106 protein-coding genes and 5 tRNA genes (2 of these 111 only partly in view) are annotated in these 113736 nt (G+C 64.1%); 74 read left to right on the top strand and 37 right to left on the bottom strand.

What is annotated here, in order from left to right:
• Nucleotides 1–2325 carry the 5' portion of a glycoside hydrolase family 9 protein gene (locus J7S20_RS05955; RefSeq protein WP_284053294.1) on the bottom strand. It extends 195 nt beyond the left edge of the window, so only the first 2325 of its 2520 coding nucleotides appear in the window; it begins with the start codon at nucleotides 2323–2325; the stop codon falls past the left edge of the window.
• Between the two features lie 346 nt (nucleotides 2326–2671).
• Between J7S20_RS05955 and J7S20_RS05950 the strand changes: the two genes are divergently transcribed.
• From J7S20_RS05950 to J7S20_RS05925, 6 genes are all read left to right on the top strand, one after another.
• Complete coding sequence (locus J7S20_RS05950) at nucleotides 2672–5743, top strand: TonB-dependent receptor (RefSeq protein WP_284053293.1); 3072 nt, start codon at nucleotides 2672–2674, stop codon at nucleotides 5741–5743.
• A gap of 60 nt (nucleotides 5744–5803) precedes the next feature.
• Nucleotides 5804–6580: a SapC family protein gene (locus tag J7S20_RS05945; protein ID WP_347709218.1), complete on the top strand. Its 777-nt coding sequence runs from the start codon at nucleotides 5804–5806 to the stop codon at nucleotides 6578–6580.
• 21 nt (nucleotides 6581–6601) lie between these two features.
• Nucleotides 6602–7630 (top strand): cupin-like domain-containing protein, encoded by a 1029-nt coding sequence (locus J7S20_RS05940; protein ID WP_284053291.1) that lies wholly within the window; start codon nucleotides 6602–6604, stop codon nucleotides 7628–7630.
• 11 nt (nucleotides 7631–7641) lie between these two features.
• On the top strand, nucleotides 7642–9132 hold the full coding sequence (locus tag J7S20_RS05935; protein WP_284053290.1) for a tryptophan halogenase family protein: 1491 nt from the start codon (nucleotides 7642–7644) through the stop codon (nucleotides 9130–9132).
• Between the two features lie 337 nt (nucleotides 9133–9469).
• Nucleotides 9470–9814, top strand: coding sequence for a hypothetical protein (locus tag J7S20_RS05930; RefSeq protein WP_284053289.1), 345 nt, complete (start codon nucleotides 9470–9472; stop codon nucleotides 9812–9814).
• Nucleotides 9815–9817: 3 nt separating this feature from the next.
• Nucleotides 9818–10495 (top strand): hypothetical protein, encoded by a 678-nt coding sequence (locus tag J7S20_RS05925; protein WP_284053288.1) that lies wholly within the window; start codon nucleotides 9818–9820, stop codon nucleotides 10493–10495.
• 52 nt (nucleotides 10496–10547) lie between these two features.
• On the opposite strand, the gene J7S20_RS05920 is transcribed toward J7S20_RS05925, so the two are convergent.
• Nucleotides 10548–10979: an RrF2 family transcriptional regulator gene (locus J7S20_RS05920; protein WP_284053287.1), complete on the bottom strand. Its 432-nt coding sequence runs from the start codon at nucleotides 10977–10979 to the stop codon at nucleotides 10548–10550.
• A 100-nt stretch (nucleotides 10980–11079) separates the two neighbouring features.
• On the opposite strand from J7S20_RS05920, the gene J7S20_RS05915 reads away from it, so the two are divergent.
• The 13 genes from J7S20_RS05915 (at nucleotide 11080) to J7S20_RS05855 (ending at nucleotide 24427) form a co-directional block, all read left to right on the top strand.
• Entirely contained in the window at nucleotides 11080–11496 is a 417-nt protein-coding gene (locus J7S20_RS05915; protein WP_284053286.1) for a group III truncated hemoglobin, read from the top strand.
• A gap of 73 nt (nucleotides 11497–11569) precedes the next feature.
• Nucleotides 11570–12232: an alternative oxidase gene (locus J7S20_RS05910; protein ID WP_284053409.1), complete on the top strand. Its 663-nt coding sequence runs from the start codon at nucleotides 11570–11572 to the stop codon at nucleotides 12230–12232.
• A gap of 83 nt (nucleotides 12233–12315) precedes the next feature.
• Nucleotides 12316–13992 (top strand): cytochrome-c oxidase, cbb3-type subunit I, encoded by a 1677-nt coding sequence (ccoN, locus tag J7S20_RS05905; RefSeq protein ID WP_284053285.1) that lies wholly within the window; start codon nucleotides 12316–12318, stop codon nucleotides 13990–13992.
• A gap of 13 nt (nucleotides 13993–14005) precedes the next feature.
• Nucleotides 14006–14740, top strand: a complete 735-nt coding sequence (ccoO, locus tag J7S20_RS05900) for a cytochrome-c oxidase, cbb3-type subunit II (protein ID WP_284053284.1) — start codon at nucleotides 14006–14008, stop codon at nucleotides 14738–14740.
• Nucleotides 14737–14904, top strand: coding sequence for a cbb3-type cytochrome c oxidase subunit 3 (locus J7S20_RS05895; RefSeq protein WP_284053283.1), 168 nt, complete (start codon nucleotides 14737–14739; stop codon nucleotides 14902–14904). The genes ccoO and J7S20_RS05895 overlap by 4 nt, the downstream gene beginning before the upstream one ends.
• The gene (ccoP, locus tag J7S20_RS05890; protein ID WP_284053282.1) at nucleotides 14897–15832 is read left to right on the top strand and encodes a cytochrome-c oxidase, cbb3-type subunit III; all 936 of its coding nucleotides are present in this window, start codon (nucleotides 14897–14899) and stop codon (nucleotides 15830–15832) included. The genes J7S20_RS05895 and ccoP overlap by 8 nt, the downstream gene beginning before the upstream one ends.
• Nucleotides 15819–17273 carry a cytochrome c oxidase accessory protein CcoG gene (ccoG, locus tag J7S20_RS05885; protein ID WP_284053281.1) on the top strand — a complete coding sequence of 485 codons (1455 nt, stop codon included), beginning with the start codon at nucleotides 15819–15821 and terminating at the stop codon, nucleotides 17271–17273. The genes ccoP and ccoG overlap by 14 nt, the downstream gene beginning before the upstream one ends.
• Nucleotides 17270–17728: a FixH family protein gene (locus tag J7S20_RS05880; protein WP_284053280.1), complete on the top strand. Its 459-nt coding sequence runs from the start codon at nucleotides 17270–17272 to the stop codon at nucleotides 17726–17728. Before ccoG ends, J7S20_RS05880 begins: the two co-directional genes overlap by 4 nt.
• The gene (locus tag J7S20_RS05875) at nucleotides 17725–19845 is read left to right on the top strand and encodes a heavy metal translocating P-type ATPase (protein ID WP_284053279.1); all 2121 of its coding nucleotides are present in this window, start codon (nucleotides 17725–17727) and stop codon (nucleotides 19843–19845) included. Before J7S20_RS05880 ends, J7S20_RS05875 begins: the two co-directional genes overlap by 4 nt.
• The gene (gene ccoS / locus J7S20_RS05870) at nucleotides 19842–20003 is read left to right on the top strand and encodes a cbb3-type cytochrome oxidase assembly protein CcoS (RefSeq protein ID WP_284053278.1); all 162 of its coding nucleotides are present in this window, start codon (nucleotides 19842–19844) and stop codon (nucleotides 20001–20003) included. Before J7S20_RS05875 ends, ccoS begins: the two co-directional genes overlap by 4 nt.
• 160 nt (nucleotides 20004–20163) lie before the next feature.
• On the top strand, nucleotides 20164–20910 hold the full coding sequence (locus J7S20_RS05865) for an ABC transporter ATP-binding protein (protein WP_284053277.1): 747 nt from the start codon (nucleotides 20164–20166) through the stop codon (nucleotides 20908–20910).
• Complete coding sequence (locus J7S20_RS05860; RefSeq protein ID WP_284053276.1) at nucleotides 20907–23270, top strand: ABC transporter permease; 2364 nt, start codon at nucleotides 20907–20909, stop codon at nucleotides 23268–23270. The genes J7S20_RS05865 and J7S20_RS05860 overlap by 4 nt, the downstream gene beginning before the upstream one ends.
• Nucleotides 23270–24427, top strand: a complete 1158-nt coding sequence (locus tag J7S20_RS05855; protein ID WP_284053275.1) for an efflux RND transporter periplasmic adaptor subunit — start codon at nucleotides 23270–23272, stop codon at nucleotides 24425–24427. The genes J7S20_RS05860 and J7S20_RS05855 overlap by 1 nt, the downstream gene beginning before the upstream one ends.
• 7 nt (nucleotides 24428–24434) lie before the next feature.
• On the opposite strand, the gene J7S20_RS05850 is transcribed toward J7S20_RS05855, so the two are convergent.
• The 3 genes from J7S20_RS05850 to J7S20_RS05840 form a co-directional block, all read right to left on the bottom strand.
• Nucleotides 24435–25313: a hypothetical protein gene (locus J7S20_RS05850; protein ID WP_284053274.1), complete on the bottom strand. Its 879-nt coding sequence runs from the start codon at nucleotides 25311–25313 to the stop codon at nucleotides 24435–24437.
• Complete coding sequence (locus tag J7S20_RS05845; protein WP_284053273.1) at nucleotides 25310–26632, bottom strand: replication-associated recombination protein A; 1323 nt, start codon at nucleotides 26630–26632, stop codon at nucleotides 25310–25312. Before J7S20_RS05845 ends, J7S20_RS05850 begins: the two co-directional genes overlap by 4 nt.
• Nucleotides 26633–26706: 74 nt before the next feature.
• Entirely contained in the window at nucleotides 26707–27858 is a 1152-nt protein-coding gene (locus J7S20_RS05840; protein WP_284053272.1) for a glycosyltransferase family 4 protein, read from the bottom strand.
• Between the two features lie 201 nt (nucleotides 27859–28059).
• Here J7S20_RS05840 and radA point away from each other — a divergent pair, with 201 nt between their 5' ends.
• The 5 genes from radA to J7S20_RS05815 are packed head-to-tail and all read left to right on the top strand — an operon-like array spanning nucleotide 28060 to nucleotide 32604.
• Nucleotides 28060–29433: a DNA repair protein RadA gene (radA, locus tag J7S20_RS05835; RefSeq protein ID WP_284053271.1), complete on the top strand. Its 1374-nt coding sequence runs from the start codon at nucleotides 28060–28062 to the stop codon at nucleotides 29431–29433.
• A gap of 12 nt (nucleotides 29434–29445) precedes the next feature.
• On the top strand, nucleotides 29446–30003 hold the full coding sequence (locus J7S20_RS05830; protein WP_284053270.1) for a CvpA family protein: 558 nt from the start codon (nucleotides 29446–29448) through the stop codon (nucleotides 30001–30003).
• Nucleotides 30004–30050: 47 nt separating this feature from the next.
• Nucleotides 30051–30488 (top strand): iron-sulfur cluster assembly scaffold protein, encoded by a 438-nt coding sequence (locus J7S20_RS05825; protein ID WP_284053408.1) that lies wholly within the window; start codon nucleotides 30051–30053, stop codon nucleotides 30486–30488.
• Nucleotides 30488–32269: a cation:proton antiporter domain-containing protein gene (locus J7S20_RS05820; RefSeq protein ID WP_284053269.1), complete on the top strand. Its 1782-nt coding sequence runs from the start codon at nucleotides 30488–30490 to the stop codon at nucleotides 32267–32269. Before J7S20_RS05825 ends, J7S20_RS05820 begins: the two co-directional genes overlap by 1 nt.
• The gene (locus J7S20_RS05815; RefSeq protein WP_284053268.1) at nucleotides 32266–32604 is read left to right on the top strand and encodes a DUF423 domain-containing protein; all 339 of its coding nucleotides are present in this window, start codon (nucleotides 32266–32268) and stop codon (nucleotides 32602–32604) included. The genes J7S20_RS05820 and J7S20_RS05815 overlap by 4 nt, the downstream gene beginning before the upstream one ends.
• A gap of 15 nt (nucleotides 32605–32619) precedes the next feature.
• Here J7S20_RS05815 and aroB read toward each other — a convergent pair whose 3' ends face one another.
• Nucleotides 32620–33723 (bottom strand): 3-dehydroquinate synthase, encoded by a 1104-nt coding sequence (gene aroB, locus J7S20_RS05810; RefSeq protein ID WP_284053267.1) that lies wholly within the window; start codon nucleotides 33721–33723, stop codon nucleotides 32620–32622.
• On the bottom strand, nucleotides 33720–34259 hold the full coding sequence (locus J7S20_RS05805; protein ID WP_284053266.1) for a shikimate kinase: 540 nt from the start codon (nucleotides 34257–34259) through the stop codon (nucleotides 33720–33722). The genes aroB and J7S20_RS05805 overlap by 4 nt, the downstream gene beginning before the upstream one ends.
• An 81-nt stretch (nucleotides 34260–34340) precedes the next feature.
• On the opposite strand from J7S20_RS05805, the gene J7S20_RS05800 reads away from it, so the two are divergent.
• From J7S20_RS05800 to J7S20_RS05785, 4 genes are read left to right on the top strand one after another with little or no spacing between them, the layout of a single operon-like run.
• Nucleotides 34341–34478, top strand: a complete 138-nt coding sequence (locus J7S20_RS05800) for a hypothetical protein (RefSeq protein WP_284053265.1) — start codon at nucleotides 34341–34343, stop codon at nucleotides 34476–34478.
• A complete protein-coding gene (locus J7S20_RS05795; protein WP_284053264.1) occupies nucleotides 34459–36267 on the top strand; it encodes a hypothetical protein in 1809 nt (602 codons plus the stop codon). The genes J7S20_RS05800 and J7S20_RS05795 overlap by 20 nt, the downstream gene beginning before the upstream one ends.
• Complete coding sequence (locus J7S20_RS05790; protein ID WP_284053263.1) at nucleotides 36264–37169, top strand: tyrosine-type recombinase/integrase; 906 nt, start codon at nucleotides 36264–36266, stop codon at nucleotides 37167–37169. The genes J7S20_RS05795 and J7S20_RS05790 overlap by 4 nt, the downstream gene beginning before the upstream one ends.
• A 13-nt stretch (nucleotides 37170–37182) precedes the next feature.
• Nucleotides 37183–38130, top strand: coding sequence for an acetyl-CoA carboxylase carboxyltransferase subunit alpha (locus J7S20_RS05785; RefSeq protein WP_284053262.1), 948 nt, complete (start codon nucleotides 37183–37185; stop codon nucleotides 38128–38130).
• Nucleotides 38131–38238: 108 nt separating this feature from the next.
• Here J7S20_RS05785 and J7S20_RS05780 read toward each other — a convergent pair whose 3' ends face one another.
• Both J7S20_RS05780 and J7S20_RS05775 read right to left on the bottom strand, forming a co-directional pair.
• Nucleotides 38239–38400, bottom strand: coding sequence for a Flp family type IVb pilin (locus J7S20_RS05780; protein ID WP_284053261.1), 162 nt, complete (start codon nucleotides 38398–38400; stop codon nucleotides 38239–38241).
• Between the two features lie 119 nt (nucleotides 38401–38519).
• Complete coding sequence (locus J7S20_RS05775) at nucleotides 38520–38705, bottom strand: Flp family type IVb pilin (protein WP_284053260.1); 186 nt, start codon at nucleotides 38703–38705, stop codon at nucleotides 38520–38522.
• A gap of 79 nt (nucleotides 38706–38784) precedes the next feature.
• Here J7S20_RS05775 and J7S20_RS05770 point away from each other — a divergent pair, with 79 nt between their 5' ends.
• The gene (locus tag J7S20_RS05770) at nucleotides 38785–39189 is read left to right on the top strand and encodes a (deoxy)nucleoside triphosphate pyrophosphohydrolase (RefSeq protein ID WP_284053259.1); all 405 of its coding nucleotides are present in this window, start codon (nucleotides 38785–38787) and stop codon (nucleotides 39187–39189) included.
• On the opposite strand, the gene J7S20_RS05765 is transcribed toward J7S20_RS05770, so the two are convergent.
• Complete coding sequence (locus J7S20_RS05765; RefSeq protein ID WP_284053258.1) at nucleotides 39186–40025, bottom strand: methyltransferase domain-containing protein; 840 nt, start codon at nucleotides 40023–40025, stop codon at nucleotides 39186–39188. The two genes, J7S20_RS05770 and J7S20_RS05765, sit on opposite strands and share 4 nt — an antisense overlap.
• Before the next feature lie 42 nt (nucleotides 40026–40067).
• Between J7S20_RS05765 and J7S20_RS05760 the strand changes: the two genes are divergently transcribed.
• The 8 genes from J7S20_RS05760 (at nucleotide 40068) to J7S20_RS05725 (ending at nucleotide 48035) form a co-directional block, all read left to right on the top strand.
• Nucleotides 40068–40799 carry a ComF family protein gene (locus J7S20_RS05760; protein WP_284053257.1) on the top strand — a complete coding sequence of 244 codons (732 nt, stop codon included), beginning with the start codon at nucleotides 40068–40070 and terminating at the stop codon, nucleotides 40797–40799.
• Between the two features lie 31 nt (nucleotides 40800–40830).
• On the top strand, nucleotides 40831–41088 hold the full coding sequence (gene grxC, locus J7S20_RS05755; RefSeq protein ID WP_284053256.1) for a glutaredoxin 3: 258 nt from the start codon (nucleotides 40831–40833) through the stop codon (nucleotides 41086–41088).
• The gene (locus J7S20_RS05750) at nucleotides 41085–41909 is read left to right on the top strand and encodes a carbon-nitrogen hydrolase family protein (RefSeq protein WP_284053255.1); all 825 of its coding nucleotides are present in this window, start codon (nucleotides 41085–41087) and stop codon (nucleotides 41907–41909) included. The genes grxC and J7S20_RS05750 overlap by 4 nt, the downstream gene beginning before the upstream one ends.
• Nucleotides 41906–42364: a DUF1178 family protein gene (locus J7S20_RS05745; protein ID WP_284053254.1), complete on the top strand. Its 459-nt coding sequence runs from the start codon at nucleotides 41906–41908 to the stop codon at nucleotides 42362–42364. Before J7S20_RS05750 ends, J7S20_RS05745 begins: the two co-directional genes overlap by 4 nt.
• A 35-nt stretch (nucleotides 42365–42399) precedes the next feature.
• Nucleotides 42400–42476 (top strand) — tRNA-Arg (locus J7S20_RS05740).
• 93 nt (nucleotides 42477–42569) lie between these two features.
• Entirely contained in the window at nucleotides 42570–43331 is a 762-nt protein-coding gene (locus J7S20_RS05735; RefSeq protein WP_284053253.1) for a hypothetical protein, read from the top strand.
• A complete protein-coding gene (locus tag J7S20_RS05730) occupies nucleotides 43237–44826 on the top strand; it encodes a Y-family DNA polymerase (protein WP_284053252.1) in 1590 nt (529 codons plus the stop codon). Before J7S20_RS05735 ends, J7S20_RS05730 begins: the two co-directional genes overlap by 95 nt.
• Nucleotides 44823–48035 (top strand): error-prone DNA polymerase, encoded by a 3213-nt coding sequence (locus J7S20_RS05725; protein WP_284053251.1) that lies wholly within the window; start codon nucleotides 44823–44825, stop codon nucleotides 48033–48035. The genes J7S20_RS05730 and J7S20_RS05725 overlap by 4 nt, the downstream gene beginning before the upstream one ends.
• A 58-nt stretch (nucleotides 48036–48093) precedes the next feature.
• Here J7S20_RS05725 and J7S20_RS05720 read toward each other — a convergent pair whose 3' ends face one another.
• Complete coding sequence (locus tag J7S20_RS05720) at nucleotides 48094–51174, bottom strand: TonB-dependent receptor (protein ID WP_284053250.1); 3081 nt, start codon at nucleotides 51172–51174, stop codon at nucleotides 48094–48096.
• Between the two features lie 228 nt (nucleotides 51175–51402).
• Between J7S20_RS05720 and folE the strand changes: the two genes are divergently transcribed.
• A complete protein-coding gene (gene folE / locus J7S20_RS05715; RefSeq protein WP_284053249.1) occupies nucleotides 51403–52029 on the top strand; it encodes a GTP cyclohydrolase I FolE in 627 nt (208 codons plus the stop codon).
• A 4-nt stretch (nucleotides 52030–52033) separates the two neighbouring features.
• On the opposite strand, the gene leuA is transcribed toward folE, so the two are convergent.
• Nucleotides 52034–53704, bottom strand: a complete 1671-nt coding sequence (gene leuA, locus J7S20_RS05710; protein WP_284053248.1) for a 2-isopropylmalate synthase — start codon at nucleotides 53702–53704, stop codon at nucleotides 52034–52036.
• Between the two features lie 268 nt (nucleotides 53705–53972).
• Between leuA and J7S20_RS05705 the strand changes: the two genes are divergently transcribed.
• Nucleotides 53973–54371, top strand: a complete 399-nt coding sequence (locus tag J7S20_RS05705) for a BLUF domain-containing protein (protein ID WP_284053247.1) — start codon at nucleotides 53973–53975, stop codon at nucleotides 54369–54371.
• 13 nt (nucleotides 54372–54384) lie between these two features.
• Here J7S20_RS05705 and J7S20_RS05700 read toward each other — a convergent pair whose 3' ends face one another.
• From J7S20_RS05700 to miaA, 5 genes are all read right to left on the bottom strand, one after another.
• On the bottom strand, nucleotides 54385–55002 hold the full coding sequence (locus J7S20_RS05700) for a YceI family protein (RefSeq protein ID WP_284053246.1): 618 nt from the start codon (nucleotides 55000–55002) through the stop codon (nucleotides 54385–54387).
• 86 nt (nucleotides 55003–55088) lie between these two features.
• Nucleotides 55089–56108: a ketol-acid reductoisomerase gene (gene ilvC, locus J7S20_RS05695; protein ID WP_284053245.1), complete on the bottom strand. Its 1020-nt coding sequence runs from the start codon at nucleotides 56106–56108 to the stop codon at nucleotides 55089–55091.
• A 124-nt stretch (nucleotides 56109–56232) separates the two neighbouring features.
• The gene (gene ilvN, locus J7S20_RS05690) at nucleotides 56233–56748 is read right to left on the bottom strand and encodes an acetolactate synthase small subunit (protein ID WP_284053244.1); all 516 of its coding nucleotides are present in this window, start codon (nucleotides 56746–56748) and stop codon (nucleotides 56233–56235) included.
• Nucleotides 56749–56850: 102 nt separating this feature from the next.
• Nucleotides 56851–58629, bottom strand: coding sequence for an acetolactate synthase 3 large subunit (locus tag J7S20_RS05685; RefSeq protein WP_284053243.1), 1779 nt, complete (start codon nucleotides 58627–58629; stop codon nucleotides 56851–56853).
• Nucleotides 58630–58680: 51 nt separating this feature from the next.
• A complete protein-coding gene (gene miaA / locus J7S20_RS05680; RefSeq protein ID WP_284053242.1) occupies nucleotides 58681–59610 on the bottom strand; it encodes a tRNA (adenosine(37)-N6)-dimethylallyltransferase MiaA in 930 nt (309 codons plus the stop codon).
• Here miaA and serB point away from each other — a divergent pair.
• Nucleotides 59609–60490: a phosphoserine phosphatase SerB gene (gene serB, locus J7S20_RS05675; RefSeq protein WP_284053241.1), complete on the top strand. Its 882-nt coding sequence runs from the start codon at nucleotides 59609–59611 to the stop codon at nucleotides 60488–60490. The two genes, miaA and serB, sit on opposite strands and share 2 nt — an antisense overlap.
• 11 nt (nucleotides 60491–60501) lie before the next feature.
• Here the strand turns inward: serB and J7S20_RS05670 are convergent, their stop codons facing one another.
• Nucleotides 60502–61440, bottom strand: a complete 939-nt coding sequence (locus J7S20_RS05670) for an SPOR domain-containing protein (protein ID WP_284053240.1) — start codon at nucleotides 61438–61440, stop codon at nucleotides 60502–60504.
• A gap of 177 nt (nucleotides 61441–61617) precedes the next feature.
• On the opposite strand from J7S20_RS05670, the gene J7S20_RS05665 reads away from it, so the two are divergent.
• The 3 genes from J7S20_RS05665 to J7S20_RS05655 all read left to right on the top strand — a co-directional run bounded on the left by J7S20_RS05665 (nucleotide 61618) and on the right by J7S20_RS05655 (nucleotide 64346).
• On the top strand, nucleotides 61618–62331 hold the full coding sequence (locus J7S20_RS05665; RefSeq protein WP_284053239.1) for an AAA family ATPase: 714 nt from the start codon (nucleotides 61618–61620) through the stop codon (nucleotides 62329–62331).
• A 106-nt stretch (nucleotides 62332–62437) separates the two neighbouring features.
• The gene (locus J7S20_RS05660; protein ID WP_430980907.1) at nucleotides 62438–62974 is read left to right on the top strand and encodes a hypothetical protein; all 537 of its coding nucleotides are present in this window, start codon (nucleotides 62438–62440) and stop codon (nucleotides 62972–62974) included.
• Between the two features lie 16 nt (nucleotides 62975–62990).
• Nucleotides 62991–64346, top strand: a complete 1356-nt coding sequence (locus tag J7S20_RS05655) for a tetratricopeptide repeat protein (protein ID WP_284053238.1) — start codon at nucleotides 62991–62993, stop codon at nucleotides 64344–64346.
• Nucleotides 64347–64356: 10 nt separating this feature from the next.
• Here J7S20_RS05655 and J7S20_RS05650 read toward each other — a convergent pair whose 3' ends face one another.
• The 5 genes from J7S20_RS05650 to J7S20_RS05630 all read right to left on the bottom strand — a co-directional run bounded on the left by J7S20_RS05650 (nucleotide 64357) and on the right by J7S20_RS05630 (nucleotide 68739).
• The gene (locus tag J7S20_RS05650; protein WP_284053237.1) at nucleotides 64357–65580 is read right to left on the bottom strand and encodes a dihydroorotase; all 1224 of its coding nucleotides are present in this window, start codon (nucleotides 65578–65580) and stop codon (nucleotides 64357–64359) included.
• Nucleotides 65577–66566: an aspartate carbamoyltransferase catalytic subunit gene (locus J7S20_RS05645; RefSeq protein ID WP_284053236.1), complete on the bottom strand. Its 990-nt coding sequence runs from the start codon at nucleotides 66564–66566 to the stop codon at nucleotides 65577–65579. Before J7S20_RS05645 ends, J7S20_RS05650 begins: the two co-directional genes overlap by 4 nt.
• A gap of 46 nt (nucleotides 66567–66612) precedes the next feature.
• Nucleotides 66613–67074 carry a Holliday junction resolvase RuvX gene (ruvX, locus tag J7S20_RS05640; protein ID WP_284053235.1) on the bottom strand — a complete coding sequence of 154 codons (462 nt, stop codon included), beginning with the start codon at nucleotides 67072–67074 and terminating at the stop codon, nucleotides 66613–66615.
• A gap of 87 nt (nucleotides 67075–67161) precedes the next feature.
• Nucleotides 67162–67521: a DUF4168 domain-containing protein gene (locus J7S20_RS05635; RefSeq protein WP_284053234.1), complete on the bottom strand. Its 360-nt coding sequence runs from the start codon at nucleotides 67519–67521 to the stop codon at nucleotides 67162–67164.
• A 102-nt stretch (nucleotides 67522–67623) separates the two neighbouring features.
• Entirely contained in the window at nucleotides 67624–68739 is a 1116-nt protein-coding gene (locus J7S20_RS05630) for a DUF3089 domain-containing protein (RefSeq protein WP_284053233.1), read from the bottom strand.
• Nucleotides 68740–68890: 151 nt separating this feature from the next.
• On the opposite strand from J7S20_RS05630, the gene gatC reads away from it, so the two are divergent.
• The 4 genes from gatC to J7S20_RS05610 all read left to right on the top strand — a co-directional run bounded on the left by gatC (nucleotide 68891) and on the right by J7S20_RS05610 (nucleotide 73017).
• Nucleotides 68891–69178, top strand: coding sequence for an Asp-tRNA(Asn)/Glu-tRNA(Gln) amidotransferase subunit GatC (gene gatC / locus J7S20_RS05625; RefSeq protein WP_284053232.1), 288 nt, complete (start codon nucleotides 68891–68893; stop codon nucleotides 69176–69178).
• Entirely contained in the window at nucleotides 69178–70662 is a 1485-nt protein-coding gene (gatA, locus tag J7S20_RS05620; RefSeq protein ID WP_284053231.1) for an Asp-tRNA(Asn)/Glu-tRNA(Gln) amidotransferase subunit GatA, read from the top strand. Before gatC ends, gatA begins: the two co-directional genes overlap by 1 nt.
• A 157-nt stretch (nucleotides 70663–70819) precedes the next feature.
• On the top strand, nucleotides 70820–72316 hold the full coding sequence (gene gatB / locus J7S20_RS05615) for an Asp-tRNA(Asn)/Glu-tRNA(Gln) amidotransferase subunit GatB (protein ID WP_284053230.1): 1497 nt from the start codon (nucleotides 70820–70822) through the stop codon (nucleotides 72314–72316).
• 5 nt (nucleotides 72317–72321) lie between these two features.
• Nucleotides 72322–73017: a peptidylprolyl isomerase gene (locus J7S20_RS05610; protein ID WP_284053229.1), complete on the top strand. Its 696-nt coding sequence runs from the start codon at nucleotides 72322–72324 to the stop codon at nucleotides 73015–73017.
• Nucleotides 73018–73113: 96 nt separating this feature from the next.
• Here J7S20_RS05610 and J7S20_RS05605 read toward each other — a convergent pair whose 3' ends face one another.
• Together J7S20_RS05605 and J7S20_RS05600 are read right to left on the bottom strand one after the other, a co-directional pair.
• Nucleotides 73114–73329, bottom strand: coding sequence for a hypothetical protein (locus J7S20_RS05605; protein WP_284053228.1), 216 nt, complete (start codon nucleotides 73327–73329; stop codon nucleotides 73114–73116).
• A complete protein-coding gene (locus J7S20_RS05600) occupies nucleotides 73326–73598 on the bottom strand; it encodes a hypothetical protein (RefSeq protein WP_284053227.1) in 273 nt (90 codons plus the stop codon). Before J7S20_RS05600 ends, J7S20_RS05605 begins: the two co-directional genes overlap by 4 nt.
• Before the next feature lie 115 nt (nucleotides 73599–73713).
• Here J7S20_RS05600 and J7S20_RS05595 point away from each other — a divergent pair.
• The 6 genes from J7S20_RS05595 to J7S20_RS05570 all read left to right on the top strand — a co-directional run bounded on the left by J7S20_RS05595 (nucleotide 73714) and on the right by J7S20_RS05570 (nucleotide 79324).
• A tRNA-Leu gene (locus tag J7S20_RS05595) sits at nucleotides 73714–73798 on the top strand.
• A 69-nt stretch (nucleotides 73799–73867) separates the two neighbouring features.
• Nucleotides 73868–75553: a trigger factor gene (gene tig / locus J7S20_RS05590; RefSeq protein ID WP_284053226.1), complete on the top strand. Its 1686-nt coding sequence runs from the start codon at nucleotides 73868–73870 to the stop codon at nucleotides 75551–75553.
• A 29-nt stretch (nucleotides 75554–75582) separates the two neighbouring features.
• Nucleotides 75583–76515, top strand: coding sequence for a glycosyltransferase family 2 protein (locus J7S20_RS05585; RefSeq protein ID WP_284053225.1), 933 nt, complete (start codon nucleotides 75583–75585; stop codon nucleotides 76513–76515).
• 79 nt (nucleotides 76516–76594) lie between these two features.
• Nucleotides 76595–77248 (top strand): ATP-dependent Clp protease proteolytic subunit, encoded by a 654-nt coding sequence (locus J7S20_RS05580; protein WP_284053224.1) that lies wholly within the window; start codon nucleotides 76595–76597, stop codon nucleotides 77246–77248.
• 190 nt (nucleotides 77249–77438) lie between these two features.
• Nucleotides 77439–78710 carry an ATP-dependent Clp protease ATP-binding subunit ClpX gene (clpX, locus tag J7S20_RS05575; RefSeq protein ID WP_284053223.1) on the top strand — a complete coding sequence of 424 codons (1272 nt, stop codon included), beginning with the start codon at nucleotides 77439–77441 and terminating at the stop codon, nucleotides 78708–78710.
• A complete protein-coding gene (locus tag J7S20_RS05570; RefSeq protein WP_284053222.1) occupies nucleotides 78707–79324 on the top strand; it encodes a GNAT family N-acetyltransferase in 618 nt (205 codons plus the stop codon). The genes clpX and J7S20_RS05570 overlap by 4 nt, the downstream gene beginning before the upstream one ends.
• A gap of 858 nt (nucleotides 79325–80182) precedes the next feature.
• On the opposite strand, the gene J7S20_RS05565 is transcribed toward J7S20_RS05570, so the two are convergent.
• Nucleotides 80183–81889 carry a M1 family metallopeptidase gene (locus tag J7S20_RS05565; RefSeq protein WP_284053221.1) on the bottom strand — a complete coding sequence of 569 codons (1707 nt, stop codon included), beginning with the start codon at nucleotides 81887–81889 and terminating at the stop codon, nucleotides 80183–80185.
• A 91-nt stretch (nucleotides 81890–81980) separates the two neighbouring features.
• Here J7S20_RS05565 and lon point away from each other — a divergent pair, with 91 nt between their 5' ends.
• The 3 genes from lon to J7S20_RS05550 all read left to right on the top strand — a co-directional run bounded on the left by lon (nucleotide 81981) and on the right by J7S20_RS05550 (nucleotide 84960).
• Nucleotides 81981–84377 carry an endopeptidase La gene (gene lon / locus J7S20_RS05560; protein WP_284053220.1) on the top strand — a complete coding sequence of 799 codons (2397 nt, stop codon included), beginning with the start codon at nucleotides 81981–81983 and terminating at the stop codon, nucleotides 84375–84377.
• A gap of 146 nt (nucleotides 84378–84523) precedes the next feature.
• Entirely contained in the window at nucleotides 84524–84796 is a 273-nt protein-coding gene (locus tag J7S20_RS05555; RefSeq protein ID WP_284053219.1) for an HU family DNA-binding protein, read from the top strand.
• Between the two features lie 89 nt (nucleotides 84797–84885).
• A tRNA-Val gene (locus tag J7S20_RS05550) sits at nucleotides 84886–84960 on the top strand.
• Nucleotides 84961–85039: 79 nt separating this feature from the next.
• Here the strand turns inward: J7S20_RS05550 and J7S20_RS05545 are convergent.
• Entirely contained in the window at nucleotides 85040–85390 is a 351-nt protein-coding gene (locus tag J7S20_RS05545; RefSeq protein WP_284053218.1) for a PilZ domain-containing protein, read from the bottom strand.
• A 119-nt stretch (nucleotides 85391–85509) separates the two neighbouring features.
• On the opposite strand from J7S20_RS05545, the gene J7S20_RS05540 reads away from it, so the two are divergent.
• Nucleotides 85510–86772 carry a metal-dependent hydrolase family protein gene (locus tag J7S20_RS05540; protein ID WP_284053217.1) on the top strand — a complete coding sequence of 421 codons (1263 nt, stop codon included), beginning with the start codon at nucleotides 85510–85512 and terminating at the stop codon, nucleotides 86770–86772.
• Between the two features lie 53 nt (nucleotides 86773–86825).
• On the opposite strand, the gene J7S20_RS05535 is transcribed toward J7S20_RS05540, so the two are convergent.
• The 3 genes from J7S20_RS05535 to J7S20_RS05525 form a co-directional block, all read right to left on the bottom strand.
• Nucleotides 86826–89492, bottom strand: a complete 2667-nt coding sequence (locus J7S20_RS05535; protein WP_284053216.1) for a TonB-dependent receptor domain-containing protein — start codon at nucleotides 89490–89492, stop codon at nucleotides 86826–86828.
• Between the two features lie 80 nt (nucleotides 89493–89572).
• Nucleotides 89573–91195 carry a hypothetical protein gene (locus J7S20_RS05530; protein ID WP_284053215.1) on the bottom strand — a complete coding sequence of 541 codons (1623 nt, stop codon included), beginning with the start codon at nucleotides 91193–91195 and terminating at the stop codon, nucleotides 89573–89575.
• A gap of 213 nt (nucleotides 91196–91408) precedes the next feature.
• Entirely contained in the window at nucleotides 91409–92086 is a 678-nt protein-coding gene (locus tag J7S20_RS05525; RefSeq protein WP_284053214.1) for a prolyl hydroxylase family protein, read from the bottom strand.
• Nucleotides 92087–92258: 172 nt separating this feature from the next.
• On the opposite strand from J7S20_RS05525, the gene J7S20_RS05520 reads away from it, so the two are divergent.
• The 10 genes from J7S20_RS05520 (at nucleotide 92259) to J7S20_RS05475 (ending at nucleotide 100124) form a co-directional block, all read left to right on the top strand.
• Nucleotides 92259–92335 (top strand) — tRNA-His (locus J7S20_RS05520).
• A gap of 33 nt (nucleotides 92336–92368) precedes the next feature.
• Entirely contained in the window at nucleotides 92369–93421 is a 1053-nt protein-coding gene (locus tag J7S20_RS05515) for a Glu/Leu/Phe/Val family dehydrogenase (protein ID WP_284053213.1), read from the top strand.
• Nucleotides 93422–93489: 68 nt separating this feature from the next.
• A complete protein-coding gene (gene ccmC / locus J7S20_RS05510; protein WP_284053212.1) occupies nucleotides 93490–94215 on the top strand; it encodes a heme ABC transporter permease CcmC in 726 nt (241 codons plus the stop codon).
• On the top strand, nucleotides 94212–94340 hold the full coding sequence (locus J7S20_RS05505; RefSeq protein ID WP_284053211.1) for a hypothetical protein: 129 nt from the start codon (nucleotides 94212–94214) through the stop codon (nucleotides 94338–94340). The genes ccmC and J7S20_RS05505 overlap by 4 nt, the downstream gene beginning before the upstream one ends.
• Nucleotides 94337–94771, top strand: a complete 435-nt coding sequence (gene ccmE, locus J7S20_RS05500) for a cytochrome c maturation protein CcmE (protein WP_284053210.1) — start codon at nucleotides 94337–94339, stop codon at nucleotides 94769–94771. The genes J7S20_RS05505 and ccmE overlap by 4 nt, the downstream gene beginning before the upstream one ends.
• Nucleotides 94768–96729 (top strand): heme lyase CcmF/NrfE family subunit, encoded by a 1962-nt coding sequence (locus J7S20_RS05495; RefSeq protein ID WP_284053209.1) that lies wholly within the window; start codon nucleotides 94768–94770, stop codon nucleotides 96727–96729. The genes ccmE and J7S20_RS05495 overlap by 4 nt, the downstream gene beginning before the upstream one ends.
• A 2-nt stretch (nucleotides 96730–96731) precedes the next feature.
• Nucleotides 96732–97259: a DsbE family thiol:disulfide interchange protein gene (locus J7S20_RS05490; protein WP_284053406.1), complete on the top strand. Its 528-nt coding sequence runs from the start codon at nucleotides 96732–96734 to the stop codon at nucleotides 97257–97259.
• Nucleotides 97256–97672 (top strand): cytochrome c-type biogenesis protein, encoded by a 417-nt coding sequence (locus J7S20_RS05485; RefSeq protein WP_284053208.1) that lies wholly within the window; start codon nucleotides 97256–97258, stop codon nucleotides 97670–97672. The genes J7S20_RS05490 and J7S20_RS05485 overlap by 4 nt, the downstream gene beginning before the upstream one ends.
• The gene (locus J7S20_RS05480) at nucleotides 97672–98304 is read left to right on the top strand and encodes a tetratricopeptide repeat protein (protein WP_284053207.1); all 633 of its coding nucleotides are present in this window, start codon (nucleotides 97672–97674) and stop codon (nucleotides 98302–98304) included. The genes J7S20_RS05485 and J7S20_RS05480 overlap by 1 nt, the downstream gene beginning before the upstream one ends.
• 35 nt (nucleotides 98305–98339) lie before the next feature.
• Nucleotides 98340–100124 carry a sensor domain-containing diguanylate cyclase gene (locus tag J7S20_RS05475; RefSeq protein WP_284053206.1) on the top strand — a complete coding sequence of 595 codons (1785 nt, stop codon included), beginning with the start codon at nucleotides 98340–98342 and terminating at the stop codon, nucleotides 100122–100124.
• Nucleotides 100125–100166: 42 nt separating this feature from the next.
• Here the strand turns inward: J7S20_RS05475 and ald are convergent, their stop codons facing one another.
• Entirely contained in the window at nucleotides 100167–101273 is a 1107-nt protein-coding gene (gene ald, locus J7S20_RS05470; RefSeq protein WP_284053205.1) for an alanine dehydrogenase, read from the bottom strand.
• Between the two features lie 145 nt (nucleotides 101274–101418).
• On the opposite strand from ald, the gene J7S20_RS05465 reads away from it, so the two are divergent.
• The 4 genes from J7S20_RS05465 (at nucleotide 101419) to J7S20_RS05450 (ending at nucleotide 104594) form a co-directional block, all read left to right on the top strand.
• A complete protein-coding gene (locus tag J7S20_RS05465) occupies nucleotides 101419–101892 on the top strand; it encodes an Lrp/AsnC family transcriptional regulator (protein ID WP_284053204.1) in 474 nt (157 codons plus the stop codon).
• Between the two features lie 157 nt (nucleotides 101893–102049).
• Nucleotides 102050–103945 carry a potassium transporter Kup gene (locus tag J7S20_RS05460; protein WP_284053405.1) on the top strand — a complete coding sequence of 632 codons (1896 nt, stop codon included), beginning with the start codon at nucleotides 102050–102052 and terminating at the stop codon, nucleotides 103943–103945.
• Nucleotides 103942–104451 carry a 2'-5' RNA ligase family protein gene (locus tag J7S20_RS05455; protein ID WP_284053203.1) on the top strand — a complete coding sequence of 170 codons (510 nt, stop codon included), beginning with the start codon at nucleotides 103942–103944 and terminating at the stop codon, nucleotides 104449–104451. Before J7S20_RS05460 ends, J7S20_RS05455 begins: the two co-directional genes overlap by 4 nt.
• 66 nt (nucleotides 104452–104517) lie before the next feature.
• Nucleotides 104518–104594, top strand: a tRNA-Met gene (locus J7S20_RS05450).
• Between the two features lie 225 nt (nucleotides 104595–104819).
• Here the strand turns inward: J7S20_RS05450 and fdhD are convergent.
• Genes fdhD through J7S20_RS05435 form a run of 3 tightly spaced genes read right to left on the bottom strand, consistent with a single transcriptional unit; the run spans nucleotide 104820 to nucleotide 108426 of the window.
• Nucleotides 104820–105629, bottom strand: coding sequence for a formate dehydrogenase accessory sulfurtransferase FdhD (fdhD, locus tag J7S20_RS05445; RefSeq protein ID WP_284053202.1), 810 nt, complete (start codon nucleotides 105627–105629; stop codon nucleotides 104820–104822).
• Entirely contained in the window at nucleotides 105626–106144 is a 519-nt protein-coding gene (gene mobA / locus J7S20_RS05440; RefSeq protein WP_284053201.1) for a molybdenum cofactor guanylyltransferase, read from the bottom strand. The genes fdhD and mobA overlap by 4 nt, the downstream gene beginning before the upstream one ends.
• Nucleotides 106141–108426, bottom strand: coding sequence for an FdhF/YdeP family oxidoreductase (locus tag J7S20_RS05435; protein ID WP_284053200.1), 2286 nt, complete (start codon nucleotides 108424–108426; stop codon nucleotides 106141–106143). The genes mobA and J7S20_RS05435 overlap by 4 nt, the downstream gene beginning before the upstream one ends.
• A gap of 183 nt (nucleotides 108427–108609) precedes the next feature.
• On the opposite strand from J7S20_RS05435, the gene trxB reads away from it, so the two are divergent.
• Nucleotides 108610–109581, top strand: a complete 972-nt coding sequence (gene trxB / locus J7S20_RS05430) for a thioredoxin-disulfide reductase (RefSeq protein WP_284053199.1) — start codon at nucleotides 108610–108612, stop codon at nucleotides 109579–109581.
• 25 nt (nucleotides 109582–109606) lie between these two features.
• On the opposite strand, the gene J7S20_RS05425 is transcribed toward trxB, so the two are convergent.
• Genes J7S20_RS05425 through J7S20_RS05415 form a run of 3 tightly spaced genes read right to left on the bottom strand, consistent with a single transcriptional unit; the run spans nucleotide 109607 to nucleotide 111371 of the window.
• Nucleotides 109607–110416: a hydrolase 1, exosortase A system-associated gene (locus J7S20_RS05425; protein WP_284053198.1), complete on the bottom strand. Its 810-nt coding sequence runs from the start codon at nucleotides 110414–110416 to the stop codon at nucleotides 109607–109609.
• Nucleotides 110404–111102 (bottom strand): alpha/beta hydrolase family protein, encoded by a 699-nt coding sequence (locus tag J7S20_RS05420; protein ID WP_284053197.1) that lies wholly within the window; start codon nucleotides 111100–111102, stop codon nucleotides 110404–110406. The genes J7S20_RS05425 and J7S20_RS05420 overlap by 13 nt, the downstream gene beginning before the upstream one ends.
• Nucleotides 111099–111371, bottom strand: a complete 273-nt coding sequence (locus J7S20_RS05415) for an acyl carrier protein (protein WP_284053196.1) — start codon at nucleotides 111369–111371, stop codon at nucleotides 111099–111101. Before J7S20_RS05415 ends, J7S20_RS05420 begins: the two co-directional genes overlap by 4 nt.
• Before the next feature lie 123 nt (nucleotides 111372–111494).
• On the opposite strand from J7S20_RS05415, the gene J7S20_RS05410 reads away from it, so the two are divergent.
• A complete protein-coding gene (locus J7S20_RS05410) occupies nucleotides 111495–113000 on the top strand; it encodes an acyl-CoA ligase (AMP-forming), exosortase A system-associated (protein WP_284053195.1) in 1506 nt (501 codons plus the stop codon).
• Nucleotides 112997–113736, top strand: partial view of a pyridoxal-dependent decarboxylase, exosortase A system-associated gene (locus J7S20_RS05405; RefSeq protein ID WP_284053194.1) — the 5' portion only. It continues 496 nt past the right edge of the window; only the first 740 of its 1236 coding nucleotides appear in the window; its start codon is at nucleotides 112997–112999; its stop codon lies off the right edge, out of view. Before J7S20_RS05410 ends, J7S20_RS05405 begins: the two co-directional genes overlap by 4 nt.

Here is a 113736-nt window from a genome sequence, read left to right as displayed (position 1 = left end):
GGCGCGGTTGTTGCCATAGGCGACCTCCTTCGACTGCGACCCCACGCCCGACACGAAGGAAATGTCGGAACCCGGATGGTTGCCGAGCAGATAGCTGAGGCTGCGGAATACCGCGTCGGGCGTCACGATGTCAGGGAAGGCGCGGTGCAGCGCGTCGGTCGTCAGGCCATAGGCCATGACTGTGCCGTTTCCGGCCCATCCGCCTTCGGTGATCGGCACGCCGTAAGGATTTCCAGCGATCGTTTGGTCGGTCTTGGTCAGCCACTCGCGCACCGCCGGTTCCATCGCCTGGCGATAGGATGCGGGCATATACGGGATCGCTTCGGCAGCGGTGACTGCGTTGCGCGCGAAACTCCTGGCAATCTCGGGCCAGAGTTTGTCGACCGCGGCTGCATATTGCTTGCCGCCGGTAGTTTTGAGGAGTTCGACTGCCGCAGCGAAGTGTTCGGCATCGAGCGGGCCGCCGGTTGTATTACCGTGGCGCCACAGGTCGGGCGAATGGCTCTGTTCGTCGGCCCAGACCCGTTCGGCGATCGCCAGCGCCTTTTGCGACAGCGCCGGGTCGAACGATTTCAATGCGCGGCTGGCCGCGGCAAGGCCGGCGATCGAGCCATAGTTGAGCGCCGACGACTTGCTGGTGAAGGCCCAGCGATCGTCGGGCGTGCCGCTGCGGTCGTCCTTCACCTCATATAGTTTCAGCGACGGATCGTAGATCTTTCGGTCGGTCTTGCTGCCGGCATCGCCCAGATGCGTATATTCGCCGACATCGGGTGAGATGATGCCGTTGATGGCATGGCCCACCGCATCGAACTGCGCGACGAGTTGCAATGTCCCGTGGCGGATCTGCTGCAACAGGTCTGGCTTGCCGTCGGGGACGTGCATCTCGACACGGCGGGTCGCTTCATCAACGCTGGTCGTATCGCGGCCGGGGTGGAAGCGTTCCCAGCTGCGCACCATCGAACGCACGACGGCATATTGCGTCTGGGTGCGGATATCGAAATCGCCCGCGTCGAACCAGCCGCCGATATTCAGCCCCGGAATATGCTCGCCGGGTTTGAAGCGCGTGTCGGTTGTCGGGCCCTGCGCGTAGAGATCGAGATGCTCATGGTTGACCGGCGCCTGGCGCGCATCGTCCATGTGCGCGGGACCGTGCCACACGCGATATGCCTCGTTGACCTCCATATGATCCATCGCCACCGGAAAATAGACGTCGAGCGTGGGATGCCATGCGTCGCCGTACAGATCGTCGCCGATGCGAAACGGGGCGGTGCGCGTGTCGCCATAGGCAAGGACATAAAGGCCCAGTTCGCGCACGTCGCTGAAATCGAAGCGCATATAGTGATAGCGAAGATAATCCCCCCAATCGCTTGCCTTGCCCGTTTTGACGGGTGTTTCGTTTCCCGAGGCGTCGACGCGGAGGAGCTGCACCTGCGGGCGGCGCGGGTCGTTGCGATCTAGCTCGATCGTCGCAACCTTCTTCTGCGCCGGAGCATAGCCGAGTTGCGAATGGCCGATCGAGGGTGCGCGCAGCCAGCCGGGTACGCTGGTCGCCTTCACCGTCCATTGCAGAACCTGTCCCGTCTTCCCGGCGGGGAGCAGCGAGCGCAGTACGAACCATCCATTTTGCGCCTGATTACGTCCGTCATACAGCGCGATCGGTGTGTCCGAATGGACGGCGACCCGGCGTGACGTGTCCGACGGCGCGAGCACGATATCATTGCCGCGCGCCATGGGGAGCGGCTCGGCGCCGGGGCCGGCGCTGCGGCCGCTCGCAGGGTTGCGCGTCGGCGTGCGCTTCATCGCGCTTGCGGGATAAAGCGGGAAGCCGCCCGCCTTACCATCGACCAGATAGCTTTTGTGGAAATAAGCCGATGGCAGGAATTCGAGGTTGAAACCCGCCTTTCCGACCAGCGCCTGTGGCAGCGCCCCGGGCAGGTCGACGCTGACGATCAGGGCGTCGCCCTTTGGCCTTGCACGGATGATGTAGCGAAAACCATAGTCGGGATATTCCAGCGTTGCCTCGATCACCCCCGTCTTCGGATCGACCGTGCGATCGACGAGCCTGCCGATTGCATCCCATTGTCCGGGCGTCGCCGAAAGGCGAACATCGCCGTTGGTGGCGATGCGTTCGTCCTGCTGGATGATTTCGACACCGCTGATCTTGGAGTCGGCGAACAGACCGTCGTACCAGTTGCTGAACACCAGATAGTTGATCGCCGGCGCTTCGTAATATCCCGAATCGTTGAGGCGGGCGGGACTTTCCTGAGCCGCCGCCGGTGCCGCAACGACTGCCGCTGTGGCCAAAAAGGCCAGGCCTTTCCACATGATGCCCCCTCCCGGACGAAATAGTTATTTGCGGTTATGGTTTCGCTACCAGAGCGACATGTCAAGATATGAAAGGATCGGACAAATAAGCAAATAACGAAATAATCGACCCGCAAGTAAGTAACTGCCCGTCGCTTGCCGGTTGACAAAAATTCCTGTTACGATAGCGCTATCAATCGCGATCGACAAAAGTCGGCGCAAATCGCCGACCCATGCGGGCCGGCAGGACAAGAGGGGAGAACTGATGGGCAATCTTTACGCCAGAATTATGTCTGCTGCACCGGCTCGGGCGGCGTTGTTGACGGGTGCGTCGTCGCTCGCCTTGTGTGCGCTTGTGCCCGGGGCAATGGCGCAGACCACCGATGCCGACAGCGGAGCCCAGGCAACGCCCGCAGCGGCCGCGACGCCGGGCCAGGATGCGACCGACAACGAAATCGTCGTCACCGGCATCCGCGCCAGCCTCGACAAGGCGATCGACATCAAGCGCAATTCGAACGGCGTCGTCGATGCGATCTCGGCCGAGGACATCGGCAAGTTCCCCGACAACAATCTGGCGGAATCGCTCCAGCGCATTACCGGCGTATCGATCGACCGTACCAATGGAGAGGGTTCGGAAGTCACCGTTCGTGGTTTCGGACCGAGCTTCAACCTGGTCACGCTGAACGGTCGACAATTGCCGACCGCGAATGTCGCCACGGTCGGCGGCGATCAGAACGCCGATTATTCAAGCGGCACGGGGCGGTCGTTCAATTTCGCCAATCTCGCTTCCGAGGGCGTGCAGACGCTGGAAGTATACAAGACCGCGCGCGCTGCGGTCCCATCCGGCGGGATCGGCGCGACGATCAACATCATCACGCGCCATCCGCTCGATGCGACCAAGTCGGGCCTGAGCGGTAGCGTTGCGGCCAAGGCGCTCTATGACACCAGCATGGACCGGCGGGTCAGCGACCGATCGAAAATCACGCCCGAGCTTTCGGGTTTCGTGAATTACACCGATCCGGAGAACCGCTTCGGCGTGGCATTGTTCGGCGCGTATCAGAAGCGCAATTACGCTACCGCATCGGCGACGTCGAACGCGTGGAACATCCGAACCTATTCGCAATTCATCGACCCGGCCAACGGCTTCGTGAAGTCGGACGGCACGACGCAGATCGAAAATGCGCCGAGCGACCCCAATACGCTCGTCGCCGTGCCGAACGATAGCCGGTACGATTTTTCGGAAGGCACGCGCGAGCGCCTGAACGGGCAGTTGGTCATGCAGTTTCGCCCGATCGATTCGCTGACCATCACGGCGGATGGACTATATGCGCAGAATCGTCAGACCGAGCAGCGCGGCGACCAGACCAACTGGTTCAATCGCCCGTTCGATCAGGTGCGCTTCGACGCTGCCGATCCCGTGGCAACGACGGTCTTCCTTCACGAAAATATCAACGGCGTGAAGGATGAAGGCTTCGAACAGCAATATCGTGCGCAGAAGAACAAGCTCTGGGACGTTGGTCTGAACGTCAAATGGGACTTTGCCGAGAACATGACCTTCGCGCTCGACGGTCATATCGGCAAGTCGACGAGCGATCCCGACAATCCCAACGGCAACAGCTCGACGCTCGTCAGCATCGGCGCGCCAGTCGTGGCCGCGCAGTCGGTCGATTACAGCAGCGGCTTCCCGGTGCAGGACATCACCGTCAACGATGCGATCAAGGGCAATGGCAACGGTGCCATCGATCTCGGCGATCTCGGCAGCCAGGTCGCGCGGACCGTTACGTCCAGCCAGGAGCAGCGGATCAAGGAAATCCGAGGCGATTTCGGCTGGGATCTCGGCGGTGACACCAAATTCTCCGCTGGCGCCGAATACCGCACGACGCGCATGAACCAGGCCCGGACGCAGACCCAGCAGACACTCGGCGACTGGGGCATACTCAACGTCGGCGATGTGCAGCAATATGCCGGCGACCTCATCACGACCTTTTGCGAAGTGTGCAAGTTCAAGCACTTCACGCCAGGGACGGCGCAGCCGCTCCTGACGTCCTTCCGCGCCGACGCGACCAAGCTCTATAATGCCTTGTCGCCGGTCTATGCGCAGATGGGCAATCCGGTGAACACGACCAACCAGGAAAACAACGAGGTCAAGGAAGACACTTTTGCCTTCTACGGCCAGTTGGAATGGAACGGCGCTATTGCCGATCACGATGCCAACCTCGTCATCGGCGCACGTTATGCGGATACCCGTGTGACATCCACGTCGCTGCTGGCGGTTCCGCAGGCGATCGTCTGGCTGAGCGACAATGACTTCACCGTCCAGCTTAGCAACGACACGCAGCCGGTGACGCAAAAGGGCGGTTACACCGCGCTGTTGCCGGCGATGGATTTCAAGATCAACCTGACCGACAAACTGGTCGGTCGCGTGTCCTGGGGCGAAACGCTCGCCCGGCCCGATTACGGTAACCTGTTCGTCGCCACCACGGTTGGCACGCCGCCACGGCCGACGGCAAATGGCGGCGTGGCTTCAGGATCAACCGGCAACGCCAACCTGCAACCGTTGCTGTCGAACAATTTCGACGCGTCGCTCGAATGGTATTTCAAGCCATCCAGCTATCTTTCGGTTGGCTTTTTCGACAAACGCGTGCGCAACTTCGTCGGCACCGGGCAGACAACGGAGCCGCTGTTCGGCCTGCGTGATCCGAGTTCCGCTCAGCCCGGAACTCTGTCGGGCGACGCGTTCCAGGCGCTGCGCGACATCAATGTCGATACGACCGATGTGAACCTGTTCACATTGGCGGCGCTCTATCAGAATACCGGAAACCTCAATACGGCACTTCAGCAGTTCCAGGCGCACTACTCCAATGGAGCGCTCGATCAGGGATTTGTCGACAGTACGCTGGGTGCGTACGACATTTCTCCGAATGCCAACGACCCGCTGTTCCAGTTCGCCGTCTCGCGTCCGATCAACAATCGCGAGGCGCATCTCCATGGATTTGAAATCGCCGGGCAATGGTTCATCGGCAATACGGGCTTCGGTGTTGCCGGCGCCTATACCATCGTGCGCGGAGATGTCGGGATCGATGTCGGCGCGCCGCCATCGGTGAACCAGTTCGCCCTGCTCGGCCTGTCCGATACCGCGAGCGGGACGCTGATCTATGAAAAATACGGTATTTCCGCCCGTCTCAGCTACAACTGGCGCGACAAATACCTTACCCAGACCAACCGCGGCGGGAACGACCGTAACCCGGTGTTCGTGGCGCCGTTCGGTACGCTCGACATGAGCGTCAGCTACGACATCACGCCGAGCATGACGGTATCGGTCCAAGGCGTGAACATGACCAACGAAGATCTGCGGACATATGGTCGTGACGTAAACGACATGTGGTTCGCGCAAGAGCTTGATGCCCGCTATTATCTGGGGCTCAGCTATCGCTTCTGATGCCATGCATCGGAGGTGATAAAAGGGGGAAGGCCGCTGCTTGCAGCGGCCTTTTCCACTATGCGCCGCAACCTGTTATCGTGTCGCCGGCACAATGAAAGGCTTGATCGAGACATGGCCAACCTGGCGCTTTTGAACAATGTCGACCACCACGATCTGCGCATTCGGACGGGCCATGGCGCGGAATTTGGCGACGCGATTTCGCAAGCGTTGATTTTTCCGACCGAGTTCGAGGCCGTGGCGCGCGAATATCCCATCTTTTTCCGCAAGGATGAGCAGGACGAATTCCAGGCCGTGGCGCTGCTCGGGCTCGCGCCGGAGGAAAATCTGTTTCTCGATGGTGAGCGTTGGGATGCGCGCTATATCCCCGCGATCCAGCAACGAGGACCTTTTTCGATCGGATTGCAGCGCGGCGAGGACGACGAGGCGGCCGAGCCGATGATCCAGATCGACCTCGATCACCCGCGGGTCAGTCGCGATGAGGGCGAACCGATTTTCCTCGAACATGGCGGTAACACCCCGCTGCTGGAGGGTATGTCGGATGCGCTGCGTCGGCTTTACGTCGGGCTTCAGCGTAACAAGCCGATGTTTGACGCCTTTGCCGCCCATGACCTTGTCGAGCCGGTGTCGGTGGAAATCCGGCTGAATGACGAGCAGCAGATCGACCTGACGAGCTTTTTCACCATCGGGCAGGATCGGTTCGCGACCTTGGACGGCGATGCGCTTGCTCGGCTCAATGCGGAGGATTTTCTACGGCCCGCCGTTTGGGCGATGTCGTCGCTGGGCAACGTTCAACGCCTGATCGAACGCAAGAACCGAATCGGCGCCGCCGGGTAAGTCATGGGCGGACACGGAAACTTGAAGGTCACGCGTGCGGTAAGGGTGCTCGATGATGTCGACCCCTGCGCCATCCCCTTCGAGTCCCTGATCGCCGAGAACCGTCCGACGGTGCTGAAAGGGGTCGCTGGCGACTGGCCGCTCACCCGCGCCGGGATTGCGGGACCACGCGCCGCGACGGAATATCTCGCGCGCTTCTACGAAGGACGCCCCGTGACTGCCTATACTGGCGAGCCGGGCGCAGGGCCGCGCTTTTTCTACGACGACAGCGCGACCAGGATGAACTTCACGAGCGAACGCGTGCCGCTCGGCGAGTTTCTCGAGCGGATCGTAGGGAGCGATGAGGGCGATCAGACGCCCGCCCGCTATATCGGATCAACCGATTGCGATCTGTACCTTCCCGGCTTGCGGTCGGAAAACGATCTGTCGCTCGATCATCCTGTATTCGAAGCGGTGCCCCCGCTGGTCAGCATCTGGATCGGCGGGCAAACGACTGCGGCCGCGCATTTCGACATGTCGAACAACATCGCATGCTGCGTTGCGGGACGCCGCCGATTTACGCTGTTTCCGCCGGATCAGGTGGAAAATCTCTACCCCGGACCGCTGGAGCCGACGCCGGGCGGACAGGTTATCAGCATGGTCGATTTCGATGCGCCCGACCTCGATCGCTATCCGCGATTTGCAGAAGCCGTTGCCGCCGGCGAGGTAGCGGAGCTCGAGCCGGGCGACGCCATCTTCTTTCCGGCGCTGTGGTGGCACCAGGTCGAAGCATTGGACGGTTTCAACATCCTCATCAACTATTGGTGGAACGCTTCCCCGCCATTCATGGATACGCCGATGAATACGCTGCTCCACGGCCTCCTTTCCCTGCGTGACCGGCCCGAAGAGGAGAAGCGAGGCTGGCATGCGCTGTTCAACTATTACGTGTTCGGAGATGCCGGGCAGGCTGGCGCGCATCTTCCCGAAGCCGCGCGCGGGCCGCTGGCGCCACTCGATGCGATGAACGCCCGCAGGTTGCGCGCGCAGTTGCTCAATCGGCTCAATCGCTGAAGGGGAGGGGGATGACCGAACAACAGGTCCGCAAAGTCGTCGTCGCCGGCGGAGGCACGGCGGGCTGGTGTGCGGCGGCGGCAATCGCGCGGCAACTGGGTGCGCTGGTCGAGGTTGTACTCGTTGAATCCGACGCGATCGGCACGGTCGGCGTCGGCGAGGCGACGATCCCCACAATTCGCACCTTCCACCAGTTTCTCGGCATCGACGAGCGCGAATTCATGCGCGCGACGCAAGCCACCTTCAAACTCGGCATCGCGTTCGAAAACTGGGCGCGCGAGGGCGACCGATATATCCACTCGTTCGGCGAGGTCGGACGTTCGACATGGATGGGCGGGTTCCAGCACTTCTGGCTGCACGGTCGCGAAGAAGGGATAGCCGGGCCGCTAGGCGATTATTGCTTCGAATTGCAGGCGGCCGAGCGCGGCCGTTTCGCGACTGGTGACGGCGCAACGCTGAACTATGCCTATCACCTCGACGCTACCGCATATGGCCGGTTTCTCCGCACCATCGGCGAAAGTTCAGGTGTGCGCCGTATCGAGGGGCGCATTCGGCGTGTTGAGCGCGATTCGGAGAGCGGACTCATTACCGCGCTGGCCCTCGAATCGGGCGAACGCGTCGCGGGCGATTTGTTCATCGACTGCACCGGTTTCCGGTCGCTGCTGATAGAGGACGCACTTCAAACCGGCTTCGACGACTGGTCGCACTGGTTGCCGACCGACCGTGCGCTTGCCGTTCAGACGCAACCGACCGGTCCGGCGTTGCCCTATACCCGCGCGATTGCACATGCAGGGGGCTGGCGCTGGCGCATTCCGCTTCAGGAGCGCATCGGCAACGGGCTGGTTTATAGCAGCGCGCATATGGAGGATTCCGCCGCGCACGACTTGCTGCTCGGCGCCATCGACGCCGAACCGACAAGTGATCCGCGCTTGATCGCATATCGCACCGGGCAACGGCGAAAGGCGTGGAACGCGAATTGTGTCGCGCTTGGCCTTTCGTCCGGCTTCGTCGAGCCGCTCGAATCGACCAGCATCCACCTGATCATGATCGGCGTCACGCGGTTGCTGCAGTTGTTCCCGTTCGCGGGCGTGACCCCTGCCTTGCGCGACCGGTTCAATGATCTGGCAAGGCGCGAGCTTGAGGCCGTGCGCGACTTCATCATTCTCCACTATCACCTTACCGAGCGCACCGATTCATCGTTCTGGGAACATTGCCGAACGATGGATATTCCCGACACGCTGGCGTCGCGGATCGAACTGTTCCGCGAAGGCGCACAGGCGTATCAGGCTTCGGACGAACTGTTCCGCGTCGATTCATGGTTGCAGGTGATGCTCGGCCAGCGCCTCGACCCGCAGGGCTATCATCATATGGGCCAGATCATGCCTCGCGAACGATTGCGCGACGTGCTCGACGGCCTGCGGGCCGATATCGCCGCCGCGGTAGACGCGATGCCGGCGCACGAGGAATTCCTGAGAGGGTATTGCGGCGATCGCATCGCGTGATACTGGACTTCGATGTGCGCCGAATTGAGCGTCGCGGGCATTGGACCCCGGATAGACTTTAAAGACAAGACGACGGGTTCACTCAATCTGGCGAACGAACGCCTAAGCGTCATAGCCAATAGCCTGGCGATCAAACTCTCGCCGGGGATGCTCACCGCCCAGATCGTCATGACGGGAGCGGACGGGCACTCGAGGACAGTCAATTGCTGAACGCGGGCACCGTTCGCAGATATCGTTGCCATAAGCGTCCCCCGATCCGGCGATTGACAGGCGCCGGAAACTGTCATCCTCGTTAGCAAGGCCTTCGAAAGGACGAATGCCAAGGGGGACAGTCGATATGAATAGGAATGCGATCCTGATTGCTGCGAGCGCGTTTTGCAGCCTGACCGCGTGCAAACCCGACCACGGCGATGAGGTGCGAAGCTCGGGCACTAATGCAGCGAAAATTGATCAGGAAACCTATAACCGGATCGCCGAGTGCGGCGGCGGCATCAGCAGCGTGTCCGGCGCCAAGATCGAGGCACGGATCGCTCAGGACCTGCGTTCGGGCAGCTTGTCGGGCGAGGTGAAGCAGGAGATAAAGGGGCTGATCACCAACGATCCCAACATTCTGCCTGGCGACAGAACCCATATCTACGATAGCTATCTCGGGTGTCTGAAGGACATTCGGACGGGTAGCTGACGCATGCTGCGTCTTCCAATCTGCATCGCTGCGCTGTTGAGCGCGACCGCCTGTTTCGGCCCGCACGACGATCCCGACGTAACGCAAGAAACGCGGCAGCAGATCGCGCGATGCGGAGGTGGCATCGAGATTCAAAAGAACCTTGCCGTCCAACTGCGCTTCGACCTGGGGCATGGCGGGCTGTCCGCCGGATCTCGGAAGGCACTGAGAGCGGCGATATTCAGCCAGGTCGCGCCGGCCGATGCCCCGGCCATCTATGACAGATATACCGCGTGTATCACGTCGGAGAAGGCGAAGGATGTGCTGCTTGCGCAGATTCTCGATAGGAAGCAGCAGTTCGTCGATATGCTGTCCGGCGACGATCGCTATCCTGCGTCGGTCGTTCAGGAACTGGCGCAATATTATCAGCGCGAACACGATGCCTTCGCAAAAGGCGAGTTGGTCGAATCCCGGCAGGAACGAAGCAAGCTTGTCTATGCCTTCCTGAAATACTCGGTGGAGCACGATATCCCGTTGGGGCCGGCCCCGCCGCCTCCGCCGCCTTCACCGGGATGGACGCCGCCCGCGGAAATGTCGTCGGCGAAAGCGACCTACCGGGCGCCGGCGACCGAGATCTGCGATAAGATGGCGGACGATCTCGCCTGTCAGGCGGCGCTCGCCAAATTATACGACGCGAATTGACCAAGCGGCTGCGACTTCGTTGATCGGGATTTCTGCTGGTGGCCCGTTCACGCTATAGAGCTGTGCGTTGCGACTCGAATATTTTCAGCAACTGGTCGCGACGGCCCAGTATGTCGGCCAGCGAATAGCTGTCGAAGACGGCGAGAAACGCCGACAGCGCCTCGTTCACGACCGCGGTCAGGCCGCAAGCGGGGGCGATCACGCAGTTGGCGCAATCGACGAGATCGAAACCCTCTTCGGTCAGGCGCAGCACGGTGCCTAGGTTGATCTGGTCGGCTGGTCGCGCGAGCCGGATTCCACCGGCGCGCCCGCGGATGCTGTCGACGAAGCCCGCCTTGGCAAGGCCGTGGACGACCTTTGTCAGATGGTTGCGCGAAATCTGGTAGGCGTCGGCGATTTCGGTGATTGACGAGAGCCGCGAAGGCTCTGCCCCGAGATGAAGCAAAACCCGCATCGCATAGTCTGAATAGCGCGTCAGGCGCATGTCCGGGAATCTCCTTACCCAGAAATGATGCATTTCCTTTGCATGTTATGCTCGCGCGTTATAGATGTATCAATAATACATCTTTTGGTGAGCCGATATCATGACCGCGTCGAAATCCGTCGAAGAGTGCGACCTCGAACAGATTATCCCGGCCTTTTACGATCGCGTGCGACGTGACCCGCTGATCGGCCCTTTGTTCAACGAAACGATTTCCGATTGGGGCCCGCACCTCGAAAAGCTGATCGCATTCTGGTCCTCGGTGATGCTCACCAGCGGCCGCTACAAGGGCAATCCGATGGCCGCCCATGTGCGGTTGAAGGATAGTCTCTCACCCGAAATGTTTGATCGCTGGCTGGCGCTGTGGAGCGCCGTGACCGACGAACTCGTCCCCGGTCCGCGCGCGGTCGCTTTGCAGGAAAAGGCCGGCCGTATCGCGCAAAGCCTGCAGCTAGCGCTCTGGTTCCGTCTGCCTGTCGACGCATCCGACGCGCCCGATCAGGCATCTTCCGGTCGCTGAAAGGAGTTTTACCGTGACCAACGAGCTGCTTCGCATCGATCCTGCCGCTCGCGCTGCCGAAAGGCAGGCGCATGTGCCGACGCACCACCGGCCGCAGGGCTTTTCGGATCGCTTTGCCTATGGCTTCACCAAGGCGCTGCGTCTGTGTGCCGACACGTTCTTCGCGAAGCGATACGGGCATCGGGCCATCGTGCTTGAAACCGTTGCCGCCGTGCCGGGGATGGTGGGTGCGACGATCAACCACCTGAAGTGCCTGCGCCGCATGTGCGGAGATGATGGCTGGATCCGCACGCTGATGGAAGAGGCCGAAAACGAGCGAATGCATCTGATGACCTTCATCGAGGTCGCAAAGCCGACGCTGTTCGAACGGTTGGTGATCCTGGCGGTTCAGTGGATCTTCTACGTCGGCTTTTTCCTGCTCTATCTGGTTTCGGCGAAGACCGCGCACCGCGTCGTCGGATATTTCGAGGAAGAAGCGGTACTCAGCTACACGCTGTACCTGAAGGAAATCGACGAAGGCCGTTCGGCCAATGTGCCCGCGCCCGAGATTGCGCGCCATTACTGGCAGCTTCCCGACGACGCGACGCTGCGCGATGTGGTCGAAGTCGTTCGCCAGGATGAGGCTCATCACCGCGACGTCAATCACGGGTTTGCCGACACGCTGGCCGGCGACGCCGCGATCGACAGGGCGCCGGTGCCGTATCCGCCGCACGCAACGACGCTCAGCACGCGCTGAGAGGGCGAATTACGGAACAACACGTAGCGCGCCCGCGGCCGAGCCTCGGCTAAAGGCGCGCCACGGGGCTAACCGGGGGCAAAATGGACGATATCGTAACCCGCAGCGGGGCATGGGCGCTGCTTGCATTCATCTGCATCTTCGCTGCGGCTACCGCCGTCGATCATGCCTTTTCGGTGCACATGGTGATCTCTGCGCTGGCCGCGCTCGCCGCCGCCGCGTACACGATGAACCAGCTCGGCAAGCCTGAAGGACCTAGCGAGGCCGCGCTTCAGTCGCACTATTATGACGACGTGATCCGTTGGGGCCTGATCGCCACCGTTTTCTGGGGCATTGTCGGCTTTCTCGTCGGCATCGTCATTGCCTCGCAGCTGACCTTTCCGCTGCTCAACCTCCATTCGGAGTTCACCACCTTCGGGCGGCTGCGGCCGCTGCATACCTCGGCGGTGATCTTCGCGTTCGGCGGCAACGCGCTGATCGCGACGAGCTTCTACGTCGTGCAGCGCACCTGCCGCGCGCGGCTATTGGCGCCGGGCCTCGCCCGGTTCGTTTTCTGGGGGTATCAGCTTTTCATCATCCTCGCCGCGACCGGCTATGTGATGGGCGTGACCGAGGGCCGCGAATATGCCGAGCCCGAATGGTATGTCGATATCTGGCTGACCATCGTGTGGGTCGCCTATCTGGCGGTATTCGTCGGCACGATCGTCAAGCGCGCCGAACCGCATATCTACGTCGCCAACTGGTTCTATCTCGGTTTCATCATCACGGTGGCGATGCTCCACCTGGTCAACAACATCTCGCTGCCGGTCTCGCTGGTGGGGTCGAAATCCTATGCCGCCTTTGCCGGCGTGCAGGATGCGCTGACCCAGTGGTGGTACGGCCATAACGCGGTCGGTTTCTTCCTGACCGCGGGCTTCCTCGGCATGATGTATTATTTCGTGCCCAAACAGGCCGAGCGCCCGATTTACAGCTATCGCCTGTCGATCGTGCACTTCTGGTCGCTGATCTTCCTCTATATCTGGGCGGGTCCGCACCACCTTCACTATACCGCGCTGCCCGACTGGGCGCAGACGCTCGGCATGGTGTTCTCGGTGATGCTGTGGATGCCGAGCTGGGGCGGCATGATCAACGGCCTGATGACGCTCAACGGCGCCTGGGACAAGATCCGCACCGACCCGATCATCCGCATGATGGTCTTCGCGCTCGCCTTTTACGGGATGAGCACCTTCGAAGGCCCGATGATGTCGATCAAGTCGGTCAACTCGCTGTCGCACTACACCAACTGGACGATCGGCCATGTCCATTCGGGCGCGCTCGGCTGGAACGGCATGATCACCTTCGGCGCGATCTATTACATGGCGCCGCGCCTGTGGGGACGCGAGCGGCTCTATTCGCTGCGCATGGTCAACTGGCACTTCTGGTGTGCGACGCTGGGCATCGTGCTCTATGCCTCTTCGATGTGGGTGGCGGGCATCACCCAGGGGCTGATGTGGCGCGAATATGGGGACGACGGCTATCTCGTCTATTCCTTCGCCGAAGTCGTGGCGGCGCTGCACCCCTATTACCTGATCCGCACGGTCGGCGGGTTGCTCTACTTCACCGGCGCGATCTTCATGGTCTGGAATGTGTGGATGACGATCCGCGGCCGGCTGCGCGCCGAAGCGCCGCTAAGCGACGCCGCATACGATCCGGCCAAGGACCATCCGCTGCCCCAGGGCCAGCAGCGCGCGGCGAACCCCGCGATGCTGGCAGCCGAATAAGGAAGCTCGAACCATGTCCACCTGGGCAAACCGCCACAAGTTCATCGAACGCAACGTCACGCTGCTCGCCGTGCTCGCCTTCATCACCGTCGCGATCGGCGGCATCGTGGAGATCGCGCCGCTGTTCTGGATCGACACCACGGTGAAGCATGTCGAGGGCGTGCGGCCCTATACGCCGCTCGAGCTTGCCGGCCGCAACATCTATATCCGCGAGGGCTGTTACGGTTGCCACAGCCAGATGATCCGCCCGTTCCGCGACGAGGTCGAACGCTATGGCCATTACAGCCTAGCGGCGGAAAGCATGTACGATCACCCGTTCCAATGGGGGTCGGAACGCACCGGGCCGGATCTGGCCCGGGTGGGCGGGCGCTATTCGGACGAATGGCACGCGCAGCACCTGAAGGACCCGCGTTCGATGGTGCCCGAATCGATCATGCCGCCCTATGCCTTTCTCGCCGACCGGGCGCTCGACGTGCCCAATATCGCCGATCATCTGAAGGTGCTGCGTGCGGAGGGCGTACCCTATAGCGATGAAGACATCGCAAAAGCCGCCGCCGACATCATTACCCAGGGATATGGCGACGGCGACACCGAAGATCTCGTCAAACGCTATCCCGACGCGCAATCGCGGGACTTTGACGGCGATCCCGGCCGGCTGACCGAAATGGATGCGCTGATCGCGTATCTCCAGAGCCTTGGCACCCATGTCGATTTCCAGTCCGCCGCAGCGCAGGAGCAGCCTGAATGAGCGCGTATGACACATTGCGTCATTTCGCCGACAGCTGGGCGCTCGTCCTGATGACAATCGCCTTTGTGGTGCTCACCGGCTGGGCGTTTCTTCCGGGCCGGCGTGAACGCAACGACCGCGCGGCCCACAGCATCTTCGAACAAGAGGATAAGATCGATGGCTGACAAGCGCGTCGACAAGGCAACCGGCACCCAGACCGTCGGTCACGAATGGGACGGCATCGAGGAACTCGACACACCGATGCCGCGCTGGTGGCTGATCATCTTCTACGCCACGATCGTGTTCGCGATCGGGTATTCGATCATGTATCCGGCCTGGCCGATGCTCAACCGCGCCACAGCGGGCGTGCTCGGCTGGACGAGCCACAAGCAGTTGCGCCAGGAAATGGCGGCGGCCGACAAGAAGCGCGCGCCCATCATCAACGCGCTCGCCACGACGCCCATCGAAAACCTTCCCGCCAATCCGAAGCTGCTGCACGCAGCCGAAATCGGCGGCCGTTCGGCGTTCAAGGTCCATTGTGTGCAGTGCCACGGGTCGGGGGCCGCGGGCGGCAAGGGCTATCCCAACCTCAACGACGACGACTGGCTGTGGGGCGGCGATCTCGCCACGATCCAGCAGACGCTGCAACATGGCATCCGCCAGCCGGGCGACGACCAGACGCGCATGTCGCAGATGCCCGCATTCGGCCGCGACCAGCTGCTGACGCCAGACGAGATTCAGGATGTCGTCTCCTATGTCCGCTATATTTCGCACCAGGAGCCCGCGAGCGTTTCGGCCAGGCGCGGCGCGACCCTCTTCGCCAACAATTGCGCAGTGTGCCACGGCCCGGACGGCAAGGGCGACCGCAAGGTCGGCGCGCCGAACCTGACCGACGCGATCTGGCTGTACGGTGGAGATCGCGGCACGATCACCCAGACGGTGACGAATGCCCGCTACGGCATCATGCCGGCCTGGCATGGGCGCCTCGACCCCGTGACGATCAAGATGCTCGCGGCCTATGTCCACTCGCTGGGCGGCGGCGAGGCGAGCCCCGCGCAGCAGCAACTGGCGGAAACGAACGTCTCCGCAGAGAAGGCCGATGGCCAGCCCTGACGACCTGACCGGACCGCGCCAGCGCTTCTTCGAGGCGCGGCGCAAGGTATTTCCCAAGAAGATCGACGGCACCTTTCGCCGCCTGAAATGGGCGGTCATGGCGGCGACGCTGACGATCTATTACGTCACGCCGTGGCTGCGCTGGGATCGTGGGCCCTATGCCCCCGATCAGGCGGTTCTGCTCGATCTGGCGCACCGGCGTTTCTACATGTTCTCGATCGAGATCTGGCCGCACGAATTCTACTACGTCGCCGGCCTTCTCATCATGGCGGCGATCGGGTTGTTCCTCGTCACCTCGGCGGTGGGGCGCGCATGGTGCGGCTATGCCTGTCCGCAGACGGTGTGGACCGACCTGTTCGTCCATGTCGAACGGCTGATCGAGGGCGATCGCAACGCGCAGATCAAACTCGATCGATCGGCCTGGAATGTGGAAAAGCTTGCCAAGCGCGGAACGAAGTTCGCCCTGTGGCTCGCGATAGCAATGGCAACGGGCGGCGCGTGGATTTTCTACTTCGCCGATGCGCCCACGCTCGCGCATCAGTTGTTCAACGGCACTGCGCCATTCATCGCCTATGGCACGATCGGCGTGCTGACCTTCACCACCTTCACGCTCGGCGGGCTGATGCGCGAGCAGGTGTGCATCTATATGTGCCCCTGGCCACGTATCCAGTCGGCGATGATGGACGAAAACTCGCTCGCCGTGACCTACAAATTCTGGCGGGGCGAACCGCGCACCCATGGCACGAAGCGCGCGCACGAGGACCCGGCGGTAAAGGTCGGCGACTGCATCGATTGCAACGCCTGCGTAGCGGTATGCCCGACCGGCATCGACATCCGCGAAGGGTCGCAGATCGGCTGCATCACCTGCGGCCTGTGCATCGATGCGTGCGACCAGATCATGGAACGGATCGGCCGCGAGCCGCGGCTGATCGGCTACACGACCGAGGCCGACGCCGAACGCGCCGTCGCCGGGCAGCCGACGCTGTCGCCGCTCAAGCGGCTCTTTCGTCCGCGCACCATCATCTATTTCCTCGTCTGGGCGGGCATCGGGCTCGGCATGCTGTTCGCGGTCGGCGCCCGGCAGCATCTCGGCATCAGCGTCGTCCAGAACCGCAACCCGCTATGGGTGCGCCTGTCGGACGGCAGCATCCGCAACACCTATATGGTCAAGGTCCGCAATATGGAGGCGCGCCCGCGCCAGGTGCGGATCGCCATCGACGGCGTGCCGGGCGTGATGTGGAACGAGAACGGCTCGCGCGAGGCGGCAGGGCGCAGCGTCACCATCACCGTCCCGGCCGACAAGGTTGCCGAAACGCAACTCTTCGTCGCTGCGCCGGCCGCCGATACCGACCGCGACGACGTCGTCTTCACCGCCCATGCGCTCGACGGGCAGGGCGAGACGGCGAGCGACGACAGCTTCTTCGAAAGGCCAGAGAAATGACCAAGCGGCAATTTACCGGCTGGCACATGACCGGGGTGATGGTGCTGTTCTTCGGCGTCGTGATGGCGGTCAACTTCTTCATGGCGCGCGAGGCGATCCACAGCTTCGGCGGTGTCGTGGTCGAAAACAGCTATGTCGCCAGCCAGCGCTTCAACGGTTGGCTCGCCAAGGCGCGCGCGCAGGACAAGCTCGGCTGGCACGCGACGCCGCAGGTCGCGAACGGGCGCCCCGCGGTGCTGCTGACCGGGCCGGAGGGCATCATCGAGGGCGCGACGGTGCGGATCGAGGCGAGCCATCCGCTCGGTCGTGTGCCAGCGCGCGAACTGGTGCTGAGCGACGACGGCAGCGGCCGCTATGTCGCGCGGCAATCGCTTCCTGCCGGGCGCTGGCTGCTGAAGATCGACATCCGCGCGCAGGGGCATGACGCGCGCTTCGACGACGAAATCCGGCTGTGAACGCCGTTGCCCCTCCGGCCGAGGGAGAGGCGCTTTCGACGTCGCTCTTCGCGGTCGAGGGGCTGCGCTGCGCCGGGTGCATCGCGAAGCTCGAACACGGGCTGGGCGCGGTGCCAGGCGTCGCGATGGCGCGCGTTAATTTCACCACCAGGCGCGTGCGCGTCGAACATGAACCGGCGCTCGACGACGATGCGTTGACCGATGCCATCGCCGCGCTCGGCTTCGATGCGCATCCCTATGTCGAGGCGGTATCCGGGGCGGTGAAACGCGAAAGTCGTTCGCTGGTGCTGGCGCTTGCCGTGGCCGGTTTCGCGGCGATGAACGTGATGCTGCTGTCGGTGGCGATCTGGTCGGGCGCCGATACGGCGACGCGTGCGATGTTTCACTGGCTGTCGGCCCTGATCGCGCTGCCGGCGATCGCCTATTCGGGGCGCCCCTTCTTCGCCAGCGCGTGGCGGGCGCTTCGGCGCGGCCGGACCAATATGGACGTGCCGATCAGCATCGGCCTGGTGCTGACGGCGGGGGTGAGCCTCTACGAAACCGCGACCGGCGGCGAGCACGCCTATTTCGACGGCGCGGTGATGCTGCTCTTCTTCTTGCTTGTCGGGCGTTTTCTGGACAGCGTCATGCGCTCGCGGGCAGAGGACGGCGTAACCGCGCTGATCCGCCGCGTTCCCGCCGATGCGCTGGTGCTCGGCAAGGACGGAACCGCCGAACGCCGCGCCGCCGACGAGATCGCGCCGGGGATGCGTGTGCTGGTCGCCGCCGGCGAACGCATCGGCGTCGATGGCGAGGTGATCGAGGGCGCGAGCAGCGTCGACCGTTCGCTCGTCACCGGTGAGAGCGATCCGGTCGCGATCGGTGAGGGCGACCCGGTCCTCGCGGGGACGATCAACCTCGACCAGCCGATCACGATCCGCACGACGGCCAGCGGTGCTGCGACGGTCGTTGCCGACATTGCAAGACTGATGGAAAATGCCGGCCAGTCGAGATCGCGCTATGTCCGCATCGCCGACCGCGCCGCGCGGCTCTACGCGCCCGTCGTTCATAGTCTTGCCGCGCTGACCTTCGCCGGCTGGTTCATTTCCGGTGCCGGGCTGCACCAGTCGGTGCTCGTCGCCGTATCGGTCCTCATCATCACCTGTCCCTGCGCGATCGGCATTGCGGTCCCGATCGCGCAAGTGGTCGTATCGGGCGCGTTGATGCGCGCCGGGATACTGGTCAAGGACGGTGCGGCGCTCGAACGGCTGGCGACCATAGATACCGTCCTTCTCGACAAGACGGGGACCGTCACCGCCCGCGAAGCACCGGTCCTCGCCACGCTCGACGCGCAGGCCCGCGCGATATTGCTCGCGCTTGCTCGTGCCAGCCGCCACCCCCTGTCGCGTCGTGTCGCCGAAACGCTGTCGCGCGAAGGCGTGATCGCGGCGGAGGGAGTGTGCATCCGCGAAGAAACGGGGTGCGGCGTCGCGGGTAGTTTCGACGGCGTTGAGGCGCGTTTCGGCAAGGCGCGATGGGCGGCGGGCGTGCCCGGCGGCACCGTGCTGGCGACAGATGGTCGGTCGCCAGTCGCCATCGACATGGTCGAAACCGCCCATGCCGACAGTGCAGCCGCGGTCGCCCGTCTGCGTTCGATGGGTATCGACGCAAGCATCGTATCGGGAGATGAAACCGTCGCCGTCGAACGCCTTGGCGATGCACTGGGTATCTCGGCGCGGGGACGGATGCAGCCCACCGATAAACTTGCCGTCATCGAAACGCTCGAAGGTGAGGGCAGGCGCGTCCTGATGGTCGGTGACGGCCTTAACGACGGCCCCGCGCTGGGTGCCGCGACCGCCTCCATGGCGCCGGCATCGGCGACCGATGTCGGCAAACTTACCGCCGATCTGATCTTCTTTGGAGAGCGGTTGACCAGCGTTCCCACCGCCATCGCCGCGGCGCGGCGGACGCGGCGTATCGTACAGCAAAATTTCGCGCTCGCCGTCGGGTACAATCTGCTTGCCGTGCCGCTTGCCGTCGCGGGCTTCGTCACACCGCTTATCGCGGCATTGGCCATGTCGGGATCGTCGCTGCTAGTCGTTGGCAACGCCCTGCGCCTCAATAGGATAGCGCGATGAACGGCCTTGTAATCCTGATTCCGGTTGCGCTGTTGCTGGGATTGGGCGGTCTGGGCGCCTTCTTCTGGGCTACCCGGGATGGACAGTTCGAAGACCTGGACGGCGCAGCGATGAGAATCCTGAACGATGAGGATCCGGGGACGAAACGCGAGGACTGATGGCGCAAATTGCGCCGTTTCGTATCGACCGCATCCGTCCGTAACATTGCGAAGTGTCTGTCCATCGCGTTGAAGCCAAGGTGTAAATCCTGGTGCACTGCGAAGCCGCGGCTGAAGGGGGGCGTGCTATCCGAGCCCTGAAACGGATCGGGAGATGACGATGCTGAGTCCTGCCGTCGTGCAATCCGCACCAGCAACGCCCGAAGGTACGGTTTTCCGCGCAGAAGCGCTCGGTAAAGTATATCAGACCGGCGAAACGCGTGTGGAGGCACTACGCGGGGTCGATCTTGCCATTCCGGCCGGCGAGATGATCGTTCTTCTCGGCCCCTCCGGCAGCGGAAAGTCCACGCTGCTCAATATCATCGGCGGGCTCGACCGGCCGAGCTCCGGTCGCCTTTTCTACCACGACACCGAACTTACCGCGCTGGGCGATCGGGCGCTGACGCGGTATCGGCGCGACAATGTCGGTTTCGTCTTCCAGTTCTACAACCTTATCCCCAGCCTGACCGCGCAGGAAAATGTCCGGCTGGTGACCGATATCGCCGCCGACCCGATGCCGCCCGAAGAAGCGCTGGCGCTGGTGGGGCTTGCCGAGCGGCGCGACCACTATCCCGCACAGCTATCGGGTGGGGAGCAGCAGCGCGTCGCAGTCGCGCGCGCAATCGCCAAGCGCCCCGGCGTGCTGCTGTGCGACGAGCCGACCGGAGCACTGGACAGCATCACCGGTGTTCGTGTGCTGGAAGCGCTCGCGCGAGCCCATGACGAGCTGGGCGCCACGGTGATCGTCATCACCCACAATGTCGGCATCGCCGCGATGGCCCGGTCGGTGATCCATTTTCGCGACGGAGCCATTGCGCGGCTGGAGACGAACGACAATCCGGTTCAGGCACAGGACATTCACTGGTGAGGGCACTCGATCTGAAGCTCTTCCGCGACCTTTGGCGAATGCGCGGCCAGGTCGTGGCAATCGCGCTGGTACTCTCGGCGGCAACCGCCACCTATGTCCTTTCGGTCGGCGTTCACCAATCGCTCGTCGCGACGCGCGATGCCTATTACGCCCGCAATCATTTCGCCGATGTTTTTGCCGGAATGACCCGCGCGCCGCGCAGTATCGTGGCGCGCGTGGCGGAAGTGCCGGGCGTTCGGCGCGCGCAAGGCGGCATCGTACAATATGCCCGGCTGGAACTGCCCCTGCGCACCGAGCCGATCCGCGCCCTGGTGAGTTCGGTGGACGAAATGGGACGCGACCATCTCAACGCGCTGACCCTTTCCGAAGGGCGGCTTCCCCGTCCCGATCATCCGGAAGATGTCGTCGTGGACGAGGCATTTGCAAAGGCGAACGCCCTGCATCCGGGCGACACGATTGCCGCGCAGATCTATGGCCGCCAGCAGATACTGCGCATCGTCGGGACCGGTCTCGCCCCAAACTACATCTATGCGCTGCCACCCGGCGACATCATCCCTGACGAGCGGCGCTTCGGCATCCTGTGGATGGGACGCAAGGGGCTGGAAGCTGCAACCGACCGGCGTGAAGCGATCAACACGCTTTCGCTCACCCTGGAACACGGCGCTTCGGAGGCGGAGGTAATCCGCAAGGTCGACACGATACTCGAACCCTATGGCGGCACTGGCGCCTATGGCCGCAAGGACCATCTGTCGCACGCTTTTCTCGACAGCGAGCTGCAACAGCTCAGCGCGATGACGCGGGTCATCCCGCCGATCTTCCTGCTGGTGGCGACCTTCCTCGTCTATATCGTTCTGGGGAGGATGATCCGAACCGAACGCGGCCAGATCGGCCTCATCAAGGCGTTCGGCTATTCCAATCGCGACATTGGCTGGCACTATCTGAAATTCGCGCTCGCAATCGCTGTGCTGGCCATCGCGATCGGATCAGTGGCCGGTATCTGGATGGGCCGGTCGATGACCGCGCTTTACGCCGAATATTATCATTTTCCGTTTCTCGACTACCGCCTTTCGCCAGGCGTGTTTGTCGGCGCCAGCCTGTTGTCGGTCGGTGCGGCCGCGCTGGGCGCAATCGGCGGCGCGCGGTCGGCGGGACGGCTGAGCCCGGCTGTCGCGATGCTTCCCCCGCCACCGCCGATCTATCGCGCCGGTGCGGTCGAACGGCTCGGGCGATGGGCAGGGCTGACCACGATCGGCGAGATGATCGTCCGGCATGTCGCACGCTGGCCGCTGCGCTCCGCGATAACCGTTATCGGTGTCTCTCTGTCGATGGGCTTGCTGTTCGCAACGGTGCAATTCATCGATTCCAGCCATGCCATGCTCGACCAGTTCTTTGGCCGTGCGCAGCGACAGAGCTTCACGGTGACATTCACCGAAGCGCAGAATGAGGACGTTATTCACGCGCTCGGGCAGATTCCCGGTGTGATGCGCGTCGAAGCGACGCGCACGATCCCCGTGAAACTGCGCTTCGGCAACCGCAGCGAGCGCACCGCGATCGAAAGCGTCGAGCCGGACGCCATTCTGTCGGCGCGGATCGACATGGACGGACAACAGGTAGAGATGCCGCCGGCCGGTTTGATGCTCAGCAGGCAACTGGCCAAAGAACTGGGCGTGCAGGCCGGCGACAGAATAGAGGTCGAACAGCTTGGCGGCCGTCGCACACGGACCGTGCAGCCGGTCGCGCGGATCGTGAACGAGATCGTCGGTGCGCGCGCCTATGCCGAAAATTCGACCTTGCGACGGATAACGCGCGACGCGGCGCCGATCGGGGCGGCGCTGCTCAAGACCGACCCGGCGGCCCGCGACGATATTCTGGCGAGGCTGAGGGACATGCCGGTCGTGCTCGGGGTGACCGAGCGCGATGCCGCGTTCACCCGTTTTTCGCAGATGATCGAACAGAACATCCTGACCATGATAGGCTTTTACGTCGCCTTCGCGTCCGCGATTGCCGTGGGCGTGGTTTACAACAGTGCGCGCATCCTGTTTTCGGAACGTGCGCATGAACTCGCGACGTTGCGGGTGCTTGGCTATCAAAGCGGAGAGGTGGGTATAATCCTGCTGGGCGAGATCGCGCTGCTGGTGGTGCTCGCGCTGCCGCCCGGTTGCCTGCTGGGATACGGCATGGCGAAGCTGATGCTCGCCATGTTCAGCTCCGATCTTTTTCGTCTGCCCTTTGCCGCGTCGCGCGCCAGTTACGGCTTGGCCGCGATCGTGGTCCTGATCGCGGGGATCGCCACCGCGCTGGTGGTGGCGCGGCGCGTGATGCGGCTGGACATGGTCCGCGTTCTGAAGGCTCGCGACTGATGTGGAATGTACTCAAACGCTGGCGCTGGGCCGCATTGATTCTTGGCTTGCTGGTTGTGGTCCTGGGGTACAGCCTGTGGCCCAGGGCGCGCGAGATCGATGTGGGCGTCGTCGACCGGGGGCCGATGGCGGTCGGGGTAACCGATGACGGCGTGACGCGGGAAGAAGAACTCTATGTCGTGTCCGCCCCGGTTACGGGGTTCGCGTCGCGGATCGAACTGGAAGCCGGCGATCATGTCCGCAAAGGTCAGGTCATCACGCGCATGCACGGGCGCCCCACAACGCCGCTCGATCAGCGTACCCAGGAAGACCTGCGCGGCCAGCTTGCTTCCGCCTGGGCGGCGGAACGAAGTGCGGCGGCGGCGCTTGCCCAGTCGCGCCGCGACCTCGCACGGGTCGAGGAACTGGCCGGCCGCGGATTCGTGTCGCGTGCGAACCACGAAGCCGCACGGACGCGCGTGGCGACCGACCGGGCAGCGTTGGAACGCAGTCGCGCCGAAGTTCGCCGTATCTCCGGCGCTCTCGACGATCCGGGCCGAGCCGCGCCTGGCCGCCCGGTACCGGTGACCGCGCCGGTGAGTGGCTCCGTGCTGCTGGTCCCGGCCGACAGCGAGAATATCATTGCTGAAGGCACTCCGCTGATGATGATCGGCGATCCGGCAAAGATCGAAGTCGTGATCGATTTGCTCTCAAGGGAAGCCGTTCGCGTCTCGCCGGGCGACCGGGTGGAGATCACGCAGTGGGGCGGGCCGCATCCCTTGATCGGGCATGTAACCCGCGTCGAACCCTATGGCAGGCTGAAGATTTCCGCACTCGGAATCGAGGAGCAAAGGGTCAACGTCATAATCGGGTTCGATCCGAAAGCCGCGGGCGAGGCCGCACGGCTGGGCCATGGGTATCAGGTGGATGCGACCATTATCCTGTGGAGCGATCCGCATGCCCTTCGCCTGCCCATCGGTGCGCTGTTTCGGGGCAGGGAAGGCGGCTGGCATGTCTTTGTCGTCGAGGGCGGCCGCGCACGCGAGCGCTCCGTTCGGATCGGGCATTTGAACGACGAACATGCCGAAGTGCTGCATGGTGTCGCGCAGGGCGCGAAGGTGATCCTTAATCCCGGCGACGGGATCGAGGACGGCGCCCGTGTCCGGCCGCGTCAGTAAGTCGGATTCAGGCGACGCCGAATGTCCAGCCCTCGGTCGCCGCGAGCCGGCTGGTGAGCGGTGCTGGACGCCAGAGCCCGTCATCGCTCGCACGCATTCGCAGCCACGCCGCCGCCATGATCGCATCGGTCGCATGGTCGTCATAGCGTGCCAGCGGGTGGTGCGGGCGCGTCTCCAGCGCGCCGAGCGCATCGTCCAGCGCTTGGCCGTCGCGCACCTTGCTGCGGCCCTTGCGAATGCCGGCGGCGCGGGCTGCTATGCTCGTATAGATTTCGACAACCAGCGCGCCTGAACGAGGCGGCGGATCGAACGGCCAGATCGGCACATTGTCGCGCAGCGCGTGGAGCAGCCGCATTCCGGCAAAACTTGCCTTGGCCACCTGCGCGGCGCCGATGGCGTCATAGACCGTTGAGGGTTTGCCGCCGCCGCCAGCGTTGAAATGGGCTTCGCAGCGCCGGAGATGCATGAAATCCGCCTTCACCCCATCGGCGGCGCCGAAATAGAAGTGCCGGCCGCGCCGCGCCTCCAAGAAGCTCGCCGCGCCGAGATCGACATCGTCGCACGCGTCATCGAGATAGGCCCAGAATTCGCGCGCAGTGGCGGGCGTTTCTTCTCCCGGCAGATAGGCGCCGCGCTCTGCGATCGGCGGAGCAAAGCTGAAATCGAAACCGATCAGTGTCGGCGTGTCTGCCTGCGCGCGCACCCAGTCGAGCACCTCGCGGCGCGACCATGTGCCGCTCGGCGGGCTGACGAGCGCCGGCGCGGCGTCACCGGCCTCGCAGATCGCGATGGCGATCCCTTTGTGCCGATTGCCCTTCGCTCCCGACCAGTCGATCGCCGCGAAGCGGGAGAAATGGGCGGGTGCTGGGTCGGGACGCTGGGTCACTCGCCGTTGATCTGCCTGCGCCGTTCGTCCCACCACGCCATTCGCTCGGCGACGCGCTTTTCGAAGCCGCGTTCGGTGGGCGTATAGAACTGTTCCGGTTCCATCTCCTCGGGCCAGTAATCGGCTCCGGAAAACCCGCCTTCGACGCTGTGGTCATAGGCATAGCCCTCGCCATAGCCGATGTCCTTCATCAGCTTGGTCGGCGCGTTCAGGATGTTCTGCGGCGGCATGAGCGATCCGGTCGCCTTGGCCGACCGCCAGGCCGCGCCGGCGGCCTTGTACGCCGCGTTCGATTTGGGTGCGGTCGCGCAGTAGAGACAGGCCTGAACGATCGCCAGTTCCCCCTCCGGAGAACCGAGAAAGTCGTAGGCGTCCTTGGCGGCGAGGCACTGGACGAGCGCATTGGGGTCGGCAAGGCCGATATCCTCGCTTGCGAACCGCGTGAGCCTGCGCATCACATAAAGCGGCTCCTCTCCGGCGGTCAGCATTCGCGCGAGATAATAGAGCGCGGCTTGCGGGTCCGAACCGCGCAGCGACTTATGCAGCGCGGAGATCAGGTTATAGTGCCCCTCGCGATCCTTGTCGTACACGGCGACGCGGCGCTGGAGAAAGTCCGACAGTCCCTTGGGGTCGAGCAGTGTCTCGATCTCCACCGAAAACAGCGTTTCGGCCTGGTTGAGCAGGAAACGGCCATCGCCATCGGCGCTCGCGATCAGCGAGGCGCGTGCTTCGGGGGTAAGCGGCAGGTCGCGGCCTTCGATGGCCTCGGCCCGGTCGAGCAGCGTAGCCAGTGCGTCGGCATCGAGCCGGTGCAGGATCAGCACCTGCGCGCGGCTGAGCAGCGCCGCGTTCAGCTCGAAGCTGGGATTTTCGGTCGTCGCGCCGACCAGCGTTACCGTCCCGTCCTCGACATAGGGCAGAAAGCCGTCCTGCTGGGCGCGGTTGAAGCGGTGAATCTCGTCCACGAACAGCAGTGTGCGTTTGCCGATCCTGGCGTGGTCGCGCGCTTCTGCGAAAACCTTTTTCAGGTCGGCGACACCGGAGAAAACCGCACTGATCGAGGCGAAGCGCAAACCCACGGCGGCGGCGAGCAGCCGCGCCGTGGTCGTCTTTCCGGTGCCGGGCGGCCCCCACAGGATCATCGAGGACAGCTTGCCCGCCGAGACCATCCGGCCGATCGCGCCATCGGGTCCGGTCAGATGTTCCTGACCGACGACTTCGTCCAGTTGGCGCGGGCGCAGACGGTCCGCCAGCGGCGCGTCCGGGCGCACGTCCTCGGTCGGCATATCGGGTTCGAATTCGGCAAAAAGATCGGCCATCGGTCAGAAGATAGGAAAGACCCGGCGAGATTCATACCGCGGCACGCGCGCGGGGAGGCCGCCGACCGGCCCGGTCACCGCGCCCTTGCAGCCATCAACTCGCAATAGGTGTCGAGCACCGACTGGCTGGCGTCGTCCCAGCGATATCCCTGCGCGCGGGCGTGCGCGGCCTGGCCCATATGGTCGCGCAGGCCCGGTTCGCTGACGATGCGCGCGATGGCGTCGGCATAGCCTTGCGTATCGCCCGGTTCGATGAGGAACCCGGTTTCGCCATCGACCACCAGATCCATCGCACCGGTCGCGCGGGCTGCCACTACCGGCACGCCGGACGCCATCGCTTCGGAGGTGACCTGGCCCCAGGTTTCGGTCACGCTGGGGTTGAACATCACGTCCATCGACGCGACCGCACGGCCCAGTGCGTCGCCCCGCTGGAACCCGGCAAAGGCCGCGTCGGGCACGCGCTCTGCGAACCATTCGCGCGCCGGCCCGTCGCCGACGATCAGCGCGCGGTGCGATATACCGCGCGCGCGCAGTCGTTCGATCACGTCGGCAAAGGCGCCGAGCCCCTTTTCGAGTACGAGCCGCCCGAGAAAGCCGACCGCGATCATATCGTCGGCGATGCCGAGTTGGCGCCGCCAATCAAGGTCGCGCCGCGTCGGAGTGAAGCGGTCGTGATCGACACCGCGCGGCCAATATCCGATCGGGCTGCGCACGCCCCAGGATGTCAGCAGATCGGCGATCGAGGGCGTCGGGACGACGACGCGGTCGGCGCGGTTGTAAAAGCGCGTCAGCAGCTTTTCGATCAGCGGTTCGGCGAAGCCAGCGCGGTAATAGCGCGGATAGGTCTCGAACCGGGTGTGCAGCGACGCAACCGAGGCGAGGTCATGCTTGCGCGCATAGCTGAGCGCGCGGTGGCCGAGAATGTCAGGCGCCGATACATGGATCAGATTCGGTGCGAACCGCGCGAGGTCGTCGCGCGTCCGGCGCGGAAGTCCGCGCGCCAGCTTGTATTCGCCGCGCCCGCCCGGCAGCGACAGCGCGGGCACGCTGACCAGATCTCCGGTCGGTTCGAACGCAGGTTCGGCAACGGTCGGCGAATAGACACGGACCTGTGCCCCGCGCGAAAGCAAATGGCCGACGAGCAGGTTGAGCGCCTGGTTCGCGCCGTCGCGCGTATAGTTGTAGTTGCCGCTGAACAGGGCGACACGAAGGTCGGAAGGCTGCATGCCCGCCACTTAGAGAGGCGCGCCCGAAATTGCCATGGTAACGACGCGTGGCATGGTATCGACGACAATCTGGCCTATTCCACCAAACAGCCCGACGGCGACGACGTGTCGAAGCGCGGATCGGAGCCGTCAGCGGCCTGAGTAGTGTGCGGCTTTGCACGCGCATATTCCCTTTTCGTTCCGCTTTGCTATGAAGGTGCCATGGCAAAGCCGAAGAAACGTTATGTGTGCCAGCAATGCGGTTCCGTGTCCTCGCGCTGGGCGGGGCAATGCAGCGATTGCGGCGAGTGGAACACGCTGGTCGAAGATGCCGGCGCGGTGGTTACGCCGTTTCAGGCCAAGCATAATCTCCAGTCCGGCGGCCGCACGATCCTGTTGTCGGGTCTCGACACCGACGTTGCGCTTCCCGAGCGCATGGCGACCGGAATTGCCGAATTCGACCGCGCGATGGGCGGCGGTTTCGTCACCGGATCGGCGACGTTGATCGGTGGCGATCCCGGTATCGGCAAATCGACGCTTTTGTTGCAGGCGGCGGCTAAGCTCGCGAATGCGGGAAAGTCGGTCGCGTATGTCTCCGGTGAAGAAGCCGCCGATCAGGTCCGGCTGCGCGCGCGGCGGCTCGGCCTCGGCAAGGCGCCGGTGCAACTCGCCGCCGCGACCTCTGTCCGCGATATCCTGACGACGCTGGGTGAGGGGAGTCCGCCCGACCTCGTCATCATCGATTCGATCCAGACGATGCATTCGGACCTTATCGAAGGCGCGCCGGGCACGGTCAGCCAGGTGCGCGCCTCGTCGGGCGAACTCATCCGGTTCGCCAAGGAGAATGGCAGCGCGCTCGTCCTTGTCGGCCATGTGACCAAGGACGGCAGCATCGCCGGCCCGCGCGTGCTCGAGCATATGGTCGATACCGTGCTCGCTTTCGAAGGCGAGCGCAGCCACCAATACCGCATCCTGCGCGCGGTGAAGAATCGTTTCGGCGGGACCGACGAGATCGGCGTCTTCGCGATGGCGGGCGAGGGGCTGAGCGAGGTCGCCAACCCCTCCAGTCTGTTTCTCACCAACCGTGATGAGAGCATGACGGGAACCGTGGTGTTTCCGGCGCTCGAGGGGACGCGTCCCGTGCTGGTCGAGGTGCAGGCGCTGACCGTCCGGCTGGCGAGCGGTGCAACCCCGCGGCGTGCGGTCGTCGGTTGGGACTCGGGGCGGCTCGCCATGATTCTCGCGGTGCTGGAGGCGCGGTGCGGGCTAAGCTTTTCGACCTGCGAGGTCTATCTCAATATCGCCGGCGGGTATCGCTTGCAGGACCCGGCGGCGGACCTTGCGGTTGCCGCAGCGCTGGTGTCGGCGCTTTCGGAACGGCCGGTGCCCAATGATGCGGTCGCGTTCGGCGAAATCGCCCTATCGGGCGAGGTTCGGCCGGTTTCGCACGGCCCGATACGGTTGAAGGAGGCCGGAAAGCTAGGTTTCCAGCGCGCGCTCCTGCCCTTGGCTCAGGCCGGGGAGAAGGCGACAATGGCGCTGTCCGGCTTCAAGACGCTTTCAAGTTTCGTTGACCATATGCTCGGGCGGGGGTAGCGGCGCGGAACAATGGGTCTGACCGCATTCGACATTATCGTCCTGCTGCTCGTCGGCGGCGCGGCCGTGCTTGGTTTCATGCGCGGTTTCGTGACCGAAGTGCTGTCGCTGATCGCGTGGATATTCATCGTTTTCGCGATCAAGCTGTTCCACACGCCGTTGACGGCGATGCTTGTGGGGCCGGTGGGCACGGCCGCGGGAGCCGCGGTCCTGGCCTTTGTCATCATCGCAGGTGCGACCTATTTCGCCGGACGGATGGTGGCGAACGGGATCGGTTCGCGCACGCGAAGCTCTATCCTCGGGCCGATCGACCGCGCGCTGGGATTCGGGTTCGGCGCGCTGAAAGGGCTGATTCTCGCCAGTCTCGGCTTTTCGCTGATGCTCCTCGTCATCGATACGCTCCACGGCGGCCCCAATGCCCGGCCTGACTGGATTCGCAGTTCGCGAACCTATCCGCTGCTTGATGCGACCAGCGCGAGCATAGCCGATTTCGTCGACCGCAGACGGCGGGGTGAGCCGGTATTCGGAGCGATCGAGGGAGCCGCCGGGGCCGATAACGCCGCGCAATAAGCTCGCGCGCCCTCGCACTTCGCCGATACCGGCCCTAAATGGGCGGCGTGAATGCACCGCTCTACAATGCCGAGATATTGCGCCTTGCCGCATCGATCCCCTTTCAGCAGCGGCTCGAAGGGGCGATGGCCTCGTCCGAAAAGCGCTCTCCGATCTGCGGCAGCCGCGTGACCATCGACGTCAATGTCGATGATGCGGGGCGGGTGTCGGAGGTCGGGATGCTGGTGCGTGCCTGCGCGCTGGGACAGGCCTCGGCCTCGCTTCTGGCCGCGGAAATCGTCGGCAAGTCGCCCGAGGAACTTGCAGCGGCGCGCGATGCGCTGACCGACTGGCTCGCCGGCGGCGATGGACCGCCCGAATGGCCAGGGTTGGAGCTGTTCACCCCCGCGCTGCCGCACAGCGCGCGTCATCCGTCGATCCGTCTCGCCTTCGAAGCCGCAGCAGAAGCCGCTGCCGAGGCGCGCGACGGGCGCGGCGCTGGCTGATGGAAGCGCATAACGCCGTATCGCTGGTACGCGAAGGCGCGGCCCTGCTCGGCGCGGCATTGTTCTTCGTTCTCGTGTTTCGCAAGTTCGGCCTCGGCGCGACGCTGGGTTTCCTTGTCGCCGGTGCGGTCGTCGGCCCCGAAGTGCTCGGCATCGTCGGCGGCGCCGAATCGAAGATGAGCATCGCCGAACTCGGCATCACCTTCCTGCTGTTCATCGTCGGGCTTGAGCTGAACCCGTCGCGATTATGGCGGATGAAGCACGACATTTTCGGTTTCGGCCTGTTGCAGGTCGCGATCTGCGGCGTCGCGTTGATCGCCGTGCTGTGGACGATCACCGGCTTTTCGCTGGCGGCGTCGATAGCGTTGGGCCTTCCGCTGGCGCTGTCATCCACCGCGCAGGTGCTGCCGATGCTGCAATCGGCGGGTCGGTTGCGCACACCGTTCGGTGAGCGCGCCTTTTCGATCCTGCTGTTTCAGGATTTGTCGATCGTTCCGCTGATCACGATCGTTGCCGCGCTGTCGCGCAATCCGGCCGATGCCGGCGGACCGCCCGGCTGGCTGCTCGCGCTCTACACCGTGCTTGCGGTTACCGGGCTGGTGCTGGCGGGGCGTTTCGTCCTGCGCCCGCTGTTCCGCCTGATCGGCGTGCTGGGAGAGCGCGAGATGTTCGTGTTCGCCGGCCTGTTCACGGTGATCGCGAGCGCGGCGATCATGGACATGCTCGGCCTGTCGACCGCGTTGGGGGCGTTCGTCGCGGGCGTGATGCTCGCCGACAGTCCCTATCGGCACGAACTGGAAGCCGATGTCGAACCGTTCCGTTCGATCCTGCTTGGCCTGTTCTTCGTCGCGATCGGCATGATGCTCGACCTGCACGCCATCGCCGAGCGCCCCTTTTTCGTTATCGGGCTGGCGATCGCGCTGATCGCGACCAAGGCGGTGATGATTACCGGTCTGGGGCTCGCCTTTCGGATGCGCTGGCGACAGGCGCTCGCGCTCGGCCTGCTGCTCAGCCAGGGCGGCGAGTTCGGTTTCGTGCTGTTTGCGCAGGCACAGCAGGCCTATCTGATCGCGCCCGAGGCGGCGAGCATCTTTGGCGCGGTGGTAACGCTTTCGATGGCGACGACGCCGTTTCTGATGATGATAACGAGGCGCGTGCGTACCGAGCCGCCGAGCGAGCATGACGGGCTGGAGGAACCGCGGCAGGACGGGGCCAGCGCGCTCGTCGTCGGTTATGGGCGGTTCGGCCAGACGGTGGCGCAGATGCTGATCGGTCAGGGGATCAGCGTCACGATCATCGACACTGACCCGGAGATGATCGAAACCGCCGGATCGTTCGGCATGAAAGTCTATTATGGCGATGGGACGCGGCTGGAAATGCTGCGTCAGGCGGGGGCGGGCGACGCACAGCTGCTGTTGTTCTGCCACGATAAGGATGGGCTCGATACCGAAGCGCTGGACGGCGTCCACCATGCCTTTCCGGACGCCGCGATCTTCGTGCGCGCCTATGATCGCCGCAGCGTCATCCGGATGGCCGATGCGCCGATCGCCGGGGTATTTCGCGAGGTGCGCGAATCGGCGATCAAGATGGCGCGAGCCGCCATGCACGAAGTCGGTGTCGACGAAGGCGAGATCGACGATACCGAGGCTGAATACCGGGACCGTGATGCGCGGCGGATGAAGGCGCAGATCGAGACCGGCGACCTGCACGCGGGGCAGGACGAGATGTTCGACCGCGATGGCACCGAGCCCGATCTTCGCGAACAGGGGGAATGCGGATGAACTGGCTGTTGATATTTGCGGGACTTTCGGGCGCGATGGCGGTGGCCGCCGGTGCGTTCGGCGCGCACGGGGCGAGCGGCGATGCCGCCGAATGGCTCAAGACCGGCGGACATTATCAGCTGATTCATGCAGTTGCCGCGCTCGTCGCGCTGCGGTTCGAGGCCAAAGGGCCGGCGATCCTGTTCCTTGGCGGCGGACTGGTGTTTGCCGGGACGCTCTACCTGATGGCGGTGGGGTTGCCGCGCTGGCTGGGTGCGATCACGCCGATCGGCGGCGCCGCACTGATCATCGGCTGGCTGTGGCTCGCCTGGACCGGACTGCGCGCCGGCGGCTGACGCCGATCGCTGAGATCAGCGACGCGGTTGCGCGTCGAGGAATGCCGCGACCGCATCAAGGTCGACACTGCGATCGACATAGGTCTGTCCGATCCCGCGCGCGAGCAGGAAGGGCAGGGTGCCTGCCGCCATCTTCTTGTCGTGCTTCATATGGCCGACCAATGTCGTCCCGTCGGCGCCGATACCGGCCGTGGCCAGGCCGTCGGGCAGGCCGGTAGCCCGCAAATGACCGGCGACGCGCTCGCTGTCCTGGCCGCTGCAGATGCCTTGCGAGACCGAAAATCCGAACGCCAGCGCCATGCCTGCGGCGACGCCTTCGCCGTGGAGCAGACGGTCGGAAAAACCGGCCTCCGCTTCCAGTGCATGGCCGAAGGTGTGGCCAAGGTTCAGCAGCGCACGCTTGCCTGTGGTTTCGCGTTCGTCTTCGGCGACGATCCTGGCCTTTGCCGCGACAGAGTGCGCGATTGCATATTCGCGCGCCGCCATGTCGCCAGCCAGTAGCTTCGCGCCATTGGCCTCGCACCATTCGAAGAATTCGGGATCGTCGATCAGCCCGTATTTGACGACCTCGGCATAACCGGCGCGGAGGTCGCGCGCGGGAAGCGTATCGAGCGTTTCGGGGTCGATCAGCACGAGCGACGGCTGATGAAAGGCGCCGATCAGGTTCTTGCCCGCGCGCGTGTTGATCGCGGTCTTGCCGCCGACCGACGAATCGACCTGCGCCAGCAGCGTCGTGGGGATCTGGATGAAATTGCAGCCGCGCTTCAGGATTGCCGCCGCGAAGCCGACAAGGTCGCCGATCACGCCGCCGCCCAGCGCGATGACGTGATCGCCGCGCTCGACCTCCAGTTCGAGGAGCCGGTCGGTCAGTGTCTCCAGCGTCGCCCAGCTTTTGCTGCTTTCACCGGCGGGCAGTACGATCGCCTCCGTTGCGATGCCGCTTGCGTCCAGCGACGCGACGAGCGTGTCGAGATGCGTCGTCAGATTCTCGTCGGTGACGATCGGCATCGGTCGCCCGCCCGCGACCGCGCGCAGTGCTTCGCCCGCGCGGTGCAGCAGGCCGGGTTCGATGCGAACGTCATAGCTGCGCGCACCGAGCGACACGGGAATGGTGGTCATTGGCCGATCGCCTCCAGGATTGCGCTTACCGTCGCTTCGTGCGGCGCCTGTTGGCTCGCCACGCGAATCGGTGCAAGCGCATAGATCGGATTGCGAACGCGGGCGAGCTCGGTCAGCACCTTTACCGGGTCCTTCCCGCGCAGCAGCGGCCGTGTGTCGCGTCGCTGGACCCGTTCGGCGAGCACCTCTGGCTTGGCATCGAGCCAGATCGCTATCGTCTGATCGAGGATCAGCGCGCGGGTCTCCTCGTTCAGGAACGCGCCGCCGCCGGTGGCGATCACCTTTGGCGTGCCGTCGATCAACCGCGCGATCACCCGCCGTTCTCCGTCGCGGAAATACGCCTCGCCATAGCGTTCGAAGATTTCCGAGACGCTGAGGTCCGCCGCTTCCTCGATTTCCTGATCGGCATCGACAAAGGGCAGCGAAAGCCGTTGCGCGAGCCGCCGACCCACGGTTGATTTGCCCACGCCCATTAGCCCGATCAGCACGATCGGCTTGCCGTTCCAGCGGGGATTGTGGTCGTGGGTTTGTAACATGGTCGCGGGGGCTATACAGCGAGCCTGCGTCTCGGGCAAAAGGCCTCGCGACACTGGGTTTCGCTTTTTTCGGATGGGTTCATGTCTCGATCTCTCGTCATCCTTATCATCCTGCTGATCGTGGTGGTCGGCGGCTTGTTCTTCCTCGCCAATCGCAACACCGAACAGCAGCCGACCCATGTCGAAAAGGCGGTTTCGCTTGAAAATCTCACGGACTAGCGTCGCGCTCGGCGCTATTGCGGTCGCGCTGACGGCGGCGGGCATCCCCGCTGTCGGGCAGGACGTGCCCGAATCGCTGCTGCCGCCCGGCTTCAACGAACCGGCGACACCAGCGCCCACACCGGCACCGACGTCCAGCCCGACGCGGCGCGCGCCGACGCCGGTTCCGTCTCCGGTGGCGACGCCCGCGCCTGCGGCAACGCCTGAGTCCGGGGCGACGCCAGAGCCGACGCCCACGCCGACACCGACGCAGAGCGTCGAGGAAATGATGAAGTACGAGCTGCCGCCATCGGCGAAGCGGTCGCTCGAACGTGTCGGATTCGCTGCGCCGCGCCAGCTCGGTTTCACGGCGAACGGCTATGGCGGCAGCGACGGCCAGCTGCTCGAAGCATTGATGCGCCGAGTCGATGCGCCGCTTCCGTCGCGCTGGCTATCGATCGGGCTGCGGCGCGCGCTGACCGCATCGATGACGACACCGCCACGCGTCAACGGCGCCGATTTCGCCGCCGAACGCGCCTGGTTGCTCCTGCGGATGGGAGAGGCGAACGCCGCGCGCGGTGTGGTTCAGTCGGTCGATGTCGACAATTACACACCCAAGCTGTTTCAGATCGCGATGCAGGCGTCGCTTGCCACCGGCGATCCGGCGGGAATGTGTCCGCTGGTCGCGCCGGCGCAGCAGGTATCTTCCGAAACGAGCTGGACGCTGGCGGCCGCGATGTGCGCGGCGCTGGGCGGTGAACCGAAAAAGGCGGGCGACATGATCGATGCCGCGCGCCGCAAGAGCGTTGCACACGGCATCGATATCGGTCTGGCCGAGAAGGTCGTGGGTCGCGGGTCGCAAGGGCGGCGCGATGTCTCGATCGAATGGGACGGAGTGGGGCACCTGACCGCCTGGCGGTATGGATTGGCGATCGCAACGGGCGTCGATATTCCCAGGGACCTTATCGACAATGCCGGGCCACAGGTGCGGTACTGGCGGGCGCTTTCGCCCTATCTGGCGCCGAGCGTGCGGTTGCCCGACGCCGAGTCGGCGGCCGCGCAGGGCGTCTTTTCAAGCGCCGCGCTGGTCGATCTGTACGGGCAAATCGACGCCGAAGCGGATGATGCCGCGGCCCAGATCGCGACCGCGCGGGATTTGCGCAGCGCCTATACCGAGCCCGCCGCTGCCGACCGTATCGCGATGTTGCGCCGCCTGTGGAGCGAGCCCTCGACGCGCCGGGGCCGGTTTGCGCGAACGGTGCTGACGGCGGAAGCGGCAGAGCGCATCGCGCCGAACAAGGCGAATGCGCAGGCAGCCGACGATCTGATCGCATCGATGCTGACGGCGGGGCTCGATATCGCTGCATCTCGCTGGGCGCCGGTGGTCGAACGCGGCAGCCAGGGATGGGCTCTGCTTGCGCTGAGCGATCCCGAGGGAGTGGCCATGCTCCGCGGGAGCGATGTCCGAGCGTACCGCGACAATGGTGCCGCCGCCGACCGGCGCAAGGCGCAGATGTTCCTCGCCGGACTGGCCGGCCTCGGCCGCGTTCGCAGCGAAGATGTCGCCGATCTCGCCAAGGACCTAGACGTTCAAATCGGCATGTCGAACGCCTGGACGCAGGCCATCGACAAGGCGGGGCAACGCCGTGAAGGCGCGACAGTCATGCTGCTGGCGGCGATCGGGATGCAGACCTCCGACTGGCGTGGCGTTCCGCCCGAAGCGCTGTTTCATATCGTATCGGCGCTGCGTGCCGCAGGTCTGGAAGGCTATGCCCGCATGATCGCGGCCGAAGCGGTGGCGCGCGTGTGACCTCCGACCGGGACGGCGCGCTTATCGAGCGTTTCCTGGAAATGATGGCGGCCGAGGCGGGAGCGTCGAAAAATACGCTTGCCGCCTATGGCACCGATCTGCGGCTGGCGTCGCAGGAACTTGGCGGTGCGCTGGCGCAGGCGGACAGTGCGGCAATTGCCCGGCTGGGCGATAGCTGGCGTGACTTGTCCCGCGCCACCGTAGCCCGCAAATCAGCGGCGCTGAGGCGGTTTTTCGGTTTTCTCGCCGATGAAGGATTGCGCGACGACGATCCGGGCGGTGACCTGCCTCGACCAGGAACAGCGCGACGGTTGCCGAAGATATTGTCGGTCGCCGATGTCGATCGCCTGTTCGGTGCGATAGGCGAGCGGCTGTCGAAGGAACCGGTCAACCCGCTCGACCTGCGGCTCGCCGCGCTTGTCGAACTGCTCTACGGATCGGGCTTGCGTGCGACCGAACTGGTATCGCTGCCGCGAAACGCGATCGCGCCCGATCGACCCTATCTTATTCTGCGCGGCAAGGGCGGGCGCGAGCGGCTGGTTCCGATTTCCGACCGCGCCCGCGCCGCCGCGGCGGTGTGGCGCAACCATGTCGACAGCGCACGGCCATGGCTTTTTCCCTCGGGCAAGGGGCATCTTTCGCGCATCCGCCTCTATCAGATCCTCAAGCAGATCGCCGCAGAGGCCGGGATTCCACCCGACCGGGTGAGTCCGCATGTGCTACGCCACGCCTTTGCGACGCATCTGCTCGAAGGCGGTGCCGACCTTCGCGCATTGCAGGCGATGCTGGGGCACGCCGATATCGCGACCACCGAAATCTACACGCATGTCGACAGCCGCAGACTGGTCGAACTCGTCAACAGCCGCCATCCGCTCGTTGACGTGAGCGCCAAGCGGCCCTAACCGCAAGCGCCTGATGCCGACATTTCTCGACTTCGAAAAACCGATCGCCGAACTGCAGGGCAGGATCGACGAATTGCGCGAAACCGCCGCCGATGGCGAAGTGAACATCGACGCGGAGGTCAAACGCATCCAGGGCAAGTCCGACAGGCTGCTGCGCGAGACCTATGCGAAGCTGTCGCCATGGCAGAAGACTCAGGTCGCACGCCATCCCGAACGCCCGCATTTCAAACATTATGTCGCCGGGCTGATCGACGACTTCATGCCGCTTGGTGGCGACCGCGCCTTTGCCGACGATCAGGCGATCATCGGCGGGCTGGGCAGCTTCCGTGGCCGCAGGGTGATGGTGATCGGCCATGAAAAGGGCGACGACACCGCGAGCCGGCTGAAACACAATTTCGGCATGGGCAAGCCCGAGGGCTATCGCAAGGCGATCCGCCTGATGCAGCTTGCCGACCGATTTGGGCTTCCGGTGATGACGCTCGTCGATACTTCGGGCGCTTTCCCCGGGGTGCAGGCAGAAGAGCGCGGCCAAGCGGAAGCGATTGCGCGCGCGACCGAGCAGTGCCTCGACCTCCGCGTGCCGCTGGTCTGTGCCATTCTGGGTGAAGGTGGATCGGGCGGCGCGGTGGCGCTGGCGAGCGGCAACCGGGTGCTGATGTTCGAACACGCCGTATATTCGGTGATCTCGCCCGAAGGCTGTGCATCGATCCTCTGGCGCACCGGCGACAAGGCGGCGGATGCGGCCGAAGCCATGAAGGTAACCGCGCAGGACCTGAAAGCACTGGGCGTGATCGATTCGATCGTGCCCGAGCCGCTGGGCGGCGCGCATCGCAACCATGGCGCAGCGATCGAATCGCTGGGCGACGCGATATGGGCCGCGTTCGATGGGCTCGATTCGCTGTCAGGCGACGAGCTGCGCCGCGAGCGGCGCGAGAAGTTCCTCAAGATGGGACGCGTCTAGGGTACGGCGTGAATCCGTCGGGCTGATCGCGCTTCGGAACCACGCATACGAAAAAGGGCGACGAAGCCTAAGCCCCGCCGCCCCGCTCGCGTAATTCGTGCGATCAGCTTATTTCAGCTTGGTGCTGACGGTGTTGAAGGTCGAGCTGAGGTTGTTGCCCAGACCCTGCATCGCGGCGATCGCGGCCACGGCGATCAGCGCGGCGATCAGGCCGTACTCGATCGCGGTCGCACCCTTGGAATTGCGAATGAACTTGCGAATGTTCTGCATACCGGTCTCCATCGTTCCAAAAAAAAGCTTTCAGTACCCGGCCTTCCGGGAGAGGGCCCGGCAGGCGCTTTCGGTTCTACGCGGTGTGAATTGACAAAAGTTTAAAGCCGGAAAGCGGATCAGTTGGTCACGGACTGGACGGCATCGCTGACATTGTTCCACATCGTCGTCGTGCTGGTGGCGAACTGGGTCAGGCTGGCGATCATGGCTAGCACGACCAGCGCGAGAATCAGTCCGTATTCGACCGCGGTCGCGGCAGCGGTATCGTGCCGCAACTTTTGGAATATGTGGAAAAGGGTTTGCATCAAGGCGGTTTCTCCAGCGAGCGACCGCGACGCATAGGCGAGGATGATTAAGGAAGTGCTGATTGACGAACCGAAACGAGTGGCCAGGCCCTTGCTGATCGTGGTGGCGGCCGCGCTGATCGACGCCGACGGACGGGTGATGGTGCAGCAGCGCCCCGAGGGCAAATCAATGGCTGGCCTCTGGGAATTTGCCGGCGGAAAGGTCGAGGTGGGCGAATTGCCCGAAGCGGCGCTCGTCCGGGAACTGCGCGAGGAACTGGGGATCGAGACCGAGGCGTCGTGCCTGGCGCCCGCTGCCTTTGCCAGCGAAGCGTTGGGCGACAAGCATCTGCTGTTGCTGCTCTATGTCCTGCGTAAATGGTCGGGCGTGCCGAGTGCCCTGCACGCATCGGCGCTCAAATGGGTTCGTCCGGTGGAACTTCACGCGCTGGACATGCCGCCCGCTGACCGGCCGCTGATCGGGCTTCTCGAAGCGTTGATCTAGCGCGTCGGCGGTTTCAGCGCTTCGGCCAGCGAGGTTGTGCCGCTGCCGCGCCGGGCAGGCTTGGGTTGCGAGTCGTCGGGCGCCCAGCCGGTCAGGTAGATGATTTCGAACCGTTCAGGAACGCGACCGTCATCGTCGGCTCTATCGGCGAATGCTCCGGCTGCAGCCGCAAGCGAATCGCGCCGCAACGCCGTGCGATCGACGAGAAGGTTGGTAGCCGCCATTCCGCGCAGATCACGGAAGATCCCGAAAATATCGCCATAGCGCACATTGAGCGTTTCGGTATCCGCGACGGGCAGTGCAAAGCCTGCCCGCATCAGCAGGTCGCCGGCAGAGCGCACGTCGATCTGGGGGTGAAACCGTGCGACGGGGCGCTCGCGCTCCGCGGCCATGAACGCCGATTTCAGCGTGGCGAGGCTTCCGGCACCGAGAAATGCGCCGAGGAAAAGTCCGTCGGGGCGGAGCGAGCGGCGGATGAGTGTGAGCGCACCGGGCAGGTCGTTGACCTGGTCGAGTGTGCCGACCGACAGCACGAGGTCGAATGCGCCATCGGCGAAGGGAAGGCGGTCTTCATCGGCCCGCACACCATTCGCGGCAATGGCAAAGCCCTTGCCGGGGTCGCACCGTACTATACGCGCGCCGGGCGGTGGTTGAAGATCGGCATCCCAGCAGCCAAGGTCGAGAACGTCGAGAAATTGGCGCTTCACCGCGCCGAGGCGCTCCATCACCCCTTCGGCCATGAAACGGTGGACGAAATCATGGTCGGCGAAGTTTCGCGCGGCGCGGTCACGGCGCAGGCGTCGGGCCTGGCGGTCGAATATCTCTGGAGCGGTCACGCGGGCCTTGTGCCGCTTCGTTCGGCCCGCGACAAGGTGGGCATGAAGGCAACCGCATCCGTGCTGCGTTCCATCGCCGATTTCGCGTTGCCGCCGCGTTGCCCGGCCTGCGGCACGATCACCGAAGCCAACCACCGGTTCTGCAGCCCGTGCTGGCGACAGTTGCGATTTCTCGCGCCGCCATGGTGCGCTTCGTGCGGCACACCGTTCGAATTTGACCGGGGCGATACTGCGAGATGTGCCGCCTGCCTCGCCGATCCGCCGCGGCATGACGGCATTTTCGCACCGGTGGCTTATGGCGAGGTCGCGCGCACGCTCGCGCTGCGGCTGAAATATGGTGGTCGCATGGCATTTGCCGATACGATCGCGCGGCAGATGGTTCGCGTGATCCCCGCCGATACCGATCTGCTCGTGCCGGTTCCGCTCCATCGCTGGCGCATCTGGAATCGTGGTTTCAATCAGGCGGCGCTGATCGCGGACGCGCTCGGATGGCATCGCGGCGTTGCGGTTGATCGCGCGCTTCTGCACCGAACCCGCGCGACGCCGGCGCTGCGCGGGCTGGGGCGTAAAGCGCGGCGCAAGGCGGTCAGCGGGGCCTTTTCGCTTTCCGATAATGCGCAGGACAGGCTGAAGGGGCGCTCCATCGGACTGGTCGACGACGTCTATACCAGCGGAGCGACGACCGATGCATGCGTCCGGTTGCTGAAGCGGGCAGGTGCGTCGCGTGTGGCGATTCTTACCTGGGCGCGGGTGCTGGGCGATGCGGAAGATTGACATTGCAGCCCGCCCGCCACACCTCTCCACCATGGCAAAGGTCGAAATCTATTCGAAGATGTTCTGTCCCTACTGCATCCGCGCCAAGCGGCTGCTGGGCGGCAAGGATGTCGAATTCACCGAATATGACATCACCATGGGCGGTGAGAAACGCACCGAGATGATCCAGCGGGCGAACGGTCGCACGACGGTACCGCAGATCTTCATCGACGACCGGCATATCGGCGGTTCCGACGAACTCGTCGCGCTCGATCGCGAAGGTGGACTGGACCCGCTGCTCGCACAATGAAGATCGCGCTGTTGCAGATGACGAGCGGGATCGATCCCGCGGCCAATGCGCGTGTCATCACCGATGCGATTGCCGAGGCGGGGCAGGCGGGCGCCGCCATGCTGTTCACGCCCGAAATGTCCGGCCTGCTCGACCGCGACCGCAAGCGTGCCGATGCGCATCTGCGCGGCGAGGACGACGATATTGTTCTGAAGGCCGTGCGCGAAGCGGCGGCGCTGCACGGCGTCTGGGCAGAGCTGGGATCGCTGGCGCTTCGCCGGGCGGACGGCAAGCTCGCCAACCGGTCGTTCCTGATCGATGACAAGGGGATGATCCGCGCGCGTTACGACAAGCTGCACCTGTTCGATGTCGATCTTCCGAGCGGTGAAAGCTGGCGTGAATCTTCGGTCTATGCGGCGGGCGACGGTGCGGTGGTCGCGGACAGCCCCGCGGGTGCATTGGGGTTGTCGATCTGCTACGACTTGCGCTTTCCCGATCTCTACCGCGCGCTGACGGATGCTGGTGCAGAGCTGCTCAGCATTCCCGCCGCCTTCACACGTCCGACGGGCAAGGCGCATTGGGAAATCTTGCTGCGCGCCCGCGCGATCGAGGGTGCGGCATTCGTGGTCGCTGCCGCGCAGACCGGCGAACATGACGATGGCCGTGCGACATGGGGGCATTCGATGGTGGTCGATCCCTGGGGCGAGGTACTGCTCGACATGGGAGAGCCTGCCGGCGTGGGCTATGCCGAGATCGATCTGGCCCGTCTGGGGGACGTTCGCTCGCGGGTGCCGGCGCTGCGCCACCGCCGCGCGATTCCGGATGTCGAGCGGCTGTCATGATCGTCTTCGACCTGCGCTGCGGCAACGGCCATGTGTTCGAGGCATGGTTCGGATCGAGCGCCGCCTTCGAGGAGCAGAAGGCGGGCGGGCTGGTCGTTTGTCCGACCTGTGGTGACGAGCATGTCGAAAAGGCGGTCATGGCTCCCAATGTCGCGACCAAGGGCAATCGCAAGGCGGATGCGCCTGTACCCGGGCGTCAGCAAGCCAAGCCGTCGCCCGATGCGGTAAAGACGGCGATGAAGGCGCTGGCCGAGGCGCAGAACAAGGCGCTCGAAGGGTCCGAATGGGTCGGCATGGCGTTCGAAAAGCGTGCGCGTGCCATGCATGACGGCGAAGAGGATACGGCCCCGATCCATGGTCAGGCGACCGTGGAACAGGCCAAGGCACTGATCGAGGACGGCGTTTCGGTCGCGCCGCTGCCATTCCCGGTGCTGCCACCCAATTCGCGCAATTGACCGGCGCCGTGCCGCCGACTAGGCCTCCAGCCGCCGCCCCGGTAGCTCAGTAGGATAGAGCAGCAGATTCCTAATCTGAAGGTCGGAGGTTCGAATCCTCTCCGGGGCACCAGCTGCCACAGATCATCCCTGCGTCACGCCCGATGACCGGACCCCGTGTTGACTCCGCGCGTTGAGAGTCCGATTAAGAACATAAGGTGAACATATGGGTGATTCGCTATCGGCGCTTCTCCGGCAGTCGGCCGGTATTGCCATGGATTCGGAAACGCGGCGGACGGCGTTCGGCGCGGCCGAGGTCGATGAATGGCTTGGTGGCGGGGTCAGGCGGGACGGTGTCCATGAATGGTATGCGGCAAGCATCGAGGACGGTGCCTGCGCTGCCGCGATGGCGCTGTTGCTCGCCGAGCGGCGGCGCGAGGAACGGCAGTCGATATTGTGGCTGCGCGAACGACGCGGCGAACGCGGGGCGGGGCACCCCTATGGTCCCGGGCTGGTCGATCTGGGCCTCGATCCCGATTCGATCGTGCTGCTGCGGCTCGGCGATGTGACGGCGATGCTGCGCGCGGCCGCCGACAGCGTGCGGCATGGCGGTGCCGCTTCGGTAGTGCTGGAGGTGCATGGCAAGGCGCCTGCACTCGACCTGACGGCATCGCGGCGACTGGCACTGGCGGCGGCGCGGTCGGACGTGATGGTCCAGCTTGTGCGCAGCGATACCGAGCCCGCCGCCAGCGTCGCACACAGTCGCTGGCGCGTGGCGAGCGCGCCGTCGGTTGCGCTGGAGGCGAACGCGCCGGGGCTGCCCGCCTTCGACCTGGAATTGCTGCGCCATCGCGGCGGACGCGAGGGATTGCAGTGTCGGCTGGAATGGGATCGTGACAAAGGCTGTTTCCAAACGCCGCTATCTGGCGGCCTATCTGCCCCATCTGTCGGCGGAACGGATCGCGCGGACGGGCGCCGCGCCGCCTGATACGCCGTTCGCGCTGGTGGAAAAGAAACGCGGCGCGATGCGTATCACCGCGCTGTCACCGGCTGCCCTGGCGCTTGGCCTTGCCCCCGGAATGGCGCTCGCCGATGCGCGCGCGCGCGTGCCCGAATTGCCGGCCCATCCGCACGACCGACAGGCGGATGCGGCGCTGCTCGCATGGCTCGCCGATGCCTGCGAACGCTATACGCCGATGGTCGCGACGAAGGGAGAGGCAGGGCTGATCCTCGACCTGACGGGGTGCGGGCCATCCTTCCGGCAAAAGCAGGAATCCCGTGGGATGGAAGCAGTGCTTGCGCAAGAAAGTCCCGGTTTTCGCCACGATGACGAAGCGGAAAGGGCAATTGCCCGCGATCTTGCCGACCGTCTTTCACAACAGCAGCTAACCGCGAGACTGGCTTTCGCCGCCACGCCCGACACGGCCTATGCACTGGCATGTTTTGCCGGTTCAAACCCGCATGATCTGCCGGTGCAGGCGCTGGCACTCGACGAGAGTGTCCATATCGCATTGATGCGCGCGGGATTGCGCACCATCGGTGATCTTGCCGCCCGCCCGCGTACGCCGCTCGCCGCGCGGTTCGGGACAGAGCTGCCGACCATGCTCGCGCGCCTGCTCGAGGAAGAGGATGTGCGGATCACGCCGCGGCGAAAGCTCCCGCCTGTCGTTGCCGAGCGCCGCTTTGCCGAACCGATGATGACCACCGGCCCGCTGCTTGGGCGGATCGCGGAACTTGCGGGTGAGGCGTGCGACGACCTGCGTCGGCGCGGTCAGGGTGGGCGGCATTTCGGCGTCGCGCTGTTCCGCGTCGATGGCCATGTCGCACGTCTCTCGGTCGAAACCGGTGCGCCGACGCGAACGCCGGCTGCGATCGAAAGGCTTTTTCACGAACGGCTCGATGCGCTCGCCGATCCGCTCGACCCCGGCTTCGGATACGACATGCTGCGCTTTGCCGTGCTCCATGCCGAAACGCTCGATGCAAAGCAGGACGGCCTTGCCGACAGGGCTGGGGACAAGCCCGATCCGGGGCCGCTGTTCGACCGGCTGGCGGTCCGCTTCGGCGCCGAAAGCGTTCGCCGCTTCCATCCGCGCGACCATCATTTTCCCGAATATGCTGCGACCACGCGGCCCGCACGCGCGCCTGTCCCGCAGCTTGCCTGGCACCGCCCCGAACCCGGCGAGCCGCCGCTGCGTCCGCTCACCCTGTTCGATCCGCCGCAGGCGATCACCGTCCTTGCCGAGGTCCCCGACGGGCCGCCCTACCGTTTCCAGTGGAAAGGGCGGCAGCACCGCGTGACGCTGGCCGAAGGGCCCGAACGGCTCGCCTATCCCTGGTGGCGGCACCCCGAGGGAAAAGGGCCAACGCGCGATTACTACCGGGTCGAGGACGAGCAGGGCCATCGTTTCTGGGTGTTCCGTCACGGCCTGTTCGGCGAGCAGGACGACACGCCGGACTGGTATCTGCACGGGCTGTTCGCATGACGCGCTATGCGGAACTGGCGGCGGCGACCAACTTCTCGTTCCTGCGCGGGGCGAGTCATGCCGCAGAGATGGTCCGGGCGGCGATCCTGCTCGGCCATAGCGGCATCGGCATCGCCGATCGCAACACGGTGGCGGGTGTCGTTCGTGCGCATGCCGCGCTTCGCGAGTTGCGCGAAGAAGTGGAGGAAGGCGGCGGTGCCTTCCCCGATTTCAGGCTGATTGTCGGCGCGCGACTGGCCTTTGCCGACGGCACCCCCGACATTCTCGCCTATCCGGTGACGCGCCTGGGCTGGGGACGGCTGACACGGCTGCTCACCACCGGAAATCTGCGTGCTGAAAAGGGAGACTGCATCCTCCGCATCGAAGACCTGATCGAGCATCATCGGGACCTCGCACTGATCGCCATGCCCGGCGCTACGGCCGAATTGCTGCGCCGATTGTGCGCAACATTTTCGGGGCGACTGTGGCTCGGTGCGGTGATGCCGCGCGCCGGGCGCGATGCGCGGATGCTGTCGCGGCAGCAGCGCATCGCGGACGAGGCAGGCGTACCGATGATCGCACTCAACGATGCATTATATGCCGGCCCTGAGGCGCGGCCGCTCCATGACATCCTGACCGCGATCCGTGAAAAGACGACCGTGCAGGCCGCTGGCCGCAAGCTCGCCGCCAATGCCGAACGGCATCTGAAACCGCCGGAGGAAATGGTGCGGCTGTTTGCGAAAGCGCCGCAAGCGATTGCCGAGACACAGGCTTTCCTGTCGCGGATCGATTTTTCGCTCGATCAGCTCCGTTATGAATATCCGCACGAGCCGGTGCCGCCCGGTTACACGCCGCAAGGCTGGCTGACCGAACTGGTCTGGACGAAATTCGCCGAGCGATATGCCGGGCGCGACGATCTGGCGAAGTTACTGCGCGAGGAACTGGCGATCATCGGTGAGGCGAACTACGCCGCCTATTTCCTGACCGTTCACGACATCGTTCGTTTCGCGCAAGGGCAGGGTATCCTCTGCCAGGGGCGCGGATCGGCGGCCAATTCGGCGGTCTGTTACGTGCTCGGCATCACCGCGGTCGATCCGGCGCGGCACAATCTGCTCTTCTCGCGCTTCGTCTCGCCCGAACGGCGCGAGCCGCCCGATATCGACGTCGATTTCGAGCATGAGCGGCGCGAAGAGGTGATGCAATATGTCTACAAACGCTATGGCCGCCACCGCGCCGGGATCGCTGCCACCGTCATCCATTACCGCCCGCGCAGCGCGGTGCGAGAGGTCGGCAAGGCGCTGGGGCTGAGCGAAGATGTGACGGCGCGGCTGTCGAGCACTGTCTGGGGCAGCTATTCCTCCACCTATGACCGCGAACGCTGTGTCGAGGGCGGGCTCGATCCCGACAATCGGGAGATTGCCCGGGTCAATGATTTCGTCCAGCGCATCCTGCAATTCCCGCGTCACCTGTCGCAGCATGTCGGCGGTTTCGTGCTGACGCAGGACCGGCTCGACGAGACGGTGCCGATCCACAATGCCGCGATGGCGGATCGCACCTTCATCGAATGGGACAAGAACGATATCGACGAACTCGGCCTGATGAAGGTCGACGTGCTGGCGCTGGGCATGCTGACCTGCATCCGCAAGGCGTTCGACCTCATCGCTTCTGCCCGGCCCGAAGAGGAATACACCCTTTCCAGCATCCCCGACGAAGACAAGGCGGTGTGGGACATGCTGTGCGACGGCGACAGTATCGGCGTGTTCCAGGTCGAAAGCCGCGCGCAGATGAACATGCTCCCGCGCTTACGTCCGCGTGAATTCTACGACCTTGCCATCCAGGTCGCGATCGTGCGGCCGGGGCCGATCCAGGGCGATATGGTGCATCCCTATCTTCGCCGCCGCCAGGGAAGGGAACAGGCCGAATATCCGTCGCCCGCGAAACCGCATGATCCGGACGAACTGCGCGGCGTGCTCGGCAAGACGCTGGGCGTGCCGCTGTTCCAGGAACAGGCGATGCGCCTTGCCATCACCGCGGCCGATTTCACGCCGTCCGAGGCCAATCAGCTTCGCCGTGCGATGGCGACGTTTCGCAATCTCGGCACGATCCACAATTTTGAAGAAAAGATGGTCGGCGGCATGGTCGCGCGGGGGTATGAGCGCGACTTTGCCGAACGCTGCTTTCGCCAGATTCAGGGGTTCGGCAGCTATGGCTTTCCCGAAAGCCACGCCATCGCCTTTGCCCGGCTCGTCTGGGTGTCGGCCTATATCAAGTGCCGTTATCCGGCGGTGTTCGCCGCCGCGCTTCTGAACGCGCAGCCGATGGGATTCTACGCACCGGCGCAGATCGTTCGCGACGCGCGCGACCATGATGTCGAGGTTCGGCCGATCGACATCAACCACAGCCATTGGGACAATAGCCTGGAAGGACGGAACGGAGATCCCGCGCTTCGCCTCGGCTTTCGGCAGATTACCGGGTTCAAACAGGATTGGGGCGATGCCATTGCCGCCGCCGCACCGTTCGACAGTGTCGAGCAACTCGCGCGCCGAGCCCGTTTGCCCCGGCGCGCGCTCAATCTGCTCGCCGATGCAGATGCGTTGCGTTCGCTGGGCCTCGACCGGCGCGAGGGCTTATGGGAGGCACGGCGCACACCGCCCGACGAACTGCCGCTTTTTGCCGCCGCGCGCGCCCGCGAACTTGGCGAGGAGCCGCAGGTATCGCTGCCGGCGATGGCGCTCAGCGAACATGTCGCCGCCGATTACCAGACCACGCGGCTGTCGCTGAAGGCGCATCCCATGTCCTTTTTGCGTGGACTATTCGAGGGCGAAGGCGTGACGCCCTGTGCGAGCCTGCGCGACCTGAAGGGCGGCGCGCGGGTAAAGGTCGCCGGTGTCGTCCTTGTCCGCCAGCGGCCGGGGGAGGGGAATGCCATCTTCGTCACGATCGAGGATGAGGGCGGGATCGCCAACATCGTGCTGTGGGCGCGGACCTTCGAAGCGCAGCGGCGCCCGGTAATGGCAGCGCGGCTGATGCTGGTCGAAGGCGAGGTACAGAAAAGTCCCGAGGGGGTAATCCACGTCATGGCCGCCCGCGTGCACGACCGTACCGGTGAACTCGCCCGACTGTCCTCGACGCACAGAACGGAACAGCCGCTGTCGCGCGCGGACGCATTCGTTCATCCGCAACATCCGCGCAACGTCCGTGTCCTTCCACGTTCGCGCGATTTCCACTGACATGAAAAAGGCCCGCGGAACCTTCGCTCCGCGGGCCTCCTGCGCATTGGGGTTCGGATCAGAACTTGAAGCCGGCGGCAATGCCGTAGCGGCGCGGTTCGATCGTGAAGATGTTGGTATACAGGCCCGACGACTGGTCGGTGACATACTGACCGGTGGTCGCATCGTTGTCGGTCAGATTCTGAACGAAGCCGCGAATATACCAGCGGTCGTCCGGGCCGTTGAACTGGACCTGCGCGTTGACGACTTCATAGCCCTGCATCCGGTCGACATTCATGTTGAAAATGCTGGCATAGGCGTTGCCGGTATAGTTGAGATCGACGCGCGGCACGAGCGACATGCCATTGTCGAAGTCGATCGTGTACTGCGCACCCACGGCAAACTTGTAGGTCGGCGCCTGCGGCAACTGATTGCCGCGAATGTTCACCGGAACGCCGCTGCCATAATAGGTGAAGGGCAGCGTGCCTGTCGGGCTTCCCGTGAAGGCAGCGTTGATCTGCGCCTGCGCTGCTGCGAGTTGCGCCGACTGTGCTGCGTTTTCACCGAGCGACGCCAGCGCTCCGGCGGCTGCCGCCTGCAGATAACCGCAAACCGAATAGGCGCCGGTGGTGCTTGTTCCCGGCACCGGTTGCGGCGCAGGGAAGGCGTTCGGATCGCCCAAACCAGCCCCCAACACCTGATTGACTGCGCCAACAAAGGCATTCGTCGCCGCCGCACCGGCACCGCCCGAACCGACCGCGCAGTTCGAGGCGTTGGTGATGTCCTTGATGATGACCGCATCCGAACGTCCGCCGGACGGATCGCGCGGATTGGCGAGATATTTGTCGGTCGTGACCTTGGTGTGCAGGTAGCTGGCATTCATGTTCACAACGAATGCGGGGATCGGAGAAACGACCGCTTCGGCTTCCAGACCGTAGATATCGGCATCGACATTGTCGTTGACCGACGTGCGCGCGACGATCCGGCTGAGCTGCAGATTCTTGTACTGATAGTAGAAGGCGGTGAGGTTGAGCCTAAGCGCACCGTTGCCGAAGGTGTTCTTCGAGCCGATTTCGAATGCGTTGACGCTTTCCGGCTCGAAGGTCCGCGGCACGTCGAAATTCGCGGGCAGCGGCGGGTTGATGCCGCCCGATTTATAGCCCCGCGAATAGGACGCATAGAGCAGATTGTCGGGCGTGATCTGATAATCGAGCACCGCGCGACCCGTCAGCCGGCCGAACGAGACGTTGTTGACAGCGTAGCTCTGGACGCCCGGTGTCGCCGAGTCGAAGTCGGTCGACGAATAGTTCAGGCCCTGGGTGATGTCGCTGGCGCCGAGCGGGGTCAGTACGTCGAGCGTCAGGTTGCGCGCCTTGACATATTTCTGGTCGTGGTTCCAGCGCAGGCCGAGCGTCAGCTTCAGCTTGTTGCTGAAGTCGAAATAGGTTTCGCCGAAAATACCATATGATTTCAGACGAAACGTGTCCGAATCGTTGCGGTAGAACGGTGTGGCGAGGAAGGTGTTTCCATTCACGCCCGGGATCGCGGCAGAAGCAGCCGATCCCAGCACGCCGGCGCCGTAATCGAGGCCGAAGGCGTTCACGAAATAGTCGTTGTGGCGGCTCTTCGAGTCGAAATAGATCGCGCCGAGCAGGAAGTTGAACGGGCCGTCGAACGCGCTGTCGATATGCCCCTCGATCGAATATTGCCGCGTCGAAATGCGCGACCGGTCGAAATCCAGGCTTTCATTGTAACAGCCGATCGCATTGCCGCCATAGACACCGACATCGTTGGGATCGGCGTCCGACTGGCAAAACGGACCGCCGGGGCCGTTCGGCATCAGGATGTCGGCGACGGGCTGGAGAAACCCGTAGGCCGGGACTGCGTGGCTGTAATTATAGAGGTTGGTCAGACCCTGATTGCCGACCAGCGATTTTTCCACCGCCAGATTATAGTCCGTTCGGCTATCGACCGAGTTACGGGCGTAGCCACCGGTTAGGTTCAGCGAAACCGGTCCGAAATCGTGGAAGAACTTGGCGGTATATTGCTCTTCCTCGGCATAATAGGTCGGGTTGAAGTCGATGTTGACCGTGCGAACATCGGCCGGGTTGACGACGCCCAGATACGGATCGGCGGCGGGGTTGAAGAGGCTTTGCAGGCCGAACGGCGCCAGCGCGGGATTTTGCAGCGCAAAGAGTTCGTTCGAACTGAGCACAGCGGCAAGCGTGGAAAGGCCGTTGGTCGTTTCGTTGCGAAGCGTATCGGGGGCGCAGCCCAGAATGCCGGTCGGATCGCGGTGGCAAAGCTGCTTCTGGATGCGCGACCGGTCGTCCTTTTCATGGAAATAATAGCCGATCAGGTCGAGCCGCGTATCGGACGTCGGCTCCCAGGACAGCGTCCCGCGCACCGAATAGATGTCGCGGCCGTCGATACGGCTGTTGTCGTACAGATTGCGCGTATAGCCGTCGCGCTTCAGATAGAGGCCCGCCACGCGCACGCCCACCGTATCGGTGATCGGCAGGTTGAACATCGCCTTGGCTTTTTTCGAATCGAAATTGCCATATTCGAATTCGCCGGCGGCGTGGATGCCCGAAAGATCGGGCTTGGCGGTGATGAAGTTGACCACACCCGACGTCGCGTTGCGCCCGAACAGCGTGCCCTGCGGGCCGCGCAGCACTTCGACGCGTTCCAGGTCATAGAATTCGGTTTCGAACAGCCGCGTCGACAGCAGCGGCATGTCGTTGACATGGATCGCGGTCGCGGAGTCGCAGGTCACGCCAACGCACAGGTCGCCGATGCCGCGGATGGTGAAGCTCGAACTGGTGAAGTTGCCCTTGGTGAAGGTCACGTTCGGCAGCGTTTGCTGCAACGAACTGGTGTTGACGATCTGCTGCTCTTCGAGCGCCTTAGAGGTGAAGGCGGTGACGGCGATGGGAACGTCCTGAAGGCGCTGCGCCTGCCGCTGCGCGGTGACGACGATGTCGCCAAAACCGGACCCCTCCAGATTGCTGGTCTGCTGGGTGTCGGTCGTATCGGTGGTCGTCTGGCCGGTGTTCTGATCCGTCGTCGACTGGCTCGTATCGTCGGCGGTTTGCGCATGCGCTGGCGCCACCGCCAGCATGGTCAGAGCAGTGGCGGCGAGCAGATCGAACTTCTTCATGCTATTCCCCTCCTGAGTCGAAATTGGCGCCGATCTTTTGCCGGTTCACCAATTCGTACCAACATTTCGAAACTAACGCTGGAGATTCTAGCGCGTCAACGGGATAACGGCGCAGATTTCCGCGATCCGCGCGCGATTATGCGGCGATTGCGTGTTATTTCGGCATCAATTGCCGGACTTCGGGCGCTTTCCGTAGCGTCATGTGGTGAATAAGCTTGGAGAAAATTTTTGACGACCGATTACGACGCCAGCCCGGACGATGGGGATACTGTACGTTCGAGCGGCAAGATTCCGGTACCCGATGATGTGGCCGAGGCGGTCCGGACGCTGTTGCGCTGGGCCGGCGACGACCCGACTCGCGAAGGGCTTGTCGACACACCCAAACGCGTCGCACGCGCATGGAAGGAATATTGCCAGGGCTATGAAGAGGACCCGTCGCATCACCTGTCGCGGATCTTCGAGGAAGTGGGCGGCTATGACGAGATCGTGCTGTTGAAGGACATCCCTTTCCAGTCGCATTGCGAACACCACATGGCGCCGATCATCGGCAAGGCGCACATCGCCTATCTGCCCGACAACTGGGTCGTCGGCATTTCAAAGCTCGCCCGCGTGCTGCACGGCTATGCGCGGCGGTTGCAGGTACAGGAGCGGCTGACCGCACAGGTCGCCGATTGCATCTGGGAGCATCTCAAGCCGCGCGGCGTCGCGGTGGTGATCGAGGCGACGCACGCCTGCATGACCGCGCGCGGCGTCCGCACGCCGGGCGTCACCATGACTACCAGCCGCATGATGGGCGCATTCCGCGACGATGAACGCAGCCGCAAGGAAGTGCTCGCCCTGATGGGGTTCGAATAACCCGCTAGAGCGCGCGCGCCGAATTGGCCGCCGACAGCACCGCGCGCACGCTCGCCGTTGCGACGTCTTCGTCGATGCCGACGCCCCAATGGGTGCGGCCATCGGCGTCGGTGGTCTCGACATAGGCGGCGGCGCGGGCGTTCGAGCCCTGGCCGATGGCGTGCTCGCTGTAGTTCTGCACCTCGAGCGCGATGCCCTGCGCATCCTGCAGCGCGCCGAGCACCGACGAGATCAGGCCGTTGCCGCGTCCGCTGAGGCGCATCTGATCGCCGGCGACGTCGACGGTGCCGGTGAAGATGCGCTCGCCGGTCGCTGTGCGGCGCTCGTCCCAGTCGACCAGCTCGATCGGCTGCTCGCCCTCGAGACGGTAGGCCTTGGAAAACGCATCCCAGATGTCGGCGGCGTTGAGTTCGCGGCTGGTCTCGTCGGCGAGATGCTGGACGTGGCGGCTGAAATGCGCCTGCAATCGCTTGGGCAGCTTCAGCCCCTTGTCCTGCTGGAGCACCCAGGCGACGCCGCCCTTGCCCGACTGCGAATTGACGCGGATTACCGCTTCGTAATTGCGGCCGAGATCGGCGGGATCAATCGGCAGATAGGGTACGTCCCACTGTTCGTCGTTGCGCGCCTCCTGAGCGGCGAAGCCTTTCTTGATCGCGTCCTGATGGCTACCCGAAAAGGCGGTGAAGACGAGGTCGCCCGCGTACGGATGGCGCGGGTGGACCGGAAGCTGGTTGCAATATTCGACCGTCCCGATGACGCTGTCGATATCGGAGAAGTCGAGCCCCGGATTGACGCCTTGGGTGTACATGTTGAGCGCCAGCGTCACGAGATCGACATTGCCGGTGCGCTCGCCATTGCCGAACAGGCAGCCCTCGACACGGTCGGCGCCGGCGAGCAGGCCGAGTTCGGACGCCGCGACGCCGGTGCCGCGGTCGTTGTGCGTGTGCAGGCTGATGACGACGCTGTCGCGGTTCGGCACGTTGCGGCAGAACCATTCGATCTGGTCGGCATAGATATTGGGCGTCGCCGCCTCGACCGTCGCCGGCAGATTGAGGATCAGCGGGCGCTGGGGCGTGGGGCGGAGCACATCCATCACCGCCGCGCAGACCTCCACCGAAAAATCGAGTTCGGCGGTCGAAAAGGTCTCTGGGCTGTATTCGAAATGCCAGTCGGTGTCGGGCTGCTTCGCCGCTTCGTCGCGCAGGATCTTGGCGCCGGTGACCGCGATGTCGCGAACCTGATCGCGGCTCATGTCGAACACGATGCGGCGCCACGCCGGCGACACGGCATTGTAGAGATGGACGATCGCTTGCTTAGCTCCGCGCAGACTTTCGAAGCTCGTCTCGATCAGGTCGCGGCGTGACTGGGTGAGGACCTGGACCATCACGTCGTCGGGGATGCGGTGCGCCTTTACGAGGCCAGAGATGAAATCGAACTCGGTCGCCCCGGCGGAGGGGAAACCGACCTCGATTTCCTTGATGCCGACCTTCACAAGCAGGTCGAAGAAACGTTCTTTCTTCTCCGCATTCATCGGGTCGATGAGCGCCTGATTACCGTCGCGCATATCGGTCGAAAGCCAGCGCGGCGGCGTGGTGATCGTGCGGTTGGGCCATTGCCGGTCTGGCAGGTCGACCTGCGGGAACGGCCTGTATTTCACGGAAGGATTGCGAAGCATGATGATGTCTCTCGAAACGGGGACTTCGTCGGTTGTGCGCGGCGAAGCTGTCAGGGTCGGTCGGCGCTCTCCCTTAGGACAGGCGTGCGTCGCCGCATCCGTCCTAAGGGCGGATAAGTCGTAGCAGCGTCGAGGTCGACGTAATCATCATGCGCGCTCCATGGCAAAGACGACCGTTCTTGTCCAGAAAAAGCCTTCTCGCGCAGTAGAGATTTGCTTAACGCCTTGAAAGCTATGAGTCGTCGGGAATCACGCAGAAGGACCGACCATGTTGCAGATCGTCTATGTCAGCACCGCCACGCGCCATGTGAGCGCGGTCGATGTTGCCGATATTCTGGACGTATCGCGCCGGAACAATCGCCGCGACGGCCTGACGGGGCTGCTCTACAGCGACTGCAACCGGTTCCTGCAGGTGCTTGAGGGGCCGAAGGAAGCGGTAGAGGCAGCGGTCGCGCGGATCGGCGAAGACAGCCGCCACCGCGCCATCGTGATCCTTTCAAGGCGCACGATAGAACAGCGCGAATTCGGCGACTGGGACATGGCGCACCGCCAGCCGGGGGCCGACAGCGCCGGCTTCATCGCGCGAGTTGGTGAAATGGTCCGCTCCGCATCGCCCAATGTCCGTGCGACGTTCGAAGGCTTTGCGAGCGTGCGCAACGCGGCCTGACCGCGAACGTCGATTATTCCGCGTCGAACGCGGCGTTGAAGATCAGCACCGTTTCGTCGGAGACGAGCGGTACATATTTGTCGATGCCGAAATCGGATCGCTTGATGACGGCGCGGCCGAGAAAGCCGATGCCGACCTTCTTGTTCAACGGATTGGGCGCGGTGCCGAAGAATTTCGCGCCGATGGTGATCGGTTGCGTTACGCCATGCAGCGTAAGGTTGCCGGTTATTCGGGCAGTGTCGTCACCAGTCCTTTGCACATCTGTCGCGTGAAATTTGGCTTCGGGATATTTGGCGGCGTCGAACCAATCGGCGCTCTTCAATTCGCCGTCGAGCTTCGCGCTGGTCGTCTGGACGCTGGCGATCGGAATGGTGACGTCGAGCTGCGTTTTTGACAGGTCGGCAGGATCGAGCGTCATACTGCCGCGGGCTTCGGAAAACGTCCCAGCGAACGGCGTAATCCCCATATGGCTGACGCTGAACGCCACCTGTGTGTGGTTCGGCTCGACCAGATAGGTGCCGGGCGTTACGTCGCTGGCCTGACCGGCACCCGATAGATGATCGGGCGTCGACTGGGCGAGGACGGGAGCGGCAGTCAGGGCGAGGGCAAGAGCGAAAACGGCACGGCGCATCACGAACATCCCCAGATATGAAAACCGGGCGGAAGCGTGACCCGCTGCCGCCCGGCTGTAAACCGCGTTGTACGAAACGGTGCGGTTCAGTTCTTGTCCTTGTCGACCAGCTTGTTGGCGCCGATCCACGGCATCATCGCGCGCAACTCGCTGCCGACCTGCTCGATCTGGTGTGCCGCCGCCGCCTTGCGGCTTGCCTTGAGTTCGGGCTGACCGGCGCGGTTGTCGAGGACGAAGTTTTTCACGAACCGCCCGCCCTGAATGTCGGCGAGTACGCGCTTCATCTCCGCCTTGGTCTCGTCGGTGATGATCCGCGGGCCGGTGGTGATGTCGCCATATTCGGCGGTGTTCGAGATCGAATAGCGCATGTTGGCGATGCCGCCTTCATACATCAGATCGACGATCAGCTTTACTTCGTGGAGGCATTCGAAATACGCCATTTCAGGCGCGTAGCCGGCCTCGACCAGCGTTTCGAAACCGGCGGTGATGAGGTGGGTGAGACCGCCGCACAGCACCGCCTGCTCGCCGAACAGGTCGGTTTCGCATTCCTCGCGGAAATTGGTCTCGATGATGCCCGAACGCCCGCCGCCGATGGCGGAGGCATAGGCAAGACACAGGTCGTGCGCGTTGCCGCTGGCGTCGTTCTCGACCGCCATCAGGCAGGGAACGCCGCCGCCGCGCTTGTATTCGCTGCGAACCGTATGACCCGGGCCCTTTGGTGCGATCATGACGACGTCAATATCCTCTTCGGGCTCGATCAGCCCGAAATGAACGTTGAGGCCGTGCGCGAAGGCGATCGCGCTGCCCGGCTTCATCCGGCCTTTCAGATGCGCGTCCCAGATCGCCGCCTGATGCTCGTCGGGGGCGAGCATCATGATGATGTCGGCCCATTCCGCCGCTTCGGCCGGGGTGATGACCTTGAAACCGGCGTCCTCTGCCTTTTTGGCGGTCGCCGATCCCTCGCGAAGCGCTACCGCGACGTCCTTCACGCCCGAATCGCGCAGGTTTTGCGCATGGGCATGGCCCTGGCTGCCATAGCCGATGATGGCGATCTTCTTGCCCGTCACCAGGTTCAGGTCGGCATCGCGATCGTAATAGACACGCATGTTGTGCTTCTCTTCCTTTCTTCGTCACCCCGGACTTGATCCGGGGGCCCGCTGCCTTCCCGCGATCAAGATGAAGCGGGACCCCGGCTCTGTGGCCGGGGTGACGGGACGTTGATGGATATCCTTAAGCCGCCTCTTTCCCACGGGAAATGGCGACGACGCCGGTACGCGCGACTTCGACCAGCCCGACCTCGCGCATCAGTTCGACGAACTTGTCGATCTTTTCGCTGCCGCCGGTCACTTCGAAAACGAAGCTCTCGATCGTCGCATCGACCACGCGCGCGCGGTAGACATCGGCGAGGCGCAGCGCCTCGATGCGGTGTTCGCCCTTTCCGGCGACCTTTACCAGCGCCAGTTCGCGCTCGACATGTTCGCCCAGCGCGGTCAGGTCGCTGACCTTGTGAACGGGCACCAGCCGGTCGAGCTGGGCGATGATCTGTTCCATCACATGCGGGCTGGCCGAGGTGACGATGGTGATCCGGCTGACGAGATCGTCTTCGGAAATATCGGTCACCGTCAGGCTTTCGATATTGTATCCGCGCGCGGTGAACATGCCCGCGATCCGCGCGAGAATGCCCGGTTCGTTATCGACGATGACCGCTAGCGTGTGACGCTCGATCGCTTCTTCCTTGATGTGCATATTAAACGCCCCGTTCGTGTCGAGCGAAGTCGAGACACGTTGATGCCGGGATACGCTTCTCGGCTGCGATCGAAGCGAATGGTGAAGGATCGGGACAGGTCATTACACCAGCGCCTTCGCTTCGTCGTCCATTTCGCCCGACACCTCGTTCGCCTGCAGGATCATCTCGGTATGCGCGGCGCCGGAAGGGATCATCGGGAAACAGTTGGCGAGCTGTTCGACGACGCAGTCGACCAGCACCGGCCCGTCATGCGCGAGCATGTCGGCTATCCCGGCCTCGAGCTGGTCGCGCCCTTCGATACGGATGCCCTTCCAGCCATAGGCCTCGGCCAGCTTCACGAAATCGGGTAGGCTCTCCGAATAGCTTTCGGCATAGCGGCTCGAATAGGTCAGTTCCTGCCACTGGCGGACCATGCCCATATACTGGTTGTTGAGGATGAAGACCTTTACCGGCAGCCGGTATTGCGTCGCGGTCGCCAGTTCCTGGATGTTCATCTGGATCGATGCTTCACCGGCAATGTCGATAACCAGCGCCTTGGGATTGCCAAGCTGCGCGCCGATCGCGGCGGGCAGGCCATATCCCATCGTGCCGAGGCCGCCCGAAGTCAGCCATTTGTTGGGCGCTTCGAAGCCGAAATGCTGCGCCGCCCACATCTGGTGCTGCCCGACTTCGGTGGTGATGATCGGAGCCTCGCCCTTCGTCGCTTCGTACAGCGCACGGATCGCGCGCTGCGGCATGATGCCCTCTCCGTCCTCGGGAAAGTCGAGGCATTGCGCCGCGCGCCAGCCCTCGATCCGCCGCCACCATTCGGACAAGTCGGGCTTGGGATGCTGATGTGCCTTCCAGACACGGGTCATGTCCTCGATCGCGCGACCCACATCGGCGATGACGGGCAGATCGACGCGGACATTCTTGTTCACGCTCGACCGGTCGATATCGACATGGATTTTCTTCGCATGCGGGGCGAAGGCGTCGAGCCTGCCGGTCACGCGGTCGTCGAACCGCGCACCGAGCGCCACAATCAGGTCGGCCTTGTTCATCGCCATATTGGCTTCGAACGTGCCGTGCATGCCGAGCATGCCGAGCCATTGCTTCGACGAGGCGGGCAGGGCGCCGAGCCCCATCAGCGTCGATGTCACCGGGGCGCCGGTGATCCGTACCAGCTCGCGCAGCAACTGGCTCGCTTCGGGCCCCGAATTGATGATGCCGCCGCCGGTGTAGAAGACGGGCCGTTCTGCCGCCGCGATCATCTCGACCGCGGCCTCGATCGTCTGCTGGTCGGCCTTGACCTGCGGACGATAGGTCTTGTGCTGGATGGGGCCGGGCTTCTGATAGCGCGCGGTTGCTACCTGCACGTCCTTCGGAATATCGACGACGACGGGGCCGGGGCGCCCGGAGGTCGCGATATGAAACGCTTCGTGCAGCACGCCGCCCAGCCGCGCCGGGTCCTTCACCAGATAATTATGCTTGGTGCAGTGCCGCGTGATGCCGACGGTGTCGGCTTCCTGAAAGGCGTCGGTGCCGATCAACGGGGTCGGCACCTGCCCGGTGATGACGACCATCGGGATCGAATCCATCAGCGCGTCGGTGATGCCCGTCACGGCATTGGTGGCGCCCGGACCCGAGGTGACGAGCACGACGCCTGGCTTGCCGGTCGAACGAGCATAGCCTTCGGCCGCGTGCGTTGCCGCCTGTTCGTGCCGCACGAGGACGTGGCGGATCCGCTTCGACCGGAACAGCGCATCATAGATCGGTAGGACCGCGCCACCGGGATAGCCGAACACGACCTCCACGCCGAGATCGCACAGCGCCTCGACCAGAATGTCTGCTCCGCTCTTCTCGGTCACGTCGTGTCTCCTTCGCTGCCTTGCGCGCAACATGATGACTGAAGGCGCGCTGCTACCGGTCAAAAAACTGTGCGTCAACCGATGCTAGAGAAAATATCTTTCAAAATAACTCATCAGATCGTTCGTTTGTGTCTCGTCAGTGCGTGTCCATGTCGCGGGTGGCTGGTTGCGGAACCAGGTATATTGCCGTTTCGCATAGCGCCTCGTGTCGGTCCGCGCCGCCTCGATCGCGGTGTCGAGGTCGCACTCGCCGCGTTCGGCCTTTGCCAGCGCTTCGACGCCGATGGCGCATCGCACCGGGGCCGATGCGGGGATGTCGCGGCGCGCGAGCAGCGCGCGCACCTCGTCCAGCGCGCCCGCCCGAACCATCGCGCCGAAACGGCGGTCGCAGCGTTCGAACAGCCATGCGCGGTCGGGGAGAAGTACGACCGGCATCAGCGCAACGCTGCCGCCGATCCCGCCTTCGCGCCGCTTTTGCCATTCTTCGATCGGCACTCCGGTGCTTTGAACAACCTCGAGCGCGCGGGCGACGCGCGTGGTGTCGGTTGGCCGCAACCGGCTGGCGGCCTGTGGATCGGCCCGTTCGAGCATCGCGTAGGATTCGGCGACGGGAAGCGCGCGGACCGCGTTTCGTACATCGGGGGCGATTTCGGGAATGGGCGCAATTCCGTCGAGCAACGTGCGAAGATACATTCCCGTGCCGCCGACCAGGATGGGTAATCGTCCGGTCTCGTGCGCTTCGGCGATCGCGGCCTTTGCTTCACCCGCCCAGCGCGCGGCCGAATAGGATTCGGGACCGTCGACATGGCCGAACAGGCGGTGCGGCGCGCGCGCTTCTTCCTCCATGCTCGGGCGCGCGGAAAGGACGCGGAGGTCGCGATATACCTGCGCGGAATCGGCGTTGATGACGGTGCCGTTGTGACGTTCCGCGAGCGCCACCGCCAATGCGGACTTGCCGCTGGCGGTCGGCCCTGCGATGAGCGCGAGCTTCGGCAGATTGGAAGGGAGCGCCATGTTCATCGCGACGCTGATAGCAGACGGAACGCTAAGCGCGGGCGATATTTCGGCGGCGTCGGATCGGCTCGCCAATGCGGGCTGTGCGCCCGGCGCCTGGGGCTGGATCGACGAAGGCCAGGCTGCCGACATCGCGTTCGGCCTGGGCGCGAGTGAGGCTCGCGTGGGGCTCGAAGGCGCATTTGACGGCGTCGATGTCGTGGTGCAGCCGGCCGAAGGGCGCGAGAAGAAGCTGCTGATCGCGGACATGGATTCGACGATGATTACCGTCGAATGCATCGACGAACTCGCCGATTATGCCGGGATCAAGGCGGAGATTGCGAGCGTCACCGAGCGCGCGATGCGCGGCGAGCTCGACTTCGCCGAGGCGCTTGATGCGCGGGTGGCACTGCTGAAGGGGCTGGAGGCATCGGCGATCGATCGCTGTCTTGCCGAACGCGTGCGGATTACCCCCGGCGCGCGCGAACTGGTCCGCACGATGCGCGCGCGCGGCGGTCATGCCGTGCTCGTTTCCGGAGGGTTTACGCGCTTTGCCGATCCGGTCGGGCAGGAGATCGGGTTCGCCCGCGTGGTCGCCAACGAACTTCTGATCGAGGACGAGGCACTGACCGGCACGGTGGCCAAGCCGATCGTCGATTCCTCGACCAAGGAAAGCACGCTCGACCAGACGATGGCGGAGCTGGCGCTTCCGGCAGAGGCGACGCTGGCGGTTGGCGACGGCGCCAACGATCTTGCGATGATCCGCCGCGCGGGACTGGGCGTCGCCTATCACGCCAAGCCCGTCGTTGCCGCCGCCGCCGGAGCGCGGATCGATCACGGTAATCTCAGCGCGCTTCTATATGCTCAGGGCATCGCTCGCGCGCATTGGGTAACCGATTAAGGCGTGCTGCGTCATTTGCGGACGGGCAGGCAGGGTTTTCCCTTGGCCTTGACCTGCTGACAGGCGCGTGCAGCCTCCGCGCGGGAGGCGAAGGGGCCGACCTGAAGGCGGGTGAGCTTACCGGCGGACACGAAATATGGCTCGCGGCCAGCGAACATCGCGATGCGCGAGCCGAAATCCTTCCATAGCGAGCGGGCATTGCCGGCCTGTCCGAAGGCGCCGAGCTGCACGCGCCAGCCGCCATCGGTCACTTGCGGATGCGCAGTCCTGGGCGGCGTCGGCTTTGTAGCCGGTGCAGGTTTCGGGTGTTCTGGCAGTGCGGTCTCCGCCACCGTCGCCGCGGGAGGGATATTCGCGGTAGCGGATGGAGCGACGCTTTCGGGCATCTTGCCCGTGCGTTCGAACTCATGCGCGAGATCGGTGGCCTTTTGCCGGTCGTCCAGCGAGACATACTGGTCCATCCGCGTGCGCGTCTGCGAAGCCTGCGGCAAGCCGCCATCGGAGGCGCGCGTCATCAGTGCATAGGCGCGGACCCAGTCCTTGGGCACCGCCTTGCCGTTGAAATACATCGTTCCCAGAACATATTCGGCGCGCGGTTCGCCCCGCGCGGCCGACTTTTCCAGCCATGGCAGCGCATCGGCATGTTTGCCGTTCTGGAACAGCGCCAGCCCGTAATTGTCCTCGGCCTGTTCGTGCCCTTGCAGTGCGGCCTTGCGGTACCATTCCTCCGCCGTATTCAGATCGGCGGGAACGCCGCGGCCCAGCTTGTACGCCTGGGCGAGGTTGAACTGGGCATCGGCATCGCCCTGTTCGGCGGGGCCGCGCCATTCGGCCACTGCCGCAGCATAATCGCCGCGCTGCCAGGCCTCGACGCCGTCCTTCACATCGGCGTGCGCGGGGGCGGCAAGCAGAATGCCGGTGGTGGCCGCTGCAATGACAAAATGCTTCATACCTACGGCAATCCCTTCAAACGCCTCGGGTAACTCGCGTTAACCATAGACGGCAAAGCTTTCGTCTTTGCTAACTTACGGGCGGCCCGATCGGACCCGGCGAGCAAATGCGTTAACCTGTTCTTATCCCCTGCATGGCATCCCAGCATCAGGATTACCGGGATTTCAGGGGATTCAATGCGCGTTCTCGCGATGGCATCACAGAAGGGCGGGTCGGGAAAGACCACCCTGTCCGGGCATCTGGCCGTACAGGCACAGTTGTCGGGACACGGTCCGGTCGTATTGATCGACATCGACCCTCAGGGCTCGCTCTCCGACTGGTGGAACGAGCGCGACTCCGATTATCCGGCCTATGCGCAGACCACGGTCGCGCGGCTCGCCGCCGATCTTGAGGTGCTGCGCCAGCAGGGTTTCAAGCTCGCGGTGATCGATACGCCGCCCGCCATCACGATGGCGATCCAGAGCGTGATCCAGGTCGCCGAACTGATCGTCATTCCGACGCGCCCCAGCCCGCACGATCTGCGCGCCGTGGGTGCGACGGTCGATCTGTGCGAGCGCGCGGGCAAGCCGTTGATCTTCGTCGTCAACGCCGCGACGCCCAAGGCGCGGATTACGTCGGAAGCAGCCGTCGCGCTGTCGCAGCACGGCACCGTGGCGCCGGTCACGGTTCATCAGCGCACCGATTTCGCGTCGTCGATGATCGACGGCCGCACGGTGATGGAGGTCGATCCCAATAGCCGCTCCGCTGGCGAAGTCCGCCAGTTGTGGGATTATGTCGCCGATCGGCTCGAAAAGAATTTCCGTCGCACCGTTTTCAGCGCGCCGATGGCGGCAAGCGGTTTCGGTGCGCCGCGACCGGCAGGCGGCTTCGGCCGCAGGGTGGTGAGCTGAGCCCATGAACATGTTCAACACGAAACCCACCGCGTCGCTCTCTTCCGGCCTGCTCGCGCGAAAGGGACAGGCGCGTCCCGCGATGCGCCCGCAGGGATTTGTGGGCATGACGCACGAGTCGCTGGAAGATCTCGGCTGGAACGACATGGGCGACCAGGCGCCGATCGACCAGGTTTCGAGCCAGCTTACACCTGAACCCGCCGCGCGCGAGGTACCGCAGGTGCTTCGCCAGCGTGAGCGACTCGACGAACAGTTCGCCAAGCCTGCCGTGCAGGACATGCCCGAAATGCCCGAAGCGGAAACGGATATCGGTCCCGCGAAGGAAGAGGCGCATGCTGTCGAGGAAGCGAAACCGGCACCCGAGCCTGCGCAGCAGGCCCAGGCGGAGTCCGAACCCGAGCAGCGCTCGGTCTCGCTCAACACCGCGAAGCGTATTCGCCGCGAGACGCGTCACAAGCGCGGCAAATCGGCGGCGTTCACGCTGCGCCTCGACGAGGAGCGCCATCTGCGGCTGCGGCTTGCTTCGGCGATTTCCGGCACTTCCGCGCAGATGCTCGTAACCGAAGCGCTCGACGCCTTTCTCGAAACGATGCCTGAAGTCGATGGTCTGGTTCGCCAGGTCGGCGACGGGCGCGGTCGCTGATCTCTAGGGGGATATCATGAAGACCCGCACGATCCTGAGCTTTGGCCTTTCCGCGATGCTGCTGGGCGGCACGATGGTCGGATGTTCTGCCTCGCACACGATGCTCGCCAGCGCAGGCACGCGCGACATGACCAAGGCCGAACGCAAGGCCGACGACAGCGCGCGCGACGCACGCAAGCAACTCGCCAAGGGCAGGACCGACAAGGCGGTCGAGGCGGCCGAACAGGCCGTCGCCTATGCCCCGCAAAATGGCGAGCACCGCGCGCTATTGGGGCAGGTATATCTTCAGGCGGGGCGCTTCACCTCTGCCAGTCAGGCATTGCAGGACGCGCTGACGCTCGACCCCGCCAATGGCAAGGCCGCGCTCAACCTGGCGCTGGCGCAGACCGCGCTTGGCGACTGGGTATCGGCGCGCAAGACGTTGAACGATCATTCCGACCAGATCGCGCCGGCCGACCGCGGCCTTGCGCTTGCGCTTGCCGGCGACCCGGCGACTGCGGTGCAGATCCTCAGCGTCGTGGCGCGCGGTCCGTCGGCAAATGCGACCACCCGCCAGAATCTGGCACTTGCGCTCGCACTCGACGGCAAGTGGAAGGAAGCGAAGTCCGTCGCGTCGGTCGATGTCTCGCCCGCGCTGGTCGATAAGCGGATCATGGAATGGGCGGCGTTTGCCCGGCCCAAGAGCGCGTCGGATCAGGTTGCCGCGCTGCTGGGTGTCGTGCCGGTTGCCGATCAGGGACAGCCCGTACAGCTCGCGCTGAACGACACGAACACGCAGCTTGCGGCGGTTTCCCCGGTTGCGCCTGCCGACGCTTTTGCACCTGCCGATTCCAACGCTGCTGACCAGCCCGAAATGAAGGTCGCGGCAGCGGTCGAACCCGCTCCGCAGCCGAAGCCCGAGCCGCAGCCTGCGGCGGTGCTCGCGTCGTCCGGCCCGGCGGTATCGTTCGCGCCGCGTCGCGAGATCGTGCAGCCGATCCCCGTTTCCGGGCCCAAGGTTCAGCCCGTTGCCGTCGCGACGCGTGACGTTCCCAAGGCTATGCCGAAACCGGCGTCCAAGCCGGCGGAACTCGCCAAGGGCAATTATTACGTTCAGCTCGGTGCATTCGAAAACGCCGCCGTCGCGCAGGAAAAATGGCAGCATATGCGCCGCCGGGTGCACACGCTCGCTGCGCTGACGCCGATGGGCATGAATGCCAAGGTGGATGGCCAGCAATTCTATCGCTTGTCGGTGGGCGGCTATGCCCGCAATGACGCGGTTGGCCTGTGTGACCGCGTCCGCGCATCGGGCGGCCGTTGCTTCGTTCGCACCGGTGCGGGCGAACAGGTGGCGAGCTGGACGCGCGAGGGCGTGCAACTCGCGTCACGCTGACGCTTTTGCGCTACCGGGCGGCGCGATAATGCGTCACGCCGCCCTTCATCACCTGTAGAACGCGGCCCTGCACGGGAAGGCCGTCGAACGGCGTATTTCCCGCCTGCGCGGCCATTGCGCCCGTGTCGATCCGCCACGGCTTGTCGCGATCGATGACGATAAGGTCGGCGGGCTTGCCCGGCTCCAGCGTCCCGCTATCGAGCCCCAGAATGCGCGCGGGATTCCGGGCGAGCAGCGCGAACAGACGCTCCAGCGTGACATAGTCGTCGCGCACCAGCCCGAGGCCCAGCGCCAGCAAGGTTTCGGCACCCGCCGCACCGGGAAGCGAGTCGGCAAAGGGCAGGCGCTTTTCCTCCGGTCCGCGTGGATCATGGTTCGATGTGAGCACATCGATCGTCCCGTCGGCGAGCGCTGCCAGTGCGGCTTGCCGGTCGCTCTCGCTACGCAGCGGCGGAGACAGGCGGGCAAAGGTCCGGAAATCACTGACCGCGATATCGGACAGCAGCAAATGGGTGGGCGAAATGCCGCAGGTCACGGCGACGCCGCGTGCCTTTGCGCGGCGGACAAGGTCGAATCCGGCTTCGGTCGTTACCTGCCGGAAATGCAGGCGTGCACCGGTGTCCTCCGCCAGCGCGATGTCGCGCGCGACGGCGATCGATTCGGCGATTGCCGGCGCGGCGGGCAGGCCGAGCCGCGTTGCCGTTTCGCCTTCGGTGGCAACCGCGCCGTTCGCCAGCCCGCCATCTTCCGCATGCGCGATGACCGTCAGCCCGCATTCGCGCGCATAGGCGAGCACTTTGCGCATCACGCCCGAATCGGCGATCCAGCACCTGCCGGTCGCAACTGCCTTGGCACCGGCCGCGGCATTGATCGCCATTTCGGCGATATCGACGCCTTCCAGCCCGCGCGTCGCTGCCGCAATCGGATGGACCCACAGGTCGGGCTTGCCCATCTGCGCGACGCGCTGGACGAGGCCGGGATCATCGAGCACGGGCGATTGATCGGGCATCAGTCCGACCCGGACGATGCCGCCGAACGCAAAGGCCGCCTTGTCGATGGCGAAGACGCTCATGTCGACAATGCCGGGTGCGAGCAGCTTTCCACCCAGATCGATGGTTTCGCCCTTGCCGGTCTCGCCCGAAATCACGTCGCCGGCGATCGTCAGCGATCCTTCACGCTCACCGCCTTTCGGGCAGACGATCCGCGCATTGGTAAAGGTGGTCGTCCCGGTCATGCCCAGCCCTCCACGCCGCGTTCGCCGCGCGTCAGCACGTCGAGGCACGCCATGCGGACGGCGACTCCCATTTCGACCTGTTCGGTAACGGCGGAGCGTTCGGGATGATCGGCGACGCTCGACACGATCTCCACCCCCCGGTTCATCGGCCCCGGATGCATGACCAGCGCGTCGGGCTTGGCGCGTTCCAGTCGTTCGGGCGTCAGGCCGTATCGCAGGTGATATTCGCGCGTCGACGGGATGAAGGCGCCCGACATGCGTTCATTCTGAAGGCGCAGCATCATCACCACATCGGCACCGTCTAGCGCGGTGTCGAAATCGTGAAAGGGCGTCACCGCCATCTGCTCGACCGCGGCGGGCATCAGCGTGGAGGGCGCAACGACCCGCACCTCGGCGGCGAGCGCGGTCAGCGCGAGGATGTTGGAGCGGGCGACGCGGCTGTGCAGGATGTCTCCGCAAATCACCACGCGCTGCCCGGCGATGCTCCCGCGCCGCCGCCGGATGGTCAGCGCGTCGAGCAAGGCCTGGGTCGGGTGTTCGTGCCACCCGTCGCCCGCGTTGAGTACCGGGCAGTTGACCTTGTCGGCGATCAGCTGGACCGCGCCCGAACTGCCGTGGCGGATGACGATCACGTCGGCGCGCATCGCGTTGAGCGTCATCGCCGTGTCGATCAGCGTCTCGCCCTTCTTCACGCTCGACTGCGCGGCGTGCATGTTGACGACATCGGCACCGAGCCGCTTGCCGGCGATCTCGAACGACAGCAGCGTCCGCGTCGAATTTTCGAAAAAGGCGTTGATCTGCGTCAGCCCGTCGAGCCGGTGATCGCTCTTGGCGCGGGTGCGATTGGCATCGACCCATTGTTCCGCCTCGTCGAGCAGGAACATGATCTCGTGCGGTTGCAATCCCGCGATGCCGGTCAGGTGCCGGTGCGGAAAGGCTTCGCGGCCATTGAGGACGGCGGCGGGGCGATGATCGGAAGCTGGCATTAAAGGGACCGCGTAGCGGCGAGCGGGCAGGGTGGCAAGGCCCGCCTCAGCTGTTGGCAAGCGCGTCGATCGCGCCTTGCAGGATGTAGGAGGCGGCGAGCTTGTCGACCAGTTCGGCGCGGCTGGCGCGGCTGCGGTCCTCCGCGATCATCTGGCGTTCGACCGCCTGGGTCGACCAGCGTTCGTCCCAGAGCAGGATCGGCAGCCCGATATCCTCGCAATTGCGGGCAAAGGCGCGCGTCGATTGCGTGCGCGGCGAATCGGTTCCGTCGAGATTGAGGGGCAGGCCGATGACCATCCCCTTTACCTGCTGCTCGCCGATCAGCGTGGTCAGCGCCGCTTTGTCCGTGGTGAATTTCTTGCGTCGGATCAGCAGCGCCGGGCTGGCGAAGCTCCAGCCCGCGTCGCACAGCGCGGTTCCGATCGTCTTGGTGCCGACATCGAGCCCGATCAGCCGCCCTCCGGCGGGCAGCGCGGTGCGGAATTCGGCTCGGTCGGTGGTAATCATCGCTCGGCTCTAGCCATCGCGGCCAAGCCTGTCGATGCGAGAGGCGGGGGGCGGGCCAGACGATGCGGCCCGCGTCCCCGAAGCGCGTTACTTGGCGCCGGCTTCCTTCGCCATCATCGCCGCCTTTACGCGGGCGCGAACCTTGTCGTTGGTCTGCGCGGCCTTGGCGATGCCGTTGAAACGCTGCGGCTTCAGTCCGCTCGCCTGGAGCGTGGCGATCATCTGCTTGCGCTTGTCGGCCTTGGCGATGTTCGAATCGGCCTGGATCTTGTTGAGCTTCACGACGGTCGATGCGAACGTGTTGACTTCGGCATCGCTGACATTCGTCGCCGCCTGGACCTGCGGCATCGCCTGCTGCTGCGCCTGCGGGGCCGGCTGGGCAATGGCGGCCGAGGCGCCGAGCGTGCAGGCGGCAGCGACGAGCGCCGATTTGATCGGTGTTTTCATGGAAATCTCCGGTTTCGGGTGAATGCCGCGCGGGTCTGCTTCGCCAGCCCCTGGATCAACCGAAGTGCTGCCGGGCCGTGGCACTTCCGCGACGGACCGTTCCTATTTCGCCGCCCCGGCGTCGAACGCCTTCAGCCGCCGCGCGGCATCGGCTCGGATATTTGCCCAGAATAGCGAATAGTCGAAGACGTGGTAGTTGTTGCCGGGCAGGACATATTGCCCGACCTCGGGCGGTGTGCCGATCAGCAGGATGCCGCGACCGCCGCAATGCGCCGGAACCTTGCCCGCCATGATGTCGGCGCTGCGCAGGTCTGACGATGGATAGAGCGAGCCGAGATTGGAGCTTGCCGGTGCGCTGTCGCCGGCATTTCCCGTAAGCGGGTTGGTGCAGATAAGCTCGGTCCCCTTGCGCGGTGCCCCGGTGAAGCCGTCGCTTTTGTCGAATGTGTCGAAGATCAGCGACGGATCGGCGGGCTCGGCGAAGGTCTGCCACGACAGAATGCAGCCGGACTGATCGGCGGTTTCGCATTCCGGCAGGCCCATTTCGGGCAGGTCGGCGGTCTTCGATACCGGCCAGCCGACGACATAGGCGGCAACGATGCGCTTTGCGAGCGGCTTGCCGGCGACCCTGTCTTTCAACAGGCGGGCGAGGTGGAGCGCGCCCTGGCTGTGTCCCGCCAGGATGATCGGACGGTCGGGGCCGACTTCCTTCAGAAATTCGTCAAAGGCCGATTCGACGTCGCCATAAGCGAGGTCGAGCGCCTGTCCGGCCGCCTTTTCGTCGGTCAGGAACGCTCCGAACGTCGCCTGGCGGTATCGCGGTGCCCAGATCGCACCAACCGCGTTGAAGGCGCTCGCCTGTCCGCGCAGGAAAAGGTCGGTTCGCGCATTGGCTTCCTTGTCGTCGAGCGGCGCGTTCCATGCCGAACCGCGCAGGAACGTGGTCGGATGGATGAAGAATAACGCCGCTTCGGGGTCGGCCGCAGGCTTGTATCCGGGTGGCGTCCACAGCGCGGGATTGCCCGGCTTGTCGGGGCGGGCGACCCACATCCCCGCGCTGGCATAAGCGCCCGTGCCGGTCTTTGCCTGCGCCTTGAACCCGACGCGCGGCACCATCGTCTGCCGAAGGATTTCGGCGCCGAAATAACGATAGGCAAAGGCAGCGGCGAGAGCGAGCATGATGAGTATCGCGACCAGATAAAGGAATTTGCGGGCCAAAACCGGCTCCATTGTGCAGTGCAACATAACGCATGAGCGCGCAATTTCGATCCCGTGCGGCATGGTTGCCGAAGTTGCAAGTTCGGCGAGTGTCGCGCGCACGCGCTTTGCCGTTGCGCAACCCGCGCGCACGGTGCTAGCCGCTTCGGCCATGTCCGTGACCAAGGAAACCGTTGCGCGCGTGGCGAATCTCGCCCGGATCGCGCTGACCGAGGAAGAGCTTGAGCGCCTCGCGCCCGAGCTCGACAACATCATCGGCTGGGTGGAGCAACTCGGCGAGGTCGATACCGCCAATGTCGAGCCGACCACCGCCGTCATCCCCAATACGCTGCGCCTGCGCGAGGATGTCGTGACCGACGGCGATTGCCGCGACGACGTGCTCGCCAATGCGCCCCAGGCCGAACACGGCTTTTTCGCCGTTCCGAAGGTGATCGAATAGTGACCGAATTGACCGATCTCGGCGTCCGCGCGCTGCGCGACGGCATTCGCGGGGGCGAATTTTCGGCTCGCGAAGTCGCCGACGCCTATACCGACCAGGTTTCGAGGGCGAAGGAGCTGAACGCCTTTCTCGTCGAAACCCCCGACCATGCACTCGCCGCTGCCAAGGCGGCCGACGATGCCAGGGCGAAGGGCGATACGCTAGCCCCGCTCGCCGGCGTGCCGCTGGGCATCAAGGACCTCTTCTGCACCAAGGGCGTAGAGGCGACCGCGGGCAGCCACATCCTCGAAGGGTTCAAGCCGCCTTATGAATCGAGCGTGTCGCAGCGGTTGTGGGACGCGGGCGCCGGCATGCTCGGCAAGCTCAACATGGATCAGTTCGCGATGGGCTCGTCGAACGAGACGAGCGCGTTCGGCAATGTGAAGTCGCCCTGGCGGCGCAGCGACGGCGGCAATGCCGTGCTGACGCCGGGCGGATCGTCGGGCGGATCGTCTGCCGCGGTCGCGGCGCGGCTGTGCCCGGCGGCGACGGGGACCGATACCGGCGGTTCGATCCGCCAGCCGGCCTCGTTCACCGGCATTTCGGGGATCAAGCCGACCTATGGCCGCTGCTCGCGCTGGGGCGTGATCGCCTTTGCCAGCTCGCTCGATCAGGCAGGCGCGATGGCACGCGACGTAACCGATTGCGCGATCCTGCTCGAACAGATGGCGGGCTTCGATCCCAAGGACGCGACCTCGCTCGATGCGCCGGTGCCGAATTGGGAAGCCGGACTGTCGAGCGACCTCAAGGGCAAGCGCATCGGTGTTCCCAAGGAATATCGGATGGACGGCATGCCCGCCGAGATCGAGGCGCTGTGGCAGCAGGGTATCGACTGGGTGAAGGATGCGGGCGCCGAGGTGCTCGAGGTGTCGCTGCCGCACACCAAATACGCGCTGCCGGCCTATTACATCATCGCGCCCGCCGAGGCGTCGTCCAACCTCGCGCGCTATGACGGCGTGCGCTACGGTCAGCGCGACCTGCCCGACGGTGCGAACCTGCAGGAAATGTACGCCGCGACGCGCGATCACGGCTTTGGCGACGAGGTGAAGCGCCGCGTCATCATCGGCACCTATGTGCTGTCGGCGGGCTTTTACGACGCCTATTACACGCAGGCGCAGAAGGTCCGCACGCTGATCGCGCGCGATTTCGACATGGCCTGGCAGGATTGCGACCTGTTGCTGACCCCGACCGCGCCGAGCGCCGCCTTTGGCCTGGGCGAAAAGTCGGACGATCCGATCGCGATGTACCTGAACGACGTCTTCACCGTGCCGAGCTCGCTCGCCGGCCTGCCGGCGATGAGCGTGCCGGGCGGACTCGACAAACAGGGTCTGCCGCTGGGGCTTCAGGTCATTGGCAAGGCGATGGACGAGCAGGGCGTGCTCAACGCCGGACTGGCGCTGGAAGAACGCGCCGGGTTCAGGGCGCGACCGGAGGCCTGGTGGTGAATTGGCTCGGCGATCTCTTTGTCCAATTCGTTGGTGAAGGGCTGGCCGACGGCATCCGGCATAAGTTCGGTAAGGCGCGTCGAGGCCCGGTTTCACGGGAGCGACAGAAAATTCTGAAGAGGCGCGCAACTGCGCGTGAGAACAAACGGAAGAATCGATGAGCAGTTACCGCATCCAGGGCGCAACGGGCGAGTGGGAGGTCGTGATCGGCCTCGAGGTCCATGCGCAGGTCACGTCGAAGGCGAAGCTGTTTTCGGGCGCGTCGACCGCGTTCGGGGCCGAGCCGAATACGCAGGTCAGCCTTGTCGACGCGGCGATGCCGGGAATGTTGCCGGTGCCGAACCGGGAGTGCATCCGCCAGGCGGTGCGCACGGGCATGGCGCTCAATGCCGTCATCAACAAATGGTCGCGCTTCGACCGGAAGAACTATTTCTACGCCGACCTTCCGCAGGGCTATCAGATTTCGCAGCTCTATCACCCGCTGGTGGGCGAGGGCGTGATCGAAGTGAGCCTCGACGAGAAGGACCCCGAGGCCGAGATCAAGCAAATCGGCGTCGAGCGCATCCATGTCGAGCAGGATGCCGGCAAGCTGATGCACGATCAGCATCCGACGCGCTCCTATGTCGATCTCAACCGCTCGGGCGTGGCGCTGATGGAAATCGTCAGCCGCCCCGACATGCGCTCGCCGGCGGAGGCGGGCGCGTATCTCACCAAGCTGCGTTCGATCCTGCGCTATGTCGGCAGTTGCGACGGCAACATGGACCAAGGTTCGATGCGCGCCGACGTCAACGTGTCGGTGCGCAAGCCCGGCGAGGAACTCGGCACGCGGACCGAGACGAAGAACGTCAACTCGGTGCGCTTCGTCATGGCGGCGATCGAGCATGAGGCGATGCGCCAGGTCGATGTCCTCGAAAGCGGCAGCAAGATCGTGCAGGAAACGCGGCTTTTCGATCCCGACAAGGGCGAGACGCGGTCGATGCGGTCGAAGGAGGAAGCGCATGATTATCGCTACTTCCCCGATCCCGACCTGCTGCCGCTGGTGCTCGACGACGCGTTCCTCGACGAATGCCGCGCAACGCTTCCCGAACTGCCTGACGCAAAGCGCCGCCGCTACGAGACCGATCTCGGCCTGCCGGCCTATAACGCCGCCGTGCTGACCGCCGAGGCGGAGACGGCGCGCTGGTTCGAGGCGCTGCTCGCAGAGAGCGCTCGCATTCAGAAGAAGGGCGAGGCAGAGGTCGCCAAGGCCGCGTCGAACTGGCTGATTTCCGAACTGTTCGGCGCGCTCAACCGGCTCGGAAAGGATATCGAGCACAGCCCCGTCAGCCCCGAACAAGGCGCCGAACTGCTCGGCCTCGTCGCCGACGGGACGATTTCGGGCAGCATCGCCAAGCAGGTGCTCGAAATCATGCTCGAGACTGGGGACGCGCCGGGCAAGATCGTCGAGGACAAGGGGCTGAAGCAGACCAGCGATACCGGCGCGATCGAAGCCGAGATCGCCAAAGTGCTCGAGGCGAACCAGGACAAGGTCGCCGAATATCGCGGCGGCAAGGACAAGCTGTTCGGCTTCTTCGTCGGTCAGACGATGAAGGCGATGCAGGGCAAGGCCAATCCTCAGGTCGTCAACGAACTGCTGAAGAAAGCACTGGGATAAGCGCGATGAAACATCTGCTCCGTGGCGTTTTGCTGTTGCTTGCCGGGCTGATCGCACTGCCGGCGCTCGCGCAGGACAAGCCTGCGCCCGACGCCGACGGGCAGGTGTTCGTGAAGCTCGATACGAGCGCGGGGCCGATGACGCTGGCGATCGAGACCGAAAAGGCGCCGATCACCGCGAAGAATTTCCTCCACTATGTCGATACCAAGCGGCTCGACGGGCGCGAATTCTATCGCATCGTGAAGGTCGACAAGGAATTCGGCTTCGTTCAGTTCGGCATGGACGGCAATCCCAAGCTCAGCTTTCCGCCGATCAAGCACGAGCCGACGACCGAAACCGGGCTGCACCATACCGACGGCACGATCTCGATCGCGCGGTTGAAGCCGGGCAGTGCGCGCGGTGAGTTCACGATCGTCGTCGGCGATAACCGCGCCTCGTTCGATGCTGATCCGTCGAAGCCGGGCGACAATCTCGGCTATGCGGCGTTCGGTCATATCGTGTCGGGCCGCGACACGCTCATCAAGATCCTCGACACGCCGGTCGATCCCGACAACGCCAAGGAAAACGGCGCTTTCAAGGGCCAGATGCCCGACGATCCGGTGACGATCATCTCCGCGCGGCGCGTGCCGGCTCCGGCTCAGGTCGAGGGTGCGCCCGAGTCTGCGCCCGCGGCACCGGCGGACACGCAGACAGCGGGCTGACCCGCCATCCCGACGAAAGTCAGGATCCTCTGCATTTCGGACGCAGCGCAATTGGATGCTGAACGGCGTTCAGCGTGACGGTGGCGGGACCAGCCGCTACTGCGCGTCGTCGTCCTGGTTCTTCACCCGCCCGCCGGTTCCGCCGACGCCGTCGGGCAGGCCGGGTTCGGTGAACGTGTCGGGTTCGTCGCCGCCTTCGCCACGATCGACGGCGTCGGACCTGCTTTCGACGATCTGTTCGATATCGCTGCGTTCGTCGTGATCGGCGTCGGGTGGGCTGTCGGGGTGCGGATCGCGGTTGCGGTCGGTCATGACATTTCCTTTCGATCGACGGGTTGGCCGGGCGCGGGGGACGGCATCGGCGTGTGCCCCGGTTCGGGAACGTCGATGTCGGGGCTCGGCGGGTTGACTTCGGGGGGTGCCGGGCTTGGCTGCCCCGGTTGCGGTTCGCCCGGCGTTTCGGGCGGGGGCGTGGTCGGCTGAGGCTCCGGCTGGTTGGGCGTTTCGGGCGGATTCGTGCCGGGCAGCGGAAAGGGTTCGGGCTTTGGCGTGGGCGTCGGTTCGGGGGCGTTGTTCGCCATTGAGCGTCTCCGTGATTCCCGGTTAGAAACGCCTCGACGCGACATGGGTTGCTTCGCACCTTGCCCCGGCGGTCCGCCGTGCGTATAGACCGCCGCCGACCGGCGGTGTCCGCTAGCGGGCGTGGCGGAACTGGTAGACGCGCTGGATTTAGGTTCCAGTATCGAAAGATGTGGGGGTTCGAGTCCCTTCGCCCGCACCAGTATTCGCCGCGCTGCGTGGATGCTGGACGCCGTGATCCGAAATTCTTTTTAGATTTGAAAGCGTAGGAATGCAGACTGTCGAGACGTTGAACGAAGGCCTCAAGCGCGCCTACACCCTGACGATCACCGCCAAGGATATCGACGCCAAGGTCGATGCCGAGGTAAAGCGCGTTGCCCCGCAGATCCGCATGCCGGGCTTTCGCCCGGGCAAGGTTCCTGCGAACCTGATCCGCAAGATGCATGGCGAGGCACTGGCCGCCGATGCGCTGAACAACACCATCCAGCAGGGCGTGCAGTCGGTGATCGCCGACAATAATCTGCGCCCCGCGATGCAGCCCTCGGTCGAGCTTCAGGACGGATACGAACCCGGCAAGGATGCCAAGGTCAAGGTCGAGCTCGAGGTATTGCCGGACGTTCCCACGCCGTCGATCGACGGTCTGACGCTGGAGCGCCTGACGGTGCCCGCGACCGACGAACAGATCGACGAGCAGGCGCAGAAGCTCGCCGAGCAGCAGAAGCATTTCAAGGACGCCGCCAAGAGCCACAAGGCGAAGGAAGGCGACCAGGTCGTCATGGATTTTGTCGGCAAGGTCGATGGTGAAGCGTTCGAGGGCGGCACCGGCGAGGACATGGCCGTCGAGATCGGTTCGGGCCGCCTGATCCCCGGTTTCGAGGATCAGATCGTCGGCGTGAAGACCGGCGACGAAAAGACCATCAACGTGACCTTCCCCAAGGATTACGGCGCCGAGAACCTGGCGGGCAAGGACGCGACCTTCGACCTGACCATCAAGGCGGTGAAGGTGCCGGGCGAGACCAAGGTCGATGACGACTTCGCCAAGGGGCTTGGCCTCGAAGGCCTCGACCAGCTCAAGGAACTGCTCAAGGGCCAGATCGAGCAGGAGCTCAACGGCCTGACGCGCACGCACATGAAGCGCAAGCTGCTCGATCAGCTCGCCGCGGGGCACGACTTCCCGGTCCCGCCGTCGATGGTCGAGGCCGAATTCAACCAGATCTGGCACCAGCTCGAGCATGAAGCCGAGCATGAGGAAGATCCCGAAGCGGCGAAGAAGGAGCTTGAGAGCGAGCGCGATGAATATCACGCCATCGCCGAGCGCCGCGTCCGCCTGGGTCTGCTCCTGTCCGAGATCGGTCAGGCCAACGGCGTCGAGGTGACGCAGCAGGAAATGAGCCGCCTCATCATGCAGGCTGCCCAGCAGTACGGCCCGGAAGACCGCGAGCGGTTCATCCAGTATGTCCAGCAGGAGCCGATGGCCGCAGCCCAGCTGCGCGCGCCGCTCTATGAGGACAAGGTCGTCGACTTCCTGTTCGAAAAGGCCGAGATCACCGACCGCGAAGTAACGCGCGAGGAGCTGGAAGCCGCGATCGAAGCCGAGGATTCGGCCGAGGGCGAAAAGGCGAAGGCCGCGCCGAAGAAGAAGGCCGCCGCGAAGAAGCCGGCTGCCAAGAAGGCCTCGACCGCCAAGAAGGACGAAGGCGACAAGGCCGAGGCCAAGGCGCCCGCCAAAAAGGCTGCTACCAAGAAGGCCCCAGCGAAGAAGGCCGATGCCGACGAGGACAAGCCTGCCGCCAAGACGCCGGCCAAGAAGGAAGCTGCCAAAAAGGCCCCGGCCAAGGCTGCGGCGACCAAGAAGGCTGCCCCCGCAGCTGCGAAGAAGACTGCTCCCGCAGCCGCGAAAAAGCCGGCGGCGAAGAAACCTGCTGCTAAGAAGCCAGCGGCTAAGAAGGACGCCTGATACCGGGCGGAATATAGGGGGCAGGGGCAATGACCGTAGGCGATCCGCGCATCGCGGTGCTCCTGCCCTGCTATAACGAGGAAGCGGCGATCGCGCAGACGGTCGCCGGCTTCCGCGAGGCGCTGCCGTCGGCGACGATCTACGTCTACGACAACAACAGCGCCGACCGGACGATGGAAACCGCGCGCGAAGCCGGCGCGATCGTCCGCAGCGAACGTATTCAGGGCAAGGGCAATGTCGTGCGGCGCATGTTCGCCGACATCGATGCCGACATCTATGTCATGGCCGATGGCGACGCGACCTATGATGCCGGGGCGGCACCGGCGATGGTCGACCGGCTGATGGCCGAACAGCTCGACATGATTGTCGGAACCCGCGTGCACGAGGCGGCGGATGCGTATCGCCGCGGGCATGTGATGGGCAACCGCATGCTGACCGGTCTTCTCGCGCGGCTGTTCGGGCGCAGTTTCACCGACATCTTTTCCGGCTACCGGGTATTTTCGCGGCGTTTCGTCAAAAGCTTTCCCTCGCTGTCGGAAGGGTTCGAGATCGAAACCGAGATCAGCGTCCACGCGCTCGAACTCAAAATGCCTGTGGGCGAGGTGGAGACACGCTATTTCGCCCGGCCCGAAGGCTCGGCGTCGAAGCTCAGCACCTATGGCGACGGCTGGCGGATCATCCGCACCATCGCCACGCTGTACCGCATCGAACGACCGCTCTGGTATTTCGGTGCGCTTGGGGCGATCCTTGCGCTTGCCGCGATCATCCTCGCCTTTCCGCTGGGCCTGACCTATCTGCATACCGGCCTGGTGCCGCGATTTCCGACCGCGATCCTGGTGACGGGCCTGATGATCCTCGCATCGCTCAGCGGGTTTACCGGGCTGATTCTCGACACCGTCGTTCGCGGGCGCAGGGAGGTGCGCAGGCTCGCCTATCTCGCCCATCCCGCACCTGGAGCGTGAGATTTCTGTCAAGGCCTTGCGCCCGTGCGCGCGAGCGCCGATGTTCGCACTCGGCCAACGAAATAAGAGACCGGATTACATGACCGACCAATTTGATCCCATGAATGCCCTTGTTCCCATCGTCATCGAACAGTCGAGCCGCGGCGAGCGCAGCTTCGACATCTTCTCGCGCCTGTTGCGCGAACGGATCGTGTTCGTGACCGGGCCGGTCGAAGACGGCATGGCGGCGCTCATCACCGCGCAGCTGCTGTTCCTCGAATCGGAAAATCCGAGCAAGGACATCTGGATGTACATCAACTCGCCGGGCGGCGTGGTGACGGCCGGCATGGCGATCCACGACACCATGCAATATATCCGTCCGCGCGTCGGCACGGTCTGCATCGGCCAGGCGGCGTCGATGGGCAGCTTCCTGCTCGCGAGCGGTGAACCGGGGATGCGCGTTGCGCTCAACAATGCGCGCATCATGGTCCACCAGCCGTCGGGCGGCGCGCAGGGCATGGCCTCGGACATCGAGATTCAGGCCAAGGAAATCCTGCGCATCCGCAAGCGGATGAACGACCTGTATTCGAAATATACCGGCCAGCCGCTCGAAAAGATCGAAAAGGCGATGGACCGCGATACCTTCCTCGAAGCCGAGGAAGCAAAGGCGTTCGGGCTGGTCGACGAGGTGTATGAAAAGCGCCCGACCTCGGCTTCGGGCGACGATGCGAAGACCGAAAAGAAGGACGACTGATAGCCCGCGCCGGGCGTCCGCTTTTGCGACAGTGCGCCCGGCGTCAACGCCTTGTTTCAAATTGACGGGTAGACATATTGGCTATCGGCACGGCAGTCTTGCCGATAGAATGCGTGAGTCCGGCGCATGGGCGCGTGTATGAAATGGCGTCCCCGCATGGTAAGGCCGGACTGAAAAGGTAATGTAATTTATGACGAAATTGAGCGGCGGCGATTCGAAGAGCACTCTGTATTGCTCGTTCTGCGGCAAGTCCCAGCACGAGGTCAGGAAGCTGATCGCCGGCCCGACCGTGTTCATCTGCGATGAATGCGTCGAGCTCTGCAACGACATCATCCGCGAGGAAACCAAGTCCGCGCTCGTGTCCAAGAAGGACGGCGGCGTGCCGACGCCGCAGGAAATCTGCGACTTCCTCGACGATTATGTAATCGGCCAGACTCGCGCCAAGCGCGTGCTCTCGGTCGCGGTCCACAACCATTACAAGCGGCTCAACCACGGCGCCAAGGGCGCCGATGTCGAACTGGCCAAGTCGAACATCCTGCTCGTCGGGCCGACCGGCTGCGGCAAGACGTTGCTCGCGCAGACGCTGGCGCGGATCCTCGACGTGCCGTTCACGATGGCTGACGCGACCACGCTGACCGAGGCGGGCTATGTCGGTGAGGATGTCGAGAACATCATCCTGAAGCTGCTTCAGGCGTCGGACTATAATGTCGAGCGCGCGCAGCGCGGCATCGTCTATATCGACGAGATCGACAAGATCACGCGCAAGGCGGAGAACCCGTCGATCACGCGCGACGTGTCGGGTGAGGGCGTGCAGCAGGCACTCCTGAAGATGATGGAAGGCACCGTCGCCAGCGTTCCGCCGCAGGGCGGTCGCAAGCATCCGCAGCAGGAATTCCTTCAGGTCGATACGACCAACATCCTGTTCATCTGCGGTGGCGCGTTCGCGGGCCTGGACAAGATCATCGGCGATCGCCTGCAGCGCAAGTCGATCGGTTTCGGCGCCTATGTCGCCGCACCCGAGGAGCGCCGGATCGGCGAGACGCTCGGTCAGGTCGAGCCCGAGGATTTGCTCAAATTCGGGCTGATCCCCGAATTTGTCGGCCGCCTGCCGGTGGTCGCGACGCTCGAGGATCTCGACACCGCGGCGCTGATCCAGATCCTTACCGAGCCCAAGAACGCGCTCGTCAAACAGTATCACAAGCTGTTCGACATGGAGGGCGTAGAGCTGACCTTCAACGACGATTCGCTGACCGCGATCGCGAAGAAGGCGATCGACCGAAAGACCGGCGCTCGCGGTCTGCGTTCGATCCTCGAAGGGATATTGCTCGACACGATGTTCGACCTTCCCGCGATGGAAGGCGTCGACGAGGTCGTGATCGACAAGGACGTGATCGAGGGCCGCAAGGAACCGGTGCGCGTCTATTCGAAGAAGGATAGCAAGGCGAGCGGCGACGCCGCATGACCGATCGCCGCCCGGCCATGTCGGATATCCGACTGGCCGGGCGGGCCGACCGGGCAGCGCTTGCCGCGATGCTCGCGCGCGCCTTCGCCGACGATCCGGCGTTCAAATACATTTTTCCCAATGCCGCGGACCGCGCAAAACGGTTGCCGCGGCTTTTTTCGTTGATGATCGAAGACGATGCCGGCGCGGGGCTCCAGCTTGTAACGCCCGGCATCGAAGCGGCGACGCTATGGCGCGGCCCCGGCCATGCCGCCACCGGAACGTTCGCGCTGCTGCGTCAGGCGATCCCCCTGCTGCATGCGCTGGGTTTCGCTACGGCGCGTGCGCTCAGGGTCGCGAATGCTATAGAAGCGCATTTTCCCGGCCAACCCTTCTGGTATCTCCACATCGCCGGATGCGCGCCCGAAAAGCAGGGCAGGGGCTTCGGCGGTGCCGTGATCCGCGCCGGGCTGGAGCGCGCCGCTGGACGCCTTCCCGCCTATCTGGAGACGGCGACGGAGAGCAATCTCGGCCTCTATCAGCGCTTCGGCTTTGCCGTTACCGACGAATGGCGCGTCGGCACCGACGGCCCGCGCTTCTGGTCGATGCTGCGAGCGAAGGATGACGGCGGCTAGTCACGGCCGCCATCGGTGGTTTTCAGACTAGCATCTCCCGGTTCGGGCCCATTCAAACCTGGCTTACAGCAACTTCTCGGCCTAGGCCGCGTGGAAAATTCCGATGAGCGCAGCAGCGCTCAGTCGGAGTTGTTCCGCCTAGCTGTTTTGACTGCCCAGCGGACGAGAAGACCAACGCCGACGGCGATGACAGCGGAGGGTATTAAGACTTAGACCAGAAAGCCCTTCTTGCACGCGGTGTCCGGCACGCAGTCGCCCAACGCATCGATAAGGAGCAGAAACATGAAGACAGGAACGCCTAGGAGAGCGGAGGCTATACAACCCCAACGGCCTTCGACTGTCGCCCCACCTCTATATCTGCCATCGGTCATTAGTAGTGAGTAGCCCAATGCTCTGCCTTCGCAAAGAAGCCCGCCCATCGTGATTCAAGGACCAGATTGGGGCGAGGCGCGTCCTGAATGATATACTGCCGATCGAGCCCGAGAACCGTGGTCGCGGTAGGCCGCCCGAGCAGAACCGTTCGATCGTCAACGACATACTCTGGCGGCTTCGGTGCGGAGCGCCATAGCGTGACGTTCCACCAAAAATACGAAAGCTGGAACACCATCTATCGAAGGTTCCGCCGCTGGAGCGAGGCCGGAGTCTGGCAGACCGTGGCGGTAACACTGGCTGAGATTATGGCGGACAGCGGCCACTACAGCATCGACAGCACTACCGTTCGCGCCCATGTCTTGGCAGCGGGCGGAAAAGGGAAGAATCATCAACGCGTTCTTCGCCGCTCGCGGGCGGGCCAGTTCACGTTCTATCCGCAGCCTATGGGAGCGATCACAGCCTCTTTAGCGCTCGCAAACCACGCGCCTAACCCGCAATCATCCGGTCGTGTTGCCATTGCTTGTAGCGTTCGATCGCCGGGTCGCGTTTCAGGATGCGGTTATGGGGATCGACCACGACATGCTCGCCCGCCGGTATCGTAAGCGTGGCGGTGCCGCCGGTCATCGGGAGTTTGCGAATCGAGTCGCCGACCTTCACCTCGACGGGTAGCGGGAAGCGCTTGTCGCCGGGCGTCTTCCACGTCAGCGTCAATCTGTTGCCGTTGCGCGTCTGCATGAGATCGGGCAGCGCCGCCTGCCGCAGATAGACGTCGAAGAACCAGCCATAATCCTTGCCGGTAACTTCGCGCACGATGCGCTCATATTCCCCGGTGGAGCCGTAGCGCGGCCTGAAATTGCCGGGCTTCGGATCGGGGCGGCCATAGACGATGCGCCGCGTCACCTCGAAAAACGCCTTGTCGCCGATGGTATTGCGCAGCGTGTGCAGCATCCAGGCGGCCTTGTTGTAGATATCCTGTCCGGGGCCGCCATTCTTGGTTTCGTAAACCTGTTCCTCGGTCAGTTCGCGGCCCGAGACGATCGGCGCCTGATTCATGATCTTCATGCGCAGGTCGGCCATCATCGTCGCATAGCGCGCTTCGCCATCGCGCCATTCGCCATAGAGCGGCTGCATATAGGTGCCATATCCTTCGTGCAGCCAGTAATCGTCCCAGTTGGCCGCAGTCAGCTGGTTGCCGAACCATTCGTGCGCCAGTTCGTGCTGGAAGATCGTGTCGAAGCCTTCGGGCGTCGCGCGGTAGCCATTGCCATAGGCGTTGATCGTCTGATGCTCCATGCCGAGATAGGGCGTCTCGACAACGCCGACCTTCTCGGCGCCGAACGGATAGGGGCCGATCATCGCCTCGAAGAAATCGAGCGTCGGGGCGAATTCGGCGAACAGCCGCTTCGCGCCTTCGGCATGGCTCGGCAGATACCAGAGCCGCAGCGGGATATGGTTGCCGAAGCGGCTGGCATAGTCGCCGTTCAATTCGTCATAGGGCGCGACGTTCAGTGCGATGGCGTAGGTATTTGGCTGCGCCGCGCTCCAGTTCCAGGTCGTTCGGCCATCGGGCAGGGTGTCGACGCTTTTCAGTACGCCGTTGCTCGGCGCTTTCAGTCCTTCGGGTACTGTGATGTGCAGATCGGCGCGGGCCGGCTCTCCGGTCGGGAAATCGAGGCACGGCCAGAAAAGGTCGCAGCCATAGCCCTCCGCCGTCGTCGCCGCCCATGGCGCGCCGCGCGGCGTCTTCGACCAGACGAAACCATCGTCCCAGGGAGCGTGCACCGCGACGTGCGGTGTGCCGCCATATTCGATCCTGGCGACGACGCTTTCGCCGCGTGCCAGCGGATGCAGCAGTTCGATCGCCAGTCGGCCTTGGGGATTCGACCAGGCGCTGCGCTCGAGCAGGGCACCGTTTATCGAAACCGCGCTGACCGGCAGGTTGCGGTCGAGATCGAGCAGCAGCCGCGTCAGCGGCGCGCGTGCGGTGAAATCCAGCGTCGCGATACCGCTGATCGCTTCGCGGTCGGGAAACACCTCGATCGCCAGGTCGGCATGGTCGAAGCGCAATCGAGCCTGTTCGGGGTCGATCGGCCCGCCCGACCTCGCGGTCTGTTCGGTGATCGGCGGCTGGCCCTTTTCGGGCGGCGTGCCCGCCGTCAGCGGCGTCGCGATCAGCGCGGCACAGGCGAACATCGCGATGCTTTGTTGCCGCGACGATTGATGCCTGCCGCGCGCGCCCCATATAATGTTCAATATTGCCCGTCTGGGTCGCACCGGAGTTTTCATGAAGAAGTCTTATCCCGTTCTGCCGCTTCGCGACATCGTCGTCTTCCCGCATATGATCGTGCCGCTGTTCGTTGGCCGCGACAAGTCGGTCGCCGCGCTGGAAGCGGCGATGGAGGACGACAAGCAGATTTTCCTCGTCGCGCAGCTCGATCCCGGCGAGGACGATCCCGATCGCGAGGACCTTTACGACATCGGCGTCTCGGCCGAGGTGCTGCAATTGCTGAAGCTGCCCGATGGTACGGTCCGCGTGCTCGTCGCGGGTAAGGAGCGCGGTTCGCTCGACGAGATCGAGGTGACCGGCGATTACCTGACCGCGCATGTCCAGCCGGTCGAGGAGAAAGAGGCCGACGGCGCCGAAGTGCAGGCGCTGATGCGGTCGGTCGTCGATCAGTTCGAAAACTACGCCAAGCTCAATCGCAAGCTGCCTTCCGAAACCGCGGTCCAGCTCGGCGAACTGGAAGAGGCGTCGCGGCTTGCCGATGCGGTGGCCGCCAATATCGCGATCAAGGTCGCCGACAAGCAGACGCTGCTCGTCGAGCGCGATCCGGCCAAGCGGCTGGAGATGGTCTATGCCTTCATGGAGGGCGAGCTCGGCGTCCTGCAGGTCGAAAAGAAGATCAAGGGCCGCGTGAAGCGTCAGATGGAAAAGACGCAGCGCGAATATTATCTCAACGAACAGCTGAAGGCGATCCAGCGCGAGCTGGGCAACGAGGGCGAGGAAGGCGAGGGCGACGAGATCGCCGAGCTGACCGCCAAGATCAACAAGCTCAAGCTTTCGAAGGAAGCCAAGGCCAAGGCGCAGGCCGAGCTGAAGAAGCTGAAGACGATGGCGCCGATGTCGGCTGAAGCCACCGTCGTGCGCAACTATCTCGACGTCCTGCTGGGCCTTCCCTGGGGCAAGAAGTCGAAACTGAAAAAGGATCTGGTCGAGGCGGAAAAGGTACTCGATCAGGACCATTATGCGCTGGAAAAGGTCAAGGATCGCATCCTCGAATATCTCGCGGTTCAGGCGCGCACCAACAAGCTGAAGGGGCCGATCCTTTGCCTCGTCGGCCCTCCCGGTGTCGGCAAGACCTCGCTCGGCAAGTCGATCGCGCGCGCGACCGGACGCGAGTTCGTCCGCCAGTCGCTGGGCGGCGTGCGCGACGAGGCCGAGATTCGCGGCCACAGGCGGACCTATATCGGTTCGCTGCCAGGCAAGGTGGTATCGAACCTGAAAAAGGCCGGCACGTCGAACCCGCTGTTCCTGCTCGACGAGATCGACAAGCTCGGCCAGGATTTCCGCGGCGATCCGGCTTCGGCGCTGCTCGAGGTGCTCGACCCCGAACAGAACAACAAGTTTCAGGATCATTATCTCGAGATCGACGTCGATCTGTCGGACGTGATGTTCGTGACCACCGCGAACACACTCAACCTGCCGCAGCCGCTGCTCGACCGTATGGAGATCATCCGGCTCGAAGGCTATACCGAGGACGAGAAGGTGGAGATCGCGCAGCGGCACCTGATCGCCAAGCAGGTCGAGATGCACGGACTGAAGGACGGCGAGTTCGAGCTGACTGAGGCAGGGCTTCGCGACCTGATCCGCTATTATACGCGCGAAGCGGGCGTCCGTACGCTCGAGCGCGAGATCGCCAAGCTGGCGCGCAAGGCGCTTCGCCAGATCCTCGAGAAGAAGGTCGAGAGTGTCACCGTGACGCCCGAAAACCTCCACGAATTCTCGGGCGTGCGCAAATACCGCTTCGGCATTGGCGAGGAGGAGCACCAGATTGGTGCGGTCACCGGGCTCGCCTGGACCGAGGTCGGCGGCGAGCTGCTGACGATCGAATCGGTCACGGTTCCCGGCAAGGGCGGCATCAAGACGACCGGCAAGCTGGGCGACGTGATGAAGGAGTCGGTCGAAGCGGCGATGAGCTTCGTGAAGGCGCGCGCGCCGACTTACGGCGTGAAGCCGAGCCTGTTTGCGCGCAAGGACGTCCATGTCCACCTGCCCGAAGGTGCGGTGCCCAAGGATGGCCCCTCGGCGGGTATCGGCCTCGTGACCTCGATCGTCTCGACGCTGTCGGGCGTGCCGGTTCGCAAGGATGTGGCGATGACCGGCGAAGTAACGCTTCGCGGTCGCGTGCTTCCCATCGGCGGGTTGAAGGAAAAGCTGCTGGCCGCGCTTCGCGGCGGGATCAAGACCGTGCTCATCCCGCAGGAAAATGAGAAGGACCTTGTCGAGATCCCGGCGAATATCAAGGAAGGCCTCGAGATCATCCCCGTCGGCCATGTCGACGAGGTGCTCAAGCTCGCATTAACCGAGTCGCTGGAGCCCATCGACTGGACCGATGCCGACGAGCTTGCGGCCCAGCCACCTGCCGGCGTGGGGGGTGTCGGGGGCATGATGCACCACTAACACCATCTTTTTTCGTCGAATTGGCGCAAAATCCGCGGAATTGCTTTGACTCTGGGGTCGCGAGCCGCCTTACTGCGCCACCGGCCCAAGCGCCGTGAAAATTTTTAATCGCAGTACCGTGTAACAAGACAGGGGTGCAGAAAGACATGAACAAGCAGGAATTGATCGGACAGGTCGCCGACCACTCGGGCCTCAGCAAGGGCGATGCCAGCAAGGCGGTGGAAGCAGTTTTCGATTCGATCACGGGCGCGCTCAAGAAGGGCGACGAGGTCCGTCTCGTTGGCTTCGGCACTTTCTCGGTCAGCAAGCGCAAGGCTTCGACCGGCCGTAATCCGCGTACCGGCGAGCCGATGACCATCAAGGCGTCGACCCAGCCGAAGTTCAAGGCCGGCAAGGGCCTGAAGGACGCGGTCAACTAATCAATTTCGATTTGGCGTAACGCCATACTGGACAAGGGACGGGTGCCGGATTAGAGGCACGCGTCCTGTCCGCCCCAACGGTGGGCATTGGGCGCGTAGCTCAGTGGTAGAGCACTGTGTTCACACCGCAGGGGTCGCTGGTTCAATCCCAGCCGCGCCCACCAGTTAAGACAAGGCCCGCACGGATCCATTCCGGCGGGCCTTTTCTGTTGTTCGTGTCTGTGAACCGCCTAGGCGGAAACTCTACCGGGCGAAGGTGAAGCGGGGTTTGTCGCCCTGCTGTTCGGCATGCATCGCTTCGGATCGGATTACCGTCTTTGCGGTTGCCGAGGATATGTCGATCGCCATGGCGAACTGGACACCGGCGCGTGATCCTTCGATCCAGCGAACGGTCGATCCGACGCATTCAAGGTCGCCAACGGTGATGAGCACCGTTTCTCCGCGTTTGAATGCCTGCGCGGTGTCGATACATGCGCCGTTGCGCGAAATGTTGCGGACGCGGTGCTTGCTCGTTTCCTTCGCGCCAAAGCGTTCGACCAGCGCCGAGAGAAAGACGTTGTGACGAATCTCACGACGGGCGTTGGCGGGCTGCATTGGTATCTCTTGATACGGGTCAAGTTAATGAACCGTAAGCGGGGTTCAGCAAACGCGCCTTGCGATGAAATTTTTTGACGCGCACCATTCTGCTCTGCGACTGAACGGAGGGGGATGGAATGGCGCGTATTTTGACACTGGTTGCGGCACTGATCGTCGCAATCGCGACGATCCTGCCATTGCATGCGCAAGAAGCGCATCGCGCGGTGCTTCTCATTCCCGATCGCGTGTTCGACGGCGAGGCGATGCATTCCGGCTGGCGCGTCCTGGTGCGGGGCGAGACGATTGCGGAGGTAGGGCCCCGGGTCGCAGCGCCGGTGGATGCCGAAACGGTTCCACTGCCCGGGACGACCTTGATGCCGGGGCTGATCGATCTGCATGTCCATCTGTTCCTCCACCCCTACAATGAAACCAGTTGGGACGATCAGGTGCTGGCAGAGCCGGTGAGCCTGCGAACCGCGCGCGCGGTGGCGGCTGCGCGCAGGACGCTGATGGCGGGGTTCACGACGGTTCGCGATCTGGGGACGGAAGGGGCGGGCGACGCCGATTACGGCCTCAAGCTGGCGATAGGGCAGGGCATCGTGCCGGGGCCAAGGTTGCTGAGCGCCAATCGCGCGATCGTCGCCACCGGCGCCTATGGCCCGCGTGGTTATGCGTTCGAGGCGCCGAAGGGAGCGGAGGAAACCAGCGGCAGCGACATTGTCGCAACCGTCCGGCGGCAGATCGGCCACGGTGCCGACTGGGTGAAGCTCTATGCCGATTACCGCTGGGGCGCGGGCGAGGCCAGCCGACCGACCTTCTCGCTGGAGGAAATGAAGGCGGCGGTCGCAGCCGCGCATGACGCCGGGCGCAAGGTCGCCGTACACGCATCCACCGCGGAAGGGATGCGTCGCGCCGTCCTGGCGGGGGCCGACACGATCGAACATGGCAATGACGGCACGGCCGAAATTTTTGCCTTGATGGCGAAGCGCGGCATACCACTCTGCCCGACGCTGGCGGCAAGCGACGCGATCGCGCGCTATCGCGGCTGGAGCGGCAGCGATCCGATCCCCGAGGCGATCCGGCGAAAGAAGGCAAGTTTCGCGGCTGCACTGAAGGCTGGCGTACCGATGTGCGTGGGCGGGGACACAGGTGTTTTCCCGCACGGCGACAATGCTCGCGAGATGGAATTGATGGCGGCGTGGGGAATGGCGCCGGAGGCCGTGTTGCGCGACGCGACATCGGGAAATGCGGCCATTCTCGGCATGGGCGACCGCATCGGCAAGATCGCACCGGGGCTGCTGGCGGATCTGGTTGCCGTCGAGGGCAATCCGGCAACCGATATGACGGCGCTACGCAGCGTTACGCTGGTGATGCAAGGCGGTAGCGTCGTCCGCCGGTAAGCGAAGCAACAAGACCCGGTGCGACCGACAACGGCCGCACCGGGCAGGGGGCATCAGAGGTCGAGGCTGAGGCCGATCGTACCGGAGGTGCCGCGCTTGTAGCGGTTCCAGTAGATGCGGTTGTCTCCGCTCTGCTGATATTCCTTGTACTTGGTGCCCGTGATGTTGCGGATATCGAGCTTCAGCTTGAAGTTGATGCCTGCGACATGGACGGCCTGACGAGCGACGAAATCGAGCGTGAAGCCCGGATATTCGTAGATGTCGGGCTGGTTCTGCGGACCGCGCGCGGTCAGGCGCTTGCTGGCATAGTTCAGGATGAACGTCTGCTGCGAAAGGTCCGCCTTGTCTTCCAGGCCGATCTGCAGGTTGGCGACATGGTCCGACTGCCCGGTCAGCGGCCGCCCGTCGAGGAACAGGTTGGTCGCCGGGATGACGGTGCCGTTGTTGTTGATCGTCGTATCGCCGTCCGCGACCTTCACCACCGAATGCGAGTAGGTGTAGTTCGCGTTGAGCGCGATCCGACGGGTGTCGAACAGGTTGAAATATTTCTGCAGTTCGAACTCGGCGCCGTACAGATCGGCCTTCGGCGCGTTGCCGAAGCTCGAACGGACCTCGGTGTCGTTCTGCAGGAAAAGATATTGTTCGATCGGCTTGTCGATGCGCTTGTAGAAGCCGGCGAGCGAGACGTGCTGGTCACGCGCGAAATACCATTCGTACCGGGCTTCCGCGTTGTACAGCTGACTGTCGACCAGGAACGGGTTGCCCGTATAGGTGCGGTTCGCCTCCGGATCGTAATAGAGCTGATAGAGCAGCTCGCGGAACTGCGGCCGGGCGATCGTCTTCGATGCGCTCAGTCGGACCTGCATATCGGAGTCGAGTGCCCAGGTAAGGGTCGCCGACGGCAGCCAGTAATCCTTGTCGATCTTGTTGGAGATCGAGCCCGCACCACGCGAATTGGCCTGGGTAACGAGCTGCTTGGCGGTTTCGAAACGGACGCCCACGTCGAGGTTGATCGCGTCGTTCGCCTGCCACTTGCCCTGGATATAGGCGGCCTGATTGGTGAAGCTCGAATTGAACGCGCTGTTCGGTTCGAGGTCGTTCAGCACCACGCCGTAATAGTCGATCACCGTCGGTTCGAGCAGGTAATCGGGGCGGAACAGCGAAACCGGGCCCGGATTCTGGAAGTTGCCGAAGCCGTCGGGCGTGCGGTTGGTCAGCGAATATCCGAAATTGTAGCGCGTCGAGGTGCGCCGCGAGTCGGTATACGCCATGCCGGTGACGATCTTCAGGCCATATGCCGCGTCGATCGTGAAATCGAGCCCGCCCGACCAGAGGTTCTCGTTCAGCCGCGAGAATGCGACCGAAGCGGCACCCGACGAATTGTCGAGCACGTTGACGTACAGGCCTTCATACGGGCCGGCGCGCACCTTCGAATAGGTGAAGCTCGTTTCGTACGGCGAGCGCCGCTTCGAATTGGCATAGCCGATACGGACATCGACATCGACGGGGTCGAACTTGAACTCACCGACGAGCTGCGAGTCGATCAGCTGGCGTTCGAACCAGGCAGTGTCCTGAATGATGCTGTCGAGATTTTCGTAATTGTTGCGGCCCGAGGCAATCCGCGCCTGCTTCAGCGTGTCGCGGATATACAGGTTGGTCCAGCGAATCTTGTTCCGCCCGAATTCGAGACCGAAACCCAGCAGGCCGTTCGCGACGATATGGTTGTCGGTGATGACCCGGTCGTAGCTCAGGCTTGGCTGAGTCAGCGCTGCATCCTGCGCGGTTTGTTGCAACGTTTCGCGCGTGCGCCAGTCGTTGCTGTACCCTGCGCTCGCCAAAATGCCGAGCCGGGTCGCGCCGATATCGACCGACGTGCCGCCCGTAATATTTGCCGCGGTGTTGATCGGGATGTTCTTGTTGCGTTGAACAACTGCCGTGCGACCGAGCACAAGCTGTTTCGCGACATCGGCCTTGTTAGCATAGCTGGTGACCGGTTCCCCGCTTGAGATAAAGTCACGAAGTGCAGGGGGCGTGTCGCGCTGTCCGTTGTCGAAGCCGGTCCAATCCCAGGGGCTGCCGAAATAGGTATAGCCGAGCTGGCCGGTGGTGATGGTGTCGCCGCCAATGCTGCCACCGACGTCGAGGAAGCTTTCCTTCGGCGTCGCATCGGTCGTCAGGTTGATGACGCCGCCGCCGAATTCGCCGGGGAAGTTGGCCGAATAGCTCTTCTGCACGAATGCCGAAGCAATGACCGTCGAAGGGAAGATGTCCAGCGGAACCGCGCGCTTCAAAGGCTGCGGGCTGGGCAGCGGAAGACCGTTGAGCAGCGCCAGCGAATAGCGATCGCCAAGGCCGCGGACATAGACATAGCCGTTGCCGACAACGCTGAGGCCGGTGACGTGCGACAGCGCGCCGGCAATGTCGCCTTCGCCGGTGCGCGCAATGTCTTCCGACGACAGGACGGAAACGACCTGATCGGCCGACCGTTCGATATTGGCGTTGCGCCGGCCGGTGACGACGATGGCCGCACCCGGGATCGACACGTCGGTCTGCTGCTGCGCATCGTCAGCCGCCTGGCTGGCTTCGGGGGCGGGGGTCGGAACCGCCGTCGTATCGCTCGGCGGCGGAGTGGTAGTGGTGCTTTGCGCATGGGCGGCGACCGGCGCGATAAGCGCCGAACTCGCGAGTAGCAGGCGGGCAAGCGCCGGCATGGTTTTCATTGTTCTGACCCCCTGGGTATCAAGCCGAAAGGGGGCGGAACCATGCCAAGCATGTCCCGCCCCCGACACACGGTAGTGATTTAGCTGGTGTAGATCGGAAGCGCGGTGCACTCGCTTTCGCCGCCACCGAAATCGGCGGTCGAGCTGTAGCAGGTCCAACCCTGATACCAGGTGTCGTTCGCGTCCTTGACCGCACCGACATAATCGGTCTTGTCGAAGAAGCTGCCGAGCTGGGTCGGGTCGTAAGCGGTGACCGCCTGTTCGTTGCTGCCGTCGATGAACAGGTTGACCAGGCTGAGCGTGAACGATGCGTCGTTGTTGTTCGAACCCGAACCGAAGATCGCAGCCACGTCGGCGTTCGTGGGTTGGTTCGCATTATCGGCAGCCGACTTCGTCGGGTCTCCGCCGATGAAGGGCGGCGTTCCGCATGCCATCACGACCGAATGGAAGACCGGCGCGCCGGCCTCGTCGATATTTGCATCGGGGGTCGTGGAAGCAGTCTGCGCGCCGCTGATACGGAGGCAGGAATTATCCGCGCTGGAAACCACACCGTTTACCATCGTGTAATCGGTGCCGCCACGAAGCAGCATGGTCGCCTGATCGGAATTGTTCGGAGCGCGGTCGATGAAGGTGAAGTTCGCGAGCTTCGTGTTCTGACGGGGAATGTCAGTCTGAGCGGAATTGTCGGTGTCGGCTTCGATCATCGCGTCGCCGATGCCCGGGCGCTGGATCGCGAGGACATACTGGAGCTGCGCCTTCACACCCGTATCGGTGTCGAGATTGTCATCCTCGGCGCCGACCGAAACGAAATACTTCATGCGCGGATGGCCGCCGAACATTTCGACCGCGTCGTCCGAGCTGTTGAACGACATGATGTGGTCGAGCTGCGTACCCGTGCCCTGACCTTCGAGCGTCAGCGACTGGAGTTCGTTGCCCTGCGAAAGGACATAGCCCGAATAGCGGATCTGGACATAGCTCAGCTTGCCGCTCGAATCGTCGTTCGAAGCGCCGCCGTACAGCGCGTCGCTGATGGCGCCTTCGGTCTGACGTTCGCAGCCGACCGTGCCCGGCGTCGCGTTCGTGTCCTTACAGTCGGTGATCGGCGCGCGGCCAAGCAGCACGACGCCGCCCCACTGCTGCGAAGAACTGTCGGTGTTCAGGCCGAGGATGTTGTCGCGGCTGGTGAAGATGATCGGCTTGGTCGCCGTGCCAACTGCGTTGATCTTGTTGCCGCGGTTGACCGCGAGCCACGAAACGCCGGTGCCGCCGTAAACGATGACGCCCGGTTCGATGGTGAGCGTGACGTTGGTGTCGTTCGCGCTGGCGGTCGGGCCGCCATCGGTGCCGACATCGACGCGGCCGCCGAGCTGGTACACGACGCCCTGAATATAGGGCAGGGTGATGCTCTTGTTGATGCGCGCCGGAAGCGTGCAGACCCGGTAGCTGCCGGTGTTCGGGTTGGTGATCGTGCCGTCGTCGGTCAGGCCCTGCGGATCGGCGATCGTCGGGCAACCCGAAGCAGCAGTGATCTTTGCAGTCGGGGTCGGGGTCGGGCTCGGCGACGGAGTCGGAGCGGGCGGATTGTTGATCGTGATGTTGCCGCCGGCACCCGGCGAGGCGATGTCGTTTGCACCGTTACACGCGCTGAGCGCGGCGAGCGAAGCGCCCGCCACCAGCAGGCGGTGCAGATTACGATTGAGCATGTTCCCTGTCTCCATCCCTTGGATGGTCCGTCGATCGGACCCGCAGAATATGTTGAAGCGGGCGCGAGTCAGCTTTCGTCCTCGCCCCCTTCGAGGCCGCACCTAGGGACGCTGTGTGACAGGCTTGTTGTCGTTAAATGACGGTCGAGAGACTCTTATGTGACGCTATCGTTACAACACTCCGAAACCGGCATGAAGTCGGGCTTTTATCGCTCACCAGCCCCAGGGGCGTTCGCGAAACCATTTTGTGATGACGTATTTCAGTCCGCTGCGCACCTTCATCGCATGGTGCAGCGTCGTAGGGTTGGGGGTGCCGTCGAGGCGAAGGTTGCTCCAGGCGAGGAGCTTGCCGGTTTCGGGCTTCACGATCTTGTCGATCGCCTTGAACCGCGTGGCGCCGCCTGCGTTCGGCTCGTTGAGGTAGATCATCGCCGTCCAGGTGCGCTGGCCGGCGACGCTGCAATATTTCTCGTAGTCGAGGCCGCTCGGTTCGAAATAGTCGGTATGCGCCTTGAACTCCTGACCGACATCATAGCGTTGCCCCTGGACCGGCTCACCATGCGCGGGGTCGATGCCGATGAACCGATTGATGCGCGCCTCTACCTCGGCAACCGCTGGCTCGTCCGAATCGAGGTCGCAGGTTTCGCTCGTGCGGAAGGTCGGGTCGCCATTCGAATCGCCGATGGTGGAAGGGCGGCGCTTCGTGTCGATCAGCGCCATCAGATCGCGACAAAGCTTCGGTTCCAGGAACTGCTTGCGGATGAACAGCGTCAGCTTGGGGCTTGGCACCTTCTGAACGCCTTCCTGCCGACCGATATGGTCGATGACCGGCTCTGCAGGGTAGCCCGAACCGAGATTGATCGGTTCGACGGTTTGGTTCGTCTGTTCCATGCTGCGTATCTGCACGTTCGCGTCGCGTAATTCCAGCGCTGCCCGGCGCGCTTTTTTGATCCCACGGGCGCTTTCCGGGTGGCGTTGCCGCACGAAGATTGCTTTGCGTGGTTTACTGTGCCTGATATGCTTGACGGCACGGCAAACATGCCGCTAAGCGCGCGGCTTCACGGCGATCGTAGCTCAGCTGGTTAGAGCACTGGTTTGTGGTACCAGGGGTCGTGGGTTCAAGTCCCATCGGTCGCCCCATCATTCCCGCGCAACAAATCCGGATCATCGACAGTGTCTATCGACTGGGGCTTTCCCGACTTCGACGACCATGAAGGCGTCCACCTGTTCACCGACAGCGAGTCCGGGCTCCAGGCGATTATCGCGGTTCATTCGACCCATCTCGGTCCGGCGGCGGGCGGCGTGCGCTTCTGGCATTATGCCGATCCGGGCGCTGCGATTACCGATGCGCTGCGTCTGTCGCGCGGAATGAGCTTCAAGAATGCGATGGCCAACTTGCCGATGGGCGGCGGCAAGGGCGTCGTCATCGCCGAAAATCCGGGCGACACGATCACCACCGCGCAGCTCGAGGCATTCGGCCGCGCGGTCGAATCGCTCGCCGGGCGCTACGTCACCGCCGAAGATGTCGGCATGTCGGAAGCGCGGATGAAGGTCATCGCCACGCAGACCAGCCATGTTTCGGGCCTGCCGGTGGGGGAGGGCGCCGCCGGGGGCGATCCGGGGCCGTTCACGGCCAAGGGCATCTATCTGGGCGTGAAGGCTGCGGCGAAGCGCGCGCTGGGCGCCGATGACATGAAGGGCGTTCATGTCGCGATCCAGGGGCTGGGCAGCGTCGGCGGCGGTCTGGCGAAGCTGCTGGCGAAGGACGGCGCGAAGCTCACGCTTGCCGACGTCAATGCCGACCGGGCAAAGGCGCTGGGCGAGGAGCTGGGCGGCGAAGTTGTCGCGCCCGATGCCATCCTGGGCGTCGAAGCCGATATCGTCAGCCCGAACGCGCTCGGCGCGATCCTGACCGAGGAATCGATCGCGGCGTTGAAGTGCAAGGCGGTTGCAGGCGGCGCGAACAACCAGCTTGCCCGGCGCGAACATGGCAAGATGCTGCACGACCGCGGTATCCTGTACGCGCCCGATTACGTCATCAATGCCGGCGGCATCATCAATGTCGGGCTCGAATATCTTGGGCAGGGCGACCGCGCCGAGGTCGAGGCGCGGATTGCGCGCATTCCCGACCGCCTGATCGAGGTGTGGGACGAGAGCGCAAGCTCCGGCGCGCCCGAATCCGAAGTGGCCGACACCATCGCCAAGCGACTGATCGGGCGCGGCTGAGGGCGCGTCCTCATGCGGGCGAATACCTAGTGGAAATGCACGATAATTTCGCCTAACCAGCCAGCGACGTGCCGAGCATCCACGCCCTAGCCAATCCAACGCGTTTTCTGAAGATCGCGCGTCCCGCAACGCCGGTCTGTTTCTGGTCGGGCGTCGCGCTGATGCTGTTCGCGGCATGGGGCGGGCTCACCCGGACACCGCCCGATTATCTGCAGGGCGAGACCGTTCGCATCATGTATATTCATGTCCCAGCCGCCTGGCTCGGCCTTGGCGGCTGGGCGGGGCTTGCCACGGCGAGCTTTGTCTATCTCGTCTGGCGCCATCCGCTTGCTGCGCTGGCAGCGCGCGCAATTGCGGTGCCCGGCGCCCTGTTCACCGCATTATGTCTCGTCACCGGTTCGATCTGGGGGCGGCCGACCTGGGGAACCTGGTGGCAATGGGACGGGCGGCTGACGTCGATGTTGCTGCTCTTCTTCGTCTATCTTGCCTATCTCGCGCTCAACCGCGCCGATGCCGAGCGCGGCGGCGATGGGCGCATCCCGGCGCTTTTCGGTATCGCGGGGTCGGTGCTTCTGCCGATCATCCATTATTCGGTGGTGTGGTGGAACACGTTGCATCAGGGACAAAGCATCGGCCTGACCGGTTCGACGATCGACGCGTCGATGCTATGGCCGCTATGGTATGCGATGGCTGGCTTCACCCTGTTTTTCACCGGTATCGTGCTGATGCGGATGCGGACCATGCTGGCCGTGCAAAAGGTCGAGGCGCGGATGCGCCGGATGGCGCGCGGATGAACCCCTGGCCCTTTGTTGCCGCGGCCTATGTGCTGACGGCCATTGCCGGCGCCGCTATCGCGTTCGCGAGCTGGCGCTCGATGGTGGTCGCCGAGCGCGCGGCAGAGGAGCTGCGACGCAGATGAAGGCGAAACATCAGCGCTTGACGCTCGGGCTGCTCGCGGTCGCGGCGATTGTGGGCGCTGCCGTCCTCGCACTGTCGGCGCTTCGCGACCAGGCATCCTTCTTCTATTCGCCGAGCGACCTCGCGCGCGACCATGTTTCCACCGACAAGCATATCCGGCTGGGCGGCATGGTGGTGACGGGATCGGTCGCGAAATTGTCGGATGGCGTGACCACGCGCTTCGCCGTTACCGACAATGTCGACCAGATTACGGTCGTCTATCGCGGTATCCTGCCTGATCTTTTCCGTGAGGGCAGCGGCGTCGTTGCCGAAGGGCATCTGGCACCCGGCGGCGGGTTCGTCGCCGACAATATCCTCGCCAAGCATGACGAGCGATACATGCCGCCGCAGGTCGCCGGTGCGATGCACAAGACGAAATCGCTCGACAAATGATCGCAGAGGCCGGTCTTGCCGCGCTGTGGATCGCCGCCGCGCTCGCGCTGCTTCAGCTGGCGCTTGCGGTTACCGGCATCCGCTTCGACCGCGATGATCTGAGCGCGGCGATCCGCCCCGTGGCGATCGCGCAGGGCGTTCTGACCGCGCTGGCAATGCTGTTGCTGATCGCCGTGTTCACGCGGTCGGACATGTCGGTGCTGCTGGTCGCCGAAAACAGCAACTCGATGAAGCCGATGATCTACAAGATCGCCGGCGCATGGGGAAACCATGAAGGGTCGATGCTGCTGTGGGTGACCATATTGGGCATCGCGGGCGGCGCGGTCGCGCTGTTCGAAAAACGCCTCGAGCCGCGTACGCTGACGGCGACATTGGGCGCGCAGGCGCTGATCGCGATGGGGTTTTACGCCTTTCTGCTGATCTCCTCCAATCCGTTCGCACGCATCTGGCCGCCGCCGGCGGACGGGCAGGGGCTCAACCCGCTGTTGCAGGACCCCGGCCTCGCCTTCCATCCGCCGACGCTGTATTTCGGTTATGTCGGGCTTTCGGTGGCCTTTTCCTTCGCGGTCGGTGCGCTGGTGATGCGCGACGTCGGCCCCGCCTTCGCCCGCGCGATGCGGCCCTGGGTGCTGGGTGCCTGGATTTTCCTGACGCTCGGCATCACGGCCGGCAGCTACTGGGCCTATTACGAGCTCGGCTGGGGCGGCTGGTGGTTCTGGGACCCGGTCGAAAACGCGTCGCTGATGCCGTGGCTCGCGGCGACCGCGCTGCTTCATTCGGTAACGGTGCTGGCGACACGCGACGGGTTGCGCGCCTGGACGATCATGCTCGCCGTCGTCGCCTTTTCGATGTCGATGATCGGCACCTTCCTCGTCCGCTCCGGCATCCTGACCAGCGTTCACAGCTTCGCCGTCGATCCCGAGCGCGGCACGTTCATCCTCGCGCTGCTCGCGATCTATATCGGCGGTGCGCTTGCGCTTTTCGGATGGCGGATCGGCACCGTCCGGGCGGGCAATACCTTCGAGCTGGTCAGTCGGGAAGCCGGGCTGGTCGCCAACAACCTGCTGCTGTCGGTGATGCTTGGCATCGTGCTGATCGGCACGCTCTATCCGCTCGTCGCGCAGGCGATGGGGGTACAGCTTTCGGTCGGCAAACCCTTTTTCGACAAGACCGTCGGGCCGTTCGCGCTCGTGCTCGTGGCGTTGCTATATGCCGGGCCGCTGCTCCGCTGGCGCCGCGACCGGGTGCAGGCGGTGTTCAACCGGCTGACCGTGCCGATTGCGATCGCCGCGCTGGCGATTGCAGGAATCTTCGTGCTCGCACCGCGGGCGGGCATCCTGCCGACGCTCGGACTCGGGCTGGCGGCGGGGCTTGCGGCGGCCAGCGTGGCGCCGCTGTGGAAGCGCGACCTGCGCCGGACACCGTTGTTCACCTATGGCATGGTTGTCGCGCATCTCGGCGTCGCGGTCAGCCTGGCGGGCATGGCTTCGGACAGCGCCTTCACCGTAGAGCGGCTGGTCGCCGTTCGCGTCGGGCAAGCTGTGCAGGTTGGGCCGTACAGCGTAACGCTGAAAGGCCTGAAACCTGCGGTAGGTGAGAACTGGTCGGCGATCGAGGGCGTGCTGGAGGCGCAGCGCGGTGACGGTGCACCGTTCCCGATGGGGCCCCAACAACGGTTCTTCTCCGCGCCGCCCACCGTCACCAACGAAGCCGCGATAAAGACCGTGTTCGACGGGCAGCTCTATACGACGCTGGGTGATGCCGACGGGCAGGGGCGGCGGCAGCTGCGGTTGTGGTGGAAGCCGTTCGTCACGCTCATCTGGCTGGGCGGTGGACTGATCGCGCTGGGCGGGCTGCTGTCGCTGCTCGGCAGGCTGCTTCGCGAGACCCGCAGCGCCCGCCGTGCTCGAAAACGGGCGCGCGAAGAAGCGGACTGGGGTGAGGAGGCCTGGACATGAAGGTGACGCGCATCCTCATCTGGCTACCGCTTGCGCTGTTCGCGATATTGCTCGTCGTGGTCGCGACGGGAATCGTCAAGCCCGGCGACCGCACGATCCATTCGCGCATGGTCGGAAAGCCGCTTCCCGCCTTTACGTTGAAGCCGATGGTCGCGAACAAGCCCGGCCTGTCTCCACAGGGGTTTCGTGAGGGTGGGCCGAGATTGCTCAACGTCTTCGCGACGTGGTGCATTCCCTGCATCGCCGAGGCGCCCGAGCTGATGGAGTTGAAAAGGCGCGGCGTCGCGATCGACGCGGTCGCCGTGCGGGACACACCCGGCGATGTGCGTAAATTCCTGGCGCGGCATGGCGACCCCTATGCCCGCATCGGCGACGATGCGAAGGGCGAGGTTCAGCTCGAAATCGGGTCGTCGGGCGTGCCCGAAACCTTCGTGATCGACGGGCAGGGCAAGATCGCGATGCAGCATATCGGCGCGATCCGTCGCGACGATATTCCCGACATCATGGCTGCGCTGGAGCGCGCGAAATGAACCGGTTTGCGATATTGTGCGCGGTTGCGCTCGTGGCGGCCGGGCCGGCGCTGGCCGACACGTCGCGCCCGCCCGTCGACTACGCCAATACACAGCTTTCCGACCCGCGTCAGGAAGCGCAGGCAAAGGCGCTGATGGAAGAGTTGCGGTGTCTCGTCTGTCAGGGGCAATCGATCGCCGACAGCGATGCCGACATGGCGGGCGATATGCGTGCGCTGGTCCGCCGACGGATCGCCGCGGGGGAGAAACCCGACGCAATCCGGCAATGGCTGATCGACCGTTATGGCGACTATGTGACTTATGACCCGCCGTTCGACTGGCTGACGGCGCCGCTATGGCTGACACCGATCGTGCTGGTCGCGCTCGGCCTGCTCCTCGCTCGCCGCAGCCTGAAGCGAAGGGGGCGGAACTGATGGGGTGGGTGATGCTCGCCGCAATCGGGATCGCCACGGTCGCGTTGCTGTGGCTGCTTGGCGTGCCGCGCACCCTTTGGATGTTCGCCGGCGCGGCAGTGATGCTGGGGGCGACCGGATATGCGTTGCAGGGAAGCCCGATGCTGCCCGGCCATCCGGTATCGCGCGAGGCGGAGATTCGCGAGATCGATCAGGGGCTGCTCGAGCTTCGCCACCAGATGTTCGGACATATCACCTTTGCCAACGCCTATCTGGTCGCGTCCGATGCGCTGGCCCGTGCCGGGCGCACCAGGTCGGCGGTCAGCGTAGTGCTGGGCGGTATCCGCCACTCGCCGCGCGACATCGCGTTGTGGACCGGACTTGGCCTTGCCTATACCGAGCACGACGATGGCTATGTGTCGCCGGCTGCCAGGATGGCGTTCGAACATGCGATCGAACTGGCGCCAGGCCATCCGGGTCCGCCCTTCTTTTACGGCATGGCGCTTGTTCGGGCAGGCGAATTTGCCGCGGCGCGGCCCTATTGGCAGCGTGCCGTGCAGCTTGCGCCGAAGGACGCCAAATACCGCGATGGGTTGAGGCTGCGGCTGCAATTGCTCGATCAGTTTCTCGCCGCCGAAAACGGAAACCCCTAAGGCGCGTGTTAACCCTTTGGCCCTAGGGTGCCGGGATGTTCACCGCGTCTCCGCTTCCCCCTCGGCAGCCTAAGTTTCCTGACCTGCTGCTGCTTGCGGTCACCTATTTCATTGCCGCGTCGGCGACGATCGTTTCGACACGTTTCGGCGGCGGTGTCGCGTGTCTTTGGATCGCGTCACCGATTCTCGTTGCCTATCTGACCCAAACCGAACCGAAAAACTGGTGGCCGCCGCTGATTGCCTGCGCGATCGCAAGCTGGCTTGCGACCGCGCTGTTCGGGTTTGGGGTCGCCGCGGCGCCGGCCTTTTCCGTAATCAACATGGCCGAATCGGCGCTGGCGGCATGGCTCATGAATCGGTCGCGGTTGCGAGCGGGCCTCGATTCGCTGCCACAGGTTGCCGCGCTCATCCTTTTCGCCGGTCTCATCGCGCCGGCGGTAACCGGCATCGCCGGTGCGGAGGCATCGATGGTGGCGAGTGGGACGTCGTACTGGACCAACTGGTTGAACTGGCTGACCGGCCACGGCCTGGGGGCGATTACGATCCTGCCGATCGCGATACTCGTCATGCGCGGCGAAACCAGCCAATGGTATCGGCGCTCGGGCGGCTGGATGCGGTTCGAAGCGCTGGCGCTGATGATTTTCGTTGCCGTAACGACGACCTTCGTATTCGCACAGGATGATCTGCCGCTGCTGTTTCTGCCGATCCTGCCGGTAATCGTGGCGACATTCCGGTTCGGTCGTTTCGGTGCGGCGATGTCGCTGCTGCTGGTCACGCTTCTTGGCGGGCTGTTTACGCTGACCGGCAGCGGGCCGGCGACGTTGATTGTCGGCAGTGCGCTGTTCCACGCCCAATTCTATCAGTTCTACACGGCGGTCCTCGTACTGATTACGCTGCCGATCGCCGCCGATCTGAAACATCGCAAGCAGCTTTTCGAGGAGCTCCAGACGAGCGAGGCGCGCTATCGCCTCGTCACTGACAATGCGACCGATATCGTCGTCAATCTCGATGTCGATGGTCGCGTCCTTTATGTGTCGCCGTCGATCCAAGCGCTCGCAGGGTATGACGAAGACGATCTGACCGGGACCTATGCGAGCGGGCTGGTCCATCCCGAAGACGTCGATGCCGTCCGCAAGTGCCATTTTCTGTCGCTGGCCGAGCCCGATCGCGCGCACAGCGTCGAATATCGCGGCCGCACGGCCTCCGGCGAATATCAATGGTTCGAAACCAACACGCGCGGGTTGATCGATTCGAACGGCAAGCCGACCGGCGTCGTCAGCGTCATTCGCAATATTTCGCGCCGCAAGGATGTCGAGCATCGCTTGAAGGAGGCAGCGCTCACCGATCCGCTAACCGGCCTGGCCAATCGCCGTGCCTTCAACGATGCGGTCGACGCGCTGATCGATGCAGAAGTCGCCGGACCGGCTTGTCTGGCGCTGTTCGACATCGATCATTTCAAACGCGTCAACGACGAATATGGGCACGACGCGGGCGACCGCGTGTTGCAGAAATTCGCGCAGGTGGCGAACCAGGTGACGCGCGAAGGCGATTTGCTGGCGCGGCTGGGTGGCGAGGAATTCGGGCTCCTGCTCCGTGGGGCGTCGCTGGAGGCGGCGGCGCGCGTATGCGAACGCGTTCGCGGCGAGTTCGGCTCGGCGATCACCACGATCGAAAATGGCCGCGATATCTGCGTGACGGTCAGCGCCGGTGTCGCAAGCCTTAGCCCGGAAAGTTCACGCGCCGACCTTCTGCGCAGCGCCGATGCGGCGTTGTACGATGCCAAACATGCCGGCCGCAATCGCCTGTCGCTGGCCGCCTGAACGGCGTGGACTCTTCACCGAAGCGCCCGCGCCGCAGATTGATCAGGCGTTCCAGGCCTCATATTCCATGCCGAACGCATCGGCGACCGCCTTGTAGCGGATCTTGCCGTCGGAGGTGTTGAGGCCGGCCGCCAGGTGCGGGTCGGCGCGCATCGCGTCTTCCGCGCCCATGTTCGCGATCTTCAGCACGAAGGGCAGCGTCGCGTTGTTGAGCGCGAAGGCGCTGGTGCGCGCGACGGCGCCCGGCATGTTGGCAACGCAATAATGCGTCACGCCGTCGATTTCATACACGGGGTCGTCATGCGTCGTCGGCGTCGACGTTTCGAAACAGCCGCCCTGGTCGATCGCGATATCGACGAGCACGCTGCCGCGCTTCATCGTCTTCAGCATGTCGCGCGTGACCAGCTTGGGCGCTGCTGCACCGGGCACCAGCACCGCGCCGATGACGAGGTGCGCCTTGGCCACCGCGGCCTCGACCGCGGCCTTCGAGGCGTAGGCGGTCTTGATCTGGCTCGAGAAGAACATGTCGAGTTCGGCCAGCCGCTCGTTGTTGATGTCGTAGATCGTCACGTCGGCGCGCATGCCGACCGCCATCTGCGCGGCATTGACGCCCGAAATGCCGCCGCCGAGGATCGCGACCCGTGCCGGCGCCACGCCCGGTACGCCGCCCAGCAGAACACCGCGCCCGCCCTGTTCCTTTTCCAGATAATGCGCGCCGACCTGAACCGACATGCGGCCTGCGACCTCCGACATCGGCTTGAGCAGCGGCAGGCCGCCCTTCGCGCCGGTCACCGTTTCATAGGCGATGCACGTCGCTCCCGACTTCAGCAGGCCTTCGGTCAGCGGCTGGCTGGCGGCGAGGTGGAGATAGGTGAACAGGATATGGCGCGGCTCGAGCATCGCGATTTCGCTCGGCTGCGGCTCCTTCACTTTCACGATCATGTCGGCTTCGGCGAAGACGGACTTGGCGTCGGGCGCGATCCGCGCACCGACATCGACATAATCCTGGTCCTCGAAATCGATCCCGCCGCCTGCGCTGGTCTCGACAATGACCTCATGCCCGGCTGCGACCAGTTCCGCGACTGACGGCGGCGTCAGCCCGACTCGATATTCGTGATTCTTGATTTCCTTGGGGACGCCGACTTTCATGATCCGATCCTTGGCTATGCGATTTTGCTTGGTTGCGCGGACATACCACCGAATCGGCTGCTGCTTCTATGCAAAGTCATCGGCTGAATTCGGCAATCGTGCATGATATGTCGACAGGTAGGCTATAAGATCGTAAAATCATGCAATGGATCGGATAGACAAGACGATTTTGGCCACGCTTGCTGCCGACGCCCGCGCGAGCGTCAGCCAGATTGCGTCCGCTGCCGGACTTTCGCAGTCGGCCTGCACGCGGCGGATTCAGGCGCTTGAGGCGTCGGGGCGGATCAAGGGCTATGCCGCACGGCTCGGCCGTCGCGCGCTCGGCTTTCACGTGACCGCGCTGGTGGACATCACGCTGGGCACGCAGGTCGAAGAGGATCTCGCCGCCTTCGAGCAGGAGATTTCTGCGATAGACGGCGTCGTTGAATGCGCGCTGGTTTCCGGATCGCAGGATTACCGGATCAAGATATTGTGCCGCGATCTGGACGATTACGAGCGGCTCCACCGCGAACATCTCGGTCGCTTGCCGGGGGTCATCACCATCAACTCCAGCTTCGTTCTGCGCTCGGTGCCGACGCGCAGCGAAGCCGATGCGCTGTTCGGCAGCGGGGCGGCATGATGGCCATGATGTTGCTAGACCGCATCCCCCGTGCTACCGCGCCGCCGGTCGGAGAAATGAAAGCGAGTATGCAGGTCGCAATGGCCCGTTCCGTACTACTCCAGGCGCGAAGCACCGGCCTGTGACTTCCAACGATGATGCCCTTGACGGGGCGGCGCTGGAGCCGGCGGATCGCCCCGCTGGCCACCATGGCCATGAACAGAAGCTTTGGAAGCTCGCTGTCGCGGCGATCGGCGTCGTGTTCGGCGACATCGGTACGTCGCCGCTCTACGCGTTTCGCGAAACCTTTGCCGGTCACCACCAGCTGACGCTCGACACCGCCCATATCATGGGCGTCATCTCGTTGATGTTCTGGTCGATGATGATCGTCGTGACGCTTAAATACGTCACCATCATCATGCGCGCCGACAACAAGGGCGAGGGCGGCAGCCTGGCGCTGCTCGCGCTTGTGTCGGGGCGCACCAAGTCCAAGCGCTGGACGCGCGGGATCATCCTGCTCGGAGTCTTCGCGACCGCGCTGTTCTATGGCGACTCGATGATTACGCCCGCCGTTTCGGTGCTCGGCGCGGTAGAGGGGCTCGCCGTGGCCGCGCCCGCGTTCGGCAATCTCGTCGTGCCGATCGCGGTCGTGATCCTGATCGGTCTGTTCTCCATTCAAAAGGGCGGTACGTCGCGCGTCGGCGCGTTCTTCGGCCCGATCATGTTGCTGTATTTTGGTGTCATCGCGGTGCTCGGCATCATCAGCATCGTGCAGACGCCGTGGGTGCTGTGGGCACTGCTGCCCAATCACGCGATCGAATTCTTCCTCATCAGCCCGCTCCAGGCGTTTTTCGCCCTCGGCTCGGTGGTGCTCGCCGTGACCGGCGCTGAAGCGCTGTACGCCGATATGGGCCATTTCGGTCGTCAGCCGATCCGCATCTCCTGGCTGTGGTTCGTCGTGCCGGCGCTGATGTGCAATTATATGGGGCAGGGGGCACTCCTCATCCGCGACGGTGTGCTCGCGCTTGAAAGCCCCTTCTACCTGCTTGCGCCGGCCAATCTTCAGCTTCCGCTGGTGCTCGTCGCCACCGCCGCCGCAATCATCGCGAGCCAGGCGGTGATTTCGGGCGCCTTCTCGGTCACGCAGCAGGCGATACAGCTCGGCTTCATTCCGCGTCTGCGTATCGACCATACGAGCGCCGCGACCGCGGGCCAGATCTACATTCCGCTGGTCAACTGGCTGCTGATGACGATGGTCATCCTGCTCGTCCTGTTCTTCCAGACCTCGTCGAACCTGACCTCGGCCTATGGCATCGCGGTCACCGGTGCGATGTTGATCGACACCTGCCTGCTGGGCGTGGTGCTGTTCCGCCTGTGGGGCTGGAAGAAGCGCTATGCGATCCCGCTGCTGACGCTGTTCTTCATCGTCGACGGCGCATATTTCGCGGCCAACACGACCAAGATTCCCGATGGCGGCTGGTTCCCGCTGCTCGTCGGCTTCATCGTCTTCACGATGCTGACGACCTGGGCCAAGGGCCGCAAGCTGATGATCGAGCGGATGCGCGAGGCGGCGATGCCGATCAAGATCTTCATCCAGTCGGCGGCGAATTCCGCGTCGCGCGTACCGGGAACGGCGGTCTTCATGACCTCCAGCCCCGACGGCGTGCCGCACGCGCTGCTCCACAATCTGAAGCACAACAAGGTGCTGCACGAGCGCGTCGTGCTGTTGACCGTGAAGATTTCGGATGCGCCTTTCGTGCCCGATACCGACCGCATCAAGCAGGAGGATCTGGGGCAGGGCTTCCACCGCATGGTGATCCGCTATGGCTTCATGCAGGACGCCGACGTTCCCGCCGCGCTCAAGCAGGTCCATACCTGCGGCGAAGAGTTCAAGATGATGGACACCAGCTTCTTCCTCGCAAGGCAGACCCTGCTTCCGGCAGAGCGGCCGGGGATGATGATCTGGCGCGAAAAGATCTTCGCATGGATGCTGCGCAACGCCGAAAGCGCGATGGAGTTCTTCCGCCTGCCGACCAACCGCGTCGTCGAACTGGGTAGCCAGGTGGAGATTTGACCGAACCCGCGCCGATCATCGTGTCGGCGCTGTTCGGCGGCGAGGATCAGGCGTTTTTCGACCGGATGCGCCGCGAGCATTTCCCGCCGGAGCGCAATTTCCTGTCAGCGCATCTGACGATGTTCCACCACCTGCCGCCCCGCCTGCTGCCTGAGCTCAAACAGCGGCTGAACGACGAAACGCGGGGTGTCGTGGCCCCGCACGCGCGGCTTGCCGGCATCCTCAATCTCGGCCGCGGCGTGGCGTATCGCATCGAATCACCCGCGCTCGAAGATATTCGCGACCGGCTCGCCGATGCGTTCGCGCCGATGCTGACCGCGCAGGACAGCGCGGGCTGGCGGCCCCACGTCACGATTCAGAACAAGGTCAACGCGAAGATGGCTCGCGCATTGCTGGCGCGTCTCGAGCCGGATTTCCGCGCGCGCAGCGTTGCGGTGGCCGGCCTGGCGACCTGGTATTATCGCGACGGACCATGGGAAGCGATTTCGCGGCATATGTTCGCTTGACCGATGGCGAGGCTGGCCCTATGTCGCCGGCTCGCCGACAGGCTTGCCCACCGGCGCAGATGGTGTGGCGGAGTAGCTCAGCTGGTTAGAGCAGCGGAATCATAATCCGCGTGTCGGGGGTTCAAGTCCCTCCTCCGCTACCATTTTTTCCATCCACAATTTGTTTACCGCAATGGCGGATAATGTCCGGCCAAAGGCGCGCGATGCGTCGATTGGTGGGTAAGGGGCCATGAAAGCGGCTTTATTGGCCAGCGCCGCGGCTGCGGTGGCGGCGGACGAGCTTTTCAATCACGGAGCGATAACGGCGAAGTCGCTGGAACAGCTTCATGCGGTTTGCGGCGCCGTAGAGGCGTTCATGCACCCGATCCTCAGCTGGATGTATCAATAACCTCGCTTGCGGCGCCTGCGGGATCGTGCAGGACGAGCATCGAATCGCCGCGCGCAAGCGCGACGACGCCCAGTCCGTTGCCGCGCGCATGATCGACCGCCATCGTCGTCGGCGCCGATATGCCCACCAACAGCGGCATTCGCGCGACCAGCGCCTTGTCCGCCATTTCGAAACTGATCCGCGACGTCACCAGTCCAAAGCCCGGTCCGGGCGCGCTGCCGCCGATCATCCCGATCAGCTTGTCGAGCGCATTGTGCCGTCCGACATCCTCTGCCGCCGCCGCGATCGTGCCGTCATCGCCGGCCCATGCCGCGGCATGCGTGGCGCCGGTCGCGCGGTTGAGCGGCTGGTGCGCGCGCATCGCTTCCAGCGCCACGAAGATCGCCTGCCGGTCGATCGCCATCGGCTTTGGCCGGCGCGGGAGGGGGCGCTCGAGGCTTTCGAGGCTGGCGATCCCGCATAGCCCGCATCCGGTGTCGCTGGTGCGGTGGCGGACGCGCTCGCCGATCCGTTTTGCCGCATCGGGTGATACGGTGACGCGCAGGACGATGCCCGCGGGCACGTCGGCCACATCGATGTCGATCACGTCATCGGGTGTCGCAGCGATCCGTTCGGTCAGCGCAAAGCCCAGCGCGAACGCGGGCAGGTCGGCCGGCGTCATCATCATCACGGCATAGCCGATGCCGTTGAACTCCACCGCGACCGGCGCTTCGACGGCGATGGCACGCTGTCCTGCTTCGGTTGCGTCGCGGCTCAGGCTGCGGACCGTTTCTTCCCGGCTGGTCGTCACAATTGCTCCATGTCCTCGGGCGTATCGACGTCGCGTATAGGCTTGGGCGAGCGGATCGGCGATGCTCCAGCTTCGACCGCAAATGCCCGTACCGAGCGTTCCTCGCGAAAGGTCATCCATTCGAACAGGCGTTCGGCGATGCCGGTGCGCCAATGGCCGAATACCGGATGGTCTTCGCACCAGCATGACGGCTGTGCGAGCGCCTCGAACAGCGATTCGGGCGGGAAGGGGACGTCGCACGGCACGGTCATCACCGACTGAGCACCGGTCGCGGAGGCGTGCATGAGGGCACCGCATATTCCGCCCAGCGGCCCCTGTCCCGGTCGCGGAAGATCGGGCACGCATTCCGCCCCGGGATATTCGCGGCCGACGATGATGACGCTGTCGGCATGTCGCCGCAGGGCGTCGGCGGCATGTTCGATCAGCGGCTTTCCATTCACCAGCGCGAGTGCCTTGTCCGAGCCGAAGCGCCTGGCGCTTCCGCCGGCAAGCACCGCGCCGACGATATGGCTCACGCCGTTCGCACGCGCACCGGCACCGACTTGCCCGCCGGCACATGGCTTTCCAGCGCGTGATGTTCGAGCGGGATCAGCACGTTCAGTTCGGGATAATAGCCGCCCAGACATCCCTCGGGGATGTTGTAGGGAACGACCATCAGATTGCCGACCGAGCGATCGACATTGTCATCGGCATCGCTTTCCAGCGTCACCTTGTCGCCTTCGGCCACGCCCAGCTTTTCCATGTCGGCCTTGTTCATCATCACCACCTCGCGCGTGCCGTGAATGCCGCGGAAACGGTCGTGATAGCCATAGACGGTAGTGTTGAACTGATCGTTCGAGCGTAGCGTGACGAGCGCGAAGCGCCCGTCCTTGTCGGCAAAACCGCTGGCGTTCAGTGCGCGCGGCACGTTGAATTCGGCCTTGCCGCTTTCGGTCTGCCATTTGCGGTGCGCGGCGGGGTTGCCCTTCCAGAAGCCACCCGGCTGCCACAGCCGTTCGTTGAAATTGGCGAACTTGTCGGGATAGGTGTTCTCGATCGCGGTTCGAACGAGTCCGTAATCACCGACCCACTCGTCCCACGGTACATTGGGATTGGGCTCCAGTGTCGCCTTCGCCATGCCGGCGACGATCGCGGGTTCCGACAACAGGTGCGGGCTTGCCGGCTCCGCCTTGCCGACCGAGCCATAAATGTGGCTGAACGAATCCTCCATCGACACAGCCTGCCGACCGGTCTCCTGCATGTCGCGCTCCATGCGGCCGAGGCAGGGGAGCAACCAGGACTCCTCGCCCGGATGGAGGTGGGATTTGTTGAGCTTGGTCGCGATATGGACCTGTAGCGGCAGCTTTTCCCAGCCCTTGACCATCTTTTCATGCTCGGGGGTCGCGCGCAGGAAATTCCCGCCCAGCTGGATGAAGCCGTCGCAGGTACCGTCGATGATGTGGCGGCAGCTTTCGACCGTGTCCCAGCCCTGCCATTCGGGCGGGTCGAATTCATAAAGCTGCTTCAGCCGGTCATTGGGCGCGAGTTCGGGCTTTTCGGTAATGCCGACGGTGCGCTGGCCCTGCACGTTCGAATGGCCGCGCACCGGGCCGGGGCCGGCGCCCAGACGCCCGATATGCCCGCGCGCCAACAGCAGGTTCACCACCATGTAGAGCGAATCCATGCCATAGCGGTGCTGGGTGATGCCCATGCCATAGACCGCGATCAGCGCCTTGGATTTCAGGTAGACGCGCGCTGCGTCCTCGATCGCCTCGCGCGTCAGGCCGCTTTCGCGCGTGATGTCGTCCCAGCTTGCCTTGCGCGCGAAATCGGCGACCTCCTCGAACCGTACGGTGTGCTGCTCGATGAAGTGATGGTCGAGGATTGGCTCGCCGCCATTGGCGCGCGCTTTCGTATCCTCCTCGATCGCGATCTTCAGGATGCCGAGGATCGCCGAAATGTCGCCGCCGGCGCGGACCTGGTGATATTGCGTCGCGATCTGCGTCGCCGGCGCGCCCGCCATTTGCAACGGATTTTGCGGATCGGTGAACTTTTCCCAGCCACGCTCACGCAAGGGATTGAACACGACGATCTCGACGCCGCGCTTGCGCGCCGCTTTTAGCGTGTGGAGCATGCGCGGACTATTGGTGCCGACATTTTGCCCCCAGCAGAAGATCGCGTCGCAATGTTCGTAATCTTCCATCTGGATCGTCGCGACCGGCGATCCGGTGGCGTTCTTCAGGCCGACCGAGGTCGTTTCGTGGCACATGTTCGAACTGTCGGGCAGGTTGTGCGAGCCGTAGAGGCGGCAGAACAGCGAATACATGTAGCTGGTCTCGAGGCTCGCCCGGCCCGATGCGTAGAATACGACCTTTTTCGCATCGACCTTGTTCAGCTTCGCGCCGATCGCATCGAACGCCTCGGCCCAGCTTACCGCGACATATTTGTCGGTCGCGGCGTCATATTTCATCGGGTGGGTAAGGCGGCCAGCCTGTTCGAGGTCGTGGTCGCGCCAGCCCTGAAGCTCGCTCACCGTGTGCTGTTCGAAAAATTCGGGCGTGTTGCGCAGCGTCGTCAGTTCCCACGCAGTCGCCTTCGCGCCGTTTTCACAGAATTCGGCGATATGCGGCTTGGCCGGCTTTCCCCAGGCACAGCTGACGCACATCACGCCTCCGGGCTTGTTCTGTCGGCGCAGCGCGTCGAGCGTGTCCGGGCCGATTTTCTCCTCGGGCAGGACATGCGCCATGCCCTCCATCGAACCCCATCCGCCGGCGGCGCCCTTATAATCCTTGATGGTTACGTCGTCGCGCTCGGCCATGGCAGCATCTCCTGAAGGGTTCCCGTAGGGAAAATGCGGCAGCGGCCGGATCGTTGCACTGAAACCCGCTTTGAACGCGGTATTTTTTCCGCAGCGTGGATTTTGCGCAAAGCTCCCGAGTTGAAGCCGAGGCGATCAGCGCCTAATCGCTGGATCGACCCCGAACATCAACGAAGAGATTCCATGACCGCCACGCACAAGACCCGCATGCTCATTCTCGGTTCCGGCCCTGCCGGTCTGTCCGCTGCCATTTACGGCGCGCGCGCGGGAATGCAGCCGATCCTCGTCCAGGGAATCCAGCCCGGCGGGCAGTTGATGACGACGACCGATGTCGAAAATTATCCCGGCTTTCGCGATGTCATCCAGGGGCCGTGGCTGATGGAGGAGATGCAGGCGCAGGCCGAACATGTCGGCACGAAGCTGATCTACGACACGATCGTCGATGTCGATCTTTCGCAGCGTCCCTTCCGGCTGACCGGCGACGGCGGTGACGTCTATGAAGGCGATGTGCTTGTCATCGCGACGGGTGCGCAGGCCAAATGGCTCGGCCTCGAAAGCGAAGAGGCGATGAAGGGCAAGGGCGTATCCGCCTGCGCGACCTGCGACGGCTTCTTCTATCGCGGCAAGAAGGTCGCAGTGATCGGCGGCGGCAATACCGCGGTCGAAGAGGCGTTGTACCTGACCAACCACTCGCCCGACGTGACGCTGATCCATCGCCGCGATTCGCTCCGCGCCGAAAAGATCCTGCAGGAGCGTCTGTTCAAGAACGAGCGTATCAGCGTTTTGTGGAACAAGACGGTCGAGCGTTTCGTCGGCGGCGGCACGCCCGAAGGGCTGGTCGCGCTTGAGCTCAAGGACACAGTGACGGGCGAACTCTCGACGCTTGAGGTAGAGGGCGGCTTCGTCGCGATCGGCCATCATCCGGCGACCGAATTGTTTCGCGGTCATCTCGACCTCGATGATGACAGCTATATCAAGGTCGAAACGGGCAGCACGCGCACCAGCGTGCCGGGCGTCTTTGCGTGCGGCGACGTGATGGACAAGGTCTATCGTCAGGCGGTGACCGCGGCTGGGACAGGCTGCATGGCAGCGCTTGATGCCGAGCGCTTCCTTGCCGAGGCCGAATTCGAAGGCGTGGCCGAAGCCGCCGAGTAACTACGGCGCGTAACTACGGCGCGGCTCAGGCCGCGTTTCGGAGCGCCTCCAGCACGCGATCGCGGAGCCACAGCTTGTCGCTTGCATGGGCGAAGCTGTGGCTGCCCGTATCGCAGCAATGAAGCGTGACGCTGCTCCGGGCGGCCGGCGGAGCGGTTTTCCACGCATCGGCGAACGCGATGGCGGTATTGTCGCGTTCAGCGAGCAGGATCGTTATCGGGCAGTCCGCGTTGGCGATTGCCTGTTCGATCTCGCTGACCAACGCAGGCATTTGTTCAAGCCTGCTGCGAACAAGCTTCGCAAGGCCATTGTAAAGCTGTCCGATATTGACGCCGCCGCGTGCAAGCCGCAGCCATTGCCGCGGATCGCGAAGGCGGGCTGCGTAGCGCGCCCTGATCGCCGCCGCGGCGGGAAGCGCATCGTCCGGACCGGCGGCATCTTCAAGCCAGGGGTTGGTCAGGACCAGTCCGTCAGAGCCGAGGCCGTTCTGGAATAGCACCAATGCTGATGCTGCATCGCAATTTCCCATCGCAACTATCTGACGAAGATGCGGAACATGCTTTCGAAACGTTGAGAGCGCAGCGGCAATATCATCGCGGCGCTGTCGGAATCCGCCATTGGTTCCGGTCGAATCGCCAACGCCGCGCGGGTCGAACCGGAACACCGGATGGCCTTCGCCGGCAATGCTCCGCGCCAGTTCAGCCATTCCGCGATGCGCGCCCATCCGCACTTCATTTCCACCCGAGACGATCAGCAGGCCGGTTTCGCCATCGGCCTCGTCGAGCGAACCGATCAGCGTTTCGCCTTCGCAGTCGAAATCGATCAGCCTTCGCATGACTGCACCCAGTCCGCGAGATCGGTCGCGAGCAGCGCTGCCAGTGCCGCATCATTATCCGGTTCAGCGCGGCGCCAGAGCGGGGTGCCCTCGACATGGCGGTCCGCGGGCTGTGGATCGCTCGCCAGCCGAACCGTGCGCGTCGGCGCCGGCCCGCCGATGCGCGCCAGCCGAATATCGCGCAGCATCGCGCGCGGCAGCCGGTTGCCCGCAATCTCCATTGGCGGACCGGGCAGGTCGATGTCGTTCAGATCGATCGGCTGACCGCCCTCCGCCGCGGCGACCCGGGCGGTGCGGCCGAGTTCGTGAAGCAACTGATCGCCCTGCTGCGGTGCAAAGCGCCAGCACCCCTTTGCGACTGGCTCTCCATCCAGCAGCGCGCCGGATCGGACCGTGGCAAGATAACGATCTTGTCCGGCGGCTTCGCAAGCTGACGAAACTGCATCGTTCCAGAACGATAGCGACGTATCTTCAACCGAAATTTCGCTCTCGCCCTGACCGGGCAGATCGGGAAGCATGCCGCCGATTCCTCGCGCCGCCAGCAAGCGGAGCAGCGTGACCGCGAAACATCTCGTCCGGTTGGCTTCCTCGAACAGCGGGAGGAGCATGACGACGACCGGGCCGTCGGCAGGTCCGAAGCGCAACATCGCCTCGCGCCCGCCGGGCCAGTCGTAATGGTCGATCACTGTAACGCCTTGTCCGTGGCGAAGCGGGTGAGCGCGCCGAAGGTCTCCAGCGTCTCGCCGTCGATATCGTCATCCTCGATCAGGATGCCGAGGCGGTCCTCGAGTTCGGTCAGCAGCCCGGCGACCGCCATCGAATCGAGTTCCGGAAGCGCGCCGAACAGCGGTGTCGCCGCGTCGAACGCGGCCACCCGCTCGGGCGACAGCCCCAGCACGTCGCGCAGCGTCGCGCGAAGCGTCTCTTCTACCTCGATCGTGCCTTCCGGACGCAAAGCCTTCCCCTGTCGCGACCATTGCCAATGCGCGACGCGTTACAGCCGGGCGGCTGTGCTGCCAAGAGCAGTGCCGTCGCACGCGGACTTGTGAGCCGCTGTGGGACGGCTATCAAGGCGCGCATGATTGCGCCCGATCCGACGCCATATCCCATCGACAGCCTGCCGTCGCGCGGCGCCGCGGGCGCGGTTGCGCTCGAGGACAGGCACGGTCAGCTCGACTATGCCGGCCTGGAAGCGGCGGTCGGGCGACTTGCCGCTGCACTGGACCGGCTGGGGCTGGGCGAGGGCGCGCGTGTTGCGAGCTGGCTTCCGAAAACACGGACAGCCTGCCTGTTGCCGCTAGCGGCACCGCGCGCCGGTTTGGTCCATGTGCCCATCAATCCCGTGCTGAAGCGCGCGCAGGTCGCATACATCCTCGCCGATAGCGGCGCGGAGTTGCTCGTGTCGCAGCAGGCCCGCCTGCAATCGCTCGAATCCGATGATGTGCCGCGTGAATGCCGCGCAGTGCTCGAAACCGAGCTCGAGGCGACTGACGCCATGCCGCCGTCGAACGCTGGGTCCGATACGCTGGCGGCCATCCTGTACACGTCGGGTTCGACCGGCAGGCCCAAGGGCGTGATGCTCAGCCACGCCAATCTCTGGCTCGGCGCGATCTCGGTCGCCCATTATCTGAAGCTTCAGCCTGCCGACCGTGTGCTCGGGGTCCTGCCGCTCAGCTTTGATTACGGTCAGAATCAGCTTTTTTCGACCTGGGCAGCGGGCGCGCGCGTCGTTCCGCTCGACTATCTGACCGCGCGCGATGTGGTGAAGGCGGTCGATCGCCACGATGCGACGACGATCGCGGGTGTGCCTCCGCTATGGGTCCAGATTCTCGAAAGCGAATGGCCTGAGGAGGTAGCGGCGAAACTCACGCGGCTGACCAATTCGGGCGGTGCGCTGACGCCGCGGCTGGTGCGCGGCCTTCGCGAGCGCTTTCCGGCTGCCGACCTCTACGCGATGTACGGACTTACCGAGGCGTTCCGTTCGACTTGGCTCGATCCTGCGCTGATCGACGACCATCCCGATGCGATGGGCAAGGCGGTTCCCTTTGCCGAGGTCATGGTGCTGCGCCCGGACGGCAGCCGCGCAGACGCAGGCGAGGCGGGAGAACTGGTCCATGCCGGTCCGCTCGTCGCGCAGGGCTATTGGCGCGACCCGGAACGCACGGCGCAGCGCTTCCGTCCCGCGCCGCGCCATGCCAAAAGCTCCGGCATGGCGGTGTGGTCGGGGGACACGGTGATCGAAGGCGAGGATGGCCTGTTGCGGTTCGTCGGGCGCGACGACGAAATGATAAAGAGCGCGGGAAACCGCATCAGCCCCACCGAGGTCGAGGACGCGGTGCTCGTCGGTGGCGAGGTGTCCGAGGCGGCGGCGTTCGGCGTTCCCGACGATCGGCTGGGACAGGCGATCACGGTCGTCGCGCGCGCCGCCGATCCGCAGGCGGCGGAGGTGGCGCTTCGCCAGCGGCTGCGCCGCGATCTGCCGAGCTTCATGCAACCCGCTTATTATGTCTGGCGCGACGCCTTGCCGCGCAATCCCAACGGCAAGCTCGACCGTGCGGCGCTGCGCAGGGAATTGACGCCATGAAGCCGATGGGACCAATTCCGCCGGAGTTTGCCGGCGACGAGCGGCTGACGATCGGCGGCCGCGATTTTTCGCACTGGCTCGATCTCGCCGGCGACACGCCCGTATTCGTCTACGACATGAGCGTGGTCGAGGCGCGGATAGCGCGGCTCCTCAACGCGCTGCCGGGCCGGGTCGGCGTCCATTATGCGATCAAGGCCAATCCCTTTCCGCCGCTCGTTCAGGCGATTGCGCCGCTGGTCGGCGGGCTTGATGTCGCGTCGGCGGGCGAGATGGACCTTGCGCTCAAGCGCAAGCAGCCCGGTGCGATCAGCTTTGCCGGCCCCGGCAAGCGCGATGCCGAACTCGAAGCGGCGATCACCGCCGGCGTGACCATCAATCTCGAGTCGGAGGGCGAGGCCGACCGTGCGCTTGCGATCGGCGAGCGGCTTGGCGTCACACCGCGTCTGGCGGTGCGCGTCAATCCCGATTTCGACCTGCGCGGATCGGGGATGAAGATGGGTGGCCGCGCATCGCCCTTCGGCGTCGATGCCGAGCATGTACCCGCACTCGTCCAGCGCTTGTGCGAAGCCGGTGCGGATTGGCGCGGCTTTCATATCTTCGCCGGTTCGCAGGCGCTCGACAGCGATGCGATTGCCGAAACGCAGGCAGCCACCGTCGCGCTTGCCGCGCGGCTGGCCGAAGCGGCCGGGCGCACGCCGCCGCTCGTCAATCTGGGCGGCGGGTTCGGGATTCCCTA

The organism is Stakelama marina (genome assembly GCF_018122655.1).
Lineage (GTDB): Bacteria > Pseudomonadota > Alphaproteobacteria > Sphingomonadales > Sphingomonadaceae > Sphingomonas > Sphingomonas marina.
Note: the sequence above shows the minus strand (reverse complement) of the source record. Positions and strands in the feature narration are given on the sequence as shown.

Bases quoted from the DNA above. Each gene is read 5' to 3' on its own strand.
- J7S20_RS05950 (WP_284053293.1), top strand. From the start codon at position 2,672: ATGGCGCAGACCACCGATGCCGACAGCGGAGCCCAGGCAACGCCCGCA.
- J7S20_RS05945 (WP_347709218.1), top strand. From the start codon at position 5,804: ATGCGCCGCAACCTGTTATCGTGTCGCCGGCACAATGAAAGGCTTGAT.
- J7S20_RS05935 (WP_284053290.1), top strand. From the start codon at position 7,642: ATGACCGAACAACAGGTCCGCAAAGTCGTCGTCGCCGGCGGAGGCACG.
- J7S20_RS05930 (WP_284053289.1), top strand. From the start codon at position 9,470: ATGAATAGGAATGCGATCCTGATTGCTGCGAGCGCGTTTTGCAGCCTG.
- J7S20_RS05925 (WP_284053288.1), top strand. From the start codon at position 9,818: ATGCTGCGTCTTCCAATCTGCATCGCTGCGCTGTTGAGCGCGACCGCC.
- J7S20_RS05920 (WP_284053287.1), bottom strand. From the start codon at position 10,979: ATGCGCCTGACGCGCTATTCAGACTATGCGATGCGGGTTTTGCTTCAT.
- J7S20_RS05915 (WP_284053286.1), top strand. From the start codon at position 11,080: ATGACCGCGTCGAAATCCGTCGAAGAGTGCGACCTCGAACAGATTATC.
- ccoN (WP_284053285.1), top strand. From the start codon at position 12,316: ATGGACGATATCGTAACCCGCAGCGGGGCATGGGCGCTGCTTGCATTC.
- ccoO (WP_284053284.1), top strand. From the start codon at position 14,006: ATGTCCACCTGGGCAAACCGCCACAAGTTCATCGAACGCAACGTCACG.
- J7S20_RS05895 (WP_284053283.1), top strand. From the start codon at position 14,737: ATGAGCGCGTATGACACATTGCGTCATTTCGCCGACAGCTGGGCGCTC.
- ccoP (WP_284053282.1), top strand. From the start codon at position 14,897: ATGGCTGACAAGCGCGTCGACAAGGCAACCGGCACCCAGACCGTCGGT.
- ccoG (WP_284053281.1), top strand. From the start codon at position 15,819: ATGGCCAGCCCTGACGACCTGACCGGACCGCGCCAGCGCTTCTTCGAG.
- J7S20_RS05880 (WP_284053280.1), top strand. From the start codon at position 17,270: ATGACCAAGCGGCAATTTACCGGCTGGCACATGACCGGGGTGATGGTG.
- ccoS (WP_284053278.1), top strand. From the start codon at position 19,842: ATGAACGGCCTTGTAATCCTGATTCCGGTTGCGCTGTTGCTGGGATTG.
- J7S20_RS05865 (WP_284053277.1), top strand. From the start codon at position 20,164: ATGCTGAGTCCTGCCGTCGTGCAATCCGCACCAGCAACGCCCGAAGGT.
- J7S20_RS05855 (WP_284053275.1), top strand. From the start codon at position 23,270: ATGTGGAATGTACTCAAACGCTGGCGCTGGGCCGCATTGATTCTTGGC.
- J7S20_RS05845 (WP_284053273.1), bottom strand. From the start codon at position 26,632: ATGGCCGATCTTTTTGCCGAATTCGAACCCGATATGCCGACCGAGGAC.
- J7S20_RS05840 (WP_284053272.1), bottom strand. From the start codon at position 27,858: ATGCAGCCTTCCGACCTTCGTGTCGCCCTGTTCAGCGGCAACTACAAC.
- radA (WP_284053271.1), top strand. From the start codon at position 28,060: ATGGCAAAGCCGAAGAAACGTTATGTGTGCCAGCAATGCGGTTCCGTG.
- J7S20_RS05830 (WP_284053270.1), top strand. From the start codon at position 29,446: ATGGGTCTGACCGCATTCGACATTATCGTCCTGCTGCTCGTCGGCGGC.
- J7S20_RS05820 (WP_284053269.1), top strand. From the start codon at position 30,488: ATGGAAGCGCATAACGCCGTATCGCTGGTACGCGAAGGCGCGGCCCTG.
- J7S20_RS05815 (WP_284053268.1), top strand. From the start codon at position 32,266: ATGAACTGGCTGTTGATATTTGCGGGACTTTCGGGCGCGATGGCGGTG.
- aroB (WP_284053267.1), bottom strand. From the start codon at position 33,723: ATGACCACCATTCCCGTGTCGCTCGGTGCGCGCAGCTATGACGTTCGC.
- J7S20_RS05805 (WP_284053266.1), bottom strand. From the start codon at position 34,259: ATGTTACAAACCCACGACCACAATCCCCGCTGGAACGGCAAGCCGATC.
- J7S20_RS05800 (WP_284053265.1), top strand. From the start codon at position 34,341: ATGTCTCGATCTCTCGTCATCCTTATCATCCTGCTGATCGTGGTGGTC.
- J7S20_RS05785 (WP_284053262.1), top strand. From the start codon at position 37,183: ATGCCGACATTTCTCGACTTCGAAAAACCGATCGCCGAACTGCAGGGC.
- J7S20_RS05780 (WP_284053261.1), bottom strand. From the start codon at position 38,400: ATGCAGAACATTCGCAAGTTCATTCGCAATTCCAAGGGTGCGACCGCG.
- J7S20_RS05775 (WP_284053260.1), bottom strand. From the start codon at position 38,705: ATGCAAACCCTTTTCCACATATTCCAAAAGTTGCGGCACGATACCGCT.
- J7S20_RS05760 (WP_284053257.1), top strand. From the start codon at position 40,068: ATGAAGGCAACCGCATCCGTGCTGCGTTCCATCGCCGATTTCGCGTTG.
- grxC (WP_284053256.1), top strand. From the start codon at position 40,831: ATGGCAAAGGTCGAAATCTATTCGAAGATGTTCTGTCCCTACTGCATC.
- J7S20_RS05750 (WP_284053255.1), top strand. From the start codon at position 41,085: ATGAAGATCGCGCTGTTGCAGATGACGAGCGGGATCGATCCCGCGGCC.
- J7S20_RS05745 (WP_284053254.1), top strand. From the start codon at position 41,906: ATGATCGTCTTCGACCTGCGCTGCGGCAACGGCCATGTGTTCGAGGCA.
- J7S20_RS05735 (WP_284053253.1), top strand. From the start codon at position 42,570: ATGGGTGATTCGCTATCGGCGCTTCTCCGGCAGTCGGCCGGTATTGCC.
- J7S20_RS05725 (WP_284053251.1), top strand. From the start codon at position 44,823: ATGACGCGCTATGCGGAACTGGCGGCGGCGACCAACTTCTCGTTCCTG.
- J7S20_RS05720 (WP_284053250.1), bottom strand. From the start codon at position 51,174: ATGAAGAAGTTCGATCTGCTCGCCGCCACTGCTCTGACCATGCTGGCG.
- leuA (WP_284053248.1), bottom strand. From the start codon at position 53,704: ATGCTTCGCAATCCTTCCGTGAAATACAGGCCGTTCCCGCAGGTCGAC.
- J7S20_RS05705 (WP_284053247.1), top strand. From the start codon at position 53,973: ATGTTGCAGATCGTCTATGTCAGCACCGCCACGCGCCATGTGAGCGCG.
- J7S20_RS05700 (WP_284053246.1), bottom strand. From the start codon at position 55,002: ATGCGCCGTGCCGTTTTCGCTCTTGCCCTCGCCCTGACTGCCGCTCCC.
- ilvC (WP_284053245.1), bottom strand. From the start codon at position 56,108: ATGCGTGTCTATTACGATCGCGATGCCGACCTGAACCTGGTGACGGGC.
- ilvN (WP_284053244.1), bottom strand. From the start codon at position 56,748: ATGCACATCAAGGAAGAAGCGATCGAGCGTCACACGCTAGCGGTCATC.
- J7S20_RS05685 (WP_284053243.1), bottom strand. From the start codon at position 58,629: ATGTTGCGCGCAAGGCAGCGAAGGAGACACGACGTGACCGAGAAGAGC.
- serB (WP_284053241.1), top strand. From the start codon at position 59,609: ATGTTCATCGCGACGCTGATAGCAGACGGAACGCTAAGCGCGGGCGAT.
- miaA (WP_284053242.1), bottom strand. From the start codon at position 59,610: ATGGCGCTCCCTTCCAATCTGCCGAAGCTCGCGCTCATCGCAGGGCCG.
- J7S20_RS05670 (WP_284053240.1), bottom strand. From the start codon at position 61,440: ATGAAGCATTTTGTCATTGCAGCGGCCACCACCGGCATTCTGCTTGCC.
- J7S20_RS05665 (WP_284053239.1), top strand. From the start codon at position 61,618: ATGCGCGTTCTCGCGATGGCATCACAGAAGGGCGGGTCGGGAAAGACC.
- J7S20_RS05660 (WP_430980907.1), top strand. From the start codon at position 62,438: ATGACGCACGAGTCGCTGGAAGATCTCGGCTGGAACGACATGGGCGAC.
- J7S20_RS05655 (WP_284053238.1), top strand. From the start codon at position 62,991: ATGAAGACCCGCACGATCCTGAGCTTTGGCCTTTCCGCGATGCTGCTG.
- J7S20_RS05650 (WP_284053237.1), bottom strand. From the start codon at position 65,580: ATGACCGGGACGACCACCTTTACCAATGCGCGGATCGTCTGCCCGAAA.
- J7S20_RS05645 (WP_284053236.1), bottom strand. From the start codon at position 66,566: ATGCCAGCTTCCGATCATCGCCCCGCCGCCGTCCTCAATGGCCGCGAA.
- ruvX (WP_284053235.1), bottom strand. From the start codon at position 67,074: ATGATTACCACCGACCGAGCCGAATTCCGCACCGCGCTGCCCGCCGGA.
- J7S20_RS05635 (WP_284053234.1), bottom strand. From the start codon at position 67,521: ATGAAAACACCGATCAAATCGGCGCTCGTCGCTGCCGCCTGCACGCTC.
- gatC (WP_284053232.1), top strand. From the start codon at position 68,891: ATGTCCGTGACCAAGGAAACCGTTGCGCGCGTGGCGAATCTCGCCCGG.
- gatB (WP_284053230.1), top strand. From the start codon at position 70,820: ATGAGCAGTTACCGCATCCAGGGCGCAACGGGCGAGTGGGAGGTCGTG.
- J7S20_RS05610 (WP_284053229.1), top strand. From the start codon at position 72,322: ATGAAACATCTGCTCCGTGGCGTTTTGCTGTTGCTTGCCGGGCTGATC.
- J7S20_RS05605 (WP_284053228.1), bottom strand. From the start codon at position 73,329: ATGACCGACCGCAACCGCGATCCGCACCCCGACAGCCCACCCGACGCC.
- J7S20_RS05600 (WP_284053227.1), bottom strand. From the start codon at position 73,598: ATGGCGAACAACGCCCCCGAACCGACGCCCACGCCAAAGCCCGAACCC.
- tig (WP_284053226.1), top strand. From the start codon at position 73,868: ATGCAGACTGTCGAGACGTTGAACGAAGGCCTCAAGCGCGCCTACACC.
- J7S20_RS05585 (WP_284053225.1), top strand. From the start codon at position 75,583: ATGACCGTAGGCGATCCGCGCATCGCGGTGCTCCTGCCCTGCTATAAC.
- J7S20_RS05580 (WP_284053224.1), top strand. From the start codon at position 76,595: ATGACCGACCAATTTGATCCCATGAATGCCCTTGTTCCCATCGTCATC.
- clpX (WP_284053223.1), top strand. From the start codon at position 77,439: ATGACGAAATTGAGCGGCGGCGATTCGAAGAGCACTCTGTATTGCTCG.
- J7S20_RS05570 (WP_284053222.1), top strand. From the start codon at position 78,707: ATGACCGATCGCCGCCCGGCCATGTCGGATATCCGACTGGCCGGGCGG.
- J7S20_RS05565 (WP_284053221.1), bottom strand. From the start codon at position 81,889: ATGTTCGCCTGTGCCGCGCTGATCGCGACGCCGCTGACGGCGGGCACG.
- lon (WP_284053220.1), top strand. From the start codon at position 81,981: ATGAAGAAGTCTTATCCCGTTCTGCCGCTTCGCGACATCGTCGTCTTC.
- J7S20_RS05555 (WP_284053219.1), top strand. From the start codon at position 84,524: ATGAACAAGCAGGAATTGATCGGACAGGTCGCCGACCACTCGGGCCTC.
- J7S20_RS05545 (WP_284053218.1), bottom strand. From the start codon at position 85,390: ATGCAGCCCGCCAACGCCCGTCGTGAGATTCGTCACAACGTCTTTCTC.
- J7S20_RS05540 (WP_284053217.1), top strand. From the start codon at position 85,510: ATGGCGCGTATTTTGACACTGGTTGCGGCACTGATCGTCGCAATCGCG.
- J7S20_RS05535 (WP_284053216.1), bottom strand. From the start codon at position 89,492: ATGAAAACCATGCCGGCGCTTGCCCGCCTGCTACTCGCGAGTTCGGCG.
- J7S20_RS05530 (WP_284053215.1), bottom strand. From the start codon at position 91,195: ATGCTCAATCGTAATCTGCACCGCCTGCTGGTGGCGGGCGCTTCGCTC.
- J7S20_RS05525 (WP_284053214.1), bottom strand. From the start codon at position 92,086: ATGGAACAGACGAACCAAACCGTCGAACCGATCAATCTCGGTTCGGGC.
- J7S20_RS05505 (WP_284053211.1), top strand. From the start codon at position 94,212: ATGAACCCCTGGCCCTTTGTTGCCGCGGCCTATGTGCTGACGGCCATT.
- ccmE (WP_284053210.1), top strand. From the start codon at position 94,337: ATGAAGGCGAAACATCAGCGCTTGACGCTCGGGCTGCTCGCGGTCGCG.
- J7S20_RS05495 (WP_284053209.1), top strand. From the start codon at position 94,768: ATGATCGCAGAGGCCGGTCTTGCCGCGCTGTGGATCGCCGCCGCGCTC.
- J7S20_RS05485 (WP_284053208.1), top strand. From the start codon at position 97,256: ATGAACCGGTTTGCGATATTGTGCGCGGTTGCGCTCGTGGCGGCCGGG.
- J7S20_RS05480 (WP_284053207.1), top strand. From the start codon at position 97,672: ATGGGGTGGGTGATGCTCGCCGCAATCGGGATCGCCACGGTCGCGTTG.
- J7S20_RS05475 (WP_284053206.1), top strand. From the start codon at position 98,340: ATGTTCACCGCGTCTCCGCTTCCCCCTCGGCAGCCTAAGTTTCCTGAC.
- ald (WP_284053205.1), bottom strand. From the start codon at position 101,273: ATGAAAGTCGGCGTCCCCAAGGAAATCAAGAATCACGAATATCGAGTC.
- J7S20_RS05465 (WP_284053204.1), top strand. From the start codon at position 101,419: ATGGATCGGATAGACAAGACGATTTTGGCCACGCTTGCTGCCGACGCC.
- J7S20_RS05435 (WP_284053200.1), bottom strand. From the start codon at position 108,426: ATGGCCGAGCGCGACGACGTAACCATCAAGGATTATAAGGGCGCCGCC.
- trxB (WP_284053199.1), top strand. From the start codon at position 108,610: ATGACCGCCACGCACAAGACCCGCATGCTCATTCTCGGTTCCGGCCCT.
- J7S20_RS05425 (WP_284053198.1), bottom strand. From the start codon at position 110,416: ATGCGAAGGCTGATCGATTTCGACTGCGAAGGCGAAACGCTGATCGGT.
- J7S20_RS05410 (WP_284053195.1), top strand. From the start codon at position 111,495: ATGATTGCGCCCGATCCGACGCCATATCCCATCGACAGCCTGCCGTCG.